Origin of the sequence: Limnohabitans sp. WS1, assembly GCF_003063265.1 — a bacterium.
Lineage (GTDB): Bacteria > Pseudomonadota > Gammaproteobacteria > Burkholderiales > Burkholderiaceae_C > Limnohabitans_A.
In genome coordinates this window covers 1-93,567 of the sequence record NZ_NERU01000019.1, presented here as the reverse complement: position 1 = coordinate 93,567, position 93,567 = coordinate 1, and the positions used below count along the sequence as shown (strand labels likewise).

At 58.8% G+C, this 93,567-nt stretch carries 90 protein-coding genes and 1 pseudogene; 60 read left to right on the top strand and 31 right to left on the bottom strand.

Translation table 11 applies throughout. The features are described 5' to 3' along the window. Positions 1–694: 694 nt before the first annotated feature. The gene (locus B9Z48_RS18505) at positions 695–1,783 is read right to left on the bottom strand and encodes an alkene reductase (protein ID WP_108380238.1); all 1,089 of its coding nucleotides are present in this window, start codon (positions 1,781–1,783) and stop codon (positions 695–697) included. 370 nt (positions 1,784–2,153) lie between these two features. Here B9Z48_RS18505 and B9Z48_RS18500 point away from each other — a divergent pair, with 370 nt between their 5' ends. The 6 genes from B9Z48_RS18500 (at position 2,154) to B9Z48_RS18475 (ending at position 7,971) form a co-directional block, all read left to right on the top strand. Further along, positions 2,154–2,765: a PolC-type DNA polymerase III gene (locus B9Z48_RS18500; protein WP_108380237.1), complete on the top strand. Its 612-nt coding sequence runs from the start codon at positions 2,154–2,156 to the stop codon at positions 2,763–2,765. Between the two features lie 243 nt (positions 2,766–3,008). Further along, the gene (locus B9Z48_RS18495; protein ID WP_108380236.1) at positions 3,009–3,998 is read left to right on the top strand and encodes a TRAP transporter substrate-binding protein; all 990 of its coding nucleotides are present in this window, start codon (positions 3,009–3,011) and stop codon (positions 3,996–3,998) included. Further along, the gene (locus tag B9Z48_RS18490) at positions 3,998–4,531 is read left to right on the top strand and encodes a TRAP transporter small permease (RefSeq protein WP_089963531.1); all 534 of its coding nucleotides are present in this window, start codon (positions 3,998–4,000) and stop codon (positions 4,529–4,531) included. The genes B9Z48_RS18495 and B9Z48_RS18490 overlap by 1 nt, the downstream gene beginning before the upstream one ends. 7 nt (positions 4,532–4,538) lie before the next feature. Next, positions 4,539–5,825: a TRAP transporter large permease gene (locus B9Z48_RS18485; protein ID WP_108380235.1), complete on the top strand. Its 1,287-nt coding sequence runs from the start codon at positions 4,539–4,541 to the stop codon at positions 5,823–5,825. 41 nt (positions 5,826–5,866) lie between these two features. Next, positions 5,867–6,658, top strand: coding sequence for an SDR family NAD(P)-dependent oxidoreductase (locus B9Z48_RS18480; protein ID WP_089963534.1), 792 nt, complete (start codon positions 5,867–5,869; stop codon positions 6,656–6,658). 89 nt (positions 6,659–6,747) lie between these two features. Then, a complete protein-coding gene (locus B9Z48_RS18475; RefSeq protein ID WP_089963536.1) occupies positions 6,748–7,971 on the top strand; it encodes a Fic family protein in 1,224 nt (407 codons plus the stop codon). Positions 7,972–7,984: 13 nt separating this feature from the next. Here the strand turns inward: B9Z48_RS18475 and B9Z48_RS18470 are convergent, their stop codons facing one another. Further along, positions 7,985–8,452: an Lrp/AsnC family transcriptional regulator gene (locus B9Z48_RS18470; RefSeq protein WP_026039502.1), complete on the bottom strand. Its 468-nt coding sequence runs from the start codon at positions 8,450–8,452 to the stop codon at positions 7,985–7,987. Between the two features lie 102 nt (positions 8,453–8,554). On the opposite strand from B9Z48_RS18470, the gene mdeB reads away from it, so the two are divergent. Then, positions 8,555–11,227: an alpha-ketoglutarate dehydrogenase gene (gene mdeB / locus B9Z48_RS18465; protein WP_108380248.1), complete on the top strand. Its 2,673-nt coding sequence runs from the start codon at positions 8,555–8,557 to the stop codon at positions 11,225–11,227. 522 nt (positions 11,228–11,749) lie between these two features. Then, the gene (locus tag B9Z48_RS18460; RefSeq protein ID WP_108380234.1) at positions 11,750–12,679 is read left to right on the top strand and encodes an alpha/beta hydrolase; all 930 of its coding nucleotides are present in this window, start codon (positions 11,750–11,752) and stop codon (positions 12,677–12,679) included. Positions 12,680–12,704: 25 nt separating this feature from the next. Here the strand turns inward: B9Z48_RS18460 and B9Z48_RS18455 are convergent, their stop codons facing one another. Further along, positions 12,705–13,304: a hypothetical protein gene (locus B9Z48_RS18455; RefSeq protein WP_089962599.1), complete on the bottom strand. Its 600-nt coding sequence runs from the start codon at positions 13,302–13,304 to the stop codon at positions 12,705–12,707. Positions 13,305–13,534: 230 nt separating this feature from the next. Between B9Z48_RS18455 and phaP the strand changes: the two genes are divergently transcribed. Both phaP and B9Z48_RS18445 read left to right on the top strand, forming a co-directional pair. After that, positions 13,535–14,092 carry a TIGR01841 family phasin gene (gene phaP / locus B9Z48_RS18450; protein WP_089962642.1) on the top strand — a complete coding sequence of 186 codons (558 nt, stop codon included), beginning with the start codon at positions 13,535–13,537 and terminating at the stop codon, positions 14,090–14,092. 86 nt (positions 14,093–14,178) lie between these two features. Continuing rightward, complete coding sequence (locus B9Z48_RS18445) at positions 14,179–14,967, top strand: enoyl-CoA hydratase/isomerase family protein (protein WP_108380233.1); 789 nt, start codon at positions 14,179–14,181, stop codon at positions 14,965–14,967. Between the two features lie 71 nt (positions 14,968–15,038). On the opposite strand, the gene B9Z48_RS18440 is transcribed toward B9Z48_RS18445, so the two are convergent. Genes B9Z48_RS18440 through nthA form a run of 4 tightly spaced genes read right to left on the bottom strand, consistent with a single transcriptional unit; the run spans position 15,039 to position 17,630 of the window. Beyond that, positions 15,039–15,884, bottom strand: a complete 846-nt coding sequence (locus B9Z48_RS18440; protein ID WP_108380247.1) for a DMT family transporter — start codon at positions 15,882–15,884, stop codon at positions 15,039–15,041. Between the two features lie 32 nt (positions 15,885–15,916). Next, entirely contained in the window at positions 15,917–16,294 is a 378-nt protein-coding gene (locus B9Z48_RS18435) for a nitrile hydratase accessory protein (RefSeq protein WP_233261193.1), read from the bottom strand. Further along, positions 16,291–16,980 (bottom strand): nitrile hydratase subunit beta, encoded by a 690-nt coding sequence (nthB, locus tag B9Z48_RS18430; RefSeq protein WP_108380232.1) that lies wholly within the window; start codon positions 16,978–16,980, stop codon positions 16,291–16,293. The genes B9Z48_RS18435 and nthB overlap by 4 nt, the downstream gene beginning before the upstream one ends. Continuing rightward, positions 16,977–17,630, bottom strand: a complete 654-nt coding sequence (gene nthA, locus B9Z48_RS18425) for a nitrile hydratase subunit alpha (protein WP_199233551.1) — start codon at positions 17,628–17,630, stop codon at positions 16,977–16,979. Before nthA ends, nthB begins: the two co-directional genes overlap by 4 nt. A 197-nt stretch (positions 17,631–17,827) precedes the next feature. Between nthA and yajC the strand changes: the two genes are divergently transcribed. The 3 genes from yajC (at position 17,828) to secF (ending at position 21,074) form a co-directional block, all read left to right on the top strand. Continuing rightward, positions 17,828–18,160: a preprotein translocase subunit YajC gene (gene yajC, locus B9Z48_RS18420; RefSeq protein ID WP_089962587.1), complete on the top strand. Its 333-nt coding sequence runs from the start codon at positions 17,828–17,830 to the stop codon at positions 18,158–18,160. A gap of 70 nt (positions 18,161–18,230) precedes the next feature. Then, the gene (secD, locus tag B9Z48_RS18415) at positions 18,231–20,111 is read left to right on the top strand and encodes a protein translocase subunit SecD (protein ID WP_089962583.1); all 1,881 of its coding nucleotides are present in this window, start codon (positions 18,231–18,233) and stop codon (positions 20,109–20,111) included. 12 nt (positions 20,112–20,123) lie between these two features. Then, on the top strand, positions 20,124–21,074 hold the full coding sequence (gene secF, locus B9Z48_RS18410) for a protein translocase subunit SecF (RefSeq protein WP_089962580.1): 951 nt from the start codon (positions 20,124–20,126) through the stop codon (positions 21,072–21,074). Positions 21,075–21,257: 183 nt separating this feature from the next. On the opposite strand, the gene dprA is transcribed toward secF, so the two are convergent. Next, positions 21,258–22,430: a DNA-processing protein DprA gene (gene dprA / locus B9Z48_RS18405; RefSeq protein ID WP_108380245.1), complete on the bottom strand. Its 1,173-nt coding sequence runs from the start codon at positions 22,428–22,430 to the stop codon at positions 21,258–21,260. 130 nt (positions 22,431–22,560) lie between these two features. Beyond that, complete coding sequence (locus B9Z48_RS18400; RefSeq protein WP_228769344.1) at positions 22,561–23,283, bottom strand: phosphatase PAP2 family protein; 723 nt, start codon at positions 23,281–23,283, stop codon at positions 22,561–22,563. A 47-nt stretch (positions 23,284–23,330) separates the two neighbouring features. Between B9Z48_RS18400 and B9Z48_RS18395 the strand changes: the two genes are divergently transcribed. The 6 genes from B9Z48_RS18395 to B9Z48_RS18370 all read left to right on the top strand — a co-directional run bounded on the left by B9Z48_RS18395 (position 23,331) and on the right by B9Z48_RS18370 (position 28,998). Continuing rightward, entirely contained in the window at positions 23,331–24,983 is a 1,653-nt protein-coding gene (locus B9Z48_RS18395) for a phosphoethanolamine transferase (protein WP_233261192.1), read from the top strand. A gap of 90 nt (positions 24,984–25,073) precedes the next feature. Next, positions 25,074–25,580 (top strand): peptide deformylase, encoded by a 507-nt coding sequence (gene def, locus B9Z48_RS18390; RefSeq protein WP_108380230.1) that lies wholly within the window; start codon positions 25,074–25,076, stop codon positions 25,578–25,580. A 5-nt stretch (positions 25,581–25,585) separates the two neighbouring features. Continuing rightward, a complete protein-coding gene (fmt, locus tag B9Z48_RS18385) occupies positions 25,586–26,548 on the top strand; it encodes a methionyl-tRNA formyltransferase (protein WP_108380229.1) in 963 nt (320 codons plus the stop codon). Continuing rightward, entirely contained in the window at positions 26,548–27,279 is a 732-nt protein-coding gene (locus tag B9Z48_RS18380; RefSeq protein ID WP_108380243.1) for an AzlC family ABC transporter permease, read from the top strand. The genes fmt and B9Z48_RS18380 overlap by 1 nt, the downstream gene beginning before the upstream one ends. Beyond that, positions 27,276–27,611, top strand: a complete 336-nt coding sequence (locus tag B9Z48_RS18375) for an AzlD domain-containing protein (RefSeq protein WP_108380228.1) — start codon at positions 27,276–27,278, stop codon at positions 27,609–27,611. The genes B9Z48_RS18380 and B9Z48_RS18375 overlap by 4 nt, the downstream gene beginning before the upstream one ends. Before the next feature lie 193 nt (positions 27,612–27,804). Further along, positions 27,805–28,998, top strand: coding sequence for a phosphoglycerate kinase (locus B9Z48_RS18370; RefSeq protein ID WP_108380242.1), 1,194 nt, complete (start codon positions 27,805–27,807; stop codon positions 28,996–28,998). A 155-nt stretch (positions 28,999–29,153) separates the two neighbouring features. On the opposite strand, the gene B9Z48_RS18365 is transcribed toward B9Z48_RS18370, so the two are convergent. After that, the gene (locus B9Z48_RS18365; protein WP_108380227.1) at positions 29,154–30,269 is read right to left on the bottom strand and encodes a fatty acid desaturase; all 1,116 of its coding nucleotides are present in this window, start codon (positions 30,267–30,269) and stop codon (positions 29,154–29,156) included. Between the two features lie 252 nt (positions 30,270–30,521). On the opposite strand from B9Z48_RS18365, the gene pyk reads away from it, so the two are divergent. Beyond that, positions 30,522–31,955 (top strand): pyruvate kinase, encoded by a 1,434-nt coding sequence (gene pyk / locus B9Z48_RS18360; protein WP_089962562.1) that lies wholly within the window; start codon positions 30,522–30,524, stop codon positions 31,953–31,955. A 60-nt stretch (positions 31,956–32,015) separates the two neighbouring features. On the opposite strand, the gene B9Z48_RS18355 is transcribed toward pyk, so the two are convergent. After that, positions 32,016–32,963, bottom strand: coding sequence for a lipopolysaccharide assembly protein LapB (locus B9Z48_RS18355; protein ID WP_108380226.1), 948 nt, complete (start codon positions 32,961–32,963; stop codon positions 32,016–32,018). A 133-nt stretch (positions 32,964–33,096) separates the two neighbouring features. Between B9Z48_RS18355 and B9Z48_RS18350 the strand changes: the two genes are divergently transcribed. The 4 genes from B9Z48_RS18350 (at position 33,097) to B9Z48_RS18335 (ending at position 36,467) form a co-directional block, all read left to right on the top strand. Further along, the gene (locus tag B9Z48_RS18350; RefSeq protein ID WP_108380225.1) at positions 33,097–33,696 is read left to right on the top strand and encodes a methyltransferase domain-containing protein; all 600 of its coding nucleotides are present in this window, start codon (positions 33,097–33,099) and stop codon (positions 33,694–33,696) included. A gap of 127 nt (positions 33,697–33,823) precedes the next feature. Next, a complete protein-coding gene (gene fba, locus B9Z48_RS18345) occupies positions 33,824–34,888 on the top strand; it encodes a class II fructose-bisphosphate aldolase (protein ID WP_108380224.1) in 1,065 nt (354 codons plus the stop codon). Positions 34,889–34,968: 80 nt separating this feature from the next. Further along, the gene (locus B9Z48_RS18340; RefSeq protein ID WP_089962546.1) at positions 34,969–35,877 is read left to right on the top strand and encodes a phosphoribosylaminoimidazolesuccinocarboxamide synthase; all 909 of its coding nucleotides are present in this window, start codon (positions 34,969–34,971) and stop codon (positions 35,875–35,877) included. Between the two features lie 68 nt (positions 35,878–35,945). Further along, positions 35,946–36,467: a DUF962 domain-containing protein gene (locus B9Z48_RS18335; RefSeq protein WP_108380223.1), complete on the top strand. Its 522-nt coding sequence runs from the start codon at positions 35,946–35,948 to the stop codon at positions 36,465–36,467. 501 nt (positions 36,468–36,968) lie between these two features. Here B9Z48_RS18335 and trxA read toward each other — a convergent pair. Then, entirely contained in the window at positions 36,969–37,922 is a 954-nt protein-coding gene (gene trxA / locus B9Z48_RS18330; protein WP_108380222.1) for a thioredoxin, read from the bottom strand. Between the two features lie 81 nt (positions 37,923–38,003). Between trxA and purE the strand changes: the two genes are divergently transcribed. From purE to B9Z48_RS18315, 3 genes are read left to right on the top strand one after another with little or no spacing between them, the layout of a single operon-like run. Continuing rightward, the gene (gene purE, locus B9Z48_RS18325) at positions 38,004–38,504 is read left to right on the top strand and encodes a 5-(carboxyamino)imidazole ribonucleotide mutase (RefSeq protein WP_089962533.1); all 501 of its coding nucleotides are present in this window, start codon (positions 38,004–38,006) and stop codon (positions 38,502–38,504) included. A 32-nt stretch (positions 38,505–38,536) separates the two neighbouring features. Then, on the top strand, positions 38,537–39,694 hold the full coding sequence (locus B9Z48_RS18320; RefSeq protein WP_108380241.1) for a 5-(carboxyamino)imidazole ribonucleotide synthase: 1,158 nt from the start codon (positions 38,537–38,539) through the stop codon (positions 39,692–39,694). 1 nt (position 39,695) lies between these two features. After that, a complete protein-coding gene (locus tag B9Z48_RS18315; protein ID WP_089962529.1) occupies positions 39,696–40,688 on the top strand; it encodes an L-threonylcarbamoyladenylate synthase in 993 nt (330 codons plus the stop codon). A gap of 67 nt (positions 40,689–40,755) precedes the next feature. Here the strand turns inward: B9Z48_RS18315 and B9Z48_RS18310 are convergent, their stop codons facing one another. The 3 genes from B9Z48_RS18310 to dacB form a co-directional block, all read right to left on the bottom strand. Then, positions 40,756–42,027 (bottom strand): lipase family protein, encoded by a 1,272-nt coding sequence (locus tag B9Z48_RS18310; protein WP_089962525.1) that lies wholly within the window; start codon positions 42,025–42,027, stop codon positions 40,756–40,758. Between the two features lie 114 nt (positions 42,028–42,141). Then, entirely contained in the window at positions 42,142–42,396 is a 255-nt protein-coding gene (locus tag B9Z48_RS18305) for a SemiSWEET transporter (protein WP_089962521.1), read from the bottom strand. Between the two features lie 39 nt (positions 42,397–42,435). Continuing rightward, positions 42,436–43,998: a D-alanyl-D-alanine carboxypeptidase/D-alanyl-D-alanine-endopeptidase gene (gene dacB, locus B9Z48_RS18300; protein ID WP_089962518.1), complete on the bottom strand. Its 1,563-nt coding sequence runs from the start codon at positions 43,996–43,998 to the stop codon at positions 42,436–42,438. Between the two features lie 79 nt (positions 43,999–44,077). Between dacB and B9Z48_RS18295 the strand changes: the two genes are divergently transcribed. The 4 genes from B9Z48_RS18295 to B9Z48_RS18280 are packed head-to-tail and all read left to right on the top strand — an operon-like array spanning position 44,078 to position 47,278. Further along, a complete protein-coding gene (locus tag B9Z48_RS18295) occupies positions 44,078–45,061 on the top strand; it encodes a DMT family transporter (protein ID WP_199233550.1) in 984 nt (327 codons plus the stop codon). Further along, on the top strand, positions 45,058–45,843 hold the full coding sequence (tsaB, locus tag B9Z48_RS18290; RefSeq protein WP_089962511.1) for a tRNA (adenosine(37)-N6)-threonylcarbamoyltransferase complex dimerization subunit type 1 TsaB: 786 nt from the start codon (positions 45,058–45,060) through the stop codon (positions 45,841–45,843). The genes B9Z48_RS18295 and tsaB overlap by 4 nt, the downstream gene beginning before the upstream one ends. A gap of 56 nt (positions 45,844–45,899) precedes the next feature. Next, positions 45,900–46,352, top strand: coding sequence for a ribosomal protein S18-alanine N-acetyltransferase (rimI, locus tag B9Z48_RS18285; protein WP_089962615.1), 453 nt, complete (start codon positions 45,900–45,902; stop codon positions 46,350–46,352). Positions 46,353–46,360: 8 nt separating this feature from the next. Then, positions 46,361–47,278 carry a uracil-DNA glycosylase gene (locus B9Z48_RS18280; protein ID WP_089962507.1) on the top strand — a complete coding sequence of 306 codons (918 nt, stop codon included), beginning with the start codon at positions 46,361–46,363 and terminating at the stop codon, positions 47,276–47,278. A gap of 79 nt (positions 47,279–47,357) precedes the next feature. On the opposite strand, the gene asd is transcribed toward B9Z48_RS18280, so the two are convergent. Next, complete coding sequence (asd, locus tag B9Z48_RS18275; RefSeq protein WP_108380220.1) at positions 47,358–48,215, bottom strand: archaetidylserine decarboxylase; 858 nt, start codon at positions 48,213–48,215, stop codon at positions 47,358–47,360. A gap of 645 nt (positions 48,216–48,860) precedes the next feature. Between asd and B9Z48_RS18270 the strand changes: the two genes are divergently transcribed. The 7 genes from B9Z48_RS18270 to B9Z48_RS21445 all read left to right on the top strand — a co-directional run bounded on the left by B9Z48_RS18270 (position 48,861) and on the right by B9Z48_RS21445 (position 54,352). Beyond that, on the top strand, positions 48,861–49,724 hold the full coding sequence (locus B9Z48_RS18270) for an ATP-binding cassette domain-containing protein (RefSeq protein WP_108380240.1): 864 nt from the start codon (positions 48,861–48,863) through the stop codon (positions 49,722–49,724). Between the two features lie 94 nt (positions 49,725–49,818). Continuing rightward, on the top strand, positions 49,819–51,075 hold the full coding sequence (locus tag B9Z48_RS18265) for a tyrosine-type recombinase/integrase (RefSeq protein WP_158273314.1): 1,257 nt from the start codon (positions 49,819–49,821) through the stop codon (positions 51,073–51,075). 10 nt (positions 51,076–51,085) lie between these two features. Then, on the top strand, positions 51,086–51,565 hold the full coding sequence (locus B9Z48_RS18260; protein ID WP_108380218.1) for a hypothetical protein: 480 nt from the start codon (positions 51,086–51,088) through the stop codon (positions 51,563–51,565). 92 nt (positions 51,566–51,657) lie between these two features. Further along, on the top strand, positions 51,658–52,257 hold the full coding sequence (locus B9Z48_RS21455; RefSeq protein ID WP_146186328.1) for a hypothetical protein: 600 nt from the start codon (positions 51,658–51,660) through the stop codon (positions 52,255–52,257). Positions 52,258–52,451: 194 nt separating this feature from the next. Then, positions 52,452–53,390: a replication initiation protein gene (locus B9Z48_RS18255; protein ID WP_108380217.1), complete on the top strand. Its 939-nt coding sequence runs from the start codon at positions 52,452–52,454 to the stop codon at positions 53,388–53,390. A gap of 235 nt (positions 53,391–53,625) precedes the next feature. Then, entirely contained in the window at positions 53,626–53,916 is a 291-nt protein-coding gene (locus B9Z48_RS21450; RefSeq protein WP_146186327.1) for a hypothetical protein, read from the top strand. A 10-nt stretch (positions 53,917–53,926) separates the two neighbouring features. Further along, positions 53,927–54,352 carry a hypothetical protein gene (locus tag B9Z48_RS21445; protein WP_146186326.1) on the top strand — a complete coding sequence of 142 codons (426 nt, stop codon included), beginning with the start codon at positions 53,927–53,929 and terminating at the stop codon, positions 54,350–54,352. 21 nt (positions 54,353–54,373) lie between these two features. On the opposite strand, the gene B9Z48_RS18250 is transcribed toward B9Z48_RS21445, so the two are convergent. After that, on the bottom strand, positions 54,374–54,709 hold the full coding sequence (locus B9Z48_RS18250) for a hypothetical protein (RefSeq protein ID WP_108380216.1): 336 nt from the start codon (positions 54,707–54,709) through the stop codon (positions 54,374–54,376). A 489-nt stretch (positions 54,710–55,198) separates the two neighbouring features. Between B9Z48_RS18250 and mobC the strand changes: the two genes are divergently transcribed. The 4 genes and pseudogenes from mobC (at position 55,199) to B9Z48_RS18230 (ending at position 58,031) form a co-directional block, all read left to right on the top strand. Continuing rightward, complete coding sequence (gene mobC / locus B9Z48_RS18245; protein ID WP_108380215.1) at positions 55,199–55,591, top strand: plasmid mobilization relaxosome protein MobC; 393 nt, start codon at positions 55,199–55,201, stop codon at positions 55,589–55,591. 7 nt (positions 55,592–55,598) lie between these two features. Further along, complete coding sequence (locus tag B9Z48_RS18240) at positions 55,599–56,906, top strand: relaxase/mobilization nuclease domain-containing protein (RefSeq protein ID WP_108380214.1); 1,308 nt, start codon at positions 55,599–55,601, stop codon at positions 56,904–56,906. Between the two features lie 187 nt (positions 56,907–57,093). Continuing rightward, positions 57,094–57,222: pseudogene (locus tag B9Z48_RS18235) on the top strand (nodulation factor ABC transporter ATP-binding protein NodI); the annotation flags it as partial. A 2-nt stretch (positions 57,223–57,224) separates the two neighbouring features. Next, the gene (locus B9Z48_RS18230) at positions 57,225–58,031 is read left to right on the top strand and encodes an ABC transporter permease (protein WP_108380213.1); all 807 of its coding nucleotides are present in this window, start codon (positions 57,225–57,227) and stop codon (positions 58,029–58,031) included. A gap of 19 nt (positions 58,032–58,050) precedes the next feature. Here the strand turns inward: B9Z48_RS18230 and B9Z48_RS18225 are convergent, their stop codons facing one another. Continuing rightward, positions 58,051–58,959, bottom strand: coding sequence for a LysR family transcriptional regulator (locus B9Z48_RS18225; RefSeq protein ID WP_108380212.1), 909 nt, complete (start codon positions 58,957–58,959; stop codon positions 58,051–58,053). A gap of 155 nt (positions 58,960–59,114) precedes the next feature. On the opposite strand from B9Z48_RS18225, the gene B9Z48_RS18220 reads away from it, so the two are divergent. Together B9Z48_RS18220 and B9Z48_RS18210 are read left to right on the top strand one after the other, a co-directional pair. Next, a complete protein-coding gene (locus B9Z48_RS18220; RefSeq protein WP_108380211.1) occupies positions 59,115–60,062 on the top strand; it encodes a DMT family transporter in 948 nt (315 codons plus the stop codon). Positions 60,063–60,429: 367 nt separating this feature from the next. Then, positions 60,430–61,065, top strand: a complete 636-nt coding sequence (locus B9Z48_RS18210) for a tetratricopeptide repeat protein (protein ID WP_158273313.1) — start codon at positions 60,430–60,432, stop codon at positions 61,063–61,065. Positions 61,066–61,214: 149 nt separating this feature from the next. Here the strand turns inward: B9Z48_RS18210 and B9Z48_RS18205 are convergent, their stop codons facing one another. Further along, entirely contained in the window at positions 61,215–62,018 is an 804-nt protein-coding gene (locus tag B9Z48_RS18205) for a M48 family metallopeptidase (protein ID WP_089962486.1), read from the bottom strand. A gap of 167 nt (positions 62,019–62,185) precedes the next feature. Between B9Z48_RS18205 and B9Z48_RS18200 the strand changes: the two genes are divergently transcribed. From B9Z48_RS18200 to B9Z48_RS18180, 5 genes are all read left to right on the top strand, one after another. After that, complete coding sequence (locus B9Z48_RS18200) at positions 62,186–63,034, top strand: 3-hydroxybutyryl-CoA dehydrogenase (RefSeq protein WP_089962483.1); 849 nt, start codon at positions 62,186–62,188, stop codon at positions 63,032–63,034. A gap of 139 nt (positions 63,035–63,173) precedes the next feature. Continuing rightward, positions 63,174–63,980, top strand: a complete 807-nt coding sequence (locus B9Z48_RS18195; protein WP_089962480.1) for a crotonase/enoyl-CoA hydratase family protein — start codon at positions 63,174–63,176, stop codon at positions 63,978–63,980. A gap of 165 nt (positions 63,981–64,145) precedes the next feature. Next, a complete protein-coding gene (locus tag B9Z48_RS18190; RefSeq protein ID WP_089962476.1) occupies positions 64,146–64,913 on the top strand; it encodes a metallophosphoesterase in 768 nt (255 codons plus the stop codon). Further along, positions 64,910–66,349 (top strand): bifunctional serine/threonine-protein kinase/universal stress protein, encoded by a 1,440-nt coding sequence (locus tag B9Z48_RS18185; protein WP_089962472.1) that lies wholly within the window; start codon positions 64,910–64,912, stop codon positions 66,347–66,349. Before B9Z48_RS18190 ends, B9Z48_RS18185 begins: the two co-directional genes overlap by 4 nt. A gap of 28 nt (positions 66,350–66,377) precedes the next feature. Continuing rightward, a complete protein-coding gene (locus B9Z48_RS18180) occupies positions 66,378–67,397 on the top strand; it encodes a serine/threonine protein kinase (protein WP_089962468.1) in 1,020 nt (339 codons plus the stop codon). Positions 67,398–67,519: 122 nt separating this feature from the next. On the opposite strand, the gene B9Z48_RS18175 is transcribed toward B9Z48_RS18180, so the two are convergent. Continuing rightward, entirely contained in the window at positions 67,520–68,758 is a 1,239-nt protein-coding gene (locus tag B9Z48_RS18175; protein ID WP_089962465.1) for an amidohydrolase family protein, read from the bottom strand. A gap of 169 nt (positions 68,759–68,927) precedes the next feature. Between B9Z48_RS18175 and B9Z48_RS18170 the strand changes: the two genes are divergently transcribed. Then, positions 68,928–70,523 carry an ABC transporter substrate-binding protein gene (locus tag B9Z48_RS18170; protein ID WP_089962607.1) on the top strand — a complete coding sequence of 532 codons (1,596 nt, stop codon included), beginning with the start codon at positions 68,928–68,930 and terminating at the stop codon, positions 70,521–70,523. 98 nt (positions 70,524–70,621) lie between these two features. Then, the gene (locus B9Z48_RS18165) at positions 70,622–71,896 is read left to right on the top strand and encodes an MFS transporter (protein WP_146186325.1); all 1,275 of its coding nucleotides are present in this window, start codon (positions 70,622–70,624) and stop codon (positions 71,894–71,896) included. Between the two features lie 181 nt (positions 71,897–72,077). On the opposite strand, the gene B9Z48_RS18160 is transcribed toward B9Z48_RS18165, so the two are convergent. Then, positions 72,078–73,316, bottom strand: a complete 1,239-nt coding sequence (locus B9Z48_RS18160) for an MFS transporter (RefSeq protein WP_089962458.1) — start codon at positions 73,314–73,316, stop codon at positions 72,078–72,080. A gap of 634 nt (positions 73,317–73,950) precedes the next feature. Here B9Z48_RS18160 and B9Z48_RS18155 point away from each other — a divergent pair. After that, positions 73,951–74,529: an HD domain-containing protein gene (locus B9Z48_RS18155; protein WP_108380210.1), complete on the top strand. Its 579-nt coding sequence runs from the start codon at positions 73,951–73,953 to the stop codon at positions 74,527–74,529. A 383-nt stretch (positions 74,530–74,912) separates the two neighbouring features. Here B9Z48_RS18155 and htpG read toward each other — a convergent pair whose 3' ends face one another. From htpG to B9Z48_RS18115, 8 genes are all read right to left on the bottom strand, one after another. Next, positions 74,913–76,880 carry a molecular chaperone HtpG gene (gene htpG / locus B9Z48_RS18150; RefSeq protein WP_108380209.1) on the bottom strand — a complete coding sequence of 656 codons (1,968 nt, stop codon included), beginning with the start codon at positions 76,878–76,880 and terminating at the stop codon, positions 74,913–74,915. A gap of 97 nt (positions 76,881–76,977) precedes the next feature. Continuing rightward, entirely contained in the window at positions 76,978–77,385 is a 408-nt protein-coding gene (locus B9Z48_RS18145) for a type II toxin-antitoxin system VapC family toxin (RefSeq protein ID WP_089962446.1), read from the bottom strand. Continuing rightward, positions 77,385–77,597 (bottom strand): AbrB/MazE/SpoVT family DNA-binding domain-containing protein, encoded by a 213-nt coding sequence (locus B9Z48_RS18140; protein WP_089962442.1) that lies wholly within the window; start codon positions 77,595–77,597, stop codon positions 77,385–77,387. The genes B9Z48_RS18145 and B9Z48_RS18140 overlap by 1 nt, the downstream gene beginning before the upstream one ends. A gap of 51 nt (positions 77,598–77,648) precedes the next feature. Then, positions 77,649–78,674, bottom strand: a complete 1,026-nt coding sequence (locus B9Z48_RS18135) for an ABC transporter substrate-binding protein (RefSeq protein ID WP_108380208.1) — start codon at positions 78,672–78,674, stop codon at positions 77,649–77,651. A gap of 97 nt (positions 78,675–78,771) precedes the next feature. Beyond that, complete coding sequence (locus B9Z48_RS18130; protein WP_089962435.1) at positions 78,772–79,680, bottom strand: pseudouridine synthase; 909 nt, start codon at positions 79,678–79,680, stop codon at positions 78,772–78,774. Positions 79,681–79,750: 70 nt separating this feature from the next. Next, a complete protein-coding gene (locus tag B9Z48_RS18125) occupies positions 79,751–80,371 on the bottom strand; it encodes a c-type cytochrome (RefSeq protein WP_233261191.1) in 621 nt (206 codons plus the stop codon). A 7-nt stretch (positions 80,372–80,378) separates the two neighbouring features. After that, on the bottom strand, positions 80,379–81,584 hold the full coding sequence (locus tag B9Z48_RS18120) for a sorbosone dehydrogenase family protein (RefSeq protein ID WP_108380206.1): 1,206 nt from the start codon (positions 81,582–81,584) through the stop codon (positions 80,379–80,381). Between the two features lie 133 nt (positions 81,585–81,717). Then, positions 81,718–82,425: a Crp/Fnr family transcriptional regulator gene (locus B9Z48_RS18115; protein ID WP_108380205.1), complete on the bottom strand. Its 708-nt coding sequence runs from the start codon at positions 82,423–82,425 to the stop codon at positions 81,718–81,720. Positions 82,426–82,579: 154 nt separating this feature from the next. Here B9Z48_RS18115 and B9Z48_RS18110 point away from each other — a divergent pair, with 154 nt between their 5' ends. The 8 genes from B9Z48_RS18110 (at position 82,580) to B9Z48_RS18075 (ending at position 92,228) form a co-directional block, all read left to right on the top strand. Beyond that, positions 82,580–84,526, top strand: coding sequence for a long-chain fatty acid--CoA ligase (locus B9Z48_RS18110; protein ID WP_108380204.1), 1,947 nt, complete (start codon positions 82,580–82,582; stop codon positions 84,524–84,526). Further along, positions 84,523–85,305, top strand: coding sequence for an ABC transporter ATP-binding protein (locus B9Z48_RS18105; protein WP_089962420.1), 783 nt, complete (start codon positions 84,523–84,525; stop codon positions 85,303–85,305). The genes B9Z48_RS18110 and B9Z48_RS18105 overlap by 4 nt, the downstream gene beginning before the upstream one ends. 12 nt (positions 85,306–85,317) lie before the next feature. After that, entirely contained in the window at positions 85,318–86,247 is a 930-nt protein-coding gene (locus B9Z48_RS18100; RefSeq protein ID WP_089962417.1) for a branched-chain amino acid ABC transporter permease, read from the top strand. A gap of 12 nt (positions 86,248–86,259) precedes the next feature. Further along, positions 86,260–87,336, top strand: a complete 1,077-nt coding sequence (locus B9Z48_RS18095) for a branched-chain amino acid ABC transporter permease (protein ID WP_108380203.1) — start codon at positions 86,260–86,262, stop codon at positions 87,334–87,336. Positions 87,337–87,400: 64 nt separating this feature from the next. Further along, on the top strand, positions 87,401–88,738 hold the full coding sequence (locus tag B9Z48_RS18090) for an ABC transporter substrate-binding protein (protein ID WP_108380202.1): 1,338 nt from the start codon (positions 87,401–87,403) through the stop codon (positions 88,736–88,738). Between the two features lie 134 nt (positions 88,739–88,872). Beyond that, on the top strand, positions 88,873–89,682 hold the full coding sequence (locus B9Z48_RS18085) for an ABC transporter ATP-binding protein (RefSeq protein ID WP_089962405.1): 810 nt from the start codon (positions 88,873–88,875) through the stop codon (positions 89,680–89,682). A gap of 118 nt (positions 89,683–89,800) precedes the next feature. Beyond that, entirely contained in the window at positions 89,801–91,054 is a 1,254-nt protein-coding gene (locus B9Z48_RS18080; protein WP_108380201.1) for a phenylacetate--CoA ligase family protein, read from the top strand. 187 nt (positions 91,055–91,241) lie between these two features. Next, positions 91,242–92,228: a tripartite tricarboxylate transporter substrate-binding protein gene (locus B9Z48_RS18075; RefSeq protein ID WP_108380200.1), complete on the top strand. Its 987-nt coding sequence runs from the start codon at positions 91,242–91,244 to the stop codon at positions 92,226–92,228. Between the two features lie 58 nt (positions 92,229–92,286). Here the strand turns inward: B9Z48_RS18075 and B9Z48_RS18070 are convergent, their stop codons facing one another. Then, positions 92,287–93,246 carry a glucokinase gene (locus B9Z48_RS18070; RefSeq protein ID WP_108380199.1) on the bottom strand — a complete coding sequence of 320 codons (960 nt, stop codon included), beginning with the start codon at positions 93,244–93,246 and terminating at the stop codon, positions 92,287–92,289. Between the two features lie 5 nt (positions 93,247–93,251). Next, positions 93,252–93,567, bottom strand: a 316-nt coding sequence (locus B9Z48_RS18065; protein ID WP_108380198.1) for a biopolymer transporter ExbD, incomplete at its 5' end; no start/stop codon positions are given.

Here is a 93,567-nt window from a genome sequence, read left to right as displayed (position 1 = left end):
GGGCTGAAGCCGCCGACCTACGGGGAGGGTGCTTCTTCGGGGCAGAGGTATTTTGTAGGTCGGAGCTTCAGCTCCGACGATGCTGGCTTTGGCGCGTGCAGTCATGTCGGGGCTGAAGCCGCCGACCTACGGGGAGGGTGCTTCTTCGGGGCAGAGGTATTTTGTAGGTCGGAGCTTCAGCTCCGACGATGCTGGCTTTGGCGCGTGCAGGTATGTCGGGGCTGAAGCCGCCGACCTACGGGGAGGGTGCTTCTTCGGGGCAGAGGTATTTTGTAGGTCGGAGCTTCAGCTCCGACGATGCTGGCTTTGGCGCGTGCAGGTATGTCGGGGCTGAAGCCGCCGACCTGCGGGGAGGGTGCTTCTTCGGGGCAGAGGTATTTTGTAGGTCGGAGCTTCAGCTCCGACGATGCTGGCTTTGGCGCGTGCAGTCATGTCGGGGCTGAAGCCGCCGACCTACGGGGAGGGTGCTTCTTCGGGGCAGAGGTATTTTGTAGGTCGGAGCTTCAGCTCCGACGATGCTGGCTTTGGCGCGTGCAGTCATGTCAGGGCTGAAGCCGCCGACCTACGGGGAGGGTGCCTCTTCGGGGCAGAGGTATTTTGTAGGTCGGAGCTTCAGCTCCGACGATGCTGGCTTTGGCGGCGGGTGCATTTTGGGGCTGAAGCCGCCGACATCGGACTTTGAAGATGGACGATCTCACATCGCCGGGTAGTCGATGTAGCCTTCAGGCCCCGGCACATAAAAGGTGCTGGAGTGGGCTTTGGCCAGTGGGGCGTTGGCTTTGAGGCGCTGCACCAGGTCGGGGTTGGAGATGTAGGCGCGGCCAAAGGCCACGGCGTCGGCACGGCCCGAGGCGATGGCGTCGATGGCCATGTCGCGGGTGTAGCCGTTGTTGGCGATGTAGGCACCTTTGAAGGTTTGGCGTGCCCAGGCAAAGTCAAAGCCGGTCAGGTCGCGCGGCCCACCTGTGGAGCCTTCGACAAAGTGGATGAAGGCGATGCCCCGCTGGTTGAGTGCCTCGACCAGCGGGCCGAACACGGCCTGTGGGTTGCTTTCGGCTGAGTCGTTGGCGGGCGACACAGGCGACAGGCGGATGCCGGTGCGGCCTGCGCCGATTTCGGCGGCCACGGCATCCACCACTTCCAGCGCAAAGCGGATGCGGTTTTCGGGTGATCCGCCATAGCCGTCGGTGCGCAAGTTGGTGGTTTCGCGCAAGAACTGGTCGATCAAATAGCCGTTGGCGCCATGGATTTCCACGCCGTCAAAACCGGCCCGCATGGCGTTGGCCGCACCCTGGCGGTATTGCTGGACCACCTCTTTGATTTCGTCCTCGGTCAAGGCGTGGGGCACGGGGGCCGGCACTTTGCCGTTGCGGCCATAGGCCAAGATTTTGGGGGCCACGGCAGAGGGGGCAACAGGTTCAGCGCCGCCGGTCAGATCGGGGTGGCTGATGCGGCCCACATGCCAGATTTGCGCAATGATTTTGCCGCCCGCTGCGTGCACGGCCTGGGTGATGGGCTTCCAGCCTTCGACCTGTGCGTCCGAGTAAATGCCGGGTGTGGCCATATAGCCTTTGCCCCCGGGCGACACTTGCGTGCCTTCGCTGATGATCAGGCCTGCGTTGCTGCGCTGGCGGTAGTACTCGATGTTCATGGCGCTGCCGGGAATGTCGCCTGCGGGCTCGTCGGCGCGGCAACGGGTCAGCGGGGCCATGACCACGCGGTTGGCCATCTCGATGTCGCCGATGCGGGTGGGTTGGAAAAGTTGGGCCAGGGTGTCGGTCATGTGTGCTTGTCCTGAAGGGGGCAGAGTAAAAGGCAAAAGCTGATTTTGCCTGTGTATGCCATCTCTTGAGTTTTGTAGGAGCGCCGCCCCCGTCGCGATCACCCCCCGCAGACCACCATCCATCGCCCCGGGGGCGGGGCTCCCACAAGAACCGTCAATTGTCCAAACCTCGCCCGCACATACGCCCACCCCTTGTAGGAGCGACGCCCCCGTCGCGATCACTCCCGCAGACCACCACCCATCGCCCCGGGGGCGGGGCTCCCACAAGAGCTGTCAATTGTCCAAACCTCGCCCGCACATACGCCCATTTCACGGGCTTGGATGGACGGGCATTGATAATGAATTCCCCATTTCACCAGGACAGAGCCACGTGAGCACCATCGCCGTCATCGACTTTGAGACCACCGGGATTTCTCCCAACATGGGTGACCGCGCCACCGAGGTGGCGATTGTCTTGCTGGAAAACGGCCAAGTGGTGGACCGCTACCAAAGCCTGATGAATGCCGGGGTGCGGGTGAACAGTTTCATCACCCAGCTCACGGGCATCACCAACGAGATGGTGCAGGCCGCGCCCCCGGCCGAGCAGGTGATGTGCGAGGCGGCTCGCTTTGTGGGCGGGCGGCCCATGGTGGCGCACAACGCGGCGTTTGACAAAAAGTTTTGGCAGGCCGAGCTGGCGCGTTGTGGACAAGATGGCTCGCACCCTTTTGCTTGCACCGTGCTGTTGTCGCGCCGCCTGTACCCGCATGCGCCCAACCACAAGCTGGGCACGCTGGCCGCGATGCACCATTTGCCTTCTTCAGGCCGCGCCCACCGGGCGCTGGCCGATGCCGAAATGGCCGCGCATTTGCTGGCCCAGATGCAGCAGGACCTGAAAACCCGCTACGGCTGCCCCCAAACCGACCACGCTTTGCTGATGGGGCTGCAGCGCATCAGCCGCCATCAGGTGGGGCCGTATTTGAAGCAGCGGGCGCAGGGTTGATGGCGTCGCAGGCTGAGCTGGAGCGCGCCGACTTCAAAGCCACGCGGGGTTGAGGCGAACGCTTGTCCACGGCGCAGTGGTGGGGTGGCCTGTGCTCCAGGCGACTGTGACCGTCGTTCTGGGCTTAACTGTCAGGGTTTTCCCTTTTATGCATGTGGGTATCGGGTGACATACTGATTCGAGCAGCAACAACAACACAGTGGCTGCCACGAATTCATTCAACCCATTCAGGAGACTCTCAAGATGTTGAAGACGAACAAACGTGCATTGCTCAAGGCCATTGGTGCGACAGCCATGGTGGCGGGCCTTTCTGTTGCCCCGGCTTGGGCGCAGGCACCCATCGTGCTCAAAATGGCACACGTCTACAACCCTGGAAACATCTGGTTTGAGACCGCAGAGGCTTACGCCAAAGCGGTCGAGACACGCTCGGGTGGCAAGGTGAAAATCCAGATCGCGGCCAGTGGCTCGACCGGCGATTGGCCCGCTTCCATCGAGGGCCTGAAGATCGGCACCAACGACATCGTGCTGCAGTCCATCGGCACACTGGACCGCTACAACCCACTGCCCGGTTTGGAGGCTTATCCTTATTTGATCCGCGACTTGGATCACTTCAAAAAGGTCTACTTTGGCCCGGTGGGTGCCGAGTTCATTGAAGAGGTGGCCAAGAAGAGCTCGTTCCGAATCATCGGCGCGGGTTATCGCGGCGCACGTTGGTTGACTTCCAACAAGCCGGTCAAGAACGTCAACGACATCAAGGGCCTGAAGCTGCGCGTGCCGCCCCTGAAGATGTACCGCATGACTTGGGACATGCTGGGTGCGAGCCCTGTCCCCATGGGCGCGGCCGAGCTGTTCACTTCGATGCAGCAGGGCGTGGTCGATGGCCAAGAGAATCCCTTGGAGTTCATTGACAACTTCAAGTTCAACGAAGTCCAGAAATACGCGATTGACACCCGGCACATCATTGGCGCGATGACCTGGATCTATTCGGATGCCCGCTTCAAGCGCTTGCCCGCCGATGTGCAGACCCTGCTCAAGGAAGAGGGCGACAAGGTGATGCTGGAGGCCAGCGACAAGATGGCCAAGATGGAAAGTGGCTTGCGCGACAAGCTCTCCAAGGCGGGCATGCAGTTCAATGACATTGACCGCGATGCGATCCGCAGCCGACTCGGTGGCATTGCCAAGGAGTTCCCTGACCTGGCCCCTTGGGCTGCCAAGTTTGCGGCAGTCAAGTAATGCAGTCAGTCGGTGAGGCCGTTGGGGGGCGGCCGCCCAATGCCGCAATCGCTTGGGCGATGCGCATCGAGCGCACGCTTGACGTGATCTTGGGCCTGATGCTGCTGGCGGTCGCGTTGATCTTGTTCTACCAAGTGTTTGGTCGCTACGTGATCGGCCGCGCACCCGCCTGGACGGAGGAGATCTCGCGCATGTTGGTCGCCTGGATCGCCATGCTGGGCACAGGTGCCTGTCTGCGCACCGGTGGCCATGTGGCGGTGGGGGCGCTGGTCAACGCGGTGCCGCCGCGCGTGAGGGGGGTGTTGCTCGCCTTGCGTGACGTGGTGGTGATGGCCACCGCAGGTGTGTTGGGCTGGGCGGGCGTGCGGTTTGCCATGCTCAATGCCGATCAAGAGTCTGCGGCGATGGAGATCCCCATGGCGATCCCGTATTCCGCCATGGCCGTGGGTGCGGTGTTGTTGGCGCTGGTTTTGGCGCTCGCGCGGCTGGGTGGTCAAACGCCCGCTGTCGATTCGATCTTGCCGGTGGAGTGATGCCCAGATGACGATGCTTGGTGTGCTGTTGCTGTCCTTGACAGTGCTGTTGCTTTTGGCGGTGCCAGTCGCGTTTGCGCTGGTGCTGTCGGCAACGATCGCGGTGGTGTTTGTCGGTGACATTGATCTGATGATCGTGCCCCAACAGGTGTATCAGGGGCTGGACAGCTTTTTGCTGTTGGCCATTCCGCTGTTTTTGCTGGCTGGGGAGCTCATGTCGCAAGGCGGCATGACGGACAGGCTGCTGGGTTTTTGCAATGCGGTGTTTGGCCGTTTTCGGGGCGGGCTGGCCATGACCAACGTAGCGTCGGCCACCTTGATGTCGGGCATTTCGGGCTCGGCCATTGCCGACACCTCGGCGCTGGGCAAGGTGCTGATTCCGGCCATGATCAAGGCCGGTTATGGGCGGGGCTTTTCTGCCGCGTTGACGGCGGCGGCCAACGTGGTGGGGCCGATCATTCCGCCATCGATCACGTTTTTGATGATCAGCGTGCTGACCAATTTGTCGCCGCTCAAGCTCTTTATGGCGGCGGTGATTCCGGGCGTGCTGTATGCCAGCGCGATCATGTTGGTGGCGGTGGTGATCAGCCGACGCCGTGGCTACCCTGCGGCCGAGGCGGTGAACTTGCCCGGGATCTTCCGTGAATTCAAGCTGGCCTTTTGGGCGTTGGCGATGCCTGTCTTTTTGATCGTGGGCATCCGCACAGGCATTTTCAACGTGACCGAGTCGTCGGCGGTGGCGGTGGTGTACGCGTTGATGGTGGGCCTTTTCATTCACCGCGAACTGAATTGGCGCAAGATTTGGCTGGCGCTGGTGAGCTCGGCACGTGGCACGGCGGTGATCATGATCATTTTGGGCGGTGCCCAAGTGGTGTCCTGGTTCTTGGCTTACGAGCAAGCGCCTCAGCGCATTGCCGAATGGATGCTGGGCTCCATCGGCAGCCCCATCGTGTTCCTGTTGCTGGTCAATGTGCTGCTGCTGTTGGTGGGCACCTTCATGGAAAACGGACCTTCTTTGGTGCTGCTGTGCCCGGTGCTGTACCCGGTGGCGGCCAAATTCGGCATTGACCCGTACCATTTTTCGATGATCGTGGGCATCAATTTGCTGATTGGCTTGATCACGCCGCCGGTGGCCATCAGTCTGTCCATTGGCTCGCTGATTGCGGGGGCGCGTTCGGACGAGGTCAATCGGGAAGTGCTGCCATTCCTTGCTGCTGCCATCGGGGTGGTGCTCTTGATCACCTTTGTGCCTGCGGTGTCCCTGTGGCTGCCCTCGGTGATCGGTGGGCGCTAGAGAAAGCCTCGCTGGCGGTTTATTTTCCAAGGCGGTTGAACATGACTCGACGATTTGATGGCCGTGTGGCTGTGGTGTGTGGTGCTGGCTCGGTGGGGCCCGGTTGGGGCAATGGCAAGGCGGCGGCGGTGCAATACGCGCGTGACGGTGCAACGATTGCGGCCATCGACATTGAGCTGGACGCTGCGCAGGCCACGGTGGACTTGATCCGCGCAGAAGGCGGCACGGCGGTGGCCTGGCGCTGCGATGTGACAAAGCGCGATGAGGTGAACGCCGTCATGGCCGAGATCGTGGCGCATTTCGGGCGCATTGACGTGTTGCACAACAACGTGGGTTTGCCGGCCATGGGCACCATGGAAACCCTGAATGAGGGGGAGTGGGACCACGCGATGGATGTGAACCTCAAGAGTGTCTTTCTGACCTGCCAGGCGGTCTTGCCCGTCATGGTGCGGCAAGGCAAGGGCGCGATTGTCAACATCTCATCGCTGGCCGCGATCCGCTACACCGGTTACCCCTATCCCGCTTATTACGCCAGCAAGGCGGCGGTGAACCACCTGACTGCGTCGATGGCGCTCGAATACGCACGCAAAGGCATTCGGGTCAACGCCATCATGCCCGGCATGATGGACACGCCCCACATCTACAAAGCCATTGCAGGCCAGTACGCCTCGCACGAAGAGATGGTGGAAAAGCGCAATGCCATGTGCCCCACCGGCCGCATGGGCACAGGCTGGGACATTGCCAAGGCCGCCGCGTTTTTGGCGTCCGACGAAGCCGAGTACATCACCGGCCAATGCCTGGCGGTGGACGGCGGGTTTTCGATTCGGGCTTGAACTTGGGCGTATTTTTAAGTGGCATTCAAAGTCGCAAAAATTGCCGCATGATTTGGTGAATATCCTTGCATGACATAGACTTGCTTGCTATGTCAAAGTCGCAAAAATTTCAGCTGTATGACCATCCGGCCCAGATGGAGCCCTTGCTGCCTGCTGAGCACCGCATGGGTCCTCTGCTGGAGCGTTCGCATGATCTGATTCGCAAGGCAGACCGTTTGTCGGGCTGGTGCCCGAGCGGAGCGCTGCCGGGGCTGCGCTCATCGTTGCGGGCCATGAACTCGTATTACTCCAACAAGATCGAGGGTCAGCACACTTTGCCGCTGGAGATCGAGCAAGCCCTGCGCAACGATTACGCCCAAGACGCCGACAAGGCCCGCCGCCAACGCATGGCGCTGGCCCACATGGCGACCGAGTCGCAATTGGAGGCGTTGTGGCCTGCGTGGGACGGTGCCCAAGTCTGGTCGGTGCAGACCGTCTGCGACATCCACCAGGATTTGTTCGCCCGCTTGCCCGAAGCCGATCGCCAGCTTGAATCACCCGCTGGCCCGCAAACCTTGCAGCCCGGTGCACTGCGTGAACGCGAGGTGAGCGTGGGCCGCCATGCCGCCCCAGCCGCTGCAGTTTTGCCTGCGTTTTTGTCGCGTTGGACCAGTGTCTATTCGGGCGTCAGACGCGGCGAGCTTCAGCTGGTGGCCATGGCGGCGGCGCACCAGCGGCTGGCCTGGATTCACCCCTTTGCAGACGGCAACGGGCGTGTGGTGCGGCTGCACAGCCATTTGGTGTTGGGCCATATGGGCTTGACCAACGGTTTGTGGTCGCCGTTGCGAGGCTTTGCCCGCACACACGAGGCGTATTACGCCAACTTGGCAGCAGCCGATGAACCCCGGGCAGGCGATCTGGATGGCCGGGGCAATCTGACCGAGTCGGGTTTGATGCGCTGGATCGAGTACGTGCTGAGCGTGTGCGTCGACCAAGTCGACTTCATGTCGGGCTTGCTGTCGCTTGATGGCATGAAGGACCGCATGGCGGCGTGTTTGGCCTACGAGGAAAACGTGGTCAAGCAAGGCGTGCGCGCCGAGGCTTTGCGGGCGCTGCATTACTTGTTTGCGTCGCAGGCCGAGCTGGATCGGGCCGACTTCAAAGCCATGCTGGGTTTGGGCGAACGCTTGGCCACGGCGCAGGTGTCGGCTTTGCTCAAAAGGGGGTTGTTGGAAAGCGATTCGCCTCACGGCAAGCTGCGCCTGGGTGTGCCGCAGCACGCGCTGCGCTTTTATTTTCCAAGTTTGTGGCCCGAGGCCGAGGCGCAGGGCTGAAAGCGCCTCACATTCACCCCAAACCCAGCGGAAGCGCTGTTTTGTAGCGCACCTGCTTGAGCGCAAAGCTAGAGCGGATTTTTTCCACGCCCGGGATCGGTGAGAGCTGTTCCAGGATGAAGCGCTCCAGTGCCGCCATGTCGCGCACGGCCACGCGCAACAAATAGTCGCTGTCGCCGGTCATCAAATAGCACTCCATCACTTCGTCGTGCCGCGCGATGTGCGCTTCAAAGTCGGCCAGGGTTTCTTTGCTTTGGGTCTTCAGGCTGATCGAGATGAACACCGTCAGGCCCAGCCCCAGCGCCGCCGCGCTGGCCAGCGCCACGTAGCGCTGGATCACGCCGCCCGACTCCAGCGCCTTGACGCGGGCCAGGCACGGAGAGGGCGACAGGCCAATGCGTTTGGCCAACGTCACGTTAGACAGCGAACCGTCGCGTTGCAGCTCGTCCAGTATCTTTAAATCCACGTTGTCCAGAATCATGTGCTGAATTCCTTTTTATTTCGGCATATTGTGCTTTAAATATGGTTTGACATCATCCAAATACGCAGCACATGCGCCGTGCTGCCCGGTACAGTCAAGCCCATGAATGCACCTTTCGAACCCCATTTGCACGCGATGCTGTCCTCCCATGACATCGACCCCGAAGAAACCGCCGAGTGGCGCGAGGCTTTGCTGGCCCTGATCGGCACCCAAGGCCCCGAGCGTGCGCGGCAGATTTTGGACGAGCTGGCCGTCGTGGCGCGGCAGCAGCGCACGGGCTGGCAGCCCGAGCTGAACACGCCCTACATGAACACCATCGCGGTCGATGACCAGCCCGTGTTCCCCGGCGACTTGGCCACCGAAGAGCGGCTGGTGGCCATCATGCGTTGGAACGCGCTGGCCATGGTGGTGCGGGCCAACCAGGCCTATGGCGAGCTGGGCGGGCACATCGCCAGTTACGCCAGCGTGGCCGATTTGTTCGAAACCGGGTTTCACCATTTCTTTCATGCCCGCACTGAGCAACACAAAGGCGACTTGGTGTTCTTCCAGCCGCACAGCGCCCCCGGCGTGTACGCCCGCGCTTTTCTGGAAGGGCGCTTGTCTGAGGCGGACCTGATGCATTACCGCCAAGAAATCACCGCACCGGACAGCGGTGCACGCGGTTTGTCGAGCTACCCGCACCCTTGGCTGATGCCTGACTTTTGGCAGTTCCCCACGGGCTCGATGGGCTTGGGGCCGATCAGCTCGATCTACCACGCACGCTTCATGCGTTACCTGACGCACCGCCAGCTGCAAGACTGCAGCGCCCGCAAGGTGTGGGGCGTCTTCGGCGACGGCGAGATGGACGAGCCCGAGAGCATGAGCGCCTTGACCTTGGCCGCCCGCGAAAAACTCGACAACTTGGTGTGGGTGGTCAACTGCAATTTGCAGCGCCTGGACGGCCCGGTGCGTGGCAATGGCCGCATCATCGACGAGCTGGAAAAGCTGTTTGCGGGTGCGGGCTGGAACGTGATCAAACTGGTCTGGGGCAGCGACTGGGACGGGCTGCTGGCCCGCGACACCTCGGGCGCTTTGCTGCGCGCTTTTGCCAACACGGTGGACGGCCAAATGCAGACCTTTGCCGCCAAAGACGGGCGCTTCAACCGCGACAACTTCTTTGGCCAAAACGAAGAACTGGCGCGCCTGGCGCAGGGCATGACCGACGAGCAGATTGACCGGCTCAAGCGCGGTGGGCACGACATCGTGAAAATCCACGCGGCGTATGCCGCCGCCGCAGCGCACCGGGGTCAGCCCACGGTGATCCTGGCGCACACCAAAAAAGGCTTTGGCATGGGCAGCGCGGGCCAGGGCAAGATGACCACGCACAGCCAAAAGAAGTTCGACGAGCAAGACCTGATCGATTACCGCAACCGCTTTGACCTGCCGCTGAGCGATGAGCAAGCCAAGGGCTTGGCGTTCTACAAACCCGCCGACGACAGCGCCGAGATGCGCTACCTGCGCGAACACCGTGCCCGCTTGGGCGGCAGCTTGCCCAAGCGCGAGACGGTGTGTGACCGCTTGCCTGTGCCTGCACTCGCCAGTTACGGGCAGTTTGCGCTGCAGGCCGACGGCAAAGAGATGAGCACCACCATGGCCTTTGTGCGCATGCTGGGCAACCTGCTCAAAGACAGCACCTTGGGCCCGCGCATCGTGCCCATCGTGGCCGACGAGGCACGCACGTTTGGCATGGCCAACCTCTTCAAACAGGTGGGCATTTACAGCAGCGTGGGCCAGCGCTATGCACCCGAAGACATCGGCTCGGTGCTGAGCTACCGCGAAGCCACAGACGGCCAGATTCTGGAAGAAGGCATCAGCGAAGCGGGCGCGATCGCCAGCTGGACAGCCGCGGCCACCAGCTACAGCGTGCACGGCCTGGCCATGCTGCCCTTTTATATCTATTACTCGATGTTCGGCTTCCAAAGAGTAGGCGATGCCATCTGGGCGGCTGCCGATCAGCGGGCGCGGGGCTTTTTGCTCGGCGCGACATCGGGCCGCACCACCTTGGGCGGTGAGGGCCTGCAGCACCAAGACGGCAGCAGCCACTTGGTGGCGGCCACCATCCCCAACTGCAAGGCCTACGACCCGGCCTTCGCGGGCGAGCTGGCGGTGATTCTGGACGCGGGCATGCGCGAGATGGTCGAGCAGCAAGCGGACGTGTTTTATTACGTCACCCTGATGAACGAGAACTACGCCCAGCCCGACTTGCCTGCGGGCGTCGAGGCCGATGTGCTGCGCGGGGGCTACCGATTTGGCGTGTACGGCCCCAGCGATGCGGCCCAGCGCGTGACCTTGCTGGGCTCGGGTGCGATCTTGACCGAAGTGGTCAAAGCCGCGCAGCAACTGGCCGGGCAAGGCGTGGGTGTGGAGGTGCTGAGCATCACCAGCTGGAGCGAGTTGGCGCGTGACGGCATGGCGCTGGAGCGTCTGGCAGATGGGGCTCAGGTGGCGGGTGTTGGTCTTGGTTCTGCAGGTGCAGGTGGAGGTGCTGTCAGTGGCCCATGCAGCGGGCATTTGGCAACCCTGTTGTCAGCCACCGAAGGCCCCGTGATCGCCGCCACCGACTACGTGCGGGCCGTGCCCGAGAGCGTTCGCGCCTTCGTGCCCGAGGGCCGCCGCTACACCACACTGGGCACTGACGGCTTTGGTCGCAGCGACACCCGCGCGGCGCTGCGCCGCTTCTTTGCAGTGGATGCAAGCAGCATTGCGCAGGCGGCCTTGAGGGCGTTGGCGGGTTGAAATACCAAGGACAATCCCCACTCCCTGTAGGAGCGGCGTCCCCGCCGCGATGAAGCCTCACAGACCACGACCCATCGCCCCGAGGGCGGGGCTCCCACAAAATGCGGGTATCGCTCAACCATCGTCCCAATTAAACGCATCCCCACTCCCTGTAGGAGCGGCGCCCTCGCCGCGATGAAGCCTCGCAGACCACGACCCATCGCCCCGAGGGCGGGGCTCCTACAAAATGCCGACATCCCCTGTAGGAGCGACGCCCTCGTCGCGAAAAGCCTCGCACACCACGACCCATCGCCCCGAGGGCGGGGCTCCCACAAAATGCCGACATCCCCTTGTAGGAGCGACGCCCTCGTCGCGAAAAGCCTCGCACACCACGACCCATCGCCCCGAGGGCGAGGCTCCCACAAAATCTGCGCATCGCCCCGAAGGCGGGGTGCCCACAACACCCGCTGTCGCCCATTTGCCCGTTCGCGCTCAATGTGCCCTCCCATAATTCGGATTCTTTCAACCACCCGGAGTTGCCCCATGCTCGACCCGCAAGCCCAAGCCTTGATGACCCTTTTGAGCGAGAAAGGCATTCCACCGGTTTACACCCAAACGCCTGTTGATGCCCGTGTGTCTTATTTGGCGCGGCGCAGCTTCACCCAACCCGATGCGCCTGAAGTGGGGCGTGTGCAAGACATGTCATTCGGCCACGCTGGGGTGGACATTTCCGTGCGGGTTTACCACCCCATCGGTGCGAGCCAGGTTCTGCCTGCGTTGGTGTACTTGCATGGCGGTGGCTGGACGGTGGGCGACTTGGACACGCACGATGTGCTGTGCCGCAGCCTGTGCCAGCAAGCCGGGGGCGTGGTGGTGGCGGTGGATTACCGCATGGGGCCTGAGCACAAGTTTCCGGCCGCTTACGACGATGCGGTGGCCGCCTGGCAGTGGGTGGCTTCGCAAGCCGCGGCTTTGGGCATTGATTCGGCACGCATCGCCATCGGTGGCGACAGTGCGGGCGGCAACTTGGCCGCTGCGGCCTGTTTGGGCCTGCGCGACTTGGGGCTCAAACCGGTGCTGCAGTTGTTGATTTACCCAAGCACCCTCATGGCTCCCGACACGGCTTCTTATCAGACCAACGGCCAAGGCTACATGCTCACCCGCGAGTCGATGGCCTGGTATTCGGGCAACTACTTGCGCGGGCCGCAAGACACGCTGGACTGGCGTGCTTCGCCCCAGTTGGCCACCAGCCATGCCCACTTGCCGCCCGCCTTTGTATTGACGGCGGGTTTTGACCCTTTGCGCGACGAGGGCCTGATGTACGCCGATGCGTTGAGCCAGGCGGGTGTGCCCTCGCAATACATCTGCTTTGAACGGCAAATCCATGGCTTCATCACCATGGGCCGGGTGCTGCAAGAGGCCAACACGGCGGTGGCTTTGTGTGCCCACGCGCTGCGCACGGCTTGGGCTTGAAGTTCAAATCCACTGCGCCAGCGGTTCAGGCCTCGATGACGGCCAGGTAAGCCTGCCGGGTTTCGGGGCTGACCGCCTGCAGCGCTTGCTCGTAACGGGTTTGGTGCCGGGCCACCATGCGGGCCGAGGCGATGGTTTTGGATTTGCAAAACCAGTGGCAGCTGTGCTGCATGAGGAACATTTCCCCCATCAGGCGAAAAGCGCGCTCTTTCAGGGGCAAGCCCGCCCGGTTTTCAACGGCTTGTTCAATACCTTTGGCGTGCGTCTGCAGCATCTTGCGCATGTCAAAAGTGGCCTTGGGTGAGAGCTGGTCCACAAACGGCAGCGCAATTTTGAAGCCGCGAGTGACGGGGGCGGGCAGTTTCGCAAAGGCCTGGGCCAGATTTTGAAAGTCGGCGACCAGCTGCTGCTCGGCCTGTTCTTGCAATTGCAAAATTTGTGTTTGGCGTGAGAGGTCGCTCTCGCCCAGCGCCCTCATGTAAGCGCTGGTCAGTTGTTCCATGTGTTTTTCGATTTGGTAGGGACGCAACTGTTCGGCCAGCAAGGCGGTGCGCTTGCGCTGGCCTTGGGTGTTGAACCAGTGAATGCCGATGGCCAAGATGAGCAGCAGGCTGAGGAGTTCCATAAATGCAATGTGACAGGACCGAAAGAAGGTGAAAGCCGAGTGTAGGGAGTTTGACACCGCTCGCGGGTGGGGCGCAGGCGGTGGTGCAAATCCCCCGGGGTCTTCAGGTCTGCAGTGGCGAGAACAGGGCAATTGGAGTGTGGACTCTAAAGTGCGGGTTTTCCCTTGCTGCATGCAGGGGATGGTGTTCAAATTGCTGCATTGCAACAAACCTTTTCAAGGAAAACATCATGAACTTCAACGCTGAACAATTCGCCGCCACCCAACAAGCCAACATGACCGCCGCCGCTGGCCTGTCGCAAACCGCTTTTGCCGGTTTCGAACGCTTGGTCGAGCTGAACATGGCCGCTGGCAAAGCCGCTGTGGGCGAGTCTTTTGCCAACATGCAAACCCTCTTGTCCGCCAAAACACCTCAAGAACTGATGGCCGCACAAGCTGCTTTGGTTCAGCCTGCTTTCGAAAAGTCGGTGTCTTATGGCCGTCACTTGGCTGAAATCGCCCAGAGCACCGGTGGCGAGTTCACCAAGGCCGTCGAAAGCAAAATGGCCGAGTCCGAGCAAGCCGTCAAAAGCTTGGTTGAAAACAGCCTGAAAAACGCACCTGCCGGTTCTGACGCTGCTGTGGCCGTGTTCAAAACCGCTTTCGAAGCCAGCCAAACAGCTGCCGAAACCCTGAAAAAAGTGGCCAAGCAAGCCGCTGACAGCGCCGAAAGCAACATGAAAGCCGCTACCGCCCAAGCCGAAGCTTCGGTCAAGGCTGCCATGTCCAAGGCCAAAGCCAAGGCTTGAGCTTTGAAAGTTTGACTCAGGCGTCTTGCGCCTGCTTCCTACAATGAGGGTGCCTTTGGGCACCCTTTTTTGATTGGACCTTCGCCATGTCACAAGCCTTTGCCATTCCTTCCGCCCCTGTTCTTCAGATCGAGGGGGGCGTGGCCACCCTCACCTTGAACCGCCCGGCCCAGCGCAACCGCCTGGAAAACGGCGACCTCAAAGCCTTGTTGGCGCACATTGACACCGTGAACCAAGCCGACGATGTGCGTGTTTTGGTCTTGACGGCCAACACCACGGGTCAGCCGAGGCCGGTGTTTTGTGCCGGGTACGACATTGGCGGGTTTGACGAGCCTGGGCATGGGTCCACTTTTTTTGAGGAAATCCCCGATGCGCTGGCCGCCATGCGCCCGGTGACCATTTGTGCGCTGAACGGCAGCGTGTATGGCGGGGCCACCGATGTGGTGTTGGCCTGCGATTTGCGCATCGGCCTGCAAGGCATTGAATGGCGCATGCCGGCCACCGCGTTGGGCTTGCATTACTACCCCAGTGGACTGCGGCGCTATGTCAACCGTTTTGGTTTGGCCGGGGCCAAACGCGCGTTTTTGACAGCCCGCCCGTTCACCGACCGGCAGCTCGATGCCATGGGCTTGTTCGAGGCGCTGGAGCCTGCCGACCAGTGGGGCACTGCCTTGCAGGCCTTGGTCAAGGACATTTTGGCCTTGGCTCCCTTGGCTTTGCAGGAAACCAAAAAATCACTCCTTGAGATTGAAGCCGGGCAGGCCGATGAAGCCCGTTTGCGTGAACGCGAGCAACTGACCAGCCAGAGCGAAGACTTCAAAGAAGGCCGCGCCGCGTTTGCGCAGCGTCGCACGCCAGTTTTTGTGGGCCGCTGAGGCGGGTGGCAGTCCCCGCCCGACACATGGTGCGGGGCACCGCCCCCCCTCAAAAACCAGGCAGTTTGTGTTCAGGCCGGGACGGCAGCTGGAGCTTTGCCGGATGACCAAGCGGTGCCCATGGACGCGGCCATGACCAGCGCAATGGCCAGGCCTTGCGCCAGCGTGAGGTGTTCGGCCAGCACAAGCCAACCCGCCAAAGCGCCCACGGCCGGCTCAAGACTGAGCAAGATGCTGAAGGTGTTTTTGGGCAAGTGGTTGAGCGAGAACATCTCCAGCGCATAAGGAATCGCGCTGGAGAGCAAGGCCACCGCCAACCCGGCCAACAGCCATTGCGGGTCGAGCAAGGCGCTGCTTGCATGCCACACGCCAATGGGTGCCACCACCAGCGCAGCGGCGAGCATGCCCATGGGCGTGGCCATGGCACCGTAGCGCAGTGCCACACGCTGGCCAAACACGATGTACAGCGCCCAGCAAATGCCGGCCGTGAAGGCGAAGAACATGCCCATGGGGTCTAGCGCCGTGGCCGCATTGGCCCCCGGAAAGGGCAGCAGCAAGGCCAGGCCCACGATGGCCAGCGTGACCCACAGCCAGTCGCTGGCTTTTTTGGAGGTCCAGACGGCCACGGCCAGCGGCCCGGTGAATTCGATGGCGATCGCCACGCCGAAGGGGATGGTCTTGATCGCGCTGTAAAACAGCAAGTTCATCACGCCCAGCGTGATGCCATACAGGCCCAGCGGCAGCGCATCGGCCCAGACCCACTTTCTGCGCCATGGCCTGAACACGGCCATGAGCATGAGCATGGCAAACACGATGCGGTAAGCGGTGGTGCCCTCGGCCCCCAGCGCAGGAAACAGGCTTTTGGCGAACGAGGTGCCTACCGCCAAGGACACCAGACTGCCCAACAAGGCCAGCATGGCCCACAAACGGAGATTCAAACAAGGCCTCTTTATTCAGCGTTCAAAACGATGGGTTGGCCGTGCGGGGTGCGCTCGGCGGCGTCGGCCCAGGCGTGTTCCAGGTCGTGGATTTCATCGGGTGTGCCCAGTTGGCGCTCGATGACCAGCTGCTCCAGCGCGTTGAGCCAGTGGGTGTAGTACAGGCTGCCGTCGTCGGCTTCGCCGCGCGTTTGGCCGGCGCGGATTTCGCGGGTCAGGGCGTCGGCCCACTGCGGCCAGGTGAAGACGCCTTTTTCGTGCAGCTGCAAGGTCATGGCAAAGGCGTGGGCCTGCCAGGGTTCTTCAAACACCGCGCCGTTGTTGGCGGTGGGGGGCATGGGAAAGCCGTCGCCACAGGCTTGGGCCAGATCGTTCAGGGTGGTGGTCATGCCGTTGCTGCCTCGGATGCAGGTTCTAAATAAGATTCCCAGGCGTCCACGCTCACTTGGTGCCCGGCTTCGGCTTGTGGACCCCAAAGCTCGGTGCCGTCAAAGACGACGGTGTAGAGGTGCTCGGCTGTGCCGTCAAAAGGCGGCAGCATCTGGTTCACATGTTTGTCGGGCAATACGTGGCTCCCGTGGTGCAGCACCACCGTGCCCACATGGCCACGCACATAACGCGGCAAGCGGGTGTGACCTTGCGGGTTCAGGTTCAGGGCACGCACGCGTTGGCCCACGGCAAAGCGCGGCGCTTGGGTGCTGGGGCGGTCGGCCGGGCTGCCTTTGGCGAGCGCCGCGTCCACCTGGGCGGCCTGGAGCACCCGCACGCCCGCCACTGGGGGCGTGAGGGGCTGGCCCTGGGCCAGCTCTTCGGCGGTGATCAGGCCGCGCTCGATCAGCATGTTTTGCAGGGCCTTGGTCCAGATGGCGTAGTAAGGGCCTTGCACATAGTCCAGCGGGGGCAGGGATTCGCGGGCCGAGCGGGCCAGGTCGATGTTCCACAGGCCGCTGGCACCCATGGCCACCGTCACGCCCAAGGCGCGGCGCTCCCACTCGCCGTGAAACAGCGGCTCGTTGGCTTCGATCTGAACCGGGCCGTAGCCTTGTTGGCCACCCATGTCGTGCAGGCCGTTCATGGGGCCTCCTGGGTGATGTCTTGAGGGTTCAGGGCCAAACCGGTGCCGATCATGGCGTCGCGGGTGACCAGTTGGGCCAGTTGTTCTTGGCTCCAGCCCTCGGTGCCTGCAGGGCGCTCGGGCAGCACCAAATAGCGCACTTCGGCGGTGGAGTCCCAGACGCGGATGTTTTGGCCCGGCGGCAGGGTGACGCCGAAATCGGCCAACACGGCACGCGGCTCGATCACGGCGCGCGAGCGGTAAGCGGCGCTTTTGTACCAAACCGGCGGCAGGCCCAGCACCGGCCAGGGGTAGCAGCTGCACAGGGTGCAGACCACCATGTTGTGGGTGTCGGGGGTGTTGGGCACGGCCACCATGTGCTCGCCCTGGCGACCGGTGTAGTCCATCGAGGCGATGGCGGCGGTGGCGTCTTGCAGCAGCCAGTCCCGAAAAGCCGGGTCAGTCCAGGCGCGGGCCACCACTTTGGCCCCGTTGTGTGGGCCCACATGCACCTCGTAGGTTTCGATGATGCGGTCCACGGCGGCGGGGTCGAGGTAGCCTTTTTGTGTCAACAGGGTTTCCAGGGCACGCACACGCAAGTCCATTTCGCCCAGCGTGCTGTTCTCGTGGTGGTGTTCGTGTCCATGGTGGGTGGCTGACTCGGGGGGCATGGCGTCTCCTTTGGCAAGGACCAAGGCTTGCTGCATCAAGGTTTGGTCGGGATGATCAGGTGGGTTGACTGGCCTTGACCGTTCGGGTCAAGGGCTTTCAAAGGGCATCATAGCGCCGCATACAATGGCGGCTTCGTTCGCGTGGCGCAGTTCTTGCGCCCCGTACTACCCCGATTTTTCCCCTTTGTGGAGTTTTCATGTTCATTTCTTCCGCTTTTGCCCAAACCGCACCCGCAGCCGCTGCTGGTGGCGACATGCAGTCCACCTTGATGAGCATGTTGCCTTTGCTCTTGATGTTTGCCGTGCTCTACTTTGTGATGATCCGTCCCCAGATGAAAAAGCAAAAAGAGCACCGTGCCATGATCGACGCGCTGGCCAAGGGCGATGAGGTGGTCACTGCCGGTGGTTTGCTGGGCAAGGTCAGCAAAATTGGCGACGCTTACATTGGTGTGGAATTGGCCACTGGGGTGGACGTGCAACTGCAGCGCAGCGCCGTGGTTCAGGTGCTGCCCAAAGGCACTCTGAAGTAAATTTCAGGGTTTTTGCCACAGGGGCACGCCAGCAGCGAGCCCCTTTTTTCCATTTTGTACGCGAGTCTTTATGAACCGTTACCCGGTCTGGAAGTATGTGATCCTCGTGATCGCACTGTTGCTGGGGGTGGTCTACACCCTGCCCAACTTTTTTGGTGAAGCGCCTGCCGTGCAGGTCTCTTCGGGCAAGGCCACCATCAAGGTGGACACGTCCACGCTGCAAAAGGTCGAAGACGCCTTGAAGGCAGCGGGATCATCTCCCCAAAGCGTTGTGCTCGAAGGCACGTCGATCCGTGCCCGTTTTGAGAACACCGATCAGCAGCTCAAGGCCAAGGATGCGATTCAAAAAGCCTTGATCCCGGATGCGGCCGATCCGCAATTTGTGGTGGCGTTGAACTTGGTGTCCCGCTCGCCTGCTTGGTTGACCGCTTTGCATGCTTCGCCCATGTACCTGGGTCTGGACTTGCGGGGCGGTGTGCACTTCATGCTGCAAGTGGACATGCAGGCGGCTTTGAACCAGCGTTTGGAGTCGCTTTCGGGCGATCTGCGCAGTGTGCTGCGTGAAAAAGACATTCGTCACGGTGGCATCACCCGCAACGGCCAAACGCTGGAGTTGCGTTTGCGCGATGCGCAGCAAGTGGAAGCTGCCAAACGCCTGATCACCGATCAGTTTGGCGATTTGCAGACACGCGAAGTGGCCGAAGGCAGCGAATTTCGCCTGATCGCCAGCATCAAGCCCGAAGCGGCTCGCAAGGTGCAAGAGCAAGCCTTGAAGCAAAACATCACCACACTGCACAACCGGATCAACGAGCTGGGCGTGGCCGAACCGGTGATTCAGCAGCAGGGCTTGGACCGCATCGTGGTGCAGCTGCCGGGTGTGCAAGACACCGCCAAGGCCAAAGACATTCTGGGCCGCACTGCCACCTTGGAGGTGCGCATGGTGGACGAGAGCACCGAAGCGCGTGCGGCTGAACAAGCTGGCGGCTTGGTGCCATTTGGTACCGAGCGTTATCTGGAGAAAGACGGTCGCCCCTTGATCGTCAAAAAGCAAGTGGTGCTCACGGGTGACAACCTGACCGACGCCCAACCGGGCTTTGACGGCCAGACACAAGAACCGGTGGTCAACCTGACGCTGGACGCCAAGGGTGCCCGCATCTTCAAAGATGTGACGCGTGACAACGTGGGCAAGCGCATGGCCATCATCTTGTTCGAAAAGGGCAAGGGTGAAGTGGTCACGGCCCCCGTGATCCGAGCCGAAATCGGTGGCGGTCGCGTGCAGATTTCGGGTCGCATGAGCACGACCGAAGCCAACGACACCGCGCTGCTGCTGCGTGCGGGTTCGCTGGCTGCACCCATGGAAATCATCGAAGAGCGCACCATTGGCCCGAGCCTGGGTGCCGAGAACATTGCCAAGGGCTTCAACAGCGTGACCTGGGGTTTCCTGGTGATCGTGGCGTTCATGGTGGTTTATTACGCCATGTTTGGTTTGTTCTCCGGCATTGCGCTGGGCGTGAACTTGCTGTTCCTGGTGGCCATTTTGTCGATGCTGCAAGCGACCTTGACCCTGCCGGGCATGGCCGCGATGGCGCTGGCCTTGGGCATGGCGATCGACTCGAACGTGCTGATCAACGAACGTGTGCGTGAAGAGCTGCGCAATGGGGCAAGCCCCCAGGCGGCCATCCACGCAGGCTATGACCGCGCTTGGGCCACAATTTTGGACTCCAACATCACGACCTTGATTGCCGGTGTGGCCTTGTTGGCCTTTGGCTCCGGTGCGGTGCGCGGTTTTGCGGTGGTCCACACGATTGGCATTTTGACGAGCATGTTCTCGGCAGTGTTCTTCTCGCGTGGCCTGGTCAACCTTTGGTATGGTGGCAAGAAGAAACTCAAATCGGTGTCGATTGGTACCGTCTGGCGGCCCGAGGCTGGCACTGCGGTGAAAGCCGACTAAGGGGAAAAGACCATGGAATTGTTCAAAATCAGAAAAGACATCCCGTTCATGCGCCATGCCTTGGTGCTCAATGTGGTGTCCTTCATCACCTTCGCCCTGGCTGTGTTCTTCTTGTTCAGTCGCGGCCTGCACCTGTCGGTGGAGTTCACGGGCGGCACCTTGATGGAAGTGAGCTATAGCCAACCGGCCGACCTGCAAAAGGTGCGCGGCACGGTGGCCACACTCGGTTATGGCGAAGTGTTTGTGCAAAACTTTGGCTCAGCACGCGATGTGATGATCCGTTTGCCTTCGCAAAAAGGTGTGAGCTCGGCCCAGCAAAGCGAAAAAGTATTGTCTGCGCTGAAGGTCAATGACCCGGAGGTGACCCTGCGTCGCACCGAGTTTGTGGGTCCGCAAGTGGGTGACGAACTGGCCGAAGACGGTCTGAAGGCGCTGGCCTTTGTGGTGGTCGGCATCATGATCTATTTGGCGATCCGTTTCGAGTGGAAGTTCGCCGTTTCGGCCATCATCGCGAACTTGCACGACGTGGTGATCATTCTGGGCTTTTTTGCCTTCTTCCAATGGGAGTTTTCGCTGGCGGTGCTGGCGGCGGTGCTGGCGGTGCTGGGTTACTCGGTCAACGAATCGGTGGTGATTTTTGACCGGATTCGCGAGAACTTCCGCCGTTACCGCAAGATGAACACGGTCGAGGTCATCGACAACGCGATCACCTCCACCATCAGCCGCACCATCATCACCCACGGCTCGACCCAGATCATGGTGCTGTCGATGTTGCTGTTTGGTGGCGAGACCCTGCATTACTTCGCCATGGCGCTCACGATTGGCATTTGCTTTGGCATTTACTCGTCGGTGTTTGTGGCTGCCGCCATTGCCATGTGGTTGGGTTTGCAGCGCGAAGACTTGATCAAGCCCATCAAGAAAGACAATGACCCGTCCGATGAAAATTCGGGCGCGGTGGTCTAAGACCTCGTCCCAGCGGACAAGAGTTGGCCCTGAAGGTGCCGACCTGCATGGACACTTTTTCGTGGTCCCGACTTGCAAGGACACTCCCCTGTAGGTCGGCGGCTTCAACCCCGACATGGGGCTCCCCTGTAGGTCGGCGGCTTTAGCCCCGACATGGGGCTTTCGCCCCAGCGTGCGAGCGTCCTAAGCAGAACCGATGCGCTGAAACAGGCCACCGGGCAAGCGCCCTACTTGGCCCATCAACTCCAACTCCAGCAGCTGCCCTTGCAGCTGAGCCGTGGGCCAGCCACAGCGTGCTTGCAGGGCATCCAGGCTGACGGGGTCGTGTCCCATGGCCTCAAGCAAGGCGGTTTCGTCGTCCAGCAGCGCAGGGTCTGCGTCCCTCAAGTCCAGAACGGACTGGTCTTGCTCGGTGCTTTGCGCGATGGCTTGGCTGGGAAGGCGCAACTCTTCCAGCACGTCTTGGGCCGATTCGACCAATTTGGCGCCTTGTTTGATCAAGGCATGGCAGCCTTTGGCTTGGGGCGAGTGGATCGAGCCGGGAATGGCCATCACCTCACGGCCTTGCTCCAGGGCTTGTTTGGCGGTGATCAGCGAGCCTGACTGCAAGGCGGCTTCGACCACCAAAGTGGCTTGCGACAGGCCAGAAATCAAGCGGTTGCGCTGCGGAAAGTGGTGTGCCAAAGGTGGCGTTCCCAGTGCGTATTCGCTCAAGATCAGGCCTTGTTGGGCAATGCGGTGGGCCAATTCGCGGTGCTGTTTGGGGTAGACCCGGTCCAGTCCCGTCCCCACCAGGGCGATGGTGGCCAAGGCCCCGGGTTCAGCACCTTGCAAAGCCCCTTCATGGGCCGCACCGTCCACGCCCAGGGCCATGCCCGAGACCACCACCAGGCCTTGTGCCGTCATGCTTTTGGCAAATTCCCGGGCGTTGATCAGGCCCTGGGGTGTGGGGTTGCGGCTGCCCACCATGGCCACAGCCCGTTCGTGTTGAAAGTGCTGCAGGGCCTGTGTTTGGCCCAAGGCGTACAGCATCAGGGGTGGGTCGGGCGTGTCCAGCAAGGCGGCCGGATACAGGGCGTCGCCCAAGGTGATCACCGCGCGTGAGACCTCGGGATTGGGGCTGGTCTGCAGCCAAGCCTGTGTGTCCTCAAGCAGCTCATCCAGGCCCGGAGGCTTTTGCAACAAGGCTTGTGCCTGTGGGGCAGACACCACTTGGCACAACTGCGCGGCGGTTTGTGAAAAGATGTTGGCCGGGTCATTGAATGCGGCCAACAATCGCCTTGCGCTGTCGCGCCCCACCCCGTGGGTCAGTGACAGCCGCAACCAAAAACCCAAATCGGGTGCGGTGTGTTCCATGGTCTCTCCCTGATCGGCTTCGATGGCCGTTTGCAAGAAGATTGTGGGTCAAATGCCGTGCTTCACCAAGCAGCTTTTGGGGGAGGGTGCGCAGCGTCGCTCGCCAACTTGGACACCGCCTTCAGCCAGCTCAGGCAGGCTTGTGTTTGGCCCATGCGCCAAAGGCCCAGTGGTTGGCCCATGCCACCAGCCAGCAAATCAAGCCTGTCCAGAAGGTGTGGCTGGGGTAGTGGGCACCACGCAGGGTTTGAACCGCGCCGAGCAGCAAGCCCAGGCTCAGCACCGTCAGCAGCAAGCCACGGCCCCAGCGTTGTTGATGGGCCTGACTCGCCGTCAACCAAGGCAGGCTCAAGGCCAAAAAAGCCATGGCCGAGGAGGCGTGTCCACCCGGGAAGCAAGCGCCTGAACCGCCATCACGGACACCCCATTGCCAATGAGAGACGTAATGCGCAGTGCCCCCAAAGTCCTGCAAGTCCCAGGGGCAGCTGGTCAGGCTGAGGCTTTTGAGCCCACTGACGGCGATCAATGAAAGAGCGATGCCCACAACCACCTCAATGCGCTGCCTGCGGGTGATGTCTCGAAAGATGCCCCAAGGCCAAAACAAGGTGCAGACCACGCCCAGGTAAATCACGATGGCCAGACGGCGGGCTCCGGTGTGAAAAATATCTGCCAACCATGCGCTGTCACGCCATGCAAAGCCACGGGCATCGGCCAAGAGGTGCATGACGCCCAGGTCCAGTCCAGAAAAGTCCCAAGCCAAAAGACCCAGCAGGCACACCCCGGTGTAGACAACACAGCGACTGAACAAGGGTTGGGGGCGCACACTTTGCATCGGCTGGCGGGGTGGGTACATCAGGGGTGACTAGAATTCGGGGCTAATTGAACATTATGGTTTATCCAATGATATTTTCTTCAGACGCCAAGTCTTGGCATCCCACCCATCTGCTGTGGTTGCTGACGGCTTGGTTGGGCACCGTGGGCAATTTGCCCCTGTGGATCGCCATCTGGCGTTTGCCTGAAACGCAGGGTTTGCGGGGTGCGGCCACTTTGCTGGCTTTCTTTGTGGTGGTTTTGGGGATCTTGGCCTTGTTTTTGAGCTTGGTGCTTTGGCCCCGATGGCTGAAACCTCTGGGCGTGCTTTTTTTGATCATGTCGGCCGCCAGCAGTTATTTCATGCTGACCTATGGGGTGGTGATCGACACCAGCATGTTGATCAACGCCGCGCAAACCGATGTCCGCGAGGTGCGTGATTTGTTGTCCTGGTCCATGTTGGCCAGTGTCTTGCTGGGGGTGGTGCTGCCGGGCTATTGGTGGTGGCGTCAGCCCGTGCGCAAAGTGCGCCTCAAGTCTTTGATGGGGCGACAACTGGGCCTGGCCATGGCCGCTTTGTTGCTGGCCACCTTGGTGTTTTGGTTGGCTTTTCAGGACATGGCTTCCCTGATGCGAAACCACAAGCCTTTGCGCTACATGATCAATCCGCTCAACAGTTTGTATGCCTCGGCCCACTTGGTGGTGGGGCAGGCTTCAAAAGCCACCCAGCCCTTGCTGCCGCTGGGTGAGGATGCCCAATTGCGCCATCCACCGGCCAGCGAAAAGGACGCCCCTTTGGTCATCCTGGTGTTGGGCGAGACGGCGCGGGCAGCCAATTTTGGTTTGAGTGGCTATGCGCGTGACACCACGCCTGCGTTGCGCCAGTTGCAGACTCAAGGCCAGCTGGTCTATTTTCAGGATGTGTCCTCGTGTGGCACCAGCACCCAAGCTTCGGTGCCGTGCATGTTTTCGCACCTGGGCAAAGCGCAGCATGATCGCAACAAACTGCGCTATGAAAGTTTGCTTGATGTTTTGCACCGGGCAGGTTTGGCGGTGCTGTGGATCGACAACCAGTCGGGCTGCAAAGGCGTGTGTGACCGCGTGCCCCAGGTGAGCACCCAGGCCCTTCAAGTGCTTGGCCTGTGCAAGGAGGGGGAATGCCTTGATGAGGTCATGTTGAAGGTGTTGCCGCAACAACTCGCCGCACTGGACCCGGTCAGGCGTGCACGCGGCACCGTTGTGGTCATGCACCAAATGGGCAGCCACGGCCCGGCCTATCACAAGCGTTCGCCCGAGGCGTTCAAGAAGTTCACCCCCGAATGCACCAGCAGCGCCTTGCAAACGTGTCCCACCGAGCACATCGTCAACACCTACGATAACTCCATTCTTTACACCGACCATTTTTTGGCCAGCACGGTGGGCTGGCTTCAAAGCCAGTCGCGGCCCACAGCCCTGATGTACCTGTCGGACCATGGCGAATCCTTGGGCGAAAAAGGTCTTTACTTGCACGGCATGCCCTACAGCATGGCCCCCAAAGAGCAGACCCATGTGCCCATGGTGGTGTGGTTGTCTTCGGCTCTGCAAAAGCAGCGGGGCTGGTCCATGGCTTGTCTGCAGGGGCAAAGCGCCAAGGCTTTGTCACATGACCATTTGTTCCACTCGATGCTGGGCCTGAGCCAAGTCGCCACGAGCGTGGCCAAGCCCGAGCTCGACCTCTTTGCGGCCTGCGCCCCCACCCGGTGAGGTGGGCCTGGTCCCGGCTGGACGCCTTTTTGGCAGGCCAGCCGAAAAATGAGGACAATACAGCCCTGATTTTCAATCCTTTGTGATGCCATGGCCCTGCTCCCGATTCTTTGCTACCCCGATCCCCGCCTGCACAAGGTGGCCAAACCTGTGCAAGCGGTCGATGCCCGTGTGCACGCCCTGATCGACGACATGCTGGAGACCATGTACGAGGCCGGTGGCATTGGCCTGGCGGCCACGCAGATCGATGTGCACGAGCGTCTGGTGGTGATCGACACGTCTGAAGAGCGCAACCAGCCCATGGTGCTGATCAACCCCGAAATCACCTGGATGAACGACGTGCGCGTCAAGGGCGAAGAAGGATGCCTGTCGGTGCCCGGCATTTACGATGGTGTGGAGCGGGCCACCCAGGTCAAAGTCACGGCACTCGACCGCGACGGCCAGGCCCGGACGATTGAGGCCGAGGGCATGTTGGCCATTTGCATTCAGCACGAGCTGGACCACCTGATGGGCAAGGTGTTTGTGGAGTACCTCTCGCCGCTCAAGCAAGGCCGCATCAAGACCAAACTTGTCAAAGCCCAAAAAGCCGAGCGCTGAACGGCATGCGTTTGATTTTTGCGGGCACGCCCGAATTTGCCCAAGTGGCCATGGCGGCCTTGCACGCAGCAGGCCATGAGATTGTTCTGGTGTTGACTCAGCCTGACCGCCCTGCAGGACGCGGCATGAAGCTGCAACCCTCGCCCGTCAAGCAATGGGCGCTTGAGCATCAGGTGCCTGTGTCGCAGCCCCGCAGCTTGCGCCTGGATGGCAAATACCCCGAAGACGCCGCTGCCGCACGCCAGACCCTGCTGGACGCCAAGGCAGATGCCATGATCGTGGCCGCTTATGGCCTGATCTTGCCTCAGTGGGTGCTGGACTTGCCGCCCAAGGGGTGCCTCAACATCCACGCTTCTTTGCTGCCGCGTTGGCGCGGTGCAGCTCCCATTCACCGTGCCATCGAGGCGGGCGACACACAAACCGGCATCACCATCATGCAGATGGACGCAGGCCTGGACACGGGCGACATGCTGCTGGTCATGTCTTGCCCCATGGCGCACGATGACACCACCGCCGTGCTGCACGACCGCCTGGCGGTTTTGGGTGGACAGGCCATTGTGGAGGCCTTGGCCAGCTTGGACCGTCTGCCCCGCCAAGCGCAGCCGTCCGAAGGGGTCAACTACGCCCACAAAATTGACAAAGCCGAAGCCGCGCTCGACTGGGGTTTGAGCGCCGAGGTCTTGGCGCGGCGTATCCGGGCGTTTGACCCTTTCCCCGGCATGACCGTGCCCCTGACCACCGCCTCGGGCGTTGAAACCCTCAAACTTTGGCAAGCCGTGGCCGAAGCGTCCGAGCCAGGCTTGCAGGCGGGCACCGTGCTCAGTGCAGATGCCTCTGGCGTGCGTGTGGCCTGTGGCCAAGGGGTGCTGTGCCTGACCCAGTTGCAACGCCCGGGTGGCAAGCGTTTGGGCGCTGCCGACTTTTTGCGCGGATGCCCTTTGCAGGCCGGCCAGCGTTTGGCGGCCTGATGTTTTTCCGACCCACGCTTTACCGCCGCCCCGAGTTTTGGCAAGGCCTGCGCGACCTGGCCCCGCAAGCTCCGGGTGTGGCGGCTTGGGGCATGATGACGGGCGTGGCCATGGTCAAGTCGGGTATGAGCGTGTTCGAGGCGGTGGCCATGACCTTGCTGGTGTTTGCGGGCAGTTCGCAGCTGGCGGCCATTCCGCTGTTGGTGGCGGGTGCCCCGGCTTGGGTGATTTTGGCCACCGGCTTTTGCGTGAACCTGCGTTTTGTGGTGTTCAGCCTCCACCTGAGGCCCTACCTCATGCATCTGCCGCGTTGGCAACGCCTGTGCCACGGCTACTTCACGGCCGACATCACCTATGTGCTGTTCACCCGGCATCACCCGCATCCGGGTGCCACCGATGCCGAGCGCACGGGGCAAGAGGCCTATCTGGCGGGCAATTATTTCCTGAACTGGGGCAGCTGGATGGTGGCCAGTTTGCTGGGCGTGGGCCTGGCCAACCTGATTCCGCCCGAATGGGGCTTGGGCTTTGCGGGCATTTTGTGCTTGCTGGGCATTCAATGCTCGCTGGCCAGCTCGCGCATGCGCATTTTGTCAGCCGCTGTGGCGGGCGCGGCGGCGGTGCTGGCCTACCACTTGCCGCTCAAGCTCAACATTGTGGTGGCGATTGCCGTGGCCGTGATGTTGTGCCTGACGGTCGAAAAAATTCGCCCCGCACCCGAGGGGGCCGCATGAACGAGACCGATGTCTGGACACTGGCCGTCATTGTGGGTTTGGCGGTGATCACTGTGCTTGCACGCAGTTTCTTTTTCATCTCCAGCCACGCCTGGCAGCTGCCGCACTGGGCCCAGCGTGGCTTGCAGTACGCGCCCATTGCTGCGCTGTCGGCCGTGGTCATCCCTGAAATCATCACCGTGCAAGGCGAGCTGGTCAGCACCTGGCAAGACGCGCGTTTGTACGCGGCGTTGGTGGGGGTGTTGGCGTACTTTTGGCGGCGTGATGTGCTGATCACCATCGTGGCGGGCATGGCGGTGTATTTGCCATTGCATCTGGGCTGGGGCTGGTGAGCCGGGTCTGACCCCTGCAAGCCGCCCGTGCGCACCGCGCTGGGCTTTTCGGCCAGGGTGGGGTTCAAAAGGGGGTGGGCTGGCGTTTTTGTCAGACTCGTTTTGCACACGTTCCCGCTCTGAGAGCTGAAACCCGGTCTTGATGGCTTTTAAAATCACGGGCAACCCCCGCTCTTACAGGACCTTTTTCACCATGAATGTCATTCGTTTTTCTGATGTGTGTGCCAACGGCCAGGCCGCTGGGCAACGCGTGTTCATCCGCGCTGACCTGAACGTGCCGCAAGCCGATGACGGCAGCATCACCGAAGACACCCGCGTGCGTGCCAGCGTGCCGTGCATCCAGATGGCGCTGGACGCCGGAGCCGCCGTGATGGTGACCAGTCACCTGGGTCGCCCGACCGAGGGCGAGTTCAAACCTGAAGACTCGCTCGCACCCGTGGCCAAGCGCTTGGGCGAGCTGCTGGGTCGCGATGTCCCCTTGGTCGCCAACTGGGTGGACGGCGTGACGGTGGCCCCCGGCCAGGTCGTGCTGCTCGAAAACTGCCGCGTCAACAAGGGCGAGAAGAAAAACAACGAAGCCCTGGCCCGCCAAATGGCCCAGCTGTGCGACATCTACGTGAACGACGCCTTTGGCACCGCCCACCGCGCCGAGGGCACGACGTATGGCATCGCCCAGTTCGCCCCCATCGCTTGCGCTGGTCCCTTGCTGGCCGCCGAGATCGACGCCATTGGCAAGGCCCTGGCCGCGCCTAAGCGCCCATTGGCCGCCATCGTGGCAGGCAGCAAAGTGAGCACCAAACTGACCATTTTGAAGAGCCTGTCGCAAAACGTGGACCAGCTGATTGTGGGCGGTGGCATTGCCAACACCTTCATGCTGGCCGCAGGCCTGAAGATCGGCAAGAGCTTGGCCGAAACGGACTTGGTAGGGGAGGCCCAAGCCGTGATCGAGGCCATGAAGGCCCGGGGTGCGGAAGTGCCCATTCCGACCGATGTGGTCACCGCCAAAACTTTTGCGGCCGACGCCGTGGCCACGGTGAAAAAAGCCACCGAGGTGGACGACGACGACATGATTTTGGACATCGGCCCTGAGACTGCGGCCAAACTGGCCGCTCAGCTCAAGCAAGCCGGCACCATTGTGTGGAACGGCCCGGTGGGCGTGTTTGAGTTTGCGGCCTTTGAAAACGGCACCAAAGTCATTGCCCAAGCGATTGCCGAGTCCAGCGCTTTCAGCATCGCGGGCGGTGGCGACACCTTGGCCGCGATTGCCAAATACGGCATCGAAAAGCAAGTGGGCTACATCTCCACGGGCGGTGGCGCGTTCCTTGAAATCCTGGAAGGCAAGACCTTGCCTGCGTTTGAGATATTGGCCCAACGCGCGGCCAGTTGAGTCAATAGCTGATGTGGGAGCGGCGCCCTCGTCGCGATGGGCCTTCGCAGTCCACTTGCCATCGCCCCGAGGGCGGGGCTCCCACAGTTTCAATCACGCCGTCGACAAGAAATCCCTGTGGCGGGGTGCGCCCTCAACAGGTGACGAAGGCCCGATCAGGCTTTCGCCGCAGGCGGCAAGTTGCCCCGCACCGGGCTGGTCATATTGCCCTTGAAGTCGGTCCAGCATTCGCGTGAGAAGTCGTACATCTTGCAGTTTTTGGCGGTCTCGAAATACCACTTCCAAGAGAAGGCTTGCACGATGATGCGCCCGGGCAGCATTTCTTCGAGCTTGGTTTGCGCTTGCTTCAGGCGGTACAGCGGGATGCTCATGTCCACATGGTGGGCCGTGTGCTCCATGATGTGGTGCATCATCGCGCCGATATTGAAGGGGAAGGTCAGGTGCACCGTGGTCGACACAAAGGGTGCCGCTTTGGTCCAAGCGGCTTTGTTGTCATGCCAAGACACTTTGACGTGGGTGTGGTGCACATAGACCACAAAGCCGATCATGGTGTTCCAAAAGAAGAAGGGCACCACAAAACCCAGCAGCAAGGACAGTCCAATCGATTGGTTGGTGAGCACGGCAGCGGCAGCGATGGTGCCGATCCAGGCGGCACCAAACAGGCTGACCAAGAGGCTGTCCTTGAAGAAAATCGGACGGCGTGTAGGCATGTGGGTTTTGTTGGGGAAGAACTCGCGTTTCCACCAGATTTCGATCATGTAATACAAGCCCGGTGCCCAGCCGCTGCGGTAAGCACGCTCGAGCAGCTTTTGCATGGGGCTCAGGGCTTCAAACTCGGCAGCGGTCAGCGGGGTCCAAACAAAGTCGACGCCCTTGAGGTTGGTGTAGCCGTGGTGCACCACGTTGTGACCGGTGTCCCACAGGCTGTAGGGGGTCAGTGATGGCAAAAAGGCGATGCGGCCCAACACTTTGTTGAGTTCGCGCCGGGGCGTCAGGCTCTGATGGCAAGCGTCATGGCCAATGATGAACAGACGACCGATCACAAAACCGGCTGCCAGTGCACACAGCACTTTGAGCCAGACCGAATCCAGCGCGATGGTGCCGGTGATCAAGGCGAAAAACAAAGCGTAATCCAGCACCAGCAGAACAAAGGCACGCACAGTGCTGCGTCCTGACAAAGGAATCAGCCACTCGCGCAAAGTTTTGCGGTGCGGCAGGGGTTGGTCCAAGGCAATGGGCTGTTCGGCGTGAGGGGTGTGTAAGGCTGTCATGACGCTTGTGTGTAAATCGCTCATATGGGAGTTTAGTCGGCCCGGCATTTCTTTGGGCTGACAAAAATCAATTCAGGGGGTTTGCCAAGGGGAACAGGCGCTATCTTGCAGGATCAACATGTCAACATGCTTTCAAAAGCCCACAGCCTGTGCTGCAGGCTGGCACTCCCGGCCCCTTGAGTTGCACCGAAAGAACCCGATTTGTAACCGATTCCGTGTGAGAATTGAAACTGAATAACACGGAGATTTTCAATGCCTCGTCGCGCCACCAAGATTGTTGCCACCTTAGGCCCTGCATCCAGCGATCCCGCACTGCTTGAGGCCATGATCCGCGCTGGCGTGAACGTGGTCCGGCTCAATTTCAGCCACGGCAAGGCGCAAGACCATGTGGACCGCGCCCGCCTCGTGCGTGAGGCCTCGCAACGCGCTGGCCGAGAAGTGGCCATCATGGCCGATTTGCAGGGCCCCAAAATTCGTGTCGGCAAGTTTGCCGAGGGCAAAGTCATGCTGGAGCCGGGCGAGCCTTTTGTGTTGGACGCCTCGCGCACCGAGCTTGGCGACATCCAGGGCGTGGGACTCGATTACAAAGAGCTGCCCCGCGACGTCAAGGCCGGCGATGTGCTGTTGCTCAATGATGGGCTGATCGTGCTCACCGTCAATGCCGTCAAGGGTGAGCAAGTGCACACCACCGTCAAGTTGGGCGGCGAGTTGTCCAACAACAAAGGCATCAACAAGCAAGGCGGTGGCCTGACCGCTCCAGCCCTGACGGCCAAGGACATGGACGACATCAAAACCGCCATGAGTCTGCGCGCCGATTACGTAGCGGTGAGCTTTCCCAAAAACGCCACCGACATGGAAATGGCCCGCCAACTGTGCAATGTGGCGGGTGCCGAGTACGGTCACAAGCCGGGTTTGATCGCCAAGATCGAACGCGCCGAAGCCATTCCCCACCTGGAAGCCATTCTCAAAGCCAGCGACGGCATCATGGTTGCCCGTGGCGACTTGGCCGTAGAAGTGGGCAACGCCGCTGTGCCGGCCTTGCAAAAACGCATGATCAAGTTGGCCAAAGTTCACGACAAGGTCGTCATCACCGCCACCCAGATGATGGAGAGCATGATCACCAACCCGGTGCCCACCCGCGCCGAAGTCTCGGACGTGGCCAATGCCGTGCTCGACGGCACCGATGCCGTGATGCTGAGCGCTGAAACCGCTGCGGGAAAATACCCGCTGGAGACGGTGGAAGAAATGGCCAAGATTTGCGCTGCCGCTGAAAGTGCCGAGGACCCGGCCCTCGATGCCGACTTCAAAGGCCAGTCGTTCAGCCGGATTGACCAGTCGATCGCCATGGGCGCCTTGTTCACAGCCCACCACTTGGGGGCCAAAGCCATTGTGGCCATGACCGAATCGGGCTCCACGGCCTTGTGGATGAGCCGTCACCGGGTGCATGTTCCCATTTATGCACTGACCACCAAGTTGACCTCGCAACGCAAGATGGCGTTGTACCGCAACGTGCGGCCTTTGCTGATGGACACCAGCGCAGACCGTGACACCGCTTTGGCCGAGGCCGAGGCGCATCTGAAAGATCGCGGCATTGTCAGCACGGGCGATGTGTATGCCATCACTTGTGGCGAGCCCATGGGTTCACCCGGGGGCACCAACATGCTGAAAATCTGCAAAGTCGCCTGACAGCGCCCGGGCGTCAAGACCCCTCGCATCCCCATGGGGTTCCGAGGGGTCAATGCCTTGTCAAGGCGCAGGCTTTGGGGCATTGCCCAGTTTGTCGGCCAATGCGGCCCGCAGGTCTTTGGCACCGGGCATGGTCCCCAGGCTTTCGGCTTGCGCCAAGACCCCTTCAGCCGCAGCCAGTTGCCCGCATTCCATCAACACATGCGCCAGATTCAAGTGTGCCCCGGCGCTTTGTGGAAACAATTGCACGCACCGTCGCGCCACAGCCAGCGCTTGTTCCTCAAAGTGGTGTTGTTGGTTCAAGACAGCCAAACGCGTCAAGGTGTTTTCCCGTGACGCCATGGCCGCTGCCGATGTGAACAATTGCAGGGCGCGTTCATGTTGGTCCAAACGCATCAAGGCACAGGCCCAATCCATTTGCACTTCGGCCACGTGGTTGCGGGCAGCGGGTTTGTTCACATCCTTGAGCCACAGCAAGGCATCTGAAAAACTCACGGTCGCCTCTTGGGCGTGTCCTGCGTCCAGCAGGTACTGGCCCATGCGCCAATGCACTAGGCGCTGGGTGGGCACATCCACACCTTGGGCCGCCTGGATGGCCTTGGCATAGAGGCGCTCGGCCGTGGCCTGCTGACCATTGACGAGCGCTACTCGCGCCAAGGCCAAATGCGCCTCAAAGCGCTTGTTGGACAAGGCCAGCGCCCGTTCGTAGGCGGTGCTGGCTTGCGCGAATTGGCCTTGCGCAAAGTGCAAATGCCCAGTTTCCAGCCAAGCGTTGTAGTCAGCAGGTGCCCCATGAAGGACCTGTGCAAATGCCTCGTGTGCCGCATCCCATTGACCGAGTTGCACCAGGCTGCGAGCTTTCAACATCCAGCTCGCGATCGAGTCGTTGTGGTGTTCCAAAAATTGTCCGGCCAAGGCCAGTGACCGAGCCCAGTCACCGATTTTGAAGGCGGCTTGACCCTCTTCCAGTCCCAATGTGGGAGGCGTTGTGTTGAGTGTGTGGTCCATGAATAACCCGAATTTGTCCGTATCACTAATTTTGAATCAAATATGACCAGAGTTCGCGTATTGTTTTTTTCTTGTACATTAATTTCTCATTTAAAAGTCTTGCAATCTCACCTTTTAACCACACTCATTCACCATGAAAAAACTCTTGCACGTCGGCCCAGGCCACGCCCGCCTGGAACACACCACCCCAGGCTTCAACAACGGTCACTGGCAAGAGTTGCGCCTGGACATCGATCCCACGGTGCAGCCCGACATCCTGGGTTCCATGACCGACATGTCTCAAGTCAAGGACCAGTCGGTTGATGCCATTTTTTCGAGCCACAACATCGAACACCTTTACCCACACGAGGTGCCCACGGCGCTGGCCGAATTTGTGCGCGTGTTGGCCGATGACGGGTTTTGTGTCATCACCTGCCCAGACCTGAAGTCGGTGTGTGCCTTGGTGGCCGAGGACAAACTCACCGAGACGGCTTATGACTCACCGGCCGGCCCCATTGCCCCCATCGACATCCTGTACGGCCACAGAAACTACATGGGGGCGGGCAATCTCTTCATGGCCCACCGCTGTGGCTTTACCGAAAAAGTGCTGCGCGGCACCCTCAATGCCTGTGGTTTTCCTTGGGTCGCTACGCTGGTCCGGCCGGGTGCCTTTGACATCTGGGCTGTGGCCTGTAAAAGCGCCAAGACCGATGAAGAACTCAAAACCCTGGCACGCGAACACTTTCGGGTTTGAAGCGGTGGCGCTTTGAAAGCGCCCTGTGCCACTCAGGTTCATGGTGGGGCGGCGTAAAATTATGGAAGTTACAAGTTGGGTACAGGCCAACTTGTCTGAATTTTCAACTTCCCCGGGACACACCACCATGGCACTCGTTTCAATGCGCGAGCTGCTGGACCACGCCGCCGCCAACGGCTACGGCATTCCAGCTTTCAACGTCAACAACCTGGAGCAAGTCCAGGCCGTCATGACGGCGGCCGACGAAGTCGGCGCTCCTGTCATCTTGCAGGCCAGCGCTGGTGCACGCAAATACGCAGGCGAGCCCTTCATCAAGCACCTGATTTTGGCCGCCACCGAGCAGTGGCCGCACATTCCCTTGGTCATGCACCAGGACCACGGCCAAAGTCCCGCCATCTGCCAAGGCGCGATCAACCTGGGTTTCTCATCGGTCATGATGGACGGCTCCTTGCTCGAAGATGGCAAGACCCCTGCAGACTTCGCTTACAACGTCGACGTGACCCGCCGCGTGGTGGACATGGCCCACAAAATGGGCGTGTCGGTTGAGGGCGAACTCGGTTGCCTGGGCAATCTGGAGACGGGCGAAGCCGGTGAAGAAGACGGTATTGGTGCGGTGGGCAAGCTGGACCACAGCCAAATGCTGACCGACCCCGAAGAAGCTGCGCAATTTGTCAAAGCCACCGGTCTGGACGCGCTGGCCATTGCCATCGGCACCAGCCACGGCGCCTACAAGTTCAGCCGCAAGCCCACGGGCGACATTCTGGCCATCAGCCGCGTCAAGGAAATCCACGCCCGCATTCCCAACACGCATTTGGTCATGCATGGCTCGTCCAGCGTGCCGCAAGACTTGCTGGCCCTGATCAACCAGTACGGCGGCCAAATGAAAGAAACCTACGGCGTTCCCGTCGAGGAAATCCAGGAAGCCATCAAATTCGGTGTGCGCAAGATCAACATCGACACCGACATCCGCCTGGCCATGACAGCCGCCGTGCGCAAGTTTTTGGTGGAAAACCCCGACAAATTCGACGCCCGCGAATGGCTCAAGCCTGCCCGCGAAGCGGCTAAGCAAATCTGCAAGCAGCGCTATCTGGAGTTCGGCTGCGAAGGCCAAGCGCCCAAGATCAAAGGCGACAACCTGCAGGTGGTGGCCGCCCGTTATGCCCTGGGTGAGCTGGCGCAAGTGGTGAACTGAGCCTGCGATAATTGACGCGAATGGCCCGTTGACTGTTCAACGGGCCTTTTTCTTTTTTGCCGTTGCTTGATTGTTTAGCCATGAACTCTGCCCTCCACACTTCAGCCCTGACCTCCTTGCCCCTGCTGGCCCGTGGCAAGGTGCGCGACAACTACGCGGTGGGTGACGACCGCATCTTGATGGTGGCGTCGGACCGCATCAGCGCGTTCGACGTGATCATGGGCGAGCCGATTCCTGGCAAAGGGGTGTTGCTGACGCAAATGGCGTTGTTCTGGTTCGACCAACTCGGCCCCAAAGGCCTGAACATTTGCCCCATTCACCTGACGGGCGACGCCCCTGAGAGCGTGGTGAGCGCAGAAGAGGTGCCCCAGGTTGTCGGTCGCTCCATGCTGGTCAAGCGCCTCAAACCCATCCCGGTCGAGGCGGTGGTGCGCGGTTATCTGGCCGGCAGCGGCTGGAAGGAATACCAGGACAACCAAGCCGTGTGCGGCGTGAAACTGCCCGCGGGCCTGAAAAACGCCAGCCGCCTGCCCGAGCCCATCTACACGCCTGCCGCCAAAGCGGCGGTGGGTGAGCACGACGAAAACATCACCTTCGAGCAAACCGTGGCCATGATCGGCGTCGACTTGGCCACCCGCATCCGCGACATCAGCATTCAGCTTTACAAAGCGGCGCGTGACATCGCGGCCACCAAGGGCATCATCATTGCCGACACCAAGTTCGAGTTTGGCCTGGATGCCGATGGCACGCTGGTGTTGATGGACGAGGTGTTGACGCCCGATTCATCGCGTTACTGGCCTGCCGACAGCTATGTGGAAGGCGCTAACCCGCCCAGTTACGACAAACAGTTTTTGCGCGACTGGCTGGAAACCGCCCAGATCAACGGCAAGCCCTGGGACAAAACCCCGCCTGCACCTCGCTTGCCGCGAGAGGTGATCGAGAAAACGGCTGCCAAATACGAAGAAGCCATGACCAAGCTGATGGCCTGAAGCAGGAGGTCACAAGACGCCTGGCGATGAGTCGGTCCTTGGGGCTTGAAACAAAAGGAGACACCCGCATGAGTTTTTTCCGATCCGCTTCAGCACTGATGGTGCAGTACGCCCACTACCACCGCGACCGGCGCAACATTGCCACCCATTTGCTGGGGGTGCCCCTGATCTTCATGGCCATTGCCATGATGCTGACCCAGCCGACCTGGGCGTGGGGCGAGTGGGCGCTGACACCGGCTTGGTGCCTGTGGGGGCTGACGAGTCTGTGGTATCTGACCCGGGGTGCTTTGCTGCTGGGCGTGGCCACCAGCCTCGTCAATGGCCTGCTGGTCGCTTGCGCTCATGGCTTGGTGCCCTGGGCCGCAGCCGCTGGGCTGCTGGCCTGGCAGGCGGGCTTGGGCTTGTTTGTGATCGGCTGGATCATCCAGTTTGTCGGGCATTACTTCGAGGGCAAAAAACCCGCCTTTGCCGACGACATCGTGGGTTTGCTGGTCGGCCCCATGTTTGTGGTGGGCGAGGTGCTCATGGCCATCGGCCTGCTGGCGTCCATGCGCATGGACATCGAACGCCAAGCGGGGCCTGCACACTGACGGCTTGGCCGCGAGAGGGCAGCGACCGGTTGTGCAGTGTGTGGCAGCCCCGCCCCGGGGCGACGGTGTTTTTGTAGGAGCCCCGCCCTCGGGGCGATGGGGGGTGGTCTGCGAGGGTTATCGCGACGAGGGCGTCGTTCCTACAGGGGGATTGCCTGCATTTTGTGGGAGCCCCGCCCTCGGGGCGATGGGGGGTGGTCTGCGAGGGTTATCGCGACGAGTGCGTCGCTCATACAGGGGGATTGCCTGCATTTTGTAGGAGCCCCGCCCTCGGGGCGATGGGTAGTGGTCTGCGAGGGTTATCGCGACGAGGGCGTCGCTCCTACAGGGGGATTGCCTGCATTTTGTGGGAGCCTCGCCCCTGAGGCGATGGTGTTTTTGTAGGAGCCCCGCCCTCGGGGCGATGGGGGGTGGTCTGCGAGGGTTATCGCGACGAGGGCGTCGCTCCTACAGGGGGGGTGCCTGCATTTTGTGGGAGCCTCGCCCCCGGGGCGATGTCGTTCAGTTCAGCGCCATGCTCAGCTTGCGGCGGTAGCTGGAGATCATGGCCAACAGGGGGTCTTCTTGCAGCGCGGCTTTGCCCATCAACTCGATGCCGCCGGCGGATTTGCCGGTGGCGTCTTGCGTTTTGGGCTTGGGCGGGGTCATCAGCTCCAGCAGGGCGACAAAGGTTTTGCGGGGGGCTTCGTTGTCCCACTTCTTGTCGCGCATGATGATTTCGAGCAATTCGTCCATGGCCGCTTCCCATTGGCCCACGGCGATCAAGAGACGGCTTTTGGCAAAGCGGCTTTCAAAATCACGTTTGTTGTGGGCGATCAAGGCGTCAAACTGGTCCAAGTCCCACTGACCACGCGGGTCGGTGGTCACAAATTCCAGGGCATTGAGCCACTGGGTTTGTGCCTCAAAGCGCAGGGGCACCGGGATGCGGGCCATGGCCGGGGCCAGCAAGGCGGCGGCTTCGGCCAATTCACCGTGTCCGATCAGCAGTTTGACCAAGTCAAAGCGGGCATCGTCGTTGCCAGGGTCGGTGGCCAGGGCCTGCTCCAGGGCTGCGCGGGCGCTGAGTGCATCGCCTGCCTCCAGGTGCTGGTGGGCTTCTTCCGCTGCGGCTTGGGCTTGCAGCTCGCCTTCGGCGGGCAGGTGTTTGTCCAGGAACTGCTTGACCTGTCCCTCGGGCAAGGCACCCATGAAGCCATCGACCGGCTGGCCGTTCATCAGCAGCACGCAAGTCGGGATGCTTTTGATGCCAAAGGCTTGGGCCAGTTGCTGTTCTTCGTCCGAATTGATCTTGACCAGCTTGAAGCGGCCTTCATAGGCGGTCTCGACCCGCTCCAGGATGGGGCCCAGCGATTTGCAGGGGCCGCACCATGGGGCCCAAAAGTCCACCAGCACGGGCGTGGTCATGGAGGCTTCAATCACCTCGGCTTCAAAATTTTGTATCGTGACGTCCATCATGGCGGGCAGTGTTCCGGGTTGTGTTTCAAACCCACGCGGGGTGAAACCTTAAAATTCAAGATTGATCACGAAAAGCACCCAATGACTCAAGCGCTCATCGGCGTCGTCATGGGTTCCAGCTCCGACTGGGACACCATGCAGCACGCAGTCCAGATTCTCCAACAGTTTGGCATCCCTCACGATGCCCGCGTGGTTTCGGCCCACAGAATGCCCGACGATATGTTTGCCTATGCACAAACAGCGGCCGAGCGCGGCTTGCAGGCCATCATCGCGGGCGCGGGCGGCGCAGCCCATTTGCCCGGCATGATCGCGGCCAAGACGGTGGTGCCGGTGCTGGGCGTGCCGGTGCAGACCAAGGCCTTGTCGGGTGTGGATTCGCTGCACAGCATTGTGCAAATGCCCAAGGGCGTGCCGGTGGCCACCTTTGCCATTGGCGCAGCCGGTGCGGCCAATGCCGCCCTGTTTGCCGTGGCCATGTTGGCCAACAACGACCCTGCTCTGCGTCAAAAGCTCGAAGCTTTTCGCGCCGAACAAACCGCCATGGCCCGCGCCATGACCTTGCCCCCGGTAGGTGCCGCATGAACAAGCCCCTGAACAAGAAGCTTCACAAAGTGATGTTGCCTGGCGCAATCGTCAACGGCCAGCCCGCCACCTTGGGCGTGATGGGCGGCGGACAGCTTGGCCGCATGTTCGTGCACGCAGCGCAGTCCATGGGGTATTTCACCGCCGTGCTCGACCCCGACACCGCCAGTCCGGCCGGGCTGGTGAGCCACCACCACATCCAGACCGATTACTTGGACGAGCAAGGCTTGGCCCAGCTGATGCAGCGCTGCGCCGCCATCACCACCGAATTTGAAAACGTGCCCGCGCCCGCGCTGGTCACGCTGGGCGCACACCGCCCGGTGGCCCCGGGTGCCGATGCCGTGGCCATTGCGCAAGACCGCGCGGCCGAAAAAGCCCATTTTGTGGGCTGCGGCGTGCCTGTGGCGCCCCACGCGGTCATCGCCAAGCCAGAGCAATTGGCCGCTCTGAGCGATGAGCTCTTCCCTGGCATCCTCAAGACCGCCCGCATGGGCTACGACGGCAAAGGCCAGATCCGCGTCAAGAGCCGTGAAGAATTGAGCGCCGCCTGGGATCAGCTCAAGAACGTGCCCTGTGTGCTTGAAAAAATGCTGCCCCTCCAAGCCGAATGCTCGGTCATTGTGGCGCGTGGGGCCGATGGGCAGATGGTGAATTTCCCGGTCCAGCTGAACCTGCACCGCGAAGGCATTTTGGCCTTGACCAGCGTGTACGAAGGCGCTGTGCCCACCCACTTGGCCGCGCAGGCCGTGGCCGCCACCCGTGCCATTGCCGAAGGCCTGCATTACGTGGGCGTGCTGTGTGTGGAGTTTTTCATCCTCGAAGGCGGCCAGTTGGTCGTCAACGAGATGGCACCGCGCCCACACAACAGCGGTCACTACACGCTGAACGCTTGCGACCAGTCGCAGTTTGAGCTGCAGGTGCGCACGCTGGCGGGTTTGCCGCTCACGCAGCCACGCCAGCATTCCCCGTCCATCATGCTCAACCTGCTGGGTGATTTGTGGACCGAAAACGGTGCACCCGCTTGGGACGCCGTTCTGGCGCTGCCCGGCACGCATTTGCACCTGTACGGCAAGTTGTCGGCCAGGCCCGGTCGCAAGATGGGGCACCTGAACATCACCGGTGCCACGCCTGAGGCGGTTCGCGCCACGGCCTTGCAAGCGGCGGCCTTGCTCGGCATTGAAGCGTTCTGAAATGATCTTGACGGCAGACGAACACGCCATTTCGCAGGCGGCACGCGCCCTGCGTGACGGCCAATTGGTGGGCCTGCCCACTGAGACGGTGTACGGCTTGGCAGCCAATGCCACCGACGATGCGGCCGTGGCCCAGATTTTTGTGGCCAAAGGCCGTCCGGCCGATCATCCGCTGATCGTGCATGTGGCCAGCGCCGCGCAGGTGCCGTTCTTTGCCGCACAGGTGCCCGAATTTGCGCAGCGCTTGATCGATACTTTTTGGCCCGGCCCCTTGACCTTGATCCTGCCGCGTCAAAGCGGCGTGGCCACGGCCTCGGCGGGTGGGCAAGACTCGATTGGTTTGCGCTGCCCGTCGCACCCGGTTGCTCAGCAACTGTTGCAAGCCTGTGCGGTCTTGGGTGTGCAAGGCGTGTCAGCGCCCAGCGCCAACCGTTTTGGCCGCGTGAGCCCAACCACTGCGGCGCATGTGCAGTCCGAACTGGGCCAAGACTTGCTGATTCTGGACGGTGGCGAGTGCGCGGTGGGCATTGAGTCCACCATCATCGACTGCACACGCGGCGAGCCGGTGCTGCTGCGCCCCGGGCACATCACCCGAGTGCAGATTGAAGCGGTTTGCGGCCGAACGGTGCTGGACAAGGACGCGCCACAGGAGGTGATGGGCCAAGCCGCCCCACGCGCCTCGGGCACGCTCGAATCGCACTACGCGCCGCGTGCCAAAGTGCGCTTGATGTTGGCGCAAGACATCGACGCCAAGCTGTTGGCCCTGGGTCCGCATGCCAACAACCTGGGGGTGTGGTCGGCTCAACGCCCTGACGCCGGCGCAGGTGTTGTCTGGCGCGAACAGCCCACAAGCGCTGAACAGGCCGCGCATGATCTGTTCAGCGTCTTGCGCGATCTGGACGCACGGGGGGTGACACAAATATGGGTGCAGCTGCCGCCCGACACACCCGAGTGGGAAGGCGTGCGTGACCGATTGCAGCGGGCAGCGGCTTGAGGCTTTTGCCTTCTTCAAAATAACAAGGCCCGCACTGAGCGGGCCTTGTTGTGTGGGGCTTGGGTGTTTACTTCACCAAGTCAAACACCTTTTTGGCCTCGTAATGGCAAAACGGTGGCTCGTAAGTGCCGTGGTAGTTGCCGTAATAAGTGGCAGGGTTGTTCGATTTGATGGCACTGTAGTTGGCTTCAATGAACATATCGACATCGACCGAGGTCACATTGCTCAGGTTTTTGTCATCAAAGGCTTTCTTCATGACGTCTTGGTGTATGGCCGGTGGCACGGTGGGGTCGCCACTGCCGCCGCACAGCATGAGTTGTGACTTGGGCGTCCAGTCCAGCAAGTCGTTCTTTTTGGCGGCCAGGAAGGTGGCATTGTTGGGATTGGTCAAGATGTCGCTGCTGAATGCTGATTGAAACAGGGCATCGCGGGCTTGGTTGGGTGTTTCTCCATTGATGCCCGGCAGCTTTTCGCTGGTCACCAGCGTGGTGTAGTTCAGCGTGGAGTTAGGCAGCAAGCCTTCAATCCAGTCGGCGTAGGGGGCCTTGAAGGCAGTTTTGACATCGCTGTACAGATTGCCGTAAATCTTTTGCCAGGCCGTCACCAGATAAGGCACAAAGAACTGGTAACCCGCAATGGCCTCTGTGAGTTTCATGGAGCCCGACAGGTTGTACGGTCCAGCCAAGTGCGCTCCAGCCACCACGTTGATCTCGGTGGACAGGTTTTTCTCAATGGCACGGTGTGCGGCCATGGAGGCGTGACCCCCTTGTGAGTAGCCGGTCAGCATGACTTTGCCATTGAGGCTGGCCCCTTGTGATGCCACGGCGTTGCGAGCGGCGCGAATCGAGTCAATGACCGAGGTTGCTTCGGAGTCTGCGTGCAGGTAGGGGTGGAAGCTGTAGTTGGATTTGGCAAATCCCAGGTAGTCGGTCGCCACCACGGCATAGCCCTGACTGGCGTACATGGCAGCCAGCAAGAAGGTTTCGCCATCTGCCGGGTTGGCCAGTGTGCGGGGCTTTTGCACGTCAGTGCCCTTGGCATAGGCCACCAAAGGCGCTGCGGCGGTGCAACCTGCACCCGTGGGCAGCAACAAAACGCCAGAGGCGTTAGAACTTTCGCCCTTGACGCCGGGTGTCACGTAGTTGAGAGAAACCACCTTGACATCACATTTGGCTGGGCCACTCAAGTTCACCAGAGGACCACTGTCGAATTGAGATTTGGTCAGTGTGGCCAGCAAAACCGGGTTATCGAGCAGTGCGCCATGTGGCGAATCGCTGCCGCCGCAAGCGGCGAGCAAGGCCGCGCCCAAAATCGAGATGCCGAACTTCAATGTTTTCATGGGGTGTCTCCATTGGATTTAAAAGAACAATCGTTCTTTTTTCACTTTAGTGCAGTGATGGCTTTCAAACCATGGGGTATTTACCGATCTGCCAGCGATCGAAGGGGTCAGGAGTCACCGATAGCGCAGCTTCATCACCAAAATCATCAGCGCCAAGCTGGTGGTGATGACGTTGGCGATGATGATGGGCCAGGCGGTGAGCAAGATGCCGTAGACCAGCCACAGTGCCACGCCCACGGTGAACAGGCTGTACATGCTCAAGGAGATGCCGCTCACGTCACGGGTTCGAAAGGTGTGCCAGGCCTGTGGCACAAAGCTGGCGGTGGTCAAGATGGCGGCCAAAGAGCCGACCCAGTCAATCAGGTTCATGTTCAGTCGTGTGTGGGGGGGAAGGACAAGGGCTTGCGGTCAAGGGCGTGGCGCTGGCGTGCGTTCTCGTGCGGCGGCAGGCGAGAGGCGGCTGGTCGTGTTTGTGGTGTTTTTCTCTTGGTCGCGCACGGTCCATTCGAGCAGCTGGTCGAGTGCCGCCCGCGCCTGGTGGGCGTTGGGGTGGTGCAGCACGGCCACCAAGGTGTAGCGCTGTCCGCTTTGGCCCTGCACATAACCGGCCACCGAGGCCACATCGCGCAACGAGCCGGTTTTGAGCCAGGCGTTGCCGATCACGGGCGATTGGGGGCTGCGCTCTTTCAGGCGGGCGGCGGTGCCATCCACCCCGGCAATGGCCAGCGAGTCGACAAAGTGCCTGGCGTGCGGGCTGGCATTTGCGGCCTGCAGCAAGGCGGTCAGGGCCTGCGCCGTGCTGCGCTCGCTGCGCGACAGACCGGAGCCGTTGTCCAGCACCGGCTCATCGTGTCCGGCAAAGCCCTGTCGCCACCATTGCGACAGGCGCAAGCGCGAGGCCTCAAACCGCCCAGGCGAGCCCATCTCGCTCGACAGCGTCAGGTACAGCTGCTGCGCCATCACGTTGTTTGAGAATTTATTGATGTCTTTGATGATCTCGGACAAGGGCAAGGAGGGCGCATCCAGCAGCAGCTTGGCCGATGCAGGGCGAGTGCCGTAGCGCACCTGTCCCGTGAGCTGCCCGCCTGCTGCCTGCCACAGGGCCTGCATGACACGCGGCGCATAGGCCTCGGGTTCGGGGTAGGCCACGGGCCATTCGCGTTCGCCGCAGCTGGTCGGGTAACGGCCTGCAAACTTCACCTGCTGCGGCTGGCTGAAGTCGGCCTGCAGCTGGCGACGCCAGTCGCTGCACGGGGCTTGGCTGAGTGGCAGTTGCATCGGGGCAGAAAAACCCGCCAGCGGTGGTTCAAAGCGCACCTGCACCTGACCGCTGGCAGCGTTGGGCGTGAACTTGTAAACCACCGCCTTGAAATTGAGCAACAGCCCATCTGGCCCCACGTTGTAGGGCCGCAGCGGTTCGTCGTCGAAGGGCTCACTGCGTTCGCGCACGTCAAACACGCTGCGGTCCAGCACGATGTCCCCGCGCACCTCGCGCACGCCCGCCGCCCGAACTTGCGCCAGCAGCTCTTGCAGACGCTCGACCACCAGTTTGGGGTCTCCGCTGCCGCGCACGACCAGGTTGCCCTGGAGCACGCCATCGCGCAAGGTGCCATCGGTGTACACCCGGTTGCGCCAGACGTGATCAGGCCCCAGCAGGCTCAAACCCGCATAGGTGGTGAACAGCTTCATGACCGAGGCCGGGTTGACGCTGGCTTGCGCGTGGTGCAACAAGTGCCGTTGCTGGGCGTTGCTGGACGCGGCACCATTGGGCAGTGGGGCGATGAGCACGCTCAGGGCCGAAGGGGGGACTTGGGCCTTTTGCAGTGTTTGCAGGACATCCTTGGGCAGCGTGGCTTGGGCAGTAGTTTGCGCATGGGCAGGCCAGAACAAGGCGGTACTCAGCGCCAAGGCTGCACAGCCAGCCAGGGCCAGGGTGAACAAAAATGGGCGCTTGGCGCGGGAGCGGGTCATCGGGCGAGTCTAACGGGGACCGGTTCGATCAATGGCGATACAGCTCGCACCTGTGCAGCGGCCCCGTATGATTCGGGCCATGCGATTTTCTTCAAAAACTGTGGGCCTGGCTTCGGCGGTCATCACGGTGCTCATCTGGACCGGTTTCATTGTCATTGCGCGTGCCTCGGCGTCCCGGGGCTTGTTGCCTTTGGACATCGCGTTTGCGCGTGTTTTGGGGGCCAGCGCTGTTTTGCTGCCTTGGGCTTGGTGGCTCATGCGACCGGCGCGGCAAGCCGGGCAACAGGTGGGGTCTTTGTGGGGCTTGTCGCCCCTGCCTTTGCGCCCCACGGTGCAAACGGGGGTGTTGGGGGGATTTTTGTACGCCATCTTGGCTTACACCGGGTTTTTTTACGCGCCGGCCTCGCATGCCTCGGTGCTCATGCCGGGCAGCTTGCCTTTGTGGACCACCTTGCTGGCTTGGCTGTTCTTGCGTGAAAAAGTGTCGGCTGTGCGGGCGGTGGGCCTGGGCTTTATTGTGCTGGGCGATGTGTTGGTGGGCGGAGCCAGCTTGCTCATGGCTTTTGACGGCGGCGAGGTCTGGAAGGGCGATTTGCTGTTCATGGCGGCAGGCCTGTGCTGGGCCAGTTACAGCGTGATGGTGCGCCGCCACGGCTTCGATGCGGTGCGGGCCACCATGGCCATCACGGCATTTGCCTTTGTGTGTTTTGTGCCCTTGTTTCTTGTGTTGGTGGGTTTGTCGATTCTGCCCACGCATCTGCACCAGACCCCCTGGTCCGAAATTTTGTTCCAGGCCGTCTTTCAGGGTGTGGGCTCGGTGGTCATTTCGGGCATCACCTTCACCCAGATGGTGCGCCACTACGGTCCGGTGCGCTCGACCATGATCACCGCGCTGGTGCCGGGCTTGTCGGCTTTGGGGGCGGTGTGGTTTTTGGGGGAGCCCTTGCATTGGAATTTGCTGATCGGGCTGGCGCTGGTGACCAGTGGGATTTTGTTTGGCGTGCGCCAGGCCAAGCCAGCGGTCGTTTCGCCGGGAGCCGTTTCATCCGGGAGCAAGCCATGAGCACTCAGCCAAAAGAATGGCGTTGGTTGGCCTTTGACACCAGCACCGATGTGCTGTCTTTGGCGGTGGCCCGAGGTGATCGGGTTTGGACGCAAACCCTGCCCGGTGGCGCACAGGCTTCGAGTGGCTTGATTCCCGCTGTGCTGGCCATGTTGGCCGAGGCCGACATGCCGCTGGCGTCGCTTGATGCGATCGTGTTTGGCCGGGGGCCGGGCTCGTTCACGGGTTTGCGCACGGCCTGTGCCGTGGCCCAGGGTCTGGCGTTTGGGGCCGATTTGCCCGTTTTGCCGGTGGATACTTTGCTGGCCGTGGCCGAAGAGGCCCGCTTTGCGCAGTGCCAAGCCGGGCACCTGCCGCCCGATGCGCCGTTGACGGTGCTGGCCATGCTCGATGCACGCATGGATGAGGTGTACAGCGCGGCTTACCTTTGGCAGCCTTCGTCCGAGGTGGATGGGCCAGATCAAGGCCACTGGCAAGAGGCGTCCCCTTTGCAGGTCAGTGCCCCAGAAAAAATCCACCTACCGCAGGGCAAAGCTGTGTTGTTGGCAGGCAATGCCTTGGCCGTTTATGGCGCACGGCTGCCGCAAGGCCGGCATGAAGTGGCTTTGCCCACGGCCGCCGCTTTGCTGCGTTTGGCCCCCGATTTGTGGGCGAAGGGGCTGGCTGTGCCGGCCGATCAGGCCATGCCCTTGTACATCCGTGACAAAGTGGCCAACACCACCGCCGAGCGTGAGGCCATGAAAGCCCAAGCTGCGAGCGCCAAAGCGGCCCCCCAGGCATGACGGGCCCAGACATGAAGCCAGATGCCCCACCACGGCAGGCCCCACCATCGCAGGCCATGCGCGATGCGGTCACTCTGGCCCCCATGACGCAAGACGACCTCGATGCCGTCATGGCCATTGAGCAAAGCGCTTACAGCCATCCTTGGTCACGCGGCAATTTTCGGGATTCGATCAACCCCTTGTTTGAGGCCCAATGCCTGTGGCTCGATGACGAGTTGCTGGGTTACTTTTTGGCCATGCGCGGTTTTGAAGAAATGCATTTGCTCAACATCACCGTCGCCCCGGCACGCCAAGGCCAAGGTTGGGGCCACATGATGCTGGAGGCCTTGTCGCTGTGGTCGCGCCAAGAAGGTGCCCAATGGCTGTGGCTGGAGGTGCGCCAAAGCAACCAGCGCGCCTTGCAGGTCTACCAGCGCTATGGATTCAGGCAGATCAGCATCCGCAAGGATTACTATCCCGCAGGTCGCCAGCAGCGTGAACACGCGGTGGTGATGAGTTTGAAACTGTGAGCCCCAACATGAGCGACCCGACCCGATTCGACCTGGACGACCGCCAACGCGCCATGCTGGCCGAAATGGGTGTGCGCGTGTGGTGGCCCAAAGCCGATGCCGAGCCTGCGCCTCCCCCGGCGCACAGCGCACAGACTGTCTCCACGCCCAAAGCCGCTTCTCAGGCGCTTGCCCCTTTGGCCGTTTCACCGCTTGGGGACGCCGCACCCGAATCGCTGCCCGAGCGCCCAGCGCGGCCTGACGTGCCTCCAAAGCGGGTGTTGCCGGTCACGGCCGCCCCCTTGGGCGCAGTGCCCTCAGAGCGCCCGCCCTTGCCCCCAGGCTTGGCCGAGATGGATTGGTCGGGCCTGGAGGCCGCGGTCAGCGGCTGCAAAGCTTGTGCCCTGTGCGCTTCAGGCAAGCCCCCCATGTTGGGCGTTGGACGAGCCAAAGCCGCGTGGCTGGTCGTGGGGGACCCGCCCAGCGAGCAAGACGAAGAAACGGGGCAGGTTTTTGCGGGCCCTGAAGGCGTGTTGCTGGACAACATGCTGAAGGCGGTGGGGGCGCGCCGCGCAGCTGGGACAGCGACCGGGGCCGTGCCAGTGGACGGCTTGGCCCTGACCGAGGCGCACCTGACGAGCGCAGTCAAGTGCCGCCCCCCGAATGGGCGTAACCCCGAGCCGGGTGAGTTGGCGGTTTGCGCCGCGTACTTGTCCCGGCAAGTTGCATTGGTGCAACCCCAAGTTATTTTGGCCATGGGCCGATTTGCCATTCAGTCCCTGTTGGGCAGCACCGAGCCCATGGGCAAGCTGCGGGGCCGCTTGCACGACTACCAAGGGGTGCCGGTGGTGGTGACCTACCCCCCTTCAAGCTTGCTGCGCAACCCGGCGGACAAAGCCAAAGCCTGGGCCGATTTGGTGCTGGCGCTTCAGGTGGTCAAAGGTTAAAAATCGGGGGTCTTTGAACAGCGACCGAGGCGTCAAGTGCTTGTCTCCTCGGTCGATTCAGCACTGACTTGGTCCGTTCTCAGTCCAAGCTGCCCATGGCCTCGCCCATGACGATGGGCCGGGTGGCTGTCCAGTCCTTGTTGAACTGCATCACACCTTGGGGGAACAGCATGACCACGGTGGAGCCCAGCAAAAAGCGGCCCATCTCTTCGCCTTGCGCCAGGGCGATGTTGCCCATTTCATAAGTCCATTCCCGGATCTGGCCAGCGCGTGGCGGGTTCACCACCCCGTGCCACACGGTGGCCATGCTGCCCACGATGGTCGCGCCCACCAGCACCATGACAAACGGGCCGTGCTCGCCTTCAAACACGCAGACCACCCGCTCGTTGCGCGCAAACAGGCCGGGCACGCCCCGTGCCGTGGTCGGATTGACCGAAAACAAATCGCCCGGCACGTAAATCATGCGGGTCAAGCGCCCGGCACACGGCATGTGGATGCGGTGGTAGTCGCGGGGGCTCAGGTACAGCGTGGCAAATTTACCATCCTGAAACTGCGCCGCCAGCGCCGCATCACCGCCCACCAGGGCGCGTGTGCTGTAGCGGTGGCCCTTGGCCTGAAACACCTGGTCGCCAGAAATCGGGCCGCACTGGCTGATGGCCCCGTCCACCGGACTCACGAAAGCAGCATCGGCCAGGGGCCGTGCGCTGGCCTTGAGCGGGCGTGTGAAAAATTCGTTGAAGCTCTTGTAGCTGGCCGTGTCCGGGTTGGCCGCTTCGCTCATGTTCACGTTGTAGCGCTTGACGAACCAGTTGATGATGCCGGTCGTTGTGCCCCCCCACTGGCTGCCCGCCACCCAGCCCGCAAAGGCGGTCAAGGCTTGTTTGGGAATCAGGTACTGCGGCAAAACCGCCAAGCGGTCAGAAAAGGAGCTGGACATGTGGGGGCCGCCGGGGCGGTTCAGAAGAAGGGCTTGATTTTATCGGGCAGCCCAGCTGGCTTTGCCGCAGGTCCATGTCGGGGCTGAAGCCGCCGACCTACAGATATCCCCGTAGGTCGGTACCTTCAGGTCCGACAGTGTCCACTGTGGCGCAGGTCCATGTCGGGGCTAAAGCCGCCGACCTACAGATATCCCCGCAGGTCGGTACCTTCAGGTCCGACAATGTCCACTGTGGCGCAGGTCCATGTCGGGGCTAAAGCCGCCGACCTACAGATATCCCCGTAGGTCGGTACCTTCAGGTCCGGCAATGTCCGCTGTGCCGCAGGTTCATGTCGGGGCTGAAGCCGCCGACCTGCAGATATCCACCGTAGATCGGTACCTTCAGGTCCGACAATGTCCGCTGTGCCGCAGGTCCATGTCGGGGCTGAAGCCGCCGACCTACAGATATCCCCGTACGTCGGTACCTTCAGGTCCGACAATGTCCGCTGTGGCGCAGGTCCATGTCCGGGCTGAAGCCGCCGACCTACAGATATCCCCGTAGGTCGGTAGCTTCAGCTCCGACAATGTCCACTGTGCCGCAGGTCCATGTCGGGGCTGAAGCCGCCGACCTGCAAATACCGCCCGGGGGCAGGGCACAATCCGGGCATGAACACCCCTTTGCTTTCGGTCGAACACCTGGTCAAACGCTATGGCGACACCACGGTGGTCAACGACCTGTCTTTTCACATCCAGCCCGGTGAATGCCTGGGCGTGATCGGCCCCAACGGCGCGGGCAAAACCACCACGCTGCGCATGTGCCTGGGCCTGTCGCAGCCTGATGGCGGTGAAATCCGTTATTTCGACGGGTTGCAAATGCCCCAAGACGCCTTGGCCATCAAAGCCCGCTTGGGCGTGGTGGCGCAGATGGACACGCTGGACCCGGACTTCACGGCGGAAGAAAACCTGCTGGTCTTTGGCCGCTACTTTGGCTTGCCTGACGCCGTGATTCGCGAACGCATTCCCCAGTTGCTCGAATTCGGCGCGCTCAGCCACAAAGCCAAAGCCAAACCGGGCGAGTTGTCGGGCGGCATGAAGCGGCGCTTGAGTCTGGCCCGCGCCCTCATCAACCACCCGCAGCTTTTGATGCTGGACGAGCCCACCACGGGCCTGGACCCGCAGGCGCGACACCTCATGTGGGAGCGCTTGCAGGTGCTGCTGCAAGAGGGTAAATCCATCTTGCTGACCACCCATTTCATGGACGAAGCCGAGCGCTTGTGCAGTCGCCTGTTGGTGCTGGACCAAGGCCGCAAAATCGCCGAAGGCAAACCCCGCGATTTGATTGCCGAGCACTTGGAGCCCGAAGTGGTCGAGGTGTTTGGCCAAGGCGCAGTCGCGCTGGCACAAGAAGCTGGCCTGAAAGCGCTGGCTGGGCGGGTGGAGGTCAGCGGCGAAACGGTGTTTTTCTACACCAGAAGCAACCACCACCAAGAACGATGGTTTGAAGGTTCTTTGACTTATCTAAGTTGTTGATTTCATTCACATCACATCCTTTTGCATGAGTTGGAGATTGTGGTTAAAATCAGTGAAGCACCCACCCTTTTTTAACCACTTTCAAACACCACAGATGAGCTCTTCAGCCTACCCAAAGCGAAAGCATCTCACCATCATAGAGAAGAACGGAAGGACCTACTTTAAGGTTCAGTTCAACAAGACGAAGTTAGGGCTGAAGGTGAACAAGACCTTCAGCAAGTATGCAGATGCCATAGAACTCATTCAAGCTTGTGAGAACAAGTATGGAGCAATGACCGTCAAGGGTTTGGTTGACACAGAATCCGAACAGTACAAAACACTGGAACAGTTCATGCTGGACCCGCCAATTGATACCTACTTGAGCAAATACATTGACAGGTACATTGACCCGAAATATGCTCACTTGGACGAGAGAAAACCAGAAGACAAATACAAGCTCAGACAAAAGCAAAGCACACTAGGAATGCTTGATATTTGTCTTAATACAGAAATAAACCACGAAGTTGATTCACAGTTTAAAATCAGCAAAGCCCATTGGAATGAAACAATAAGAACAACCATTGGAATGCTCAAACCAAGTGAACTCAAAAACTCAGATATCAACAGCCTAGTTATTGCCCTGAAAGCAAAAGGGATGAAGCCCATTTCAATCAGCACATATCTGAGCAGAGCTAGTGTTTTTTGGAAGAAACTTCATACCTTCAACAGTGATTTGGGAAATCTTCCCAATCCTTGGTTGATGTATGACAAAGATATCTTGACCAACGGAAATAAAATTTTCAGGAAAAAACCATTCCGTTTTAATCACGACATTCTTAAACGACTGGCAAAAGCAATCAAGGGAAAGAACATCAGACCAGTTGTCCACCTCATGTATAAATTGGGATTGAGAAGACAAGAAGCAGTTCTTTTGACCAAAGAGCAGATTTTTGAGAAACCTACCCCGCATATTTACATTCAGTCAAAAAACACAGAACGGATTGTCTATCTCAATGAGCGACAGTACCGATTTATCAAAAGCCTTATCAGAAAGGATTCAGATAGGCTTTTTGATTATGAAGTTTTGGGATTTGATGGTTCATACACCAAAGCTATGGAAAGTGCCAACCTGAATATTAAACAGCACGATTACAGAAAAGACTACATCAGCAGAATGATTGAGCAGGTAGGGATTTCAAACAGTATTTTGCTGAGCCAGCTTTTGGGGCATTCAACACCAAGGGCAATTGAGAGAATGAGAAATACATTCCCAGAAAGAAAAGCCCAGTTCAGCGACCAATCAGAAGTACTCAAGCAGATTGGACACAGGAACAGCAGAATCACAGCAGAACATTATTATTCAATGAAATGAAAGGCAGAAAATGAGTTCAGCAAATGAAAGAGCAGAAGCCATTTTGATAGTAATCAAAAGAATTCTGAAATGGATTGTCATAGCAGTAGCAGGACTAGCCGGAGCGGTTTTTCTCTTTGTTCAATATTCCGATTGGTCTTTTGAAAGAGATGAAAAAAAGAGATTTGAGAAAGAAGCCAAAGTTGTGGTGAATGCGATTTACCCAGATGGCAAGGACTGCCAAGAAGGTTATCCCTACCTCTACACAGTAGTAAACAACACAAAAGAAACAGTGAGGAGAGTCACCTTCCAAGTAGAGATTAAGAAAAAGGGATTTTCCAGCACATTAAATACAAGGACCGAACTTACAGAAGATAAGATTCTGAAACCCAATGAGGGATATGGTCGGTGTTTTAGGGCAACCTCAAATGAAGACTATGTAAAACCAGTCAAAGAAAAGGATGTTGAAATACATATCGTTGCAAAGTCTGTAGAGTTTGAAAACGAATAATCTTCACAGCACCCAAACAAAAAGCCACCTCATGGTGGCTTTTTATTTGACTTTTTATTTTAAAAAATTAAATTAGGCAAAAAGGGGATTATATGAGCACTGAGAAAAAAGGAATACTAGACCGAATATTAGACGGATTTGGGGGAATATTAAAATTCATTGGGGTAATGATTGGATTCATAATCATTGGCTCGATATTTACGACCTGTTCAATGATGGGAAAGGTGTCTGAAAAAGTTTCACAGCAAGAGGAAAAAATTAAAAGTGTAGCGACAACAAATAGTGAGACAAAATCACCAGCACCAGAAGCACAAACCAACAACACTTCAGTATTAACCGGAAAACTCATTAAAAAAGAAGTAAAGTTTGATGAGTATGGATTTGGCAGAGGAACTATTAATTTAAAGATATCCGTAAAAAATAACACAGATGAACAAATATCAGGATACAAAGTGATATTTCATTTCTACAATCTATTCGGAGATAAAATCACAAGCAACTCATATGAAGGTGATGAAAACATTCAACCAGGAAAAGAAATTATCTTGAATTTAACAAAATCATTTAATTCAAATATGCCAACAAGGTATTCAGAAGAGATAAGCCTAGCCCAATACGAACAATCAAAAATAAAGTTTGCGATTGAAACAGAATCAATAGTAAACAAAGACGGAAAAATAACAAATTATTAAAAACAAAAAGCCACCTTTTGGTGGCTTTTCTAATTTGACAAACACATTATTTCTAATATATTTGGTTGAGAAACAATTACTCGGCAAAGTAAATGATATTCAACTAGTTCTGGTAAAACTATTATTGAATATCTTTAATCAAAAGTCAAGAGGCTCAGCAGAGTAATTGTATCCACAAATAAGGAATAACAATTATGACAGCTACCACAGAACTAGAATTAACTGAAATATTTGAACAAAATTTACCATTCAAACCCTACTGCTCAAACACTAAAGGGGCATTGCAAATAAGACCCAGAGCAACAGCCAAGAGCAAGAATTACATTCAATACAACGAACCAAACACCATTAGATGGCTAACCTATGATTGTGATTATGCTGGAGCTTTAGACCATATTGGACAGAACCAACTTCCAGCACCAAACATAGCCGCAGTCAATAAGAAGAACGGAAAAAGTCATTTATTCTATGGTTTAGAAAGTCCGGTTTGCATAACAGAAAATGGAAGGGAAAAGCCTAAAAGGTTTTTACAAGCTGTTAACTACTGTTTAAATGAGGCATTACTAGCTGACCAAGGATTCAGCCAATTTATCTCCAAGAACCCACTTACCAATGATTTATGGGATGTTTACGAGATAAAACCCACATTGTATGACTTGAATGAGTTCTTAGAATACTTCACACTTCCAGCCAAAACACCACACAAGGCAAAAATCATTGGAGTTGGAAGGAATGTCACATTATTTGAAAATGCCCGTAGATGGGCTTACAGACAGGTTCTGAGCTACAGAATCACAGGCAACAGACAAAGCTTCTATGAGGCTGTTTTACAGCACTGTGAGGATTTCAACACAGAGAACTTCCCTACCCCTTTGAACTTTGCCGAAGTTAAAGCTACAGCCAAGAGCATAAGCAAATGGACTTGGGAGAAGTACACAGCAAGATGGACAGACGAACAGTTCAGCCAAGTTCAATCCAAAAGGGGTAAATCTTCAGGTAAAGCTAGGATAGACAAAAGCTTTGAAAACAGGGTTATGGCGAACCTTTATAGCATGGTTGGTATGAGCCAGAAAGATATTGCAAATATTTTCAGAACTACACAAAAAACCATTTCATTATGGTGTTCAGATTAGAAATATACCTGAACCATATCAGATAACAGCCAAAGTGATTTTAAAAACCAAAACGGGAAAATTCATCTCAAATTAGAATAAATATCATGCGAAGCATAGACCCGAAGGGAGTGAAACGGTAGTGAAACAAAAAAGCGGAAATATTATTTCACCTTCCCGCTAAACAACCTCATACTTGACATAGCATTTCCAAATCTTTAATTAATTTTATACAAATTAAAGAAATGGAGAATTTATGAAGATTTTAAAATATGCCTTCCTTGGAGTAATTGCTCTACAAGCTGTAGGTTGTGCGATGGTAGCAGAGAAGACCAACACTCTTAACGAAGATGATGTCAGAAGATTATCAGCCAGATCAATTGGACACGAACCCGATACAGTTAAGGTGCTATCAAGAACAACTGAGGGAACAAATACATATGCAACCATCCAAACCAAAGATGGAAAACAATATTCTTGCACCATAAACGGAGGAAATTACTTATCCGGATTTATGGTCAACCCACCACAATGCATGAAGAAATAAGGAGAATATTATGAGCTACACATGTCCAAAATGCGGAAGTGATAATATTACAACCCATAGAAATATTTTTGAAGGCGGAACTTCCGATATAAACACTACAACAAGAGGCGGGGGTTTGGGTGGAGGTTCTGGTGGTATTGTTGGTGGTTTGATTGGTGCCAGTACTACAGGAAAAAGTCAGACCAAAGCGGCTTTAAAGTATTCACCACCAAGCAAAGCTGTCGGAGCTGTTTGGGGAGCTATTATTTTCAGTGTTATCTTATTTCTTCTTTTATTCAATGGAGCACCAGGAACAATTTCATTAATAACATTTGCTATTGTTGCAGGTTGTATTTTTTATTACAACCATCACAAGAAAAATGTGTATGCACCAAAATATGCTGAATGGGAACTAATGTGGCATTGCAATAGATGCGGAACTGATTTCAAAATCTAAAAATCCCCGAAAGGGGATTTTTCAATACTTCATGATATGAACTCTTGTTTCAGCATCACCTTCACTACACCATTCAGCAATCTTTGAAGTGAGAATTCCGTACTTGTAGCTTTCTTCAATATCAGATTTCAAAATAGAATATTTTTTGATTGGACGATAAGAACGATTTTCCATTTCAATCCTATCTTCAAACTCTTTAAATGACACATCATATGCTTCAGCCTCACCGTGATAAATTTCTTGAACAATCACAGGTGCAGACTTTTCCAGAAGTTCAAGAAGTGAGTCAGCTTCTACCACCTCACTCCTAAGCCTACGAGCAGTCCAAGAAGAAAAGAACATCACAAACTTTGACATAGAAGCTCCATCAGGTTGGTTGAAAGATACATTTTTATACCACAACCCTTACACCAAAATTAGACCGAGTTTTTTGAAGCTTGGTCTTTTTTTTCGTTGTACTTTTCAACAATTTTTTCCATGTACTGATTGAAAACTTTGCTCGGATTCTTGCCATTCTTTTTCAAAATATCTGAGAACCTATCAAACAAATCTTCATGCAAATACAGGGTTCTTTTTTTACTTTTTATCTCTGCTTTTTTGTTCGCCATAAACTATACCTCCAATTTACCCTAGAAAAATTATTCTTCAAAATCAATATATACCTCCAATTTCAAACCGGAGTTCAAAGTTGACTTCGGTATTTTTTTGAGCACAATAAATCAAGAGGAAACCAATTTTTAGCAAGGGGAATCATTCCACTAGTGGAAATGAATATTTTAGGGGTAAACCCCTAGCCCCTAACTAGTCGCAGGCGACCGAGAACAAGAATAAGAAAGAGGTCAGGAAATGGATATTAAGACAAAGAAAAAAGCCGGGCAAAGTGGTGATGATGGCAACAAAATTTTGAGGACAAAAAAGATTTGGCTGAATGTTTCTCCAGAAGAATATCAGAAAATATCTGAATATTTTGAAGCTTCATCACACAAAACTTTTGCTCATTTTTGTCGTGAAAAGTTGCTTGAAAAACCCGGAAAAGTTCAGCAGAAAAATAAAGTTATTTCTGAAGTTGTCCAGAGTATGTTCTATCAAAATAAGATTGGAACAAACATAAACCAGATAGCAAAAAGAGTGAACACACTCAAAAAAGATTATCCAGAATTAATCTCAGAACTTCAAAACGAGTTGGAAGAATTGAGGAGATTGAAGCTCAGTCTAATAACAGGTATCAACAAAGATTGAGGCAAAAATGATAATCAGTTTTTTTAACCACGGAACAGGAAAAGCAGCTAGTGCTATAAATTATTTATTCAGCAAGCATGACTCTGATGGCAAGCTCAGAGAACCACCAGCAGAGTTATTTTATGGTGATGCAGATATTACAAAGGTCTTGATAGACAGCAACCAAAGGAAGTTTAAATACACTTCAGGAGTGATTGCTTTTCGTGACCAAGAGAAGCCAACAGAGAGACAATTACAGCAGATAGTAAAGTCATTTTATGAAACCTTTGCCCCTGGATTAGGACCAGAAAAAGTAAATTCTCTTTTTGTCAAACATCAAGATAAAGGGAATATTGAACTACATTTTGTCATTCCAATGGTGGAGATTACCAGCATGAAACAATTCAACATTAACCCTCCTGGAAAATATTCCCAGATGTTGGTTAAAGATTTCCAAGCCATTTGGAACCATAAATTAGGCTATGACCAAATTCTTGAAGACCCTTTGAAAGCTCAGCTCAACAAGTTTGAAATGAAAGTTGACAAGGACGGAAAAGCCGCAAAGATAAAATCCAGAACAGGTTCTGAAATAGCCAAGTTAATCAGGTCTGGAAAGATTGAAAACAGAAACCAGCTTTGTGAATATTTGGAAAGTAAAGGAATACAAGTCACCAGAAAGGGTAATGATTATATTTCTGTGAAACTTCCAAACCAGAAGAAGGCTACAAGGCTTTATGGTCCAGTTTACAGCAAGAATGGCAATTACCCATCACTTGCCAAACAAGCTGATGAAATGGTTCAGCATAGCAAAAGACTGAATGATTTTCAGTTCTTTGATATTATCAAGAGAGTGAACAAGACCATTGAAGTCAGAAAAGAATTCAATGACAACACCTACAAAATAAAGCCCAAGAGAATTACCAAAGGTTATAGACCAAAAATCCAGAAGGAGAATTCTTCAAAAGTCCAGATTAGTAATTCAAAACCGATTGAACAACCACAAAGCTCAGTTGGTGAAAAGTTATCTCAACCTACCAAGAACAACACCAAGCAACGAAGGACAGGTTCGCAGAATGCGACAAACTCCCCTTCTACGAAGGTTATGAGCAATGGAGCAACCACAGGCATTAGAGCAAGCTTGGCTAGTGTTCAGAATAGTATTATTTCTGCACTTGCTGACCTGAGCAATGCCAAGACACCAGAAGAGAAAGCAAGCTTGGAAAGAAGACTTTCAGAACTCAGGGTGCAAGAAGCCAAACTTCAGTATGAGCTTGAAGAAGCTAAGAAGGCTGAGCTGAACCAGACCAACACCATCAGCAGACCAAGACCACGATGAAGCCTAGCTTTGGAAGTGTTGACATACTTCTGAACCTTAGTCAACCAACCACCAAAAATCCCGGCTGGTTTGCTCGGTCTTGGCTAAGGACAGGAGCTGGTTTTTAACCACTTTTAAACACCGGTGGTTAGGTGAAATCATAAGTTGTTGATTTTACTTATGATTTTCTTGTGGGCTGTATAGTATCACCCAAGACAGCCGAGCGCTGATGCACGCGCTGGAGGCCTGGCCCACACTGCGCACGCTGCACCGACCTTCCAACCTGGAAGACTTGTTCTTGAAGTTGACCGGACGCCAGATCCGAGAGGAAGGCTGATCATGAGTCAAATTCAAAACAACATCTGGGCCGCGCCCCGCTTGTCCATGCGCTGGTGGCCGGTGTTTCAGCGCAATTGGCTGGTCTGGAAAAAGCTCGCCATCCCCAGCCTGGTGGGCAACATCGCCGAGCCGCTCATGTGGCTGGTGGCCTTTGGCTATGGCCTGGGTTCGCTGGTCGGACAGATTGAGTTGGGCGGCGAGAAGGTGCCCTACATCTTGTTCCTGGCCAGCGGCAGCATCTGCATGAGCGCCATGAACGCGGCCACCTTTGAGGCGCTGTACTCGGCGTTCTCGCGCATGCATGTGCAAAAAACCTGGGACGGCATCATGAACGCCCCGGTGCGGCTGGATGACGTGGTGCTGGCCGAAATGCTGTGGGCCGCATTCAAGGCGCTGTTCACCGTCACGGCCATTTTGGGTGTGATGATGGCCCTGGGCATCAGCCACAGTTGGAAGCTTTTGGTGGCTTGGCCCGTGCTGCTGGGCGTGGGCATCACCTTCAGCTGCATGGCGCTGATCTTCAACGCGCTGGCCAAAGGCTACGACTTCTTCACCTACTACTTCACCCTGTTCCTCACACCCATGATGTTCCTCTCGGGCATCTTTTTTCCGCGAGAGCAACTGCCCAGCTTCGTTCGCGTGATCGCCGACTGGCTGCCGCTGTCGGTGGCGGTGGATTTGGTGCGGCCCTTGTTTTTGGACCGCTGGCCAGAGCATCCGCTGCGCAACGTGTTGGTGTTGGCGGGGTTTGCAGTGGTGTCGTTCTGGATTGCGTTGGCGTTGACCCGCAAGCGGTTCAGGAGTTGAGAATCGAGTGTCGCATCTTTCAGTGAGCAGCCAGATGGCGTGCAAACGCTTCTACCTTGGCTGACTGGCGTCTCTGTGGGGGGCTGATCAGGTGAACAGGCAAGGGCGGCGCTGGCCAGTCGGGCAACAGCACTTGCAACTCTCCGTTCTCCAGCTCTTTTTCGAACAGCCAGGTGGGCGAATAGCCAATCCCCATGCCTGACAGCACCGATGTGCGAATCACTTCACTGCTGTTGGTTTGCAGATTGCCTTGTGCGCGGACAGTGACCTGTATGCCCTCGGGTTCGGATGCGCCAGGTCCGGCACTGAATGTCCAGGCATTCTGGGTAGCGAGTTCCGAATAGACGATGCAATTGTGCTGCAGCAAGTCTTGCGGAACCTTTGGCGCTTTCAGGCCTTGGGGCAATGTGTTCAGGTAGTCGTGGCTGGCGAGTAGCAGGCGTTGGGTGGTGCCAATGCGCTTGGCCACCAAGGAGCTGTCGGCCAGTTCTCCGATCCGCACCGCCACATCGATGCCTTCTTCGACCAGGTCAATGAAGCCATCGTTGAGCCGCAGGTCCATTTTGACCTTGGGGTGTGCAGCGAGAAAACTTGTCACCAGGGGCATCAGTTTGAGTCGGCCGTAGCCCACCGAAGCGGCCACGCGCAGCCAGCCACTCAACTGCTGTTCGCCTTGTAACAACGCGGCCTCCGCTTCGGCGATTTCGGCCACCAGACGCCGCGCCTGCGCAAAATATCGCTCACCCGCCTCGGTCAGTGCCAACGAACGGGTGGTGCGGCTGAGCAGTTGGGCACCCAGCCCACGTTCAAGCGCTGCGACTTGTTTGCTCACGCCGCTTTGCGTGCTGCGTGTTTCGCGTGCCACGGCCGAAAAACTACCGCTTTCCACCACGCGCACAAAGGTCTGCATGGCTGCCAATTTGTCCATGGTTTTTCCTTATTCATTCTCAATTGGAATAAATATTAGTCCAGCATTTCATCTATTCCTTTTGAATGGATTGAATCACACTGCATGTTTTTGCTTCACAGCCCAACTTACAACAGGATTGAGCACTGAGGCGGGCACATGAACAAGGCTTCCCGATGAACACCCGCACCGTGTCACTCCTGCAGACCCGTCAGACCGATCCCGGCCAATTGGCCCGAGGCATTGCCGTGGGTCTGCTCGCTGCCAGCATCGGTGCGCTCTATACGGTGTTTGCCCGCTGGGGCATTGCCAAAGGTTTGTCGTCCCCAGACCTCACAGTGCTGCGCTTTGGTGTGGCGGGTATCTTGATGCTGCCCGTGCTGGTTTTGGCGTGTTGGCGCGACATGGCGCAATTCACCACGCGTTGGCGGGTTTGGTTGTCGGTGGCGCTGCTGGCGGGCACACCTTTTGGTCTTTTGATGTTTGGCGCCTTGCAATTTGCGCCTTCTAGCCATGCGGCGGTCTTCCCGTTCACCGCCATGAGCGTGATGGGCATGGTGCTGGGTGCAGTGGTGTTGGGGGACCGCATGACGTCGCGTCGTGTGGTGGGCATTGCCGTGGTATTGACGGGTCTGGTGTTGGTGTCCGGGGTGGATGCGTCCAGCCTGACCCCGCGTGCCGCGATCGGCGATGCCATGTTCCTGCTTGCCGGGACGCTGTGGGCGGGTTTTGGCATCGTGCTGCGCAAGCACAGGCTGGATCCGCTGCTGGCCACAGCGGTGATCTCGATCAGCGCTTTGCTCACCTATGTCCCCGCTTATGCGTGGTTCACAAAGGGGGAAGGTTTGGTCATGGCCGCGCCCTTTGTGTTGTGGGTAGAGGTGCTGGTGCAAGGCGTCATTGCAGGTGCGGGCACGCTGTACACCTATTCCAAAATGGTGTCGCTGCTTGGGCCTTCGCGTGCGGCGGTTTTTCCGGCACTGGCGCCTGGCTTGGCCGCCTTGATGGCCTGGCCTGTCTTGGGCCACGTGCCAGCGGTTGCGGAGGCCATCGGATTGCTCTTGGTCATGACCGGACTGATTGTTGCCGTCACAACTTCCGCCATTTCCACTCCAAAAGCCTGAGGGTTTGGCTCAGTCCAAGGTGCACTGTACTGAACGGATTCATTGAATGCCATTTGTCAACATGGCCGTTGGCGCAAGCACTTGCAAGCCATCGAGCACACCGTAAAAACGCGATGCCATGCCCACACCTGTGCCCATAAAGTACACTTTTGGGCCAGGGTCCTGATCAGTTGCCGGTAGTCGTAGTCGTAGTCAGTGGCAGCTGGTCCAATGCCAACGATCAAGCCAATGTGCATGGATGAACTCCTGAGTCAACGGTGACTTTTAGTGGGCCAAGTCAGTCTGGATGCCATCGCCTGGATGTATCAGTCGGGTTTTGCGGTATATATCGTTGATCACGACAAACTTTTTTGGTTCTTTTTTGAGCATGAAACAAAAATTCCTCATCGCCCTCGCCTGCGTGTCCTTGGGTGCATCTGCCCAGGTGAGCGTCAAAGTCAGAGAGGTCACCGCAAATGACGTGCAGAAGCTGTTCAAGATCAAGGCCTATGGTCCGGCGCGAGAAGTCGCCATTCAGTGCGCAACAGATCACGCAGATGTCAACTGCCAACTTCATGCTGCGGAGTTTTTACTCGCCGGCATTGGAGGTCCTGTCGATGCGCCGCGTGCAGCTGATTTTTTGAAAGCCAGTGCAGAACAAGGCAACCCAGCGGCACAAGCACTTCTTGGTAATCTCTATTTTCACGGAACAGGTGTGACTCAAGACCGGGTAGAGACAATCAAATGGTGGGAAAAGTCAGCGTCCAACTGCAATACGTGGGCCCAGAACGCCGTTGCAAGAACACTCTTTGAGGGTGAACATGTGCCCAAAGATCTTGTGTCTTCCTTCCATTGGGTTTCTGTGGCCGCTCACTTCAAGTTCCCCGGATCACACGATGGCGTTGAGGCGATTCGGCCATTGCTTGCCAAAGATCAATTGGCACAAGCTGAGCAAAGAACCGCCGACTTTATGAAGAAAAGCGGATGCGGAACCTCCAAACCTGTGGTTCGACACGAACCTTGAACGCCACGCTTGGGGTGCCCAGCAAGCCAGGTGACCCACACGTCAAGCTATTCAATCCGTCCGCGCATCGAAATGATGCTTTCTTTTCCGATGGCATGGATCAGAGGTGCGGGGTTGACTCGCAGGGTCAAGCAGATCGGGCGAGGTGATTACTTGGGGTTCGCATCAGCGGATGTTTCCGGCGTGCTCCCGATCACCACCACCGCATCGCTGACCAGCCCCTTGGCTTGGGGGTTTTTTTCAATGTCGGTTTTCATGTTGTCAATGCGCTCCACGCTGCTGGGGTGCGTTTTGAACAGGCTGGCCGTTTGACTGTCGCCCAGACTGAGCAATTTGGTGTGTGCCCGAATGGCACCAACGGGGTTGTAACCCGCGTTGACCATCCACTGCAGGCCTTCTCGGTCGGCTTCGCGCTCTTGGTCTCTTGAAAAGGAACGCGAGATCACTTTGGCCCCCAGTTGGCCAACGTCCTGCCCCAAGCTGCCAATGCCGAATTTGTAGCTCAACAATCCACCCACAGCGGCGCCCAAAACGCCCAATGCTTTGTTGCTTGTTTGGGTGTTTTCAATGTGGTTTTTGCCGTGGTGTGCAAACTCATGGGACATCACCGCCGCAATGGCGTCCCGGTCGTTTTCCATCAACGAAATCAGACCTTGGTTGAAAACAATCAGTTTTTCATCGTCTTTGCCAAGGGTGGCGTAGGCATTGACCTCATCGCTGTCGGACAACATCAGCCGGGTTTTCAGGCCACTGACTTTGCCCAGTTGCACATGGATGGCATTCAGGTCGCTTAAAAAACTTTGAAGGCTGGGGGACTTGACCGCGCCCATGGCCTTGTTCACATCGATGAACCGTTCGGCATAGGCAGGGGTGCAAAGCCAGGCCAGAGAAATGGCCACCATGGCGTGGCCGAGGGTGGGTTTGAAAGAGCGAGTCAAAGAAGGCTGTTGCATGGTGAAGTCAAAATAAATGAATTATAAATAATTACAAAAAATGAACATTCAAGATATTCCCAAAGCAGCGTGTTTGACGTGCGGGTGATGGGTCGCTGGCATGGGGCCTGACTGTCCCCGTTAAGATCAAAGGTTTTGAGCACCCCGCACTTTCAAGGAATGAAAACATGAGCATCCAGACCGTAGGCATCATTGGCGCAGGCACCATGGGCAATGGCATCGCACAGGCGTGTGCGGTGTCGGGCATTCAGGTGGTGATGGTCGACATCTCTGACGCGGCTGTGGCCAAAGGCGTGGCCACCGTGGCCAGCAGCTTGGACCGTCTGGTCAAGAAAGAAAAAATCAGTGAGGCCGACAAAGCCGCCGCGCTGGCCCGCATCCAAGGCTCCAGCAACTACGACGACCTCAAGGGTGCCCAGTTGGTCATTGAAGCCGCCACTGAAAACCACGAACTCAAGGTCAAGATCTTGAAGCAGCTCGACAGTCTGTTGGCCCCCAACGTGATCATCGCGTCCAACACCTCGTCGATTTCGATCACGCAACTGGCTGCGGCCACTCAGCGTGCGGACCGTTTCATCGGCATGCACTTCTTCAACCCCGTGCCGATGATGGCCTTGGTGGAAATCATCCGTGGCTTGCAGACCAGCGACGCCACGCACGACGCGGTGCACGACATGGCCTTGGCCCTGGGCAAGACACCCATCACTGTGAAAAACGCGCCCGGCTTTGTGGTCAACCGCATTTTGGTGCCCATGATCAATGAGGCTTTCTTTGTGCTGGGCGAAGGCCTGGCCGAGGCCGAAGCGATTGACGCGGGCATGAAGCTCGGCTGCAACCAGCCCATTGGCCCGCTGGCGCTGGCCGACATGATTGGCCTCGATGTGTGCCTGGCCGTGATGGAGGTCTACCTCAAAGAGTTCGGTGACAGCAAATACCGCCCCAGCCCACTGCTGAAGGAAATGGTGGCCGCAGGCCGCTTGGGCCGCAAGACCGGCCAAGGCGTTTACAAGTACTGAACTCGCTGGGTTGTGGGAGCGGCGCCCCCGCCGCGATGGGGCGTTCGCAGACCACGAGCCATCGCCCCGAGGGCGGGGCTCCTGCAAAGATGTCACTTCGGTGAATCTCGGGTTTTGGCCCTGGGCCTAACATGCGCCCATGAACACCACCCCCCACCCCGAAGGCCAGATCGACTGCACCGTGCACGGCGCAGTCCTGCAAATTTGCATCAACCGTCCTGCCAAACGCAACGGCTTCACACCCAAGATGTTCCGCGAGTTGGGCGAGGCCTACACCCGGCTCGACGACGACCCCGCCCTGCGTGTGGGCGTGCTGTGCGCGGCGGGGGACCATTTCACTGCCGGGCTGGATTTGCCCACCATCGCGCCGCTGATGCAGCGTGGCGAAAAGGCGGTGCCCTTGGGCCTGGTGGACCCGCTCAACCTGGGCATGGACGGCTACCGGCGACGCACCAAACCCATGGTGGCGGCGGTGCAGGGCATCACTTACACACTGGGCATCGAGCTGATGCTGGCGGCCGACATCGTGGTCGCGGCCGATGACTGCCGGTTTTCGCAGCTCGAGGTGCAGCGCGGCATCATGGCCACGGGCGGTGCCACGCTGCGCATGGCCGAGCGGGCGGGCATGGGCAATGCGCTTTTGCATTTGCTCACGGCCGATGTGTTTGACAGCGCTGAAGCCTTGCGCCTGAACTTTGTGCAAAAGGTGGTGCCTGTGGCGGGCCTGCTGGCCGAGGCCATGCGCATCGCCGGACAGATCGCGGCGCAAGCGCCGCTGGCGGTGGTGGCCACACGGCAAAACGTGCTCAAGGGCATTGAGCACGGTCCTCTGGTGGCCATGCACGACTTCATGTCGGTGCAGCAGCGCCTGTCGGCCAGCCAGGATGCCGCAGAAGGTGTTCGCTCGTTTGTGGAAAAACGCGAGTCACGATTTACCGGTTCCTGATGGGCGAGCATCGCCAGGGGGGTGACCGACAGTGCGGACAGCGCCGACCGAGATGGGCAATGGCTTTGTCTTGATGTCGGTCAAGAAGGTCAAGGCTTGCAGGGTGCAAGATTCGTTTCAGGCCCATCTGTGATGATGAGGACCCGAAATCTGTGAGGAGACCCCATGAGGCTGGCCATGTTGTCAGACTTGCACGCCAATCGCCAGGCGCTCAGTGCTTGCTTGAGTCATGCCCAGTCGCAAAGGGTGGATCGCTTTGCGTTTTTAGGGGATTTGGTCGGCTACGGTGCCGACCCAGCCTGGGTGTTAGAGCAGGTCATGGTCTTGCATGCGGAAGGGGCATGGGTGCTGCAGGGCAACCATGACGCCATGGCCGCAGCGCCCCCTGTGAGTGATGCTTCCATGGGTGCCAGCAGTGCCATGTGGACCCATGATCGCTTGAGCGTTTTGCAGCGTGACTTTCTCGCTGGACTGCCTTTGACCGCACGTCTTGATCATTTGTTGCTGGTGCACGCCAGTGCGCATCAACCCGAGGTTTGGCGCTACGTGGACAGTGAACGAGCCGCCAAAGCTTGTTTGGATGCCGCCGAGGGGCAAGCCGGTGATCACGGTCAACAGGCTTTGCATGTGCTGGTGGGCCATGTGCACCACCAGACTTTGTATTACCAGGGCGCTGGGCGCGGCCTGATGCCTTTCAAGCCCGTACCTGGCGTGGGCATACCGCTGCCACGTTCGCGTGCGTGTGTGGCCACGGTGGGCTCGGTCGGGCAGCCGCGCGATGGCGACCCCCGGGCCATGTACGCCATTTATGACCTGCAGATGAATCGCTTGACGTTTCACCGCGTGCCCTACGACCATGCCGCCGCTGCGCAGGCCATTCGGCAGGCCGGTTTGCCTGAATATTTTGCCCATCGACTGGAGACTGGACGTTGAAACTGCTGCAACCCGGTGAGGTCATCGACGGCTTCGAGATCGAAGAATGTGTGCACGCCGGTGGCATGGCGCACATCTACACCGTGCGTTACGCGCCTGCTGAAGATGGCAGCCGACGCGAATCTGAATTTCCCATGGCGATGAAAATCCCGCGCATGACCGCAGGCGACGGGGCCGAGAACATCATCAGTTTCGAGATCGAGCACCAAATCATGCCCACGCTCACGGGGCCGCATGTGCCGCGCTTTGTGGCGGCGGGTGATTTGTCACGCATCCCCTATTTGGTCATGGAATACGTGCAGGGGCAAACCTTGCAGCATTGGCTGGACCGGGGTGGGCCGCTCTCGCCTGAAGAGGTCGCCCGTTTGGGGTCGGCCATGGCCAAGGCCGCGCACAGCCTGCACCGCCAGAATGTGTGCCACCTTGACCTGAAACCTGCGAATGTGCTGATCCGGCCCGATGGCTCGGCCCTGCTGCTCGACTTTGGCTTGTCGTGCCATGCACATTACCCGGATTTGCTGGCCGAAGAGTTGCGCAAGGCCGTGGGCTCGCCGATCTGGATTGCGCCAGAACAGGTGGTGGGCGTGCGGGGCGATCCGCGCAGCGATGTGTTTGCCATTGGCGTGATGCTGTACCAGCTGGCCACGGGTGAGGCCCCCTTTGGTGAACCCGCCACCGCAGGCGGCATCCGCCAGCGCTTGTGGATGGACCCGGTTCCGCCGCGAAAACGCCGCCCTGAAATGCCCGAGTGGCTGCAAGAGGTCATCTTGCGCTGCCTGGCCCCCGTGGCGGCAGAGCGCTACCCCTCGGCCGCGCACTTGGCGTTTGACCTGACGCACACCCAAGACATCCGCATAACCCAACGTGGCAGGCAGACCCAAGGCACGGGCTTTTGGGTGCACTTCAAACGCTGGCTGCGTGCGGCGGGCATGCAGTACCAGCCCAGCCCCTTGCCCTCGCAGCAGATCCAGCAGGTGCCCATTGTCATGGTGGCCGTGCCCTACAAAGATGCCAGTGATGCCACGCTTTACTCATTGCGCGAGGCCGTGTCGCGTTCCTTGGGTCTGCGGCCAGGGGCTCGGCTAGCGTGCGTGACCGTGATTGGTTCGGGCGAAACCAGCACGACCGAGTCGCACAAAAATGAAACCAGCGTGCACCGTTGGCACCTCACGCGTTTGCAGCAGTGGGCCCAGCCGCTGGACCTGCGCGACCACCAGACCTCGTTCCATGTGCTGGAGTCGGACGATGTGGCCGATGCACTGGTTAAGTACGCTGAAGGCAATCACGTCAGCATGGTCATCATGGGTGCGGCCACGCACGGACTGCAAATGCAGCGCTTTGTGGCCACGGTGCCGATCAAGGTGGCCATGGAGGCACCCTGCACGGTGATCTTGGTCAAGCAAAGTTTGCCTTTCGAGCAACTGGTCAGCGTTTGAGGTCTGGGGCGTGCGCCACAATCGCTGCATGACCGATGCCCACGCCTTGCACCCCTACGCCGAACTCACCCCCGACCGGGTGATGGACGCCCTGACCGATCTGGGCCTGTGGCCTGACGGCCGTTTGCTGGCGCTCAGCTCTTACGAAAACCGCGTGTACCGTGCGCACCTGGACGAACCCGTTCAGGGCAGCGCGGCCGTGGTCCTCAAGTTTTACCGGCCCGGCCGCTGGAGCCGGGCACAGATTCAGGAAGAACACGACTTTGCGGCCGAGTTGCTGGCGGCCGAAGTGCCTGTGGTGCCACCTCTGGTGCTGAACGGCCAGACCCTGCACCAAAGCGCCGGATTTGATTTTTCAGTTAGCCCTTTGCGCGGCGGTCGCACGCCGGAGCTGGACGATTTTGAAGTGCTCGAATGGATCGGCCGTTTTCTGGCCCGCATCCACACCGTGGGCGCGGCCAAGCCCTTTGTGCACCGCCCCACACTCGATGTGCAGACCTTTGCGCTGGAGCCCGCCGAGTGGCTGCAAACGCACCAAATGATCCCGCTGGAAGTTGAGCGCGAATGGCGCGAGGCCTTTGCTGCGGCGCTGGCGCTGGTGCAAGAAAAAATGGCAGAAGGTGCCTCAGAACGACGCTTGATTCGCCTGCACGGCGACTGCCACCCGGGCAATATTTTGTGGACACCCACCGAGCTGCCCGGCGGGGGCCCGCACTTTGTGGACCTGGACGACGCCCGCATGGGCCCGGCCGTGCAAGACCTGTGGATGCTGCTGTCGGGCGACCGGGCGCAGCGCACGCAGCAACTGTCGGCTTTGCTCGATGGTTATGAGCAAGTGCGCGATTTTGACCGAGCCGAGTTGCGCTTGATCGAGCCGCTGCGCACCTTGCGTTTGATCCACTACAGCGCATGGTTGGCACGGCGTTGGGAAGACCCGATTTTTCCGGTCAACTTTCCCTGGTTCGGCACGCCCGACTACTGGCGCGGCCAGGTGCTGATGCTGCAAGAGCAAGTCGAGCAGATGCAGGAAGCGCCGCTGGTGGTGTGAGCGCACCACAGCGCGCCACGGTGATTTGCAGGTCGGCGGCTTTAGCCCCGACGTTGACGGTGATTCAGACCAGTGTCGGGGCTAAAGCCGCCGACCTACGGGGGTGCAGCAGGTTTGCAGGCTCAAGCGTGCAGGCCTTGTTTGTAAAACTTGCCGTCCTTCATGATCGACAGGATGTTCTCGCCCTGACCCAACAGGCATGAGATGTCGGCCAATGGGTTGCCTTGCACCAGCAGCAAGTCGGCCTTGGCACCGGGTTTGATCACGCCCAATTGGCCCGGCATGTTGAGCAGTTCGGCCGCGTTCACCGTGGCTTGTTGCAAGGTCGCGCCTGCGCCCAAAATGCCGGCGCGGATGCGCAGTTCTTCGGATTGGTGGCGGTGTGATTCGCCCAGCAAGTCGGTGCCCAGCGCCATCTTGACACCGGCCTTTGCCAAAATCTCCAGCGCCTTTTGGCCCTGGCTGCGCACGGTTTCGATTTTGGCCACCGACACGGGCGGCAGGCCCAGGCTGGCACCCTCGTTGGCCAAAGCCTCGTAGGTGATCAGGGTGGGTACCATGAATGCGCCACGCTCGGCCATGAAGGTGCAGGTGTCGGCGTCGATCAGGTTGCCGTGCTCGATGCTGCGCACGCCAAAGTCCACCGCACGGCGGATCGCCTTGGGCGTGTAGGCGTGGGCCATGACATAGGTGCCCGCGTGCTCGGCTTCGTCCACGATGGCGCAGATCTCGCCCTCGGAGTAGCCCAGGTAGTGGATCGGGTCGTTGGGCGAAGCCACGCCACCCGAGGCCATGATCTTGATCTGGTTGGCACCCTTCATGATCTCTTCGCGCACGGCCAAGCGCACGTTGTCCACCCCATCGACCACACGCGCCAGCGCCCCCACACGGGTGGAGCAGGCGCAGGTTTCGAGTTCGTCACTGCGCGGGCGGCCGTCGCCATGGCCGCCGGTTTGCGACAGGGCGCGGCCAGCGGCAAAAATGCGAGGCCCCTCGACCAGGTCGGTGCGGGTGGCTTCGGCCAGGTTCCAGTCGGCCCCCCCGGCGTCGCGCACGGTGGTGAAGCCGCGCATCAGCATGCCCTTCATGATGGGGATGGCCCGCAAGGTCGCAAACACATTGGGCTGCTGGCTGTTGTAGGTCAGGTTCAGGTGTGAGGCGATCACATGCACATGGCAGTCGATCAGGCCGGGCATCAGGGTCAGGCCCTGGGCCGAGAGGGTTTGTGCGCCTTCGGGCACGGGCAGTTTGGGGCCCACGGCCTGAATCAGTCCATCCAGGACCCACACATCGGTGTCGGGCAAAAATTTCAGTGTTTCAACATCCAGCACATTGGCCGATTGGATCAGGATCGAGGTCATACAGCGTTTCAAAAAATGCCAAAGCACGGTGCGTCGACATGAGGAAGCAAAGACGATCATCTCAGCCGTTCATGCCCTTGGACACCGCATAAACCCTAGGTTTTCTGCCTTGCGCCTGCCCAGCCTGCTGCCTAGAATGAAATGTCAAACAACCAAGACAGGAATCTGCATGTTGAAACCCATCCTTCGCACCACACGCTTGCTCGCGCTGGCCTGTGGTTTGTCCACGACGCTGGTCTTCGTGAGTGCCGTGCAGGCCAACGAACTCAGGTGGGCCGCTCAAAACGACATCCTGACGCTGGACCCGCACGCGCAAAACCACGCCACCACCAACAACATCGTGGGCCATGCCTACGAACCCCTGGTGCGCTACGACCGCAACTACAAGGTCGAGCCTTCTCTGGCCACCAGCTGGCAGGTGGTCAACCCCACCACGGTGCGTTTCAACCTGCGCAAGAATGTGAAATTCCAGGATGGCTCGGCCTTCACCGCCGACGACGTTCTGTTCTCTTTTGACCGCATCCGCCAGCCACAAGGCACCATGCAAATTTATGTGGCCGGTGTCAAAGGCATCACCAAGATCGACGACCACACCATTGACGTCGTGCTGGACAAACCCAACCCGACCTTGCTCAACAGCTTCACCACCTTCTTCATCATGAGCAAGGCCTGGGCGGTGAAGAACAAGTCCGAAAAAGTGCAGGACTACAAGGCCAAGGAAATCACCTTCGCCTCCACCAACGCCAACGGCACTGGCCCGTATGTCATCAAGGAGTGGGTGGCCGATCAGCGCCTGGTCATGACCGCCAACAAGTCCTGGTGGGACAAGTTGCCTGGCAACGTGACCGATGTGGTCTACACCCCCATCAAATCCGACCCCACCCGCATCGCTGCTTTGTTGGCGGGTAACGTGGACATCGTGACCGACTTGCCCACACAAGACGTGGCCCGCCTGCGCTCCACTCCGGCTTTGTCGGTGCTCGATGGCCCGGAAGTGCGCACCATTTTCATTGGCGTGGACCAAGGCTCCAACGAATTGAAATACGGCTCCAAAGGCCCCAACCCCTTCAAGGATGTGCGCGTGCGCAAAGCCTTGAACATGTCGATTGACCGGGTGGCCATCCAGCGCAGCATCATGCGCGGCCTGTCGGTGCCAGCGGCCATCATGGTGGCGCCTGGCGTCAATGGCCACACAGCCGAGTTGGACAAGGTCTCCCCGCCTGACCTGGACGGTGCCAAAAAACTGCTGGCCGATGCCGGTTACGCCAATGGCTTTGACTTCACCCTCGACTGCCCCAACAACCGCTACGTGAACGACGAAGAGGTGTGTCAGGCCGTGGTCAACATGTGGGCCAAAGTGGGCATCCGCGCCAAGCTCAATGCCACCAACTTCAGCAGCTTCATTGTCAAAGTCCAAAACTTTGACTCCAGCGCCTACCTGCTGGGCTGGGGTGTGGCCACTTACGACGCGCAGTACTCTCTGCAGTCCCTGGTCATGACCCGCACCACGGGCTCGGATGGCAACTTCAACTTCCTGAAGATCAGCAACGCCAAGGTGGACGCCCTGACCGAAGCCATGAAGACCGAAATGGACAAGACCAAGCGCGACAACATGCTCAAGGAAGCCTTGGCCATCACGCGCGACGAAGCCCTGTATGTGCCCCTGCACCACCAGATGCGCCCTTGGTCCATGAAGAAGAACGTGAGCATCGCGCACAATTCCAACGATGCGCCCAAGATGTACTACGCCACCGTCAGCAAGTGATCTTGTGTTGACCCACCCTGTCCCGCCCGCGCGGGGCAGGGTTTCAAGCGCGAACGGGGCCATGCGCCCCACGGGGCTTGCAGCCACGCAGAGCCACCATGCCTTCGCCTTCTTCCCCCTTCTCTGACACGTCCCGCTCCGGCACACCTTGGCTGGGCTTTGCCATCGTCGGTTGTGGTGCCGCCATCGCCCCGCTCGACTTTGCGGTCAACATGGCCTTTCCGGCCATGACCGAGGCCTTTGCCTTGGCTACAGCCGACATCCGCTGGGTGGCGGTTTGTTATGTCATCACGTACGGCAGCCTGATGTTGTTTTGTGGTGTCTTGGGGGATCGGTGGGGGCACTTGCGCGTGTTTCGCTGGGGTTTGTGGGTGTCGGCGCTGGCTTTGGGGGTGTGTTCTGTTGCCCCGGCCTACGGCTGGTTGTTGGCCGGGCGGGTTTTGCAGGGCATTGGCGTGGCGCTGACTTTGTCTTGCGCACCTGCGTTGGCCATGCGTTTGCTGGGGGATGGACAGCGTACGCGTGCACTGTCCATCTACGGTGCCATGTTTGCCGCAGCGGGTTTGCTGGCCCCGTTTTTGGGAGGCTTGAGCATGCGGTATGTCGGTTGGTCCGGAGTTTACGGATTCAGGGTCCCGATTGTGTTGTTGGCCGTGCTGTGTACACCTGGGTTGGCCCGTCATTTGCGTGCGCAAACATTGAGTGCACCAGGCCAGGGTAACCCCTCGGTCAGCGTCATGGGCCTGTGGCAGCTGATGCGGCGCAATGCAGATTTTGCAGGTGTCAATCTGGCCAGTGTGGGGGTCCAGTTTTGCAGTTTCACCGTCGCCCTGAGTTTGCCCTATGCCTTGCCTGCAGCAGGTTGGAGTGACGTGCACAGTGGTGCCATGCTGTCACTTTGGGCTTTGGGCGTGTTGGCCGGTTCGGGTTTGACGCCTGTATTGCTGCGCCGCATGGATCTTCGGGGTGTGGGCCATGTGGCGCTGTTGGCGATGGCTTTGGGGCTGACTTGGGCGGGTGCCCTGTCGATGACGCAAGCTTGGCCATTCATGGCTTTGGCCTTGTCGCTCCAGGGTCTGGGTTTGGGGGTGTTCCAGGTGGCCTATGCCGAGCAAGTGGTGGCCACCTTGCCGGACTCTGCGCGGGGGCTGTCGGGCAGTTTGACCCTGGTGACCCGCACCGTGGGCATTGTGGGTGCCGCCATGATTTGGCTATGGCTGATGGATGTGTTGCAAACCCGGGCTTTGGCGCACGGTGCTTCCAGTGCGCAGGCCATTTGGGCGGGCACCTTGGGTCTCATGTCGTGGGCGGCAGTCTTGGTTTGGGTGATGGTCTTTTGGCGTGTGGTGCAAGTACTTTTTGCCAGTCGCTGATTGCGCACCTTGTGTGGCCTTGCCAAAAGGGTCACCGGGGTGTGGATGTGTGGGAGTGCTGTACAGCACGGGTGCACCTCCAATGGTCAGCCGATCAGGCGCATGTGTTTGACCGTGTCAGCGGTCGTCGGCTGGCCTGGGGTGCTTGACGGTGGCATGACTCCCCATCGGGACTTGGGGGTCAACGGGTGGTGAGGCGTTCGGTGTTTCGAACCCGCCAAAACAACCAGCTCGCAATGCACAGGTTGAGCAAGTTCCACGCGATGCCATTCAAAAACGCCGCGTGGTAACTGCCTGTCAGGTCAAACACCCAGCCCGACATCCAGCCCCCCAAGGCCATGCCCACCAAAGTGGCCATGATGACAGCGCCCACCCGGGCACCGGCTTCTTTGGGGTCAAAGTGTTCGCGGATGATGATCGCGTAGGCCGGCACGATGCCGCCCTGAAACAGCCCGAACATGGCCGAGACGATGTACAAGGGCACCATGCCATCAAACGGCAAAAACATCAGCAGCGCCACACCCTGCAACATGGAGCCCAGCAGCAATGTGCGGATGCCGCCGATGCGGTCACTGATCACGCCAAACACCAAGCGGCTGACGATGCCGCTGGCCAACATGAGCGAAAGCATTTCGGCCCCGCGTGCCGCGCCAAACCCTAAGTCGGTGCAATAGGCCACGATGTGCACCTGCGGCATGGACATGGCCACGCAACACGCCACCCCCGCCACACACAACAAGCCTTGCGCCAAAGAGGGCTTGAGGCCAAACGGACGGCTGCGGTCCAGCACCGGCGCGTTCGCGTTGGCCGATGTGAGGGTCACCAGTGGCGGGCGCTGGCGCATGCGTGTGGCCAGCAAAAACATGCCCACGCCGCAAAAAATGCCCAGCATGATGTAGGTCTGACGCCAGCCGATGGTCTCCACCCCGCGCTGCACCAGCGGCGGCCAGATCGTGCCCGCGATGTAATTGCCACTGGCGCAAATGGCCACCGCAATGCCCCGGCGGCGGTTCCACCACAAAGCGGTGTCGGCCATCAGGGGCGCAAAGGTGGACGAGCTGCCCACAAAGCCCATCAGCGCATGCGCCAAGCCAAAAGCCCAAATGCTGCCCGACATGCCCGCCCACACAAAACCGCCACACACCGCCAGCGCACCCACCCACAGCACGGGCATCAAGCCGTGCCGGTCGGCCATGCGGCCCGTGAGCAAACCGCCTAGGCCCAAACTGATCATCATCAGCGTGTAAGGCAGCGAAGCATCGGCCCGGCCCACCCCAAACTCGGCCTGCACCTCCGGCAGCACCACCGACACGATGTACATGCTGCTGTTGCCCAGCACCACCAGCCCCAGCGTGACCAGCAAACGCCAGGCGGCTTGACGGGAATCAATGAGGGCAGGGTCGGCGGGAAGGGTGTTCATTCTGACAATTTAGCCGATGGACGATGGGGCGGTTGTCTTTTGGGTTACTGGGCACCGATGCGGGGTTCCCACAAAATGCAAGGCAATGTCCCTGTAGGAGCGACGCCCCCGTCGCGAAAATTCTCGCAGACCACCAAGAATCGCCCCGAGGGCGGGGCTCCCACAAAAAGCAGGGCATCTCCCTGTAGGAGCGACGCCCCCGTCGCGAAAATCCTCGCAGACCACCAACAATCGCCCCGAGGGCGGGGCTCCTACAAAATGCAGGGCAATGTCCCCGTAGGAGCGACGCCCCCGTCGCGAAAAGCCCCGCAGACCACCAACAATCGCCCCGAGGGCGGGGCTCCCACACAAAGCAGGGCATCTCCCTGTAGGAGCGACGCCCTCGTCGCGAAAATCCTCGCAGACCACCAACAATCGCCCCGAGGGCGAGGCTCCCATAAAAAGACCCTCGCCCCGAGGGCGGGGCTCCCACACTGATCGCAGAGCTCGTCGCCATGCCAAGAAAAGCCTTTCACTTCAAACTGAACAGGGCCGGATCAACAAGGGTGCCCGCTCCTTGTTGGGCAGTCATCTATTGGACAGTTCGCAGGCATTCGAGCCTGTACGCTGGTGGCTTCAAAATTCAGGAGTGCCCATGAACGACCGTGCCCAATTTATTCGCATGCAAGACAGCACACAGCAAGACTGGGCCCTGATTGCCGGGGAGTTCATGCAATTCACCAAGTCGCTGCCCGACCGCGTGATCGCGCACTTGAAGCTGCTCGACGGTGACTACGGTGGCTTTCCGGTGGACCGCTACACCCACTGCCTGCAAACCGCCACCCGTGCCTTGCGCGACGGGCGTGATGATGAATACGTGGTGTGTGCATTGCTGCACGACATCGGGGACACGCTGGGCACCTTCAACCACCCGGACATTGCGGCTGCCGTCCTCAAGCCCTTTGTGTCTGAAGCCAATTTGTGGATGGTGCAAAACCACGGCATTTTTCAGGGCTACAACTTTTTCCACCACATCGGCATGGACCGCCACATGCGCGACATGTTCAAAGACCACCCCCACTACGCCCGCACCGAAGAGTTCATTGCGCTATACGACGATCCGGCATTTGATTCAAGCTACGACACACTGCCCATCGAAACCTTTGAGCCCCTGCTGCGCAAGGTGATGTCCCAGCCGGTGAACTCGGTCTACAAGGAGGCTTTGAAGGCCTGAGCTTATTGATTCGGCCCAATGGTATTTGCATCAATGCTTTTATGTGGGAGCGGCGCCCTCGCCGCGATAGAGCCTCGCAGACCACCACACATCGCTCAGTCCGCAGGGCCCCCTCACTGATCGCAGAGTTTATCGCTGTACCCAAGATAAGCCTTTCACATCAAACTTCACAAGGCCGAATCAACAGAGCAGCTCCAAAGGACGACCCGCATTCCGGGGCTTAAGAGTGCTTGTCGCCGTGCTCGGGCACATTTTTTACAAATCTAAGTTTGAAACTTCGATTTGTAAGAACCCAAGCCCGTCAAGGGTTTGCAGGGCATCAGAGACAAAAAAGCCCCGCCAGATGCAAGTCCGGCAGGGCTTTTTGTTGGAGCAGATGCCGATCAGCTCAGCAAAGCATTCACCCGCTTCACATAAGCCGCAGGGTCTGCGGGCAAGCCGCCTTCGGCCAGCAGGGCCTGGTCAAACAGGATGTGGGCCAGGTCGTGGAAGTGGACCGAGCCGTCGAGCTTTTTGACCAGCGCGTGCTCGGGGTTGACCTCGAGCACGGGCTTGACTTCAGGGGCGCTTTGCCCAGCTTGCTTGAGCATGCGGGCGAGCTGCATGCTCATGCCGTCGTCGGTCACCACCAGGCAGGCGGGGCTGTCCACCAAGCGGCTGGTCACGCGCACGTCTTCGGCTTTGTCTTTGAGCGCTTCTTTGAGCTTGGCCAACACGGGTTTGAAGGTTTCGGCCGCGTCTTCGGCGGCTTTCTTCTCTTCTTCGTCTTGCAACTTGCCCAGGTCAAACGCGCCTTTGGCCACGCTTTGCAACGGGGTGCCGTCAAACTCGTGCACAAAGTTCAGCGCCCACTCGTCCACGCGGTCGGTCATCAGCAGCACTTCGATGCCTTTTTTCTTGAAGACTTCGAGCTGCGGGCTGTTTTTGGCGGCCGCCAGGGTGTCGGCGGTGATGTAGTAAATCGCGTCCTGGCCATCCTTCATGCGGGCTTTGTAGTCGGCAAAGCTGACACTCACGGTGTCGTGGGTCGATGAGGCAAAACGCAGCAGCTTGGACAGGCGGTCTTTGTTGGCAAAGTCTTCGCCCAGGCCTTCTTTGAGCACCGCGCCGAACTCTGCGTAGAACTTGGAATACTGGCCGATCTTGGCTTTGTCTTCGTCGCTCAGAACGTCAGTGACTTCTGCACTCGCCTGAGGTGCCTTGTCATGTTTGGCCAAATCTTCCAGCATCGACAACACGCGTTTGGTGCAGCCTTCGCGGATGGCTTTCACGTCGCGGCTTTCTTGCAGCAACTCGCGGCTCACGTTCAGCGGCAGGTCGGCGGAATCCACCACGCCCTTCACAAAGCGCAGGTAGCTGGGCATCAGCGCTTCGGCTTCGTCCATGATGAACACGCGCTTCACATACAGCTTGATGCCCGCCTTCTTGTCGCGGTTCCACAGGTCTTGCGGTGCCTTGGACGGGATGTAGAGCAGCTGGGTGTATTCGGTGCTGCCTTCCACGCGGTTGTGCGTCCAGGTCAGCGGGGCTTCAAAGTCGCGGCTGATCTGTTTGTAAAAATCAGCATACTGCTCGTCGGTGATGTCTTTCTTGGAGCGGGTCCACAAAGCGCTGGCTTTGTTGATGGTTTCCCACTCGCCGGTCTTGACCATGCCGCCGGGTTGACGGCCACCTTCTTCGTTGTTCGGCTCGATCAAATCGCCGTCTTTCCACTCTTCCTTTTCCATCAGGATGGGCAGGCTGATGTGGTCAGAGTATTTGCCGACGATTTCTTTCAGCTTCCAAGTGTTGGCGTAGTCCAGCGCTTCTTCGCGCAGGTGCAGGATCACGCTGGTGCCGCGCTCGTTGCGGGTAATGGTTTCGACCTCGAAGTCGCCCGTGCCACCGCTGATCCAGCGCACGCCTTCGGCTGCTGCCGCGCCTGCACGGCGGGTTTCAACGGTGATCTTGTCGGCCACGATGAAGCCTGAGTAAAAGCCCACGCCGAACTGGCCGATCAGCTGCGCGTCTGACTTCTGGTCGCCGCTCAGCTTGCTCACGAAGTCTTTGGTGCCGCTCTTGGCAATCGTGCCCAAGTGGTCGATGGCTTCTTGCGCCGTCATGCCGATGCCGTTGTCGGTGATGGTCAGCGTCTTGGCGGCTTTGTCGAAGGACAAGCGCACTTGCAAGTCGGGCGCGTCTTCGTACAGGCCGTTGTTGTTCAGCGCTTCAAAGCGCAGCTTGTCGCAGGCGTCCGAGGCGTTGGAGATCAGCTCGCGTAAAAAGATCTCTTGGTTGGAATACAGCGAGTGGGTGACCAAGTGCAGCAGTTGCGCGACTTCGGCCTGAAAGGCATGGGTTTGTTTGCTCATATCAATTCAAAGGGGTAAAAAACAAAAGATCAAAAAACCAAAACGCCCATTAGCTTGGGGCGTCAGGCATGGTTTCAAGAGGGGTAAACGTTGACGCTCAATGGATGGTTTTTTTGGACCAGTACACCACATGGGGCAGATGCTCGAAATGGGCGTCGCAGGTCAGCAATGTCGCGCCTTTGTTCAGGGCAGTGGCGTAAACAATGGCATCGGCTGTGGCCAGTTTGTGGTCTTTGTTCAATTGGGCGGCCAGCAGGGCAATCGTTGTGTCCAGCGGTGTGACGACACATTCCTGCGTGTAGGCAATCACCTGATCGGCTTCGTCCTCGCCCATTTCGCGCAGCATCCATTTGGACAGTTCCAATTGAACCAGCGTGGGAACGATGCATTGATCTTGTGTGGGAAAGTGAGGTGCCAATTTTTTGCCAAGTGGTGTGAGCATCAGAAACTCGATCCACGCAGAGGTGTCCACCACACACCAACGGAGCGAAGGCGCTGAAGGCATTACACCCGATCCTTGCGGTCGCGGTGCTCTTTGGATTTGGCGTTCTTGGCCAAACCTGCCAAGTCTTTGAGTTCAGGCATGGGCATGAGCAGCATGCCCTTGCCTTTGGGAATGAACACAAATTTTTGGCCCGCCACCCAAGATTGTTCTTCGCGAACCCCTTTAGGAATCGAGATCTGGAATTTGCTGGACAGGGTTGTGGTGGTGGACATGAGATGCCTCATCGATCGAGAAATGGTAAGAAATTTGAATTCTAGCCCCATTCATTGCGACAACGTCCCAACTTCCTTATTCCACCGCTCCAACAGTCGGCGGCGCTCGGCAGATTTGCCGTACTTTTCAAAGTCGTACTTGATCAGGCGCACGTTGTCCATGGAGGGGATGCGCGGATCGGGCTTGAAGGTTTTGTTGGCCGGGCTTTGCAGGCTGTCGGCTTTGGCGCCGATGCTCTGGCCTGCCGGGCTCATGAGCCAGTCGTAATATCGCTTGGCGTTGGCTGCGTTGCGTGCACCTTTGACCAAGGCGATGCCGCCGATTTCGTAGCTGGTGCCTTCGCAGGGGGCCACGGTGGCCACGGGGTATTTGTTGTGTCGCCAGCCGTCAAAGCCAAAGATGAAGCTGATGCCGACGGCCACTTCGCCCTTGGCCACATTGGGCGCTTGGGCGGTGCCGCTGCGGGTGTATTGCGTCACGTTTTTGTGCAGGGCTTTCATGTACTCAAAAGCCGCGTCTTCGCCCATCATCTGCACCAGCCCTGCCAGGATGGTGTAGGCCGTGCCGCTGGAGGCGGGGTGTGAGATTTCCACCTCGCCTTTGTAGATGGGCTTGATCACGTCGGACCAGCATTGGGGCGCAGGCAGTTTCTTTTTCTTGAGCAGTTCGGTGTTCCAGCCAAAGCCAATCGCGCTGGTGTAGAAACCGCCCACCATGTTTTGTGTCATGGCGTATTGGCGCACGCTCCAGCCGTGCAGGTCGTTCAGGTAGTCGGGGCGGTAGGGTGCCAACAGACCGATTTCGGCGGCTTGCAAAAACGGGTCGCCGGTGCCGCCCCACCAGATGTCGGTCTTGGGGTTGGCTGCTTCGGCGCGGATTTGCGCCAAGGCTTCACCAGTGGCTTTGCGGGTTTGGTTGACGGTGATGCCGGTGGCCTTGGTGAACTCTTTGGCGGCCATTTCGCACCAGCTTTGGTCAGTGCTGCAAATCGCGTTGAGGCTGCCGGTTTGGGCTGAGGCCGCGCTCGTGGTCAGTGCGCTGGCGATGACAAAGGCGGCTTTGAATTTCAGGGTCATAGGGCGTCTCCAAAGGTTGTTGGTGAGCTTGTCGGGGCTAAAGCCGCCGACCTACGGGGTATTTTTTAGGTCGGTGGCTTCAGCCCCGACGGCAAGCTTAAAACGATTCGTTCGGCCCCAAATACCGCCAAGTCCCTGCCGGCATTTGCCCCAACTGCACACCGCCCATGCGGATGCGTTTGAGACCCACCACTTTCAGGCCCACTTGCTCGCACATGCGGCGGATCTGGCGCTTTTTGCCTTCGGTCAGCACAAAGCGCAATTGCTCGGGGTTTTGCCAGTCGACTTTGGCGGGCTTGAGGGGTTTGCCGTCCAGGCTCAGGCCGTGGCGCAGGCGTTCAAGGAGTGTCTTGGGGAACACGGCTTGCACATTGGCACTCACGCGGTCAAAGTCGCCAATCACGGTGAGTTGGTTGGCTTTGCCGCCATAGGTGGCCGATGCGGCCGTGGCGGCGGCGGTGTTTTCGTGACCGGTGTAGGCCACGCGCACCAGGTATTCCTTTTCCATCTCGGAGTCTTCACCGATCAATTGACGGGCTATGCGGCCGTCTTGTGTCAGCACCAGCATGCCGGTGGAGTCGATGTCCAGGCGTCCGGCCGGGGCCAGGCCCCGCAGGTGGGGCGGGGTAAAGCGCAGCTTGGACGGGTCGCCGCCCCAGTGGCTGCGCGGGTTGATCAGGGTGATGGCCGGTTCGTGCCCGTCTTCGGCCTGGCCGCTCACATAGCCCATGGGCTTGTGCAGCAAGATGGTCACTTGTCGGTCTTGCTGTTGCTCGGCGGCTTTGTCGATGGTGATGCGGTCGGACAGCGTGACCTGCTGGCCCATGCTGGCGGGCAAGCCATTGACTTTGACCCAGCCTTGCTCGATCCAGGCATCGGCTTCGCGGCGCGAGCACATGCGCAGTTCGGCCATGCGTTTGTTCAGGCGAGAAGTACCGCTGGGGGCAGCAGCGTCGCCTTTGCCTTCGGGGCGGGGGGCGCGTTTAAAAGCCGGGGGCTGGGTCATGGGTGTGCTGAATCAAAAAAAGGGCCAAGTCGGCTGGGTGACCATTGTCCCTTTTTTTGATCAGAACCCTTCAGGGGCTGTGCGCAAAAAAGTGCGCCAGGTCCTTGAGTTGCGCATCGTTGATGCCATACAGCGCTGCAGCCATGACGGTGTCCCGACCCGGGCCGGGCTTGTCACGGTATTCCTTCATCACATTGCGCAAAAACTCTTCTTGCTGGCTGGCCAGCCGGGGCACTTGGTCGCGGCCTTGGTGGGCGGGCAGGTGGCAGGTGCCGCACAGGGCCGCCTTGGCCAAATCTTTGCCGCGCTGAAAGCTTTGGGCATCGACCGGACCTTTGGCGATGGCCGGAGCCGGTTGTGCTGAGAAGTAGCGGGCCAGTGCCGTCAATTCTGCGTCGGGCACACCATCGAGCGAGCCTTTCATGGCGGGCACATCGCGCAGGCCTTCGCGGATCAGCACCAGCTGGTTTTCAATGAAAACCCGAGGCTGAGCGGCCAATGAGGGAATGGCCGGGATTTGCGACACACCACCCGGTCCATGGCAGGCCATGCATTGGGCGGCGCGTTCGGGGGCTTTGATGCTGGCGTTGACCTGGGCTGTACCTGAAACAGCTGGCGCAGAGGTCTGCGCCAGCACGGAGCAGCCCGAGGTCAACATCAGGGCGGCTGTTGCCAGCGCCCTGATGTTCAACGGACCATTACTTGGCATACGAGATGCGGTAGATGGCACCCAGTTGCTCGTCAGACACGAGCATCGAACCATCGGGCATTTGCAGCATGTATGCGGGGCGACCCCAGAAGCTGTTGTCGCTGTCGTCCTTGAAACCGGTCAGGAAGGGCGTGACCCGGGCGGCTTTGCCTTCGGCATCGGTTTTGACCATGGCCACGTCAAAGCCGAATTTTTGGGTGCGGTTCCAAGAGCCTTTGCGGGCCACGAACAGCGCATTTTTGTACTCGGCAGGGAACATGTTGCCGGTGTAAAAATGCACGCCCATCACGGCAGCATGGGGCCCCATGGTGGTCACGGGCAAGGTCACGCCGTCGCAGGGATTGTCCTTCTTGATGTCGCGGTCAGGCACAGCATTGGCGTGGCAATAAGGAAAGCCGAAGTTCAAGCCTGTTTTGGGCATGCGGTTGAGTTCGTCCTCAGGGCCGTTGTCACCCATCCAGTCACGGCCGTGGTCGCTGAACCACATTTCTTTGGTCACGGGGTGCCAGTCAAAGCCTACCGTATTGCGCACGCCTTTGGCGATCACTTCCATGCCCGAACCGTCGGCGTTGTAGCGGCGAATTTGGGCGTATTCAGCACCGGGCTCGCAGATGTTGCAAGGTGCACCAAAAGGCACATACAGCTTGCCGTCTGGGCCAAAGCTCAGGTACTTCCAATTGTGGTGTTGCAGCGGGGGCAAATTGAAGGCGGCTGTCATGTCCACCGGTTGGGCGTTGGGGTTGGCTTCGATGCCGTCGTAGCGCAGCACCTTGTCAATGCCCATGACGTACAGGTTGCCCTTGTGCATGGTGACAGCAGGTTGGTTCAGCTTGTCGACCAGCACGCGGCTGGTGCGCTCTTTGCCGTTGTCGCTGATCTCATAAACGCGGCCCAGGCCGCGTGTGCCGGCGTAAATCTTGCCGCTTTCGCCACGGCTCATGGCGCGAATGCCAGGGGTGCCCGTGGACCAAATTTCGATCTTGAAACCAGGCGGCAGTTTGAGTTTGTTCAGGGGGATGTCGGCCGCAGGGGTGACCGTCAGCTTGCCTGCCAAGGGGGCCAGGGTGGAGTTGGCCATGTCGGCGCCCATGCCTTGTTTCCAGGCGGGTGGTGGGGCGGCAGCTGGGGTTTGGGCGATGGCATGACCCAGGCCGAGCGTCAGCACGGCGGCGCAGGTCGCGATTTTCTTGAACATGAGGGGTCTCCAAAAAGTGGGTGAGTTGTCCGCGATGAAGCGTAGCGGTGGCCCTTGCGGTCAAACACAGGGTTAGTCCCAGTGACGGGGCTGTTTGCGTCACCCACATGACTCAAGTCAAGACAAAGGGGGCTCAAAACTGTGCGGTGCGCAGTCCGTGAAGGTCCAAAATTCGCAAGCCACCGTATTCCACCCGAATGAGTTGCCGAGCCTCCAGCACGCGCAGTGCTTCGTTCACACGTTGGCGCGACAAGCCCACCAGATAAGCCAGCTCTTGTTGGGTGATGCGCAACACTTCGCCCACGCCAGAAAACAGCACGGGGTTGAACAATGCCGCCAAGTGGCGGGCCAGGCGCAGCTCGGGGTTGTTCATGCGGTCCAGCTCGCGGGCGGCGATGAACTGGCCCAGCCGCTCGTTGAGCTGGTTCATGATGAAGCGGTTGAAGCCCAAAGAGTGGTCAATCAACCAATGAAAGGTGTCCACGGGAAGGCCTGCCACCACACTGGGTCGCAGGGCCTGGATGTTGTAGCGGTAGATCTCGCGCTTGAGGGCGGTGCCCTCACCAAACCAGCCACCCGGGGGGACACCTGTGAAAGTCATGGTTTGGCCACTCTCGTTGTCGCTGCTCATTTTGAGCAAGCCTGAAATCACACCAAACCAATAAGTGACGGGCTTGCCCACCCTGCAAACCAAATCACCAGTTTGGGGGTCGCTGACCACCAATTGAGGAACAATTTTGAGCCGCTCCTCTGGGGTGAGCAGGCTCAACCAAGGCACTTCATGGAGTTCGGCTGGCGTAGGTGCACGGCGGCGCTGGTGAAGGGTGTTTTCTTTGGGCATATTCAAAGGGTGTTGTCAGTCAGTGGTCAGATGAGCTAGGGGTCTTCCCTAAATTGTCGTCCAAACGACAACTTGGCGTCAAATGACTGCCTAACATCCGTCCCAGTTCAGTCGCATTGCGTTCAATGCACCGTTATTGGAGACAGGTCAGGTCATGCAAACAACGTTTCCCCGTTTGATGCTCAAGCATGCTGCCGAGCGCCCCACAGCGCCCGCATTGCGCGAGAAAGAATATGGCATTTGGCAAACCACCAGCTGGTCGGATTTGGCCGGCTTGGTCCGGTCCGTGGCCTGCGGTTTGCACCAGGCGGGCTTGCAACGCGGCGAGCACCTGATCGTGGTCGGCTCCAACCGCCCGCGTCTTTACGCCACCATGCTGGCCGCGCAGTCGCTGGGCGCGATTCCTGTGCCGCTGTACCAAGACGCCGCCGCTGCGGAATGCGTGTTCCCCATCACCAACGCCGAAGTGCGTTTTGCCGTGGTGGAAGACCAGGAGCAGGTCGACAAGATGCTGGAAGTGCGTGAGCAGTGCCCGCAGCTGACGCACATTTTTTACGATGACCCGCGCGGACTGCGCAAGTACACCGAAGACGGCCTGGGCTCACTCGAAGAGTTGATTGCAGCCGGTGGCGTTTTTGCCCAGCAGCACCCGCAGTTTTTTAACGAAGAAGTCGAAAAAGCAGCCTACACCGATGTGGCCGCGATGTTTTTCACCTCGGGCACCACGGGCAACCCCAAGGGTGTGGTGCACACGCACAGCTCCCTGATCGACCGCGCTGAAGCAGGCGCCGAGTTTGACAAGCTGACCAGCGCCGAAGACGTGCTGGCCTACATGCCGCCCGCCTGGATCGGCCAAAACATCTTCAGTTACGCGCAATGGCTGGTGTGCGGCTACGTGGTCAACTGCCCTGAGTCGGGCGCCACCGTGACCATCGACCTCAAAGAGATTGGCCCCACGTATTACTTCGCACCCCCCCGCGTGTTCGAAGGCATGCTGACCAGCGTGATGATCCGCATGGAAGACGCGGGCAGCTTCAAGCGCAAGCTGTTCCACCATTTCATGGGCGTGGCCAAGAAAGTCGGCCCCGCCTTGATGGACGGCCAGTCGGTCGGCCTGATGGACCGATTGGTGTATGGCTTGGGCAACCTCATGGTGTATGGCCCCTTGCGCAACAACATGGGTTTCAGCCGCGTTCGTGTGGCCTACACCGCAGGCGAGGCAATTGGCCCCGACCTGTTCACTTTTTTCCGCTCGATCGGCGTGAACATCAAGCAGCTCTACGGCTCGACCGAAACCGCTGTGTTTGTGTGCTTGCAGCCCGACAACGAAGCGCGTGCCGACACCGTGGGTGTGCCGTGCAAAGGGGTGGAGATCAAGGTGGCTGACAACGGCGAGATCCTGGTCAAATCGCCCGGTTTGCTCAAGGGTTACTACAAAAACCAGAAGGCCACCGACGAGGTGTTGACGCCTGATGGCTGGTACCACACCAGCGATGCGGGTTTCATCGACTCGCACGGTCACCTGAAGATCATCGACCGCGTGAAAGACGTGGGCCGCATCCAAGGTGGTGCCAACGATGGCGCCATGTTTGCCCCCAAGTATGTTGAGAACAAGCTCAAGTTCTTCCAGCACATCAAAGAGGTGGTGGCTTACGGCGACCAGCGCGAAAAAGTGTGCGTGATGCTCAACATCGACTTTGACGCCGTGGGCAACTGGGCCGAGCGCCGTAACCTGCCCTATGCCGGTTACACCGACTTGGCGCAAAAGCCCGAGGTGTACCAGCTCATCAAAGAGTGTGTGGAAAAGGTCAACGCCGACCTGGCCGAAGATGCACTGTTGGCGGGCAGCCAAGTTTCGCGCTTCTTGATCTTGCACAAAGAGCTGGACGCCGATGACGGCGAGTTGACCCGCACCAACAAGGTCCGCCGGGGCTTCATCGCCGACAAATACAAACCCTTGGTCGATGGCCTGTACGAAGGCCGGACCGAGCAGTTCATCGAGACCGTGGTGAAGTTCGAAGACGGCCGCACCGGCAGCGTCAGCGCCACGCTCAAGATTTCCGACGCCAAAACATTCACACCCGTGAAGGCAGCAGCATGACCAAAAAAATCGGCGACGTCATCCTGGACGTCAGCAACATCAGTTTGCGTTTCGGCGGCGTGAAGGCGCTGACCGACATCTCGTTCAACGTGCGTGAGCACGAAGTGCGGGCCATCATTGGCCCCAACGGCGCGGGCAAAAGCTCGATGCTCAACTGCATCAACGGGGTGTACACACCGCAAGAGGGCAGCATCACTTTCCGTGGCCAAAAGTTTGACCACATGAACAGCCGCCAAGTGGCCGAGATGGGCATTGCCCGCACCTTCCAAAATTTGGCCTTGTTCAAGGGCATGAGCGTGATCGACAACATCATGACCGGCCGCAACCTGCACATCAAAAGCAACCTCTTCATGCAGGCGCTGCGCATCGGCCCTGCACAGCGCGAGGAGGAGGTGCACCGGGAATTTGTCGAGCACATCATCGACTTCTTGGAGATTCAGGCCTTTCGCAAAACGCCTGTGGGCCAATTGCCTTATGGTTTACAAAAGCGGGTCGACTTGGGTCGCGCCCTGGCCATGGAGCCCAAGGTGCTCTTGCTCGATGAGCCCATGGCTGGCATGAACATGGAAGAAAAGCAGGACATGTGCCGCTTCATTCTGGATGTGAACGACGAGTTCGGCACCACCATCGTGTTGATCGAGCACGACATGGGCGTGGTGATGGACATTTCGGACCGCGTGGTGGTGCTGGACTACGGCAAAAAAATCGGCGACGGAACCCCCGAAGAAGTGCGCAACAACGAAGACGTGATCAGTGCCTATCTGGGCACCAGCCACTAAGGAGAACAAGACATGGCATTTTTTCTGGAAGCTTTGCTGGGTGGTCTCATGGCCGGCATGCTGTATGCGCTGGTGGCGCTGGGTTTTGTGCTGATTTTTAAGGCCTCGGGCGTGTTCAACTTTGCGCAAGGCGCAATGGTCTTGTTCGCGGCTTTGGCCATGGCCCGTTTTTCTGAATGGGTGCCCGGCTGGCTGGGCATTGAAGACAAGTTCTTGGGCAACCTGATCGCTTTTGCGCTGTCGGCCGTCATCATGTTTGCTTTGGCTTGGCTGATCGAGCGATTGGTGCTGCGCCATTTGGTCAACCAAGAAGGTGTGACTTTGTTGATGGCCACTTTGGGCATCACCTACTTCTTGGACGGCCTGGGTCAGACCATTTTTGGCAGCGACATTTACAAGATTGATGTCGGCATGCCCAAAGACCCGGTGTTTTTGTTCGACTCTGTGTTTCCTGGTGGCGTGCTGGTCAACCTCGAAGACGTGTATGCGGCTTGCATCGCGGCTTTGCTGGTGGTGGTCTTGTCGCTGTTCTTCCAAAAGACCAGCACCGGCCGCGCTTTGCGTGCGGTGGCCGATGACCACCAAGCGGCGCAGTCGATTGGCATTCCGCTCAACCGCATCTGGGTGATCGTTTGGTTTGTGGCGGGTCTCACCGCCTTGGTGGCCGGCATCATCTGGGGCTCCAAGATGGGGGTGCAGTTCTCGCTGACCACCGTGGCTTTGCGCGCCTTGCCGGTCATCATTTTGGGCGGCCTGACCTCCGTGCCGGGCGCCATCATCGGCGGCCTGATCATTGGGGTGGGTGAGAAGTTGTCCGAGGTGTACCTCGGCCCCTATGTGGGCGGTGGTATTGAAATCTGGTTTGCTTATGTGCTGGCGCTGGTCTTCTTGCTGTTCCGTCCGCAAGGCCTGTTCGGCGAAAAAATCATCGACCGCGTGTAAGGAGAGAAAAACATGTTTTACAGAGAAAACGGTCAGTACAAGACCTCTTACCGCAGCGACCAGCAGATCTTTGCGATTGCGCAAGACCGCTGGGCCATCTTGGCGCTGATCGCCTTCGCCTTCATCGGTGTGCCTTTCATTGCCGATGAATACATGTTCCGCGCCATCTTGATCCCCTTCCTTATCCTGTCGCTGGCGGCTTTGGGGGTGAACATTTTGGTGGGCTACTGCGGCCAAATTTCGCTCGGCTCCGGTGCCTTCATGGCGGTCGGGGCTTGCATGGCCTACAACACCTACATCCGCATCGAGGGCATGCCCCTGATCGTGGCTTTGCTGGCCGGGGGCTTTTTTGCCACCTTGGTGGGGATGTTCTTTGGCATTCCCAGCTTGCGCGTCAAAGGCCTGTATTTGGCGGTGGCCACGCTGGCAGCGCAGTTCTTTTGTGACTGGGCCTTCCTGCGCGTGGGTTGGTTCACCAATAACAATGCCTCGGGCTCGGTCTCGGTGTCCAACCTGAATGTGTTTGGTTGGTCCATCGACACCCCTTTGCAAAAGTACCTGTTCTGCCTGGTCTTTTTGGTGGTGTTTGGTTTGTTGGCCAAAAATCTGGTGCGCTCGGCCATTGGCCGCGAATGGATGGCCATTCGTGACATGGACGTGGCCGCTGCCGTGATCGGCATTCGGCCGGTGTACGCCAAGCTCAGCGCTTTTGCCGTGAGTTCGTTCATCGTCGGTGTGGCGGGCGGCCTGTGGGGCTTTGTCCATCTGGGTTCGTGGGAGCCAGCGGCTTTCTCGATTGACCGTTCCTTCCAGTTGCTGTTCATGGTCATCATCGGCGGCATGGGCTCCATCATGGGCAGTTTCTTTGGCGCAGCATTCATCGTGATCTTGCCGATTTTCCTGAACCAGTTCCTGCCTTGGGCAGGTGACATGGTGGGGGTCAGCATCTCGACGGCTGCCGTATCGCACACCGAGTTCATGATCTTTGGTGCGCTGATTGTGTGGTTCCTGATCGTGGAGCCGCATGGCCTGGCCAAGCTGTGGTCGGTGGCCAAGCAAAAGCTGCGTCTGTGGCCCTTCCCGCACTGATGCGCAGAGATTTTTCCGAGTGTTTTTACCCCAAGTGCTTCCCTTTTTTAACAGGAGACAAACCATGAAGCTTCGTCAACTCGCCTTGGCCACCACTGTGGCGGCTGCCGGTCTTGCCAGTGCGCTGGTCAGCACCGTGGCAACGGCCCAAACCAAAGAGCAGTTTTTCCCCGTGCTGGTCTACCGCACCGGTGCCTACGCCCCCAACGGCGTGCCCTTTGCCAACGGCTATGTCGACTACCTCAAGCTGGTCAACGCACGCGGTGGCATCAACGGCGTCAAACTCAGCTTTGAAGAGTGCGAAACCGCCTACGCCACAGACCGCGGCGTGGAATGCTATGAGCGCCTGAAAGGCAAGAACGGCGGCGCGACCGTGTTCCAGCCTTTGTCCACCGGCATCACCTTTGCCCTGACCGAAAAAGCCCCTGGCGACAAGATCCCCTTGATCACCGCAGGTTACGGCCGCAGCGAATCGGCTGACGGTGGCGTGTTCAAGTGGAACTTCCCCTTGGCCGGCACTTACTGGGTGGCCGGTGACGTGATCATCCAGGACATCGCTAAAAAAGCCGGCGGTGCCGACAAGCTCAAGGGCAAACACATCGCTTTGGTGTACCACGACAGCCCATTTGGCAAAGAAGCCATCCCAATCCTGCAAGAGCGCGCGGCCATGCACGGCTTCAAGCTGAGCTTGCTGCCTGTGACCCATCCTGGTGTGGAGCAAAAGTCCACCTGGTTGCAAATTCGCCAAAGCCGTCCTGACTACGTGGTCAACTGGGGTTGGGGCGTCATGAACTCCACCTTGCTCAAAGAAGCACAAGCCACCGGCTATCCCCGCGAGAAGATTTATGGCGTGTGGTGGGCCGGTGCCGAGCCTGACGTCAAAGACGTGGGCATGGGTGCCAAAGGCTACAACGCCATCACCATGCAGCACGGCACGGAAAAAGACTCTGCGATCGTGAAGGAAGTGCTGGAGAAGTTGCACGCCAAGAACCAAGGCACTGGCCCCAAGGACGAAGTGGGTGAAGTGCTGTACATGCGCGGTTTGTTCAGCGCCATGTTTGCGGTCGAAGGTGTGCGTCAAGCCCAAGAGAAATACGGCAAGGGCAAAGTCATGACCGGCGAGCAAGCACGCTGGGGTTATGAAAACCTGAACCTGACCCAGCCCAAACTTGATGCCCTGGGCTTCAAGGGTGTGTTGCGTCCCATCTCCACATCGTGCGCTGACCACATGGGTGCCAACTGGGCCCGTATCCACACCTGGAACGGCAGCAAGTGGGAGTTCTCCAGCGACTGGTACCAGGCCGATGAGCAGATCATCAAGCCCATGGTGAAGGCCGCTGCCGACAAGTACGCCGCCGAGAAGAAGATCACACGCCGCACCCCTGCGGATTGCCAGTCCTGATCGGTGAACAGCCCGCTGCGCAAGTGGCGGGCTGCATCTGCCCATGGCTTGCGTCAGCGGCAGATGCCACATGAAACCCTTGCGTGCAGCGGTTTCATTTGGCTTGAACCCCAGAATTTGAAAAGGCACAGTCCATGAGCGACAAAAACATTGTTCTGAACGTCAATGGCATCGAAGTCATTTACAACCACGTCATCCTGGTGCTCAAGGGCGTGTCCCTGCAGGTGCCCGAGCAAGGCATTGTGGCCTTGCTGGGCGGCAACGGCGCGGGCAAGACCACCACGCTGCGGGCGATTTCCAACTTGCTGCAAGGCGAGCGCGGGGCGGTGACCAAGGGCTCGATCGAGCTGCGTGGCGAGCGGATCGAAAACCTCTCACCTGCCGACCTGGTGAACCGGGGTGTGGTGCAGGTGATGGAAGGCCGTCACTGCTTTGCCCACCTGACCATCGAAGAAAACCTGATGACCGGCAGCTACACCCGCACCGACAAGGGCGAAATCGCGGCCAACTTGGACAAGGTCTACACCTATTTCCCGCGCCTCAAAACCCGTCGCACCTCGCAAGCGGCCTACACCTCGGGCGGTGAGCAGCAAATGTGCGCCATTGGTCGCGCCTTGATGACCAACCCCAACATGGTGTTGCTCGACGAGCCCTCCATGGGTTTGGCCCCGCAGATCGTTGAAGAGGTCTTCAACATCGTCAAGGACTTGAACGAGAAGGAAAAAGTCACCTTCCTGATCGCCGAGCAGAACACCAACATGGCGCTCAAGTACGCCGACTACGGCTACATCATGGAGTCGGGCCGCATTGTGATGGACGGCGCGGCCGAAGACCTGCGCACCAACGAAGATGTGAAAGAGTTTTACTTGGGCATGGGCGGCGGGGAGCGCAAGAGCTTCAAGGACGTCAAGAGCTACAAGCGCCGCAAGCGCTGGTTGGCTTGAGGGTCCGACAACCGAAATTTCCCCCTTGTGGGCGCGTGCCCCTGTGCGCGAATGGCTTACCCACAACACTGTTTTTTGCACGCAGGGGCGTGCGCCACCATTGACCCGCACAGCACCCATGATGCATTACGACGCCCTCGAAACCCGCAACTCAGAAGCGCGTGAAGCCGCCTTGATGGCCGCCTTGCCCGCGCAAGTCGCACACGCCAAAGCCCATGCTCCGGCGTTTGCCGATTTGCTGCGCGATGTCGATGCTGCCAGCGTCAACAGCCGGACCGCTTTGGCCGCTTTGCCGGTCATCCGCAAATACGAATTGCTGGAGCGTCAAAAAGCTGCGCGTGTGGCAGGCGGCAATGTGTTTGGTGGTTTCAGCACCCTGGGTTTTGGCCCAGGCATGACCCGCGTGTTTGCCAGCCCCGGCACCATTTATGAGCCCGAAGGCACACGCGCCGATTACTGGCGCATGGCCCGGACCATGTTCGCGGCGGGCTTTCGCCCGGGCGAGCTGATCCACAACTGTTTCAGCTACCACTTCACCCCTGCGGGCTCCATGATGGAAACCGGTGCCCATGCCTTGGGCTGTACCGTCTTCCCCGGCGGCATTGGCCAGACCGAACAGCAAGTGACGGCCATGGCCGAGTTGCAGCCTGCGGGCTACATCGGCACGCCCAGTTTCCTGAAAATCATCATCGAAAAAGCCGCCGAGATGGGTGTGGCCCTGCCCAGTTTGCGCAAGGCACTCGTTTCGGGCGAGGCTTTCCCGCCCAGCCTGCGCGACTGGATGACAGCGCATGGTGTGGACGCCTACCAGTGCTACGCCACCGCCGACGTGGGCTTGATCGCTTACGAAACCGCATCGCGTGAAGGCCTGGTGCTGGACGAGGGCGTGATTGTGGAGATCGTGCGCCCCGGCACCGGTGACCCGGTGCCCGAGGGTGAAGTGGGCGAGCTGGTCATCACCACACTCAACCCCGACTACCCCTTGATCCGTTTTGGCACGGGCGACCTGTCGGCCATCTTGCCCGGCACCTGCCCCACCGGCCGCACCGGTCAGCGCATCAAGGGCTGGATGGGCCGGGCCGACCAGACCACCAAAATTCGCGGCATGTTTGTGCACCCCGGCCAAGTGGCCGAGATCGTCAAGCGCTTTCCCGAAGTGAGCAAAGCCCGTTTGGTGGTGACCGGCGAGATGGCCAATGACCAGATGGCGCTGCATGTCGAAACGGCCACCTTGGCGGACGAGGCACTCAAGGCCCGAGTGTCAGAAGCCGTTCGCGATGTGACCAAACTGCGTGGTGAGGTGCATTTGGTCGCTGCGGGCAGCTTGGCCAATGACGGCAAGGTGATCGAGGACGCCCGCAGTTACCAATGACCGCTTGAGCCTGATGCGTCACTGTGCAAGAGGTGCACAGGGCGCACGCATGCAGACAAAGAGCGGCCTGTTGGCCCAAATCCATGGCCCATCAAGGCCATATCCCGCATGCGGACTAAGTCATGACCGAGAATTTCTGCCACTCTTGGTGGTTTAAACTGCCACGTTCAAAATTAGGAGTGAGTAAATGAAGCAATGGTTTGCCTTGGCTGCTTTGGCCGCCGTATCCATCGGGGCACAAGCCCAAACTTTCCCTGGCAACAAGCCTGTGTCCATCGTGGTGCCCTTCACGGCTGGTGGCCCCACTGACCGCGTTGCACGCGATTTGGCCGAAGCCATGCGCAAGCAAATTCCGGGCAGCAACTTTGTGGTCGAAAACGCCGCTGGCGCTGGCGGCACCATTGGAGCCACCAAAGTGGCCAAAGCCAATCCCGATGGCCACACGCTCTTGTTGTTCCACATCGGCATGGCCGCTACGCCTGCCCTGTACCGCAAAATTGCCTACAAACCGCTGGAAGATTTCGAGTTTTTGGGCATGGTCAACGACGTGCCCATGACCTTGATCGGCAAGCCCCAGCTGCCCGCCAACACCTACCGCGACTTTGAAAACTACATCCGCGCCAACGCCGGAAAGCTGAACATCGCTCACGCCGGTTTGGGGTCCGCCTCTCACATTTGTGGCCTCTTGTGGCAGTCCAACTTGCAGACCAAAGACGCGATGACCACCATCCCCTTTGGCGGCACCGCGCCCGCCATGACCGCCTTGATCGGCGGCCAAGTCGATGTGATGTGTGACCAGACCACCAACACCACCAGCCAGATCGAAGGCGGTCGCGTCAAGGCTTTTGCGGTCACCACCGCCAAGCCTTTGGCGTCACACCCTGTTCTCAAGCACTACCCCAGCTTGCAAGAGATGGGCCTGAAGAACTTCAACCTGACCATCTGGCACGGTTTGTATGCCCCCAAAGGTACGCCCGCAGCGATCACCAAAACGCTGAACGATGCCCTGAAAAAAGCCCTGAAAGATCCCGAATTCGTCAAAAAGAATGAAGGCTTGGGCGCGTTGGTGGTGACCGACAAGCGTGTTGAGCCAGAAGAGCACAAGAAATTTGTGGCTGCCGAAATGGTGAAAATCAAAGCTGCGGTGGACGCAGCGGGCAAGTACGCTGACTGATCCCTCGCAAAAGTGCCACCCACAAAAAAGCCGCTTGATGCGGCTTTTTTGATGGGCATCAAGCTTGGTCAAGTGCCCGTGCCGCCCCCAGGAGTGCCGGTGACTCGTGCGCTTGAATGACCCAGACGGGGATGTCTTGGAGGTAAGTGGCAAATCGGCCTTTGGCCTCAAAACGCTGGCGAAAAGGGGAGTGTTCAAACCATCCCAGCAGGCGGGGCACAATCCCCCCGCCAATGTAGACGCCACCCCGAGCGCCCAAAGTCAAGGCCAAATCACCTGCAACCGATCCCAGAAAGCCTGCAAACATGTCAAGGCAAGCCAGACTCAAAGGGTCTTTGTCCTGGAGTGCCCACTGGGTAATTTCACTGGCCTGCACTGCTTGCGCAGGCAGGCCCGTGTTCTGGCCTAAAGCCCAATACAGATCGACCAAGCCTTGGCCAGACAAAACCCGTTCAGCCGACACATGTCCGTATTTTTGGCCAATGCGCTCAATGACCGCAAACTCTTTGGCATTTTGAGCAGCCAGCGTCACATGGCCACCTTCGCCAGAAATGGGCAACACATGTTGACCCGATGGCATCAAGCCAGAGACCCCCAAACCTGTGCCCGCGCCCAACAAGGCCACAGGTGCATTTTGAATGGGCTCCTTGCCGCCAATCTGGACTTTTTGCTCCGTGGTCAGACAAGGCAATGCCAAGGCCAAGGCTGTGAAGTCATTGATGACCTGGAGTCGATTCAAAGACAGTTGTTGTTGCAGTTGTTCAATTGAAAACGACCAATGATGGTTGGTCATCACGACCTGGTCGCCCGTGATGGGGTTGGCGATCCCGATGCCGGCGGCCGCCGGCGATGTCAGACCGTTGCCTGTCAGATAAGCCTCAATCGCTTCGGCAATGCCAAGGAATTGCGAGCATGACAGCACTTGAATGTGGGACAGGGGTGCACTGGCTGAAGCCTGCCAAGCAAACCTGGCATTGGTTCCCCCCACATCACCGAGTAAACGCGGAAATAAGTTCATGGCGCTCAATTGACGAACTGCTCAGAGCCCACAATGCCCAGCTTGGTCAGCCCGATGCGCTGCGCACTGGCCATCACCCCCGCCGTCGCCTCGTACTTGGCCTTCGCGTGCGAGCGAATGTGCAGCTCCGGCTGCGGCTGCATCACCGCCGCTTCCTTGAGCTTGGCCTCCAAATCCGCACGGCCCTCCACAGCCTTGCCGTTCCAGTTCACCACACTGGCTGCATCCACATCGATGCGAATCACCACCGGCTCCACCTTCTTGGCCGCGTTGCTGGGCAGCGGCATGTCCAGGTTCACCGAGTGCAGCTGCGCCGGAATC

Excerpts from the sequence above, each read along its gene's own strand:
- B9Z48_RS18505 (WP_108380238.1), bottom strand. The coding sequence starts at position 1,783 with ATGACCGACACCCTGGCCCAACTTTTCCAACCCACCCGCATCGGCGAC.
- B9Z48_RS18495 (WP_108380236.1), top strand. The coding sequence starts at position 3,009 with ATGTTGAAGACGAACAAACGTGCATTGCTCAAGGCCATTGGTGCGACA.
- B9Z48_RS18490 (WP_089963531.1), top strand. The coding sequence starts at position 3,998 with ATGCAGTCAGTCGGTGAGGCCGTTGGGGGGCGGCCGCCCAATGCCGCA.
- B9Z48_RS18485 (WP_108380235.1), top strand. The coding sequence starts at position 4,539 with ATGACGATGCTTGGTGTGCTGTTGCTGTCCTTGACAGTGCTGTTGCTT.
- B9Z48_RS18480 (WP_089963534.1), top strand. The coding sequence starts at position 5,867 with ATGACTCGACGATTTGATGGCCGTGTGGCTGTGGTGTGTGGTGCTGGC.
- B9Z48_RS18475 (WP_089963536.1), top strand. The coding sequence starts at position 6,748 with ATGTCAAAGTCGCAAAAATTTCAGCTGTATGACCATCCGGCCCAGATG.
- B9Z48_RS18470 (WP_026039502.1), bottom strand. The coding sequence starts at position 8,452 with ATGATTCTGGACAACGTGGATTTAAAGATACTGGACGAGCTGCAACGC.
- mdeB (WP_108380248.1), top strand. The coding sequence starts at position 8,555 with ATGAATGCACCTTTCGAACCCCATTTGCACGCGATGCTGTCCTCCCAT.
- B9Z48_RS18460 (WP_108380234.1), top strand. The coding sequence starts at position 11,750 with ATGCTCGACCCGCAAGCCCAAGCCTTGATGACCCTTTTGAGCGAGAAA.
- B9Z48_RS18455 (WP_089962599.1), bottom strand. The coding sequence starts at position 13,304 with ATGGAACTCCTCAGCCTGCTGCTCATCTTGGCCATCGGCATTCACTGG.
- phaP (WP_089962642.1), top strand. The coding sequence starts at position 13,535 with ATGAACTTCAACGCTGAACAATTCGCCGCCACCCAACAAGCCAACATG.
- B9Z48_RS18445 (WP_108380233.1), top strand. The coding sequence starts at position 14,179 with ATGTCACAAGCCTTTGCCATTCCTTCCGCCCCTGTTCTTCAGATCGAG.
- B9Z48_RS18440 (WP_108380247.1), bottom strand. The coding sequence starts at position 15,884 with ATGCTGGCCTTGTTGGGCAGTCTGGTGTCCTTGGCGGTAGGCACCTCG.
- B9Z48_RS18435 (WP_233261193.1), bottom strand. The coding sequence starts at position 16,294 with ATGACCACCACCCTGAACGATCTGGCCCAAGCCTGTGGCGACGGCTTT.
- nthB (WP_108380232.1), bottom strand. The coding sequence starts at position 16,980 with ATGAACGGCCTGCACGACATGGGTGGCCAACAAGGCTACGGCCCGGTT.
- nthA (WP_199233551.1), bottom strand. The coding sequence starts at position 17,630 with ATGCCCCCCGAGTCAGCCACCCACCATGGACACGAACACCACCACGAG.
- yajC (WP_089962587.1), top strand. The coding sequence starts at position 17,828 with ATGTTCATTTCTTCCGCTTTTGCCCAAACCGCACCCGCAGCCGCTGCT.
- secD (WP_089962583.1), top strand. The coding sequence starts at position 18,231 with ATGAACCGTTACCCGGTCTGGAAGTATGTGATCCTCGTGATCGCACTG.
- secF (WP_089962580.1), top strand. The coding sequence starts at position 20,124 with ATGGAATTGTTCAAAATCAGAAAAGACATCCCGTTCATGCGCCATGCC.
- dprA (WP_108380245.1), bottom strand. The coding sequence starts at position 22,430 with ATGGAACACACCGCACCCGATTTGGGTTTTTGGTTGCGGCTGTCACTG.
- B9Z48_RS18400 (WP_228769344.1), bottom strand. The coding sequence starts at position 23,283 with ATGTACCCACCCCGCCAGCCGATGCAAAGTGTGCGCCCCCAACCCTTG.
- B9Z48_RS18395 (WP_233261192.1), top strand. The coding sequence starts at position 23,331 with ATGATATTTTCTTCAGACGCCAAGTCTTGGCATCCCACCCATCTGCTG.
- def (WP_108380230.1), top strand. The coding sequence starts at position 25,074 with ATGGCCCTGCTCCCGATTCTTTGCTACCCCGATCCCCGCCTGCACAAG.
- fmt (WP_108380229.1), top strand. The coding sequence starts at position 25,586 with ATGCGTTTGATTTTTGCGGGCACGCCCGAATTTGCCCAAGTGGCCATG.
- B9Z48_RS18380 (WP_108380243.1), top strand. The coding sequence starts at position 26,548 with ATGTTTTTCCGACCCACGCTTTACCGCCGCCCCGAGTTTTGGCAAGGC.
- B9Z48_RS18375 (WP_108380228.1), top strand. The coding sequence starts at position 27,276 with ATGAACGAGACCGATGTCTGGACACTGGCCGTCATTGTGGGTTTGGCG.
- B9Z48_RS18370 (WP_108380242.1), top strand. The coding sequence starts at position 27,805 with ATGAATGTCATTCGTTTTTCTGATGTGTGTGCCAACGGCCAGGCCGCT.
- B9Z48_RS18365 (WP_108380227.1), bottom strand. The coding sequence starts at position 30,269 with ATGACAGCCTTACACACCCCTCACGCCGAACAGCCCATTGCCTTGGAC.
- pyk (WP_089962562.1), top strand. The coding sequence starts at position 30,522 with ATGCCTCGTCGCGCCACCAAGATTGTTGCCACCTTAGGCCCTGCATCC.
- B9Z48_RS18355 (WP_108380226.1), bottom strand. The coding sequence starts at position 32,963 with ATGGACCACACACTCAACACAACGCCTCCCACATTGGGACTGGAAGAG.
- B9Z48_RS18350 (WP_108380225.1), top strand. The coding sequence starts at position 33,097 with ATGAAAAAACTCTTGCACGTCGGCCCAGGCCACGCCCGCCTGGAACAC.
- fba (WP_108380224.1), top strand. The coding sequence starts at position 33,824 with ATGGCACTCGTTTCAATGCGCGAGCTGCTGGACCACGCCGCCGCCAAC.
- B9Z48_RS18340 (WP_089962546.1), top strand. The coding sequence starts at position 34,969 with ATGAACTCTGCCCTCCACACTTCAGCCCTGACCTCCTTGCCCCTGCTG.
- B9Z48_RS18335 (WP_108380223.1), top strand. The coding sequence starts at position 35,946 with ATGAGTTTTTTCCGATCCGCTTCAGCACTGATGGTGCAGTACGCCCAC.
- trxA (WP_108380222.1), bottom strand. The coding sequence starts at position 37,922 with ATGATGGACGTCACGATACAAAATTTTGAAGCCGAGGTGATTGAAGCC.
- purE (WP_089962533.1), top strand. The coding sequence starts at position 38,004 with ATGACTCAAGCGCTCATCGGCGTCGTCATGGGTTCCAGCTCCGACTGG.
- B9Z48_RS18320 (WP_108380241.1), top strand. The coding sequence starts at position 38,537 with ATGTTGCCTGGCGCAATCGTCAACGGCCAGCCCGCCACCTTGGGCGTG.
- B9Z48_RS18315 (WP_089962529.1), top strand. The coding sequence starts at position 39,696 with ATGATCTTGACGGCAGACGAACACGCCATTTCGCAGGCGGCACGCGCC.
- B9Z48_RS18310 (WP_089962525.1), bottom strand. The coding sequence starts at position 42,027 with ATGAAAACATTGAAGTTCGGCATCTCGATTTTGGGCGCGGCCTTGCTC.
- B9Z48_RS18305 (WP_089962521.1), bottom strand. The coding sequence starts at position 42,396 with ATGAACCTGATTGACTGGGTCGGCTCTTTGGCCGCCATCTTGACCACC.
- dacB (WP_089962518.1), bottom strand. The coding sequence starts at position 43,998 with ATGACCCGCTCCCGCGCCAAGCGCCCATTTTTGTTCACCCTGGCCCTG.
- B9Z48_RS18295 (WP_199233550.1), top strand. The coding sequence starts at position 44,078 with ATGCGATTTTCTTCAAAAACTGTGGGCCTGGCTTCGGCGGTCATCACG.
- tsaB (WP_089962511.1), top strand. The coding sequence starts at position 45,058 with ATGAGCACTCAGCCAAAAGAATGGCGTTGGTTGGCCTTTGACACCAGC.
- rimI (WP_089962615.1), top strand. The coding sequence starts at position 45,900 with ATGCGCGATGCGGTCACTCTGGCCCCCATGACGCAAGACGACCTCGAT.
- B9Z48_RS18280 (WP_089962507.1), top strand. The coding sequence starts at position 46,361 with ATGAGCGACCCGACCCGATTCGACCTGGACGACCGCCAACGCGCCATG.
- asd (WP_108380220.1), bottom strand. The coding sequence starts at position 48,215 with ATGTCCAGCTCCTTTTCTGACCGCTTGGCGGTTTTGCCGCAGTACCTG.
- B9Z48_RS18270 (WP_108380240.1), top strand. The coding sequence starts at position 48,861 with ATGAACACCCCTTTGCTTTCGGTCGAACACCTGGTCAAACGCTATGGC.
- B9Z48_RS18265 (WP_158273314.1), top strand. The coding sequence starts at position 49,819 with ATGAGCTCTTCAGCCTACCCAAAGCGAAAGCATCTCACCATCATAGAG.
- B9Z48_RS18260 (WP_108380218.1), top strand. The coding sequence starts at position 51,086 with ATGAGTTCAGCAAATGAAAGAGCAGAAGCCATTTTGATAGTAATCAAA.
- B9Z48_RS21455 (WP_146186328.1), top strand. The coding sequence starts at position 51,658 with ATGAGCACTGAGAAAAAAGGAATACTAGACCGAATATTAGACGGATTT.
- B9Z48_RS18255 (WP_108380217.1), top strand. The coding sequence starts at position 52,452 with ATGACAGCTACCACAGAACTAGAATTAACTGAAATATTTGAACAAAAT.
- B9Z48_RS21450 (WP_146186327.1), top strand. The coding sequence starts at position 53,626 with ATGAAGATTTTAAAATATGCCTTCCTTGGAGTAATTGCTCTACAAGCT.
- B9Z48_RS21445 (WP_146186326.1), top strand. The coding sequence starts at position 53,927 with ATGAGCTACACATGTCCAAAATGCGGAAGTGATAATATTACAACCCAT.
- B9Z48_RS18250 (WP_108380216.1), bottom strand. The coding sequence starts at position 54,709 with ATGTCAAAGTTTGTGATGTTCTTTTCTTCTTGGACTGCTCGTAGGCTT.
- mobC (WP_108380215.1), top strand. The coding sequence starts at position 55,199 with ATGGATATTAAGACAAAGAAAAAAGCCGGGCAAAGTGGTGATGATGGC.
- B9Z48_RS18240 (WP_108380214.1), top strand. The coding sequence starts at position 55,599 with ATGATAATCAGTTTTTTTAACCACGGAACAGGAAAAGCAGCTAGTGCT.
- B9Z48_RS18230 (WP_108380213.1), top strand. The coding sequence starts at position 57,225 with ATGAGTCAAATTCAAAACAACATCTGGGCCGCGCCCCGCTTGTCCATG.
- B9Z48_RS18225 (WP_108380212.1), bottom strand. The coding sequence starts at position 58,959 with ATGGACAAATTGGCAGCCATGCAGACCTTTGTGCGCGTGGTGGAAAGC.
- B9Z48_RS18220 (WP_108380211.1), top strand. The coding sequence starts at position 59,115 with ATGAACACCCGCACCGTGTCACTCCTGCAGACCCGTCAGACCGATCCC.
- B9Z48_RS18210 (WP_158273313.1), top strand. The coding sequence starts at position 60,430 with ATGAAACAAAAATTCCTCATCGCCCTCGCCTGCGTGTCCTTGGGTGCA.
- B9Z48_RS18205 (WP_089962486.1), bottom strand. The coding sequence starts at position 62,018 with ATGCAACAGCCTTCTTTGACTCGCTCTTTCAAACCCACCCTCGGCCAC.
- B9Z48_RS18200 (WP_089962483.1), top strand. The coding sequence starts at position 62,186 with ATGAGCATCCAGACCGTAGGCATCATTGGCGCAGGCACCATGGGCAAT.
- B9Z48_RS18195 (WP_089962480.1), top strand. The coding sequence starts at position 63,174 with ATGAACACCACCCCCCACCCCGAAGGCCAGATCGACTGCACCGTGCAC.
- B9Z48_RS18190 (WP_089962476.1), top strand. The coding sequence starts at position 64,146 with ATGAGGCTGGCCATGTTGTCAGACTTGCACGCCAATCGCCAGGCGCTC.
- B9Z48_RS18180 (WP_089962468.1), top strand. The coding sequence starts at position 66,378 with ATGACCGATGCCCACGCCTTGCACCCCTACGCCGAACTCACCCCCGAC.
- B9Z48_RS18175 (WP_089962465.1), bottom strand. The coding sequence starts at position 68,758 with ATGACCTCGATCCTGATCCAATCGGCCAATGTGCTGGATGTTGAAACA.
- B9Z48_RS18170 (WP_089962607.1), top strand. The coding sequence starts at position 68,928 with ATGTTGAAACCCATCCTTCGCACCACACGCTTGCTCGCGCTGGCCTGT.
- B9Z48_RS18165 (WP_146186325.1), top strand. The coding sequence starts at position 70,622 with ATGCCTTCGCCTTCTTCCCCCTTCTCTGACACGTCCCGCTCCGGCACA.
- B9Z48_RS18160 (WP_089962458.1), bottom strand. The coding sequence starts at position 73,316 with ATGAACACCCTTCCCGCCGACCCTGCCCTCATTGATTCCCGTCAAGCC.
- B9Z48_RS18155 (WP_108380210.1), top strand. The coding sequence starts at position 73,951 with ATGAACGACCGTGCCCAATTTATTCGCATGCAAGACAGCACACAGCAA.
- htpG (WP_108380209.1), bottom strand. The coding sequence starts at position 76,880 with ATGAGCAAACAAACCCATGCCTTTCAGGCCGAAGTCGCGCAACTGCTG.
- B9Z48_RS18145 (WP_089962446.1), bottom strand. The coding sequence starts at position 77,385 with ATGCCTTCAGCGCCTTCGCTCCGTTGGTGTGTGGTGGACACCTCTGCG.
- B9Z48_RS18140 (WP_089962442.1), bottom strand. The coding sequence starts at position 77,597 with ATGTCCACCACCACAACCCTGTCCAGCAAATTCCAGATCTCGATTCCT.
- B9Z48_RS18135 (WP_108380208.1), bottom strand. The coding sequence starts at position 78,674 with ATGACCCTGAAATTCAAAGCCGCCTTTGTCATCGCCAGCGCACTGACC.
- B9Z48_RS18130 (WP_089962435.1), bottom strand. The coding sequence starts at position 79,680 with ATGACCCAGCCCCCGGCTTTTAAACGCGCCCCCCGCCCCGAAGGCAAA.
- B9Z48_RS18120 (WP_108380206.1), bottom strand. The coding sequence starts at position 81,584 with ATGTTCAAGAAAATCGCGACCTGCGCCGCCGTGCTGACGCTCGGCCTG.
- B9Z48_RS18115 (WP_108380205.1), bottom strand. The coding sequence starts at position 82,425 with ATGCCCAAAGAAAACACCCTTCACCAGCGCCGCCGTGCACCTACGCCA.
- B9Z48_RS18110 (WP_108380204.1), top strand. The coding sequence starts at position 82,580 with ATGCAAACAACGTTTCCCCGTTTGATGCTCAAGCATGCTGCCGAGCGC.
- B9Z48_RS18105 (WP_089962420.1), top strand. The coding sequence starts at position 84,523 with ATGACCAAAAAAATCGGCGACGTCATCCTGGACGTCAGCAACATCAGT.
- B9Z48_RS18100 (WP_089962417.1), top strand. The coding sequence starts at position 85,318 with ATGGCATTTTTTCTGGAAGCTTTGCTGGGTGGTCTCATGGCCGGCATG.
- B9Z48_RS18095 (WP_108380203.1), top strand. The coding sequence starts at position 86,260 with ATGTTTTACAGAGAAAACGGTCAGTACAAGACCTCTTACCGCAGCGAC.
- B9Z48_RS18090 (WP_108380202.1), top strand. The coding sequence starts at position 87,401 with ATGAAGCTTCGTCAACTCGCCTTGGCCACCACTGTGGCGGCTGCCGGT.
- B9Z48_RS18085 (WP_089962405.1), top strand. The coding sequence starts at position 88,873 with ATGAGCGACAAAAACATTGTTCTGAACGTCAATGGCATCGAAGTCATT.
- B9Z48_RS18080 (WP_108380201.1), top strand. The coding sequence starts at position 89,801 with ATGATGCATTACGACGCCCTCGAAACCCGCAACTCAGAAGCGCGTGAA.
- B9Z48_RS18075 (WP_108380200.1), top strand. The coding sequence starts at position 91,242 with ATGAAGCAATGGTTTGCCTTGGCTGCTTTGGCCGCCGTATCCATCGGG.
- B9Z48_RS18070 (WP_108380199.1), bottom strand. The coding sequence starts at position 93,246 with ATGAACTTATTTCCGCGTTTACTCGGTGATGTGGGGGGAACCAATGCC.